A 115,343-nucleotide genomic window follows, 5' to 3' on the forward strand; every position below is an offset into this window, starting at 1 on the left:
CTGCTGCTTGAAGCTTTGCAGGAACTCCACGAGGTGCTGCACCGCCTGCGGATCGAGACCGGCGGTCGGCTCGTCAAGAAACAGCCACTTGGGAGCGGTCGCAAAGGTCGTCGCCAGCGCCACACGCCTTTTCTGCCCGCCGCTGAGCACGAGCGGGGACTGCGCGGTCATCTCCTCGGGGAGACCAACCTCCCGCAGCGCCTCCAGCGTCCTGGCCGTCGCTTCTGCCTTCGCAAGACGGAGCGGCTTCAGCGAATAGTCAAACTCCCCCTGCACCGTCCGCGCAAACAATTGATGCTCCGGAAACTGAAACACCACCCCAATCTCCTGCAACACCTTCGCATGCACCTGTTTCCCATCCCACAGCGGCACACCGTCATACAGCACCGACCCGGCATCAAAAGCGTTCAATCCGGTCAGCACATCGAGCAGGCTCGACTTCCCTGCCCCCGTCTGTCCAACGAGCAGGGTGATCGTCCCTTCCTCCAATTCGAACGTCACATCCCGCAAAATACTTCCCAGCGATACTCCATCCACTTTTACCGGCATACGTCACCCACCGCTTCACTCAACTCTTTTGGCGTCAAAGGCTGCCCTTCCAGCACAACGCCCTTGCCTTGCAAACTCTCCGCCACCTGCACCGCATACGGCGGTACAAATCCAAGCTCCGCACAGACCCCGTCATAAAAAAACGCCCGTGCCGTCCCGTCATACGCCACCCGGCCGGCAGCCAGCGCTACCACCCGGTCCGCATAGGCCAGCTCTTCCATCCACTGCGTGATCCAGATCAAGGTCTTGCCCTGCTGCTGCAGCTCCTGCGCCACGCCAAGCACCATCTCGCGCGAGGCCGGGTCGAGCATCGCCGTGCATTCGTCAAATACGATCACATCTGCCTCCACCGCCAAACACCCCGCGATGCCAAGCAACTGCTTCTGCCCGCCGGACAGCGTCGTCACCGATTGGCCGGTCAGATGCGCCAACCTCACTTTTTCCAACGCAGCCCGCGCCCGCTCCGGCATCTCCTCCGGATCAACCGCACGGTTCTCCATGCCAAAACACACATCTTCATAGACCGTTTCGCCGACGATCTGCGCTTCCGGATTCTGAAACACCATCTGCACCTGCAGATCATCACATTCGGCCAGACCTTTCGAAACGGGAGACAGCCCGCACAACACTTTGGCCAGCGTGCTTTTTCCGCTGCCGTTTTGCCCGATCAAGACGACCCATTCGCCCGCTGCGATCGTCAAATCAATCCCATCCAATACTGTATGCACACCGTCCGGCGTGGCAAAGGCGACGCTCACGCCGGAGAGGGTAAGATGCTTTTTCATGATTCCTCCAAATTTTGCTTTTCAGTTTGTTTCGAGCTGTGCTACAATGCGGATTGTTATCTTCTTTCTCTATTCAAGTTAACAAAGATTTGGAGGGTTATCAATGGGGGTACAATTTACCGTTCGCGGCGTGGTGTTCAGCGCCTTGTTTGCCGCCTTGCTCGTCGTGCTCAGTTACGTCAACATCAACCTTGGATTCTCGCCCGTTCCGATCACGCTCAGCAACATGACCATCCTGCTGGCCGGGGCGATGCTCGGCCCGTTCTATGGCTTTTTCTCGATGGCGCTCGTCGTCATTTTGACGCTGATCGGCCTGCCGATGTGGCACGGCACCGGCGGGATCGGCCTTGTTGCCGGTCCGACCGGCGGCTTTATCGTCATGTACCCGGTCGCAGCGTTCCTCGTCGGCTGGGCGGCGAACCGCATCAAAGGCCGCGGTGTGGCGGCACACATTCAGATGCTGCTCGTCACCTTCATCCTCGGCTCGCTGACCTTGTACGTGGGTGGCGTGCCGTGGCTGAAAATTGTCGCCGGGCTCTCCTGGAACGACGCGCTGGTCGGCGGCTTCTATCCGTTCTGGCCGGGCGACCTCGCCAAAGCGGTCGTCGCGACCGCCATCGTGCTGCAGGTGCGCAATGTTTACACCCCGCAGCGTCTGGTCGGCAAAGGCGGCTCGAAAGTCGTCACGCTCAACTAAACAGCAATTGCAGCAAAAAGAGGGCTCGCCGCGCGCGAAGTCCTCTTTTTGTTGTGTAAACTTCGCAAAACGGAACAGGATTTTTTCGATGAATGTCGAAATGTGGGGAAAAGAAAAGAAAAAGAAAATAGCAGTTTAGAATGATAGTGCGAATGGGTGATAAGGTGGTGAACGCATGTTGCTGACACTTGGGTTGATCGTGCTCGGCACGATCGCTGTGTTCTCCATCGCAATGATGATAGGCAATGTGCTGAACAAGGGGCAGTACGGCAAAACGTGGGCGATGTTCTCGTTTATGTCGGTCGCGCTTTGCGGCATCATGCTGCTGCTCCAGATGTTTATGCCGCCTGCAGAAGCGATGGATGACGAAGCAGGAGAAGAGACGCACCAGTCCAAAGAGCTGTCCGCCACGGCCGACGGGGCCACAGGCACGGCAGCAGAAGCTCCAGCCGCTTCCGGAGACGGTGCGGTGGAGAGCCAGGTCGATGACCTGTCCTTCCTGGTGATCGTGCTCGATTTGATCAAAAACAACAAGCCGATTCCGCCCGAATATCTGGCCTTGCTGCCGGACGGCGGGGCGAGTCTGGCGAAAGTATCACAAGACAATAACGCGCCGAAGCCGATTTTGCAGCCGGTTACGAATCAGACTTCGAACGCTCCCAATCCGTTCCAATCGTACCAGCCGTCGCAAGGTGGCACGACCGGTTCCGGCACCAAAACGGGGACACCGGCGAAATCGGGGGATGTTCAGGCCAAGCCGGGCGGAACGAGCGGCCAACAGCCGAACACCAACAATCCGCAGCCGGCCCCAACGCCGACACCGAAGCCAACACCAGCCCCGCAACCGACGCCGAAGCCCACTCCGGCCCCGACACCTGCGCCAACACCGCAGCCGAAGCCGGAACCAACTCCGGCGCCTGCTCCGGTGGAGACAGCTGCGCTGCTTGACGGCGGCGTGCTGCAATCGGTGCTTGGCGCATCGCGCGCCGACGTGCAGAACTTCTTCCAGTTCAACCAGTCGCTGGGCGGTTCCGGCAACAAGCTGGTCTACCTGCGCGGGCAGTCGATCGTTGAAGTCACCTTCACCGGCGACACGGCGACCGGCATCAACATGCGCTTTGAGCGGCTCACTCCGCAAGGGGAGAGCATGGGGTATTTCGAAGAGTTCATGCGCATCGTCGCCGGCATGTCGAAAGCGGACGCGTCGAGCAAGAGCGGACGTGACATCTACTGGAACAGTGTCTATCCGGGCGCTTCCAGCATCCACTTCCACATCGACACAGCTTCGAATTACGGGTATATTGAAGCGAGAAACTAGTCAACGTAACAGAAAAGACCTTGTTCCCAGGCGGAACAGGGTCTTTTGAAATGCAGGGGGTACTATGGACAAACTGATGATGCAATCCATTCGCCGCTATGTGGGACGTTCCCGCCTGCTGGATCGCACGATGATGCATATTGCTAAATACGGCCCGCTCTGGTTCTTTGCCGTCATGGGTATGATGGCCGTTCCGGGAGGTCGGACGGAGCGCCTTGCCGCGCTGCTCGCCATCCTCGCCGCCACCGTCACTCGCGGGGCGAACGGACTGGTCGGACAACTCTATTTTCGGGCGCGCCCGTTTATCAAAGAAGGATTCACGCCGCTGCTCAAGCACCGACCCAGCGCCTCGTTCCCCAGCAACCATGCCGCGTGCGGCTTTGCGCTGGCGGTGTCCGTCTGGCTGCTGGTGCCTGCTGTCGGGGCGTACATGCTGGTCATGGCGGCGATTCTTGCTGTCTCCCGCGTCTATGTCGGCCTGCATTACCCGTCCGACGTAACGATTGGGGCAGTGCTAGGCTCTGTAATCGCGCTGCTCATTGAAAAAGCCATCTTCCCGTAATGGGGAGATGGCTTTTTAGATTTGCAAAAAGTAATAGAGGAAAATCCCAAACACGTTCAAGATCCCAAACAGCAGTTGCAAGAGCATCGACAGCCCAAGTCCGAGGTTCAGCTCCACCGGGTCGTCCGTCTTGGCGACGAGCTGCACCGTCTTCCACGCCAGCGGCAAGGTGATCAGCACGAGCAGCGAGGAGAGCGGGGTGTAGCCGAGCAGCCAGATGACCACCATCACCGCATAGCTGAGCGCGAGCAGGACGTAAAGTTCCCATTTTGATTTGCGTTCCCCGAGGAACGTCGCTAAGGTGCGTTTGCCGATCGCATGGTCGTGACGCAGGTCGCGCAAATTTTTCGCGTGCAGCACGGCGGCGGAGAGCAGTCCGAACGGGATCGCGTTCAGGATGACATGCCCGTAGAGGATCTTCACCATCGCGTAGTAGGTGCCAAGGACGATCAGCGGCCCCATCACGATAAAGACGGTCAGTTCGCCCAGCCCGTGATAGGCGAGGGCGTAACGGGTGCCGGTGTAGAGGTAGCCGAGCAGGAGGCCGATCACGCCGAAGACGAGCACAAGCCAGTCGCCGACCGAGATGATGTAGCCGCCGACGATCGCGGCGGCGATGTAGCAGATCCAGCCTCCGAGATAGACGCGGGATGCGGTCAGCCAGCCTTGGCGCAGCGGATTGGGTGCGGCGAGCGATGATTCGTCATCCGCGCCTTTATGGTAGTCGAAGTAGTCGTTAAACAGATTGCTGCCCGCCTGGACGAGCATGACGGCAATGATGATAGCAAGAAACGTCCAGCCCTCAAAGCCGCGGTCGATCAAAGCCAATCCGCCGCCGAGCAGGACGGGGATCAGCGTGGAGATCAGAGACGGAGCGCGCACTGCGCGAAGCCAGATCTGCAGTTGAGAAGGCTTGTTCACTTTGGCATTCGCAGGCATCGCTTCGTTCCTTTCTGTACGATCATGTTGCGGCCGGGCTATTGTTGCGGGCGCACCTGAGCTTGGACTTTAGTATGGTAGACGGTGCGCAGGTAGTCGCGAATCGCGTGTTCCCGATAGACGTGGAAAACGCCGACCGCCTGGGCGACCTTGTGAGCTTCGTACGTTTGGAGCAGGGGCTTGATCTGTTCATACAGCACCGGAGGCTGTTGGCGCAGCGTGATGACGGCGCGGGAAATCTCAATGATGGTGTCGATGTCGTTCGTGTAGTTCATCCAGATCAGATCGTGCGGCATGACAACGACGTCGGTCGGCTCCGCATGTTCGCGGTCCCCGTACGCCAGCTTGGCCAAATGATACCCCAAAAACAGCAGCACCGGCATCATCAGCAAGAACAACAACATCACCTGTCCAAAATCCCCCGCCTGGTACATGTTTCTTCCCCCGCTCACCCATGAATCTCTATGAGTCTAACTATACTATGGAATCGGCAAGATTCCAATATGAGGATGATCGTGATTATTTTTCATCAACAGGAAACACTACCAAAACGGAACTTGTTAGCCAAAAGGTGGGACTGGAGATGAAAGAAACGCAAGTGGTGATAGGACTTGATATCGGCACCACCTCGACCAAAGCGGTGGTTTTTGGGCCGCGCGGGCAGATTCGCGGGGTGCACAGCGTGGACTATCCGCTGCTGACGCCGCACCCGGCGTGGGCGGAGCAGGAGCCGGAGGAGATTTTTTTGGCATGTCTGGACGGTCTGCGCGGGGCGCTGCGCAAGTCGGGCGCGGCCAAAGAGGACGTGCTGGCGATCGGCATGAGCACCGCGATGCACGCGGTGATCGCCCTCGACGCCGACCACCGGCCGCTGACCCGTTCGATCATCTGGGCGGACAACCGCAGCGTCCGGCAGGTCGAACGCATCAAAAAGGAACTGGACGGCGACAGCATCTACCGCCGCACCGGCACGCCGATTCACCCGATGTCCCCTTTGCCGAAGCTGCTCTGGATGCGCGAAGAAGCCCCCGACATCTTTGCCCAAGCCGCCATGTTCGTCTCGATCAAAGAATTTGTCCTGCACCGGCTGTTTGGCGAATATGTCGTCGACTACTCGATCGCTTCGGCGACCGGCCTGTTCAACCTCGAACAGCTCGATTGGGATCGAGGCGCGCTCGAAGTCGCCGGCGTGCGCCCGGAACAGCTCTCAAGGCCCGTTCCGACCACGCACATCCTGACCGGCATGAACTCCGACTACGCCACGCAGATCGGGATCAACCCCGATACCCCGTTTGTGATCGGGGCCAGCGACGGCGTGCTCGCCAACCTCGGTGTTGGCGCGATCGGCGACGGGGAAGTGGCGGTGACGATCGGCACATCCGGGGCGATCCGCACCGTGACCGACCTGCCGCGCACCGACCCGCAGAGCCGCACGTTCTGCTATGCGCTCACCGACAAGCACTGGGTGATCGGCGGGCCGACCAACAACGGCGGGATCATGCTGCGCTGGCTGCGCGACGAATTTGCCGCCCCGGAGCAGGAAGTGGCCAAACGCCTCGGCGTCGATCCTTACGACCTGATGATCAAATACGCCGAAGCAGTTCCCGCCGGCAGTGAAGGGCTCTTGTTCCTGCCGTTTCTCTCCGGTGAACGCGCGCCGTACTGGAACGCCAACGCCCGCGGCATGTTTTTCGGCATCTCGCTCAGCCACAAGCGCGAACACTTCATCCGCGCCGTGCTTGAAGGCGTGATCTTCTCCGTCTTTTCGGTTGGCGTGGCGCTGCGCGACCTGGCCGGCCCGGCCAAAGACATCCGCGCCTCGGGCGGATTTGCCCGCTCGCCGCTGTGGCGGCAGATCCTCTCCGATGTGATGGGACGCGAACTGCTCGTGCCGGAAAGCCATGAAGCTTCATCGCTTGGCGCTGCCGTCACCGCCTTGTTCGCCATCGGGGAGATCGACTCCCTGAACGACGTCAAAGAGTGGATCCAGATCCGCCACCGCCACGAACCGAATCTGAAGAACACCGAAACGTACCTGCAGCTCTTTTACATCTACGAACGCGTGTACCAAAAGCTCAAGGACGAGTTTGACATCATCGCAGAGTTCCAGCGCAGCGGCACGTTTTAATCACCTTGACCTGAGAACACACAGACAGGAGGCAGTCATATGCTTTTGTTCTACATCATCGTCGCGATCCTCGTTCTGCTCTTGCTGGTCACATGGGCGAAGCTCAACCCGTTTGTCGCGCTGCTGATCGTCTCGATCGGCATGGGCTGGGCGGCCGGCATGCCGTTCCCCGAGATCGTCCAGTCGATCAAAGACGGCTTGGGCGGCACGCTTGGCTTCCTGGCTATCGTCTTGGCCCTGGGCACCATGCTTGGCAAAATGATGGCCGAGTCGGGCGGGGCGGAGCGAATCGCCAAAACGCTGATCGGCTGGTTTGGCAAGAAAAATGTGCACTGGGCGATGATGTTCGTCGCGTTTATCGTCGGCATCCCGGTCTTTTTCCAAGTCGGCTTCGTCCTGCTGGTCCCGCTTGTCTTCACGATCGCCGTCGAGACGGGCGTTTCGCTGGTCACCGTCGGCATCCCGCTCGTGGCCGGCCTCTCGACCGTACACGGCCTGGTGCCGCCGCATCCGGCGGCGATGGCGGCGGTCGGGATCTTTAAGGCCAATGTCGGCCTGACCATCTTCTATGCCCTGATCGTAGGCTTGCCGACGGCGATCATCGCAGGTCCGCTCTACGGCAAATACATGGGCAAACGCATCCACAAAACGGTGCCCAAAGAGATCGGCGAGCAGTTCACCGAACACAAAGACGCCAAGAGCCTGCCTGGATTTGGCAACGTGATGTTCACGATCCTGCTGCCGGTGCTGCTGATGCTCTCCGCAGCTTGGGCGGACGTTACATATCCCAAAGAAAATCCAATCCGCCATTTCCTTGACTTTATCGGCGACCCGATCATTGCGCTGTTGATCGCGCTGGTCTACTCCTTTTTCTCGCTTGGGTTCTTTCGCGGGTTCAACCGCGAGACGGTGCTCAAGTTTACCAATGAATGCTTAGGCCCGACCGCATCGATCCTGCTCGTCATCGGCGCAGGCGGCGCGTTCAACAAAGTCCTGCTCAACTCCGGCGTCGGCGATTACATCGCTGAGCTGGGCGCCTCCTCGAACATCTCGCCGATCCTGCTCGGCTGGATGATCGCCGCGCTGATTCGCGTCGCCACCGGCTCGGCGACCGTGTCGATGATGACGGCCGCCGGCATCGTGCAGCCGATCTCGGCGGCGGTCGGCGGCGTGTCACCCGAACTGCTCGTGCTGGCGACCGGGGCGGGGTCGCTGATCCTGTCGCACGTCAATGACGCGGGCTTCTGGATGATCAAGGAGTTTTTCGGCATGACGGTCAAAGAGACGCTGCTCACCTGGACGGCGATGGAGACGATCATCGCAGTAGTGGCGCTGGTGCTGATCATGGCGCTCGATATCTTTGTCTAGTTGGAAGGAGATGCATCACTGATGAAGCTTGGCATGATCGGTCTTGGCAAGATGGGCTTTAACCTCACGCAAAACCTGCTCGACCACGGACACACTGTCGTCGCCAATGACGTGAATGAAGACGCGGTGAAGGAAATCGCCGGCCACGGCGCTGTCCCGGCCAACTCGATCCGCGAGCTGGTCGCGGGGCTGGAAGCGCCGCGCATCGTCTGGATCATGGTGCCCGCCGGGAAAATCGTCGACGGCGTGCTCGACGAACTGTCCGGCCTGCTCGAAGCGGGCGACATCGTCATCGAAGGCGGCAACTCGCACTACAAAGAGTCGGTGGAGCGCGCCGCGCGGATGGGCGAACGGGGCATCGCCTACTTCGATGTCGGCACGTCAGGCGGCACGGAAGGGGCGCGTCACGGCGCTTGCTTTATGGTCGGCGGCGACAAGGACAAGTTTGCCGTCATCGAACCGCTGTTTCGCGACCTGTCCGTCCCGAACGGCTACCTCTACGGCGGTGCGGGCGGCTCCGGCCACTTTTTGAAAATGGTGCACAACGGCATCGAATACGGCATGATGCAGGCGATCGCCGAAGGGTTTGAAGTGCTCGACAAAAGCCCGTTCGATTTCGACTATGAGCAGGTCGCGCGCGTCTGGGCCAACGGGTCGGTGATTCGCTCCTGGCTGATGGATCTCACCGAGCGCGCTTTTTCCAAAGACCCCAAGCTCGCCGGCATCAAAGGGGTCATGCAGTCATCCGGCGAAGGCAAATGGACGGTGGAGACAGCGCTGGAGTTGCAGGCATCCGCGCCGGTCATCGCGATGTCCCTGTTCATGCGCTACCGGTCGCTCGACGACGACACCTTCCATGGCAAAGTCGTCGCCGCCCTGCGCAACGAATTTGGCGGACATGCGGTCGTCAAAAACGACTGAGCAAACAATGGGCAGAGAGCCGCTTGTTTCCCATTTTGGGAGGAGGCGGCTTTTTGTGGTATAATAACCTTCGTCTTTTACGAGAACTGAGAGAGCGGAGTTGAACGTGATGAGCGATCAAATAAATGTGGAAGTAAAGTTTGAAAACGGACAGATCGTCTATACGAAGGAACTGATGGAAGCGATGTGGGCGCCGAGCCGCCTCGCGCCGCACAATGTGGATGGCGCGTACCAGTTCGACGTGGAAGGGAAAAACATCGGCATCGTCGACCTGCTCTGCTACCTCGACGAAGTGAGCCCAGGCCTGCGCGACCAAGGGCCGGAGAAGATCGTCGAAGCGATTCTCGGGCTGATCAACGCCGTCTACCTCGGCGATGAAGAATACATGCTGACCGGCGTCGTGCTCGACCTGTACGGCATCGAATATGAAGGGCGCGCCGGGATCGTCTTCCGCACCGCCGTGTTGTCCAACCAGATCGATGTCGAAGAGATCCAGAAGATCCGCGAGATCGGCAAGATCAAATTCCCGGTGCCGAAGCCGGAATGAAGCCCCGCTACCGCTTCGTCGGCACGCCGCTGCCCCTGACCGAAAACGAAGCGTATCACCTGCAGAAGTATTGGAAAAAGGGACGCAAGAGCGGCGCGATCAAGGCGTGGGAAACATACGACCTCGATCTGCCTGCGCTAAACACGCCCGTCCTGCTCGACTGCGGACATTGTCACAGCGCGCACCATGAGTCGTGCTGCGAAGGCGGCTTTCCGTTTCCGCCCGCCGCCGAGCAGTTGCCGCTCTTGGAGCAGCACCTGCCCGCCATCGCCGCGCGGCATCTGCACGCCGGGAAGCAGGAGCGCCTGTCGCAGCGCGGCCTCTATGAGCGCCACTACGAGACGGCCGGCCTGCCGACGATCGCTACGCATGAAGGCAACTGCCTGTTCTGCGCAGTCGAAGGAGGAGGTCCGGCCTGTGCCGCCCACCGCTATGCGCTGGAGGAGCAGCTCATGCCCCAGCAGATGAAACCGTTTTCCTGCTCGCTCTTCCCGTTGGAACTGATCGCCGACGAAGACGGCCGCGTGCTGGTCACGGCGCTGACCGAAGAGACTGCGAAGTTCTCCCGCTGGGGGAACGCCTACCGCGACGATTTTGTCTGCGCCAACCTGCCCTTGCGGCTGCAGGCGGAACAGACGCCGCGCGCTCCGGAGATCTCATCCAACGTGCGGAGGGCGCTGGCGGAGGATGCTTTTGCGCCGCAACGCTACCGCCCGGCTTGGCTGGAGATGAAGGAGATTCTCTGCAACACGTTTGGCGAATCGCTGTGGCAGCAGATCGAAGCCTCTTGCAAGGTAGATTGAGAGGAGAGTTGACATGGACCTGAATACCCATCGCGAAGTGCTGAAAGTGCGCGAGTTTCTCAAACAATTCGCAGTCATCGTCTACACCGGCAGCCAGATCGACGACATCGTCCTGATGGATCTGGAACTGGATGACCTCTATGAGGACAAGCACCTGGACACGGAGGAATATACCAAATTCAAACTGGCTTTGCGCCGCGCCTACACCGAATTGGACAAAGGTGGGTCGCGCTAATTACGAAATTCTGGAAAAAAGTCATGCGAGGAATATTCAGTTTACAGAATGGCAGGTATTCCGCTGTTCTTTTACAAAATTTGAGAATTAGCTTTGCTGCCAAGGCACCGTTTAGCAAGATAACGCATTAAACTCCGGAATCGAACGGAAAACCTCGTATAAATATTGAATTTTTATTCAATTCACCGTATATCTAGAACTATTTCGAATATTACCAAATTTTAAAGTCCTATTCCCAATTGCGAGTTTTCTGTGATACACTCCTGTCTGAAAAGGGGGAATTTAGTTATGAAAAAGTTCTCGAAACTTCTTCTGGCTGCAGCATTCGCAACGACTGTTGTAACTGGCGTAGGTTGCGGTAGCGAAGCTACCACCGACAAGCCGGCTGCTGAAGCTCCGAAAAAGGAAGACGCAGAAAAAACTTACAAGGCTGCATTTGCAGCTGCAGTAATTGCAGAAGAAAAAATGGAATCTCAATTCACCACCGTCAAAGGTCTGGAAGGCGACAAAGAAGTTACCTTCGCAAAACCGGCTAAGCCGAAAGCAGACGCTCTGACCTTCCTGGGCACCTACTGGGATTCCGCACTGGCTGACAAGGAATACTCCGCACTCCTCGGCGACAAAGCTCTGCTCGACCAAGCGAACAAAGCAATCGAAGCTCTTGCGAAGAAGAACGAAAAAGAATTCGCAGCTGAGACCGAAATTGCAAAAGCTGACGCGATCCGCGCTAACGCTCTGACTGCGACCGCTAAATACGAAGATGCTAAAGTCGAAGAAAAAGACGGCAACTACGTATTGACCTACAAAGGTCTCACCTACACCATCAAAAAAGATGGCAACTCTTACAAAGTAGTCGGCAAAGAAGGCACTTTGGCTGAGTAATTTAACTCATAACATCCGATACGTTACGGATTACAAGAGAGCGGATTTCGATCCGCTCTTTTTTGTGTTGTACTCACCGATTTTTTGCACTACAATAGAATATATAACCGAGCGAGCGCTCAGTCGGTTGGAGGGGAGGTGCGAGATGACAGACAACTCCAGACCGATTCCCTCCCGCGTCGCCGATCCGCAACTGGTCGAGCAACGGCGCCGGCAGATCGTCAAGGCGGCTGTCGACCTGTTTGTGGAGAAAGGCTTCCACAAGACGACGACGCGCGAGATCGCCAAAGCCAGCGGGCTTGGCATCGGCACGCTCTACGAATACGTGCAGTCCAAAGAAGACGTGCTCTATCTGGTCTGCGCTTATATTCACAGCGAGGTGAAGCAGCGCCTCGACGAAGTGCTGCATGGCACCGCGCCGGGCCGGGAATTGCTCGTCTCGTCGATCCGGCACTTTTTTGCCTGCGTGGACGAACTGCAAGACTATGTGCTGCTCATCTATCAGGAAACGAAATCGCTGCCTGCAGATCGATTGAAGCTGGTGCTGCGCCAGGAAGAGGAGATCACCGCGCTGTTTGCCGACATCCTCGAGCGCGGACGCGCTGACGGCACTCTGTGGCTGGCAGCCGACAGCGTCAAGCTATTTGCACATAACATTGTTGTGCTCGGTCAGATGTGGACATTCCGCCGCTGGGCACTGCATCGCATTTATACGCTCGAACAATATACGGAGAAGCAGACTTCGCTTTTGCTTCAGGAAATATGCCCGGACGCAACACGACCGGGCCACGGGAAAGGGGATAACTGATCCATGGAGACCACCATCTATCGTCCAAAACATAAGATTCGCTTTGTCACGTCCTCCGCGCTGTTTGACGGCCATGACGCATCGATCAACATCATGCGCCGCATCTTGCAGGCGTCCGGTGCAGAAGTCATCCACCTCGGACATAACCGCTCCGCTGAAGAGATCGTCAACGCAGCGGTGCAAGAGGATGCGCAAGGCATCGCCATCTCGTCCTACCAGGGCGGGCACGTGGAGTTTTTCAAATACATCTATGATCTGCTGCAAGAGCGCGGCGCGACGCACATCAAGATCTTCGGCGGCGGCGGCGGCGTGATCGTCCCGGAGGAGATCCGCGACCTCGAAAGCTATGGCGTCACCAAGATCTACTCGCCGGAAGACGGCCGCAAGATGGGCCTGCAAGGCATGATCAACCACATGCTGGAAAGCTCCGACTTCCCGACCATCAAGCAGGCGGAAGCAGAACTGGCCAAACTGAAAGAGAAAAACGCCCTGGCGATCGCCAAGCTGATCACCGTGGCGGAAGAAGCGGTCTACCAAAACGATGCCGAGCACCAAAAGCTGCTCGCCGAGATCCGTGAGCAGGTGCAAAACGTGCCGGTCATCGGCATCACCGGCACCGGTGGCGCGGGCAAATCGTCCTTGACCGACGAACTGGTGCGCCGTTTCCTGAACGATTTCACCGACAAGACGATCGCCATCCTTTCCGTCGACCCGTCGAAGCAAAAGACCGGCGGCGCGCTGCTGGGCGACCGCATTCGTATGAACGCGATCAACAACTCCCGCGTCTACATGCGCTCGCTGGCGACCCGCGAATCGCGCTCCGAGCTGTCGGCTGCGATCAAAGAAGCGATCGACGTGGTGAAAGTGGCCGGCTACGACCTGATCATCGTCGAAACCTCGGGGATCGGCCAAGGCGACGCGGAGATCACCAAAGTCACCGACCTCTCCCTGTACGTGATGACTTCCGAGTTTGGCGCACCGTCGCAACTCGAGAAGATCGACATGCTCGATTTTGCCGACCTCGTTGCGATCAACAAGTTTGAGCGCAAAGGCTCGCAAGACGCGCTGCGCGACGTCAAGAAACAATACCAGCGCAACCACAACCTGTGGGAGCAAAACGCCGACGAGATGCCGGTTTACGGCACGATCGCCAGCCAGTTCAACGACCCGGGCACCAACGTCCTGTACCGTGCCTTGATCAACAAGGTCAACGAGAAAAAAGGCCTGAACTGGGAATCCCAGCTCGATGTGAAAGAAAGCATCTCCAAAAAGAACTACATCATCCCGCCGGAGCGCACCCAGTACCTCGGCGAGATCGTAAGCTCGATCCGCGACTATAAGAAATTTATCAACGCGCAGTCGGCGATCGCCCGCAAGCTGTTCCAACTGAAAGGCGTGCGCGAACTGTTCAGCGGCCAAGCGGAAATGCTGGCGGCGCTCGATGCGCAGATCGTCAACTTCGAAGGGCAGCTGCATCCGGAAGCGAAGCGCCTGATCGAAAACTGGCCGCAGCTGAAAGAGCTGTACACCGCCGATGAATTTGTCACCAAGATCCGCGACAAAGAAATCCGCACCACCCTGTTCACCGAATCGCTCTCCGGCACCAAGATTCCGAAAGTCGCGCTGCCGAAGTACGAAGACTGGGGCGACCTCTTGAAGTGGCTGATGAATGAAAACGTGCCGGGCGAGTTCCCGTACACGGCAGGCGTGTTCCCGTTCAAGCGGGAAGGGGAAGACCCGAAGCGCCAGTTCGCAGGCGAAGGGACGCCGGAGCGCACCAACCGCCGCTTCCACTACCTGTCCAAAAACGACGATGCGAAGCGCCTGTCCACCGCGTTTGACTCGGTCACCCTCTACGGCGAAGACCCGGACTACCGCCCGGACATCTACGGCAAGATCGGGGAATCGGGCGTGTCGATCTGCACCTTGGAAGACATGAAGAAGCTGTACGCGGGCTTTGACCTCTGCGCGCCGTCGACCTCCGTCTCGATGACGATCAACGGCCCGGCGCCGATGATCCTCGCGATGTACATGAACACGGCGATCGACCAGCAGCTGGCGAAGTTCGCAGCGGACAACGGCCGCCAGCCGACCGCAGAAGAAGCGGCGCAGATCCGCGCGTACACCTTGTCGACCGTGCGCGGCACCGTGCAGGCGGACATCTTGAAAGAAGACCAGGGCCAGAACACCTGCATCTTCTCGACCGAATTCGCCTTGCGCATGATGGGCGACATTCAGCAGTATTTCATCGACCACAAAGTGCGTAACTACTACTCGGTGTCGATCTCCGGCTACCACATCGCCGAAGCGGGCGCCAACCCGATCTCGCAGCTGGCCTTCACGCTGGCGAACGCGTTCACCTATGTCGAGTACTACTTGAGCCGCGGCATGAACATCGACGATTTCGCTCCGAACCTGTCGTTCTTCTTCTCCAACGGCATGGACCCGGAATACACCGTCATCGGCCGCGTCGCGCGCCGCATCTGGGCGACGGCGATCAAGAACAAGTACGGCGGCAACGACCGCTCGCAGAAGCTGAAGTACCACGTGCAGACGTCCGGCCGTTCCCTGCATGCGCAGGAGATCGACTTCAACGACATCCGCACCACGCTCCAAGCGCTCCTGGCGCTGCAGGACAACTGCAACTCCCTGCACACCAACGCGTATGACGAAGCGATCACCACGCCGACCGAAGAATCGGTGCGCCGCGCGATGGCGATCCAGATGATCCTGACCAAAGAGTTTGGCCTCTTGAAAAACGAGAATCCGGTGCAAGGCGCGTTTGTCGTCGAAGAGCTGACCGACCTCGTCGAAGAAGCGGTGCTGGCCGAGTTCCAGCGCATCTCCGATCGCGGCGGCGTGCTTGGCGCGATGGAGACGCAGTACCAGCGCGGCAAGATCCAAGAGGAATCTATGTACTACGAGCACAAGAAGCATGACGGCTCCCTGCCGATCATCGGGGTGAACACCTACCTCAACCCGAAGACCCAGGGCGACGACTACGAAGCGCCGGAGATCGAACTGGCCCGCGCGACGAAAGAAGAAAAAGAGCTGCAGATCCTGAACCTGCGCACGTTCCAATCGGACCATGCAGATGCAGCGGCAGCAGCCCTCAAGGCGCTGCAAGAGACGGCGATGAACGGCGGCAACATCTTCGCTCAGCTGATGGAGACGGTCAAAACCTGCTCCCTCGGCCAGATCACGCAAGCCCTGTACAAAGTGGGCGGACAGTATCGCCGCAACATGTAAGACACAAAAAAGCGACCCTCCGATCAGGAGGGTCGCTTTTTGCTGTCTTACGGAGCCAGCGGGATGTTGAACAGGGTGATCACGAGAAAGGAGATCACAAACACGATCACCGTCAACACAAACGAGATCAACAGCTCGACGAGCAGCGGGCCCCAGAAGGCGACGGCGCCGGAGACGCCAAACACTTCTTTTAACAGCTGGACGCGCAGCAGGTACATGTAGATCAACCCGAGGAACACGAGGAAGATCAGGAAAAACGAGGTGCTTAGCGGTGCGGCCAGCACGCTCAGCACGGCGGTCGGATAGTAGGTGTACGGATAGTACTTTTTCAGCAGATTCCATTTGGCCTTGCGCTCGATCGGATCGACGGGCAGGCGGTCGGCCGCAAACATCAGCAGGCCCAGCCGCGAGGTCAGCACAAACAAAAAGCGCTGCAGGAAATATTGCACCGGCGGCAAAAGCAGCACGAAAATCCATTTGTAATTGCCAAATTGCGTTTCGAAAAAGGGGTCGATGGCGAAATAGAATGCCAGGTTGATCATCATCAGCACGATGACGACATTGACCAGACGGCTTGTCAGGTTCGCGTTTGGTTTTTGTAAAAGGTTCTGGATTGACTCCTGGGAGCGGAACATCAATCGCCCAAGCAATGACAACAAGAAAAGTTCCTCCTATCTGCATCTCTCTTCCGTTAGTATAACGTAAAAAAGAAAACCCGGCATCAAATGCCGGGCAGACATGCAGTGGTTATCGGCCTTCAACCAGGTCGAGTTCGCGGTTGAGCTGTTCGACGAACAGACCGGCATCGGTGACGATCCCGACCGTCTGCGTGGAGCCGCGGTCGGCCAGCTTGGAGACGACCGCCGGGTTGATGTCGACGCAGATCGTCTTGCAGGTCGCCGGAATCATGTTCGCGGTGCCGATCGCATGGAGCATCGTCGAGATGATGATCACCATATCGGTGCCCTGCACAAGCTCCGAGTAGCGCGCCTGCGCTTTGCAAAGGTCCATCTCGGTGTCCGGCAGCGGACCGTCGTCGCGGATGGAACCGGCCAGCGAGAACGGCACGTTGTGTTTGACCAGCGTGTACATGATGCCGGAGCGCAGTTCGCCTGCGTGCACAGCGTTGGCGATCGAGCCGTGGAAGCGCATGCGGTTGATCGCCGACAAGTGGTGGCGGTGGCCGCCGGAGACGACGTCGGCCGTCCGCGTGCTGATGCCAAGCGACGTGGAGTACAGCGCATTTTCGATGTCATGCGTCGCCAGCGCGTTGCCGGACAGCACCGCCTGCACGTAGCCTTTTTCGATCAGGCCGCAGAACGGGGTCATGCCGCCGGTGTGGACAACGCCCGGGCCCGCCACGAAGACGATGCGGCCGCCGCGGTCGCGGATCTCTTTCATATCGCGGGCGATCTTGCGGATGATCACCGGATTCTGGCGCTCCGAAGAAACCTCGCCTTGCATGAAGCCGAACTCTTCTTCGTTTTTCGTCGGCAGATCGAGGAAAGCGATGCGGATGCCGCCATGGCCGACGACAACCTCTTCGCCTGCCACGACGTCGCGCATCAGGTTGCAGAACGGAATGCCGTTTTCATCAAACGTGATCATGCCGTCCATGCGCAGACGGGTGACCGGAATCCAGTTGCCGTCGCGGAAGATAAAGGTCGGTTTATTGGAAGTGGCATGGAAATCATCCGGGACAACGCCGTCTTTGGGCGCCGGTTCGGTCTTGAGCTCGGTGGAGTGGATGCGTTTGCAGCCTTGTTCAATAAACAGCGCCGAGACATGCTCCAAACGCTCAGGGCCGATATAGATCGAGAAGCGCATCGGCTTGGTGCCGTGCAGTTCCAAATGGGCGTCTTCGCGAGCGGCGAGGTCTTCAAGATCGACCAGAGTCGGTGTATGTGCATGCAATTCAAAAACTTCCTGTATGTACATGTGGAATGAACCCTCCCTGGGAATTATGCTAGTTTAAGTATACAATTTTCCTACATCAATTGATAGCATTTACAAGTTGAATTTTTGCGAATCTTGACGAAAGCAGGTAAAACGCGAAACTTGTCGAATATCCTCCATTGTAATGAGGGGTGATCGCAGATGCATATGACTTCCACTGAAGCCTTACAACCGGGTGCGAAGCTTGCCAAGCCAATCTACAGCAGCAACGGCAGTGTGCTGCTGGCCGTCGGAAAAGAACTGAGCGAGAGCAATATTCAACGGCTGCTCGACCTGAATATCACACAGGTTTACATAGACGATCCCAGAACCAGCGATCTGGTCATCGAAGACGCGATCTCCGAAGCGACGCGCAGCCGCGCGGTGAAAGTGGTGTATGAGACTTTTTCGCAGATGATCGAATCGCGCAAATGGATGCGCTCGATCGCCAACCCGCGCCTGGGGCGGGAATTTCGCGGAGTCTTTGAAGATATTTTGTACGATCTGCAGTCAAAAAAGCAGGTCATGCTGCAACTGACCGGCATTTACACGACCGACAACTATCTGTACAGCCACTCGGTCAATGTCGGCATCTACTCGGCGGCGCTCGGCATGGCGCTGGGGCTGAAGCGCGATCAACTGATCGACCTCGGCATCGGCGCGATCTTGCACGACATCGGCAAAACGATGGTGCCGATGGAGATCCTGATGAAGCCGGGCAAGCTGACCGATGAAGAGTATGCCTTGATGAAGCAGCATGCTTTCTGGGGCTATGAGATTTTAAAAGAGCATGATGATATCCCGCTGATCTCTGCGCATTGCGCGCTGCAGCACCATGAGCGGCTCGACGGTTCCGGCTATCCGCGCTCGCTCAGCGGCGACCAGATTCATCTCTACGGACAGATCGTCGGCATCGCCGATGTTTATGATGCCCTGACTTCGAACCGCGTCTACCGCAAAGCGTATCTGCCGCACGAAGCGCTGGAGATTCTGTTTGCGTCGACCGGACAGTTCGACAGCGACCTGATCCGCAAGTTCCGCGACAACGTGGCCCTGTACCCGTTGGGGCTGACGGTGACGCTCAATTCGGGCGAGACGGCGGTGGTTGTCGATATCAACACCAAGTATCCGCACCGCCCGATCCTGCGCGTGCTGAAGGACGCTGCGGGCAACGACCTGCAGCACCCGCACGAAGTGGACCTGTCGTCCGATCTGACGCTGATGATTACCGATTGCGAGGAGATTTTGTGATCTTGATCACGAGCGGATCGTGGCCGGTCGGGCGGATCAGCGTCGCTTGCTCCTGCCCGTGCAGGAGCTTTTTTACTTCCTGCTGGGAACCTGCGCGCGCCATTTCGAACCAGGCGTACAGCGGACTCTCTGTGCCGTAGTAGATGCGTTGGCGCACGCGGCGAAACGGCCACAGCTCGCAGCCGTCGAGCAGCACGGAAGAGTCGGTCAGCACCTCATCGCTCTGGCGCCAAACGCCTCCGAGCAGCTTCAAGGTCGTCTCGCCAAGGTAGGCGCCGATCGACAGCACCAGCGTTTCATCGGGCGTTTGGCCCGGCTTGGTGATCAAGGAGATCAGGCGGTCGGCGTCTTTCAGGCTCTCTTCGCTGTAATCGAGCACAAACGGCTCGCCGACCTGCCCGCGTAAAATTTCGGCAAGATCATGAAACAAGTGTGAGATAATGATCAGTCCTTTCCAGCCAATACAGTCAGTCTACCATAGAATGGCACCATCTTTACAAACCCCCGGGTTATGGGTAAGTTAGAGAATAGAACTCGTTCAACAGAAAGGATGCTTCCTTTGTTTAAACTGCGTGACAACCCGTATGTGCGTTATCCGTCCCCGTGGGACGCCTATGCGACACTCCCTCTGTCGGTACCGATCTCCGAAGCGTTTTGCAAAACGAAGATCACGCCGAACCAGATCACTGTGATATCTTTTGTCATCGCACTGTTTGCGGTGTGGTGTTTTGGATTAGGCACTCCGTGGATGCTGGTGCTCGGCGGCCTGCTTTATCAGCTGTCCTACATTTTGGATTGCTGTGACGGCTATGTGGCCCGCAAGACGAAGCAATCTTCCAACTTTGGTTTTTGGCTCGATCATATTTTGGATGAACTGAAGCTGGCCCTGCTCGTGCTGGCACTGGTCTACGGCCAGCAGCGCATCGGCGAGCTTGAGGGCTGGATGCTCACCGCTTCGTGGGTGATGGCCGGTCTTTACATCTATACCCGCGCCTTCTCCAAAGGCGACCTGCTGATCAAAGAGACGATCGAGAACAGCGCCTCGGCCCAAGCGGACGCGTCCGCCAAGGACAGCGGAGATGCGCCGGAGGGGATCGTGATCAACGGGATGGCGATGACGCCGTTCCAGGCCCGTCTGTACCGCAAGTTCATGATCGTGACGCCGTTTTCGGTCATCGAGAGCCAGGCGATCATCTTCTGCCTGATGCCGATCGTGCAGCTGCCGATCTTCGGGCTGCTGCTGACCCTCGTGATCACCGTGATCTGGCACCTGCTGTTTGATGTCTACCGCTACTGGAAACGCGCCGGCTGGCGCTAGTGAATCCGACCCCCTTTGGGATGATCCCCAAAGGGGGTTTTTCTGTCATAAAGAGCGGGGCGCGGTACTACTGTTTAGGTAAGGGAGCTGGAGAACGCCGAAAAGGGGGAAACGTTTGTGGAACCTTTCAACCTGGATGATGATACGCTGCTTGCCGCACATGATCCGTCCGATATGCTGGGGGCCATCTACGGGCTGCCTGAGCAGATGGAGGAAGCGGTGCGCCTGATGGAGCACACGGGTGCTAAGTTTGATGCGTCTCTCGTGCAGACGATCGTCGTCACGGGACTCGGCGGCTCGGCGGTCGGCGGCGACATGCTGCGCACCTATGCCGGCGACAAATGTCCGGTGCCGATTCTCGTCAACCGGAGTTACACGCTGCCTTCGTATGTGGGAAAAGACACGCTGGTCATCGCGGTTTCTTATTCGGGCAACACAGAAGAGACGTTATCCGCCTACGCCGATGCCAAAGCGCGCGGGGCGCAGATCGTCGCCGTCACTTCGGGCGGCATTTTGAAAAAGCAGGCTTGGGAAGACGGCCATGCTGTGATCACCGTGCCGGGGGGCTTGCAGCCGCGTGCGGCGGCCGGGTATTTGTTTATCCCGCAGCTGATGCTCCTGCAGCAGGCCGGACTTTTGCCCGAGGGGCATGCGGAGATTGAGGAGACGGTGCGCCTGCTGCGCGAAATGCGCAAACTTTTAGCTCCGGCGTCGCCGACGGAGCAGAACCTCGCCAAGCAGACCGCGCTGCGGCTGTACGGCAAGATTCCGCTGATTCACGGTGCGGTCGGGCTGACCGAAGTGATCGCCTACCGCTGGAAGACGCAGATCAATGAAAATGCGCAGACGCCTGCGTTTGCCCACTGCTATCCGGAGCTCAATCATAATGAGATCGTCGGCTTTGACGTGCCGCAGGAGTTGATCGAAAAGCTGGAGATCATTACGCTTACCTGCAGCCGCAACCATCCGCGCGTGCAAAAGCGGATCGAGATCACCGCAGGCGAAGTGCTGGCCGCAGCGTCCTGCGGGCAGACCGAATTGGCTGCGCTGGGGGAAAGCGATCTCGCGCAGATGTTCTCGCTGCTCTACCTCGGGGATTATGCGTCCGCCTATCTGGCGGCACTGTACGGCCTCGATCCGACCCCGGTGGAAAAAATTGAATACCTCAAGAGAAGGTTAGCAGACTAACCTTGACGGATTGATAGATTTTAGTTTACGCTTTAAACTGGGGCTCCGTGTGTAACGGAGCTTTTTATTTCAACGGTTGGAAACGGAGGATGGAGATGCGCTCGATCGAAACTCTCCGCATCATCATAGCGGATCAACAAGGAATTTTGGAAGAATGGATGAACCTGCTGACCGAACAAGGCTCCGAGATGCAGGACCGGTTTGGCAGAGAATACCTCACACAGCAAAGTGAACGCTTTCTTGGCAGTTTGATCAAACTGCTCGAGGAGCAGTCGGACAACTACCGCGTCGATGAGCGCGAGGGATTTAACCGCCTGCTGCAGGAATTGTCGCTGCTCGGCACGCAGGCCGGGTCCAGCCCGAAGTCATTCATGCCGTATGCGTTGACGCTCAAAGAAGTGATTTTCCATCGGCTGCAAACGCTGGAGGCGACAGAGCTCAGCGTCGTCTACGCCGTGATCAGCCAGTTGGACCGCATGTTCAGCAAAATGTCGCATTATTACTATGAAGAATATATCAACCGCCGCGAACAGGTGATCAAAGCCCAGGCGCTGGCGATTCAAGAGCTCTCCGCGCCGGTGATCCAAGTGTGGGAAGGCATTCTGGCCTTGCCGCTGATCGGCACGATCGACACCCAGCGCGCCAAAGGCATCATGGAAAATCTGCTTGAAGAGATCGTGCGCACCAAGTGCCCGCATGTGATCATCGACATCACCGGCGTGCCGATCGTCGATACAGGTGTGGCGGAGCGGCTGATCAAAACGGTCGAAGCCGGCCGGCTGGTCGGCGCGGAGTGCATCCTGACCGGGATCCGTCCGGAAGTCGCCCAGACGCTGGTCATGCTTGGTGTGTCGCTCGGCGACATCGTCACCAAAGCAACGCTGCAGGCAGGTCTCGCTCACATTTTGAAAACGCGGGAACAAGGCAGACTTCAAGTGGAAGAGAGTGTTATCTGATGCAGGTACCGATTCTGAAGATGAACGATGTGCTCATCGTTACGCTTGGCAACGACATCACCGATGACGAAGCGATCGCCATCAAGCATAATATTTTGGTGAAGATCAAAGAAACAGAATGCCAGGGTCTGCTCATCGACATTTCGGTCGTCGATCTCATCGACAGTTTTATGGGCAGAATCCTCAACGAAATCGCCGAGATGGCAAAGCTGATGGGCTCCCGTACCGCCATTACGGGGATGAGTCCGCAAGTCGCCATCACGATGATCGAACTCGGCCTGAAGCTCCAAGGTGTATATACGGCACTAACGGTCGAAAAAGGATTCGAATGGCTCAGAAATCCGAACACGGGAGCGTAGCAGATGCAGGACACAATACAGATTCTCAGCGAAACGGATGCGATTGTCGCCCGCCAGAGAGGCCGTGAAATCGCGCGGCAGTTGGGGTTCTCAGTGGTGGATCAGACGCGAATCGCGATCAGCATATCGGAGCTCGCACGGAACATCATCCTGTATGCGGGCTCTGGCGTCGTGGAAGTGACAGCGATGCATGGCGAACATGGTGATGTGGGAATCGAAGTGTTGGCGGCCGACAACGGGCCTGGGATTGCAGATCTCAACCTCGCGCTGCTGGACGGATATTCCACGTCAAACGGACTGGGCATGGGGCTGCCTGGCACGAAACGCTTGATGGACGAGTTTCAAATTGACACCGTACCGGGTGCGGGCACGCGGATCACCATTCGTAAATGGTTGAACAGCCGCAACTATTAGAGGGGAGTGGGCGACGATCAGAATCGGAGTAGCGGTCTCCCCACTCGAGTCGAACAGCGGAGACGGGTATATCGTGCGCGACTATGGCGGCCAAACGCTGATCGTCGTCGCCGATGGACTTGGGCACGGGCTGCGTGCCTTTGAAGCTGTCGACACACTGCGCAAGCTGATCGAACTTGCGCCGGTGATGCCTTTGCCCGACCTGCTGTTGTGGTGTCACAAACAGATGCGCCAGACGCGCGGCGCTGCGGTGGCGGCGCTTTTGCTCGACCGGGCCGGACGGACGGTCACCTACAGCGGGATCGGCAACATCGCCTTTTGGCACATCATCACCCGGGTCGGGGTGATCACCTCCAAACGCATGGTCAGCGGGATTCTCGGCTATCGCGAAGTTGCGCCGACAGCGATCACGTTTTCCTATGTGGAAGGCGACCGGCTGCTCTTGCACACCGATGGTGTACAAGGCAACTTGCGCGCGCATTTGGAGATTTGGCACCACCCGCCGGAGCGGACAGCCCTGGATGTGATCGATCTATTCTCGACCGGGCAGGATGATGCGCTGGCGCTGGTCGTGCGCCTCGGGCGCGGCGACCCGCAGGTGCTGGAGCAGGTCTGTACGGCAAAACCAACTGAATGAGAAAGCGTGCGGCAACAAAACCTAACGGTGGATTCCAATTCGGAAACCGCCGTTTTTTTATTACTCTTGCAGCCATGAGGGAGATACAAGCCATGTCGTTGTTTCGTACAAAAAGCATCGAAGATCTGATCCGTACTTCTCAAGAGGGCAAAACGCTGAAAAAAACGCTGGGCACCTGGGACTTAACGATGCTCGGGATCGGGGCGATCATCGGGACCGGCATTTTCGTGCTGACCGGAGAAGGAGCGCTGACCGCCGGTCCCGGCCTGATCCTGTCGTTTATCATCTCCGGCATCGTCTGTGCGTTTGCGGCGCTGTGTTACGCCGAATTTGCTTCGCTGGTGCCGGTGTCCGGATCGGTGTACACCTACAGCTATGCGACGCTTGGCGAGTTTATCGCCTGGCTGATCGGCTGGGATCTGATCCTCGAGTACGCCTTGGCTACGTCGGCCGTCTCAGCGGGCTGGTCCGGCTATGCGCAGTCGCTGGCGGCGGGCTTAGGTCTGCACCTGCCGACGGCGCTGAGCGCAGCGCCGGGCGCGGTGAAAGGCGTGACGACTTATTTCAACCTGCCAGCCTTTTTAATCGTACTGCTGGTCACCACGTTGTTGTCGGTGGGCATCAAGGAATCGACGCGGGTGAACAACATCATGGTGCTGATCAAAGTGGCGGTGGTGATCTTGTTCATCGTCGTCGGGGTCGGCTATGTGCGGCCGGTGAACTGGACGCCGTTTCTGCCGTTTGGTTTCAAAGGGGTGCTCGAGGCATCGGCGCTGGTGTTTTTCGCGTACATCGGCTTTGACGCGGTGGCGTCGGCGGCAGAAGAGTCGCGCGATCCGCGGCGAGACCTGCCGCGCGGCATCATCTACTCCCTTGTGGTCTGCACGCTGTTTTATGTGGTCGTCTCGGCGGTGATGACCGGGATTGTCGAGTATCCGCGCTTTGAAGGGATCGCGCATCCGGTCTCGCTGGCGCTTCAAGTGGCCGGGCAGAACTGGGTGGCCGGGTTTATCGACTTGGGGGCGATCCTCGGCATGACCACGGTGCTGCTCGTCATGACGTACGGGCAGACGCGGATCTTTTTCGCGATGTCGCGCGACGGTCTGCTCCCGCGGATGTTTTCCACCGTCCATCCGAAGTACCAAACGCCGTTTGGCTCGACGTGGCTGGTCGGCATCATCTCCTCGCTGGTCGGCGGGTTTGTGCCGCTCGGGCGCTTGGCAGAACTGACGAACATCGGGACATTGGCCGCTTTCACGCTGGTGTCTGTGGCGATCCTCGTGCTGCGGCGGACACAGCCTGACCTGCCGCGCGTGTTTAAAGTACCAGGTGTGCCGGTGGTGCCGATCTTATCGATCCTGTTTTGCATTACTTTGATGACCCAATTGCAGGCGCTGACCTGGATTGCGTTTTTCGTCTGGCTGACGATCGGACTGTTCGTGTATTTTCTCTACTCTCGCAATCACTCGGTGTTGAACCACTAGAAATAGAAAGAGGTGTTACGATGCGTGCGAGCAAATGGGTGGCAATGACGCTGGCGATCGCGCTCGCGTCCACCGCAACGTCTGCCTGCGGAATTATGCGGACACCGTATGAGCGGCAAAAGATTCAGGAGAACGGCGGAACGGCCAAGAAGCCGAATGAAGAGCAGTCTGCCAACGCCGGCGGCGGTCAGGGAGAAGGCGGGGGCGAACAGGCTGCCGGGAAGAAAAAGAAAGAAGACCCGCAGATCGCCAAGGAGAAAAAAGAAGGCCAGAAGCAGAAATTCGAGTCGGAGAGCCCCGGCCAGCGCAAGGAACGGTTAAAAGGGCAAGGGCTGCTCTACGTGCTCCCTGGCGCCAAAGAGCGACTGGAGGGGCTCCGTCCCGGTGCGAAAAAGGACGCGGAGCAAGCGAAGGCGAAGGTCAAAGGCGAAACTGAAAAGGCCGAGCAGCCGAAACAAGAGGTGCAGCTGCGCCACAGCGGCCCGCTGTCGGCCGAAGTCTCCAAGCTGGAAGGCGTCGTGGAAGCGATCGTGTTGGTCGATGAAAAGGGCAACGCGTTTGTCGCGCTGAACGAGGACCAGCAAGTGAAAGCCAAAATGGTCAAAGCGCCGCGCGAAGCCAACGAGCGAATCGATGTCAAAACGGAAGGCGACATCCCGCAGCCGATTCAGGAGCGGATCGCCTCCAAGCTGCGGGCGATGAACGAAAACATCGGAACGGTGCATATCACGAACAGCCCCGAACATGTGAAGAAATTTCAGCGCTATGCCGGAAAAGTCGTCAAAGGCGACATCGACGAGACCGCGCATGCGGCAGCCGATCACATCACCGACATCTGGAAATAAAAAAAGGTCGTGTCTCTTGGGACACGACCTTTTCTCGCTTAAAATTCGGTGGCTGTGGTGTATGGCAGACCGGGATAGCCTTGCGCGGTCAGGTTGCGCATCGCGCGGTCGACCATCGTGACCGGCACATCGAGCTGATTGGCGACATCGACCACCGACTCGATGTTGTTCCCTGCCTGCAGTTGCTGCAGGACATAGGTCTCGATATTGCGCTGCATTTCGCGTTGATCCATCTGGGCGGGCCTCCCCTCAGGCGTAGACTTCCCTAGTAGGATGCCCGGCGCAGGGTTGTTTACTCAAGAGCAGCAGGAGCAGGGGTTCAATTTTACTGCGGAGCGTCTGCCGCCGGAGTGATGACGGTAAACGTATAGGTGCCGAGCAGGTTCACCAAAGCATGATCCGTGCTGGTGTAAGCGTACACCGAGTAGTAGTAGGTAGTGCCAGGCGTCAGGCCCTCTTCATGATAAGCGGATTCCGGGCCGGAATACTGGTCAGATCCCATTTTCTTGATCACGTAGTCGACCGCATTTGCGTTGGTCGGATGAGTTTCAAACGATACGGAGGTCGAAGTGCTTTCCAAGACAAGCGGCGACCATGCCAGATTTTGCGTATAACCGGTCGCTCTGGTGCTGATCATCAGTACGCCATTCGTATCGTAGAGTTCGTAATCATACCAGACTTGCTGGTGCGGCATCAGGTTGGATTCTGTAAACGTGCCGGTGCCTTCATAGTACAGCTCGCCCATGCGACGCAGCACCATCTTGCCGACTTCAAAGTTGGTGCCGGTGTAGGTGGTGGTCATGGTATGTGCGTCCGGACTCGTCATTTGCAGTGTGCCGGTGGCTGCTTTGGTGCGTGCGAAGTCATACGCTCTTTGGCCAAGCGGCACTCCGTTTGCATCATAGGAGGAGACGACATAGTAGTACGGCTTGTTCGGAAGCAGCCCGGTGTCGATAAACGTCGTGTTCTTACCTTCATAGAGCACCTGGTTGTCGCGGGTGACCACAAACTTGGCAACCGGGCCGCGGCCCGAGTAGCCCAGCTGAATCGAAGTAAATTCACTGCCGGTATGCCAGACGTTGACCGTGCCGTCTTTCGTGGTGGCCGACAGGGTGCTTTTGGCCAGCTCATTGCCGTTGGCGTCATACGCGTAGATCGTGTAGGTATAGGCGGTGACGTTGGTCAGGCCTTTGTGCTCAAACGTCGTCTTGGTGCCCATGTACAGCAGTTGATTGGCGCCTGTGTACACGCGGTACTCGGCAACCGGACCGTCATAGGAGTAGTTCAGTTGAATCGACATGTAGGACGGGATCGCTTCCGCAGTCAGAGCCGGCGTCAGCGATTTGATTTCCACCGGGTAGTTGCTGGAAGTGGTGGTGCCATTGCCGAATTGCCCTTTGGCATTGGAGCCCCATGCCCAGACGCTGCCGTTCGCTCGCAGCGCATAGGAAGTCGTGCTGCCGGCCGAGATGCTTTGCACGCCGGTCATATCTTGTACGGGGCGGGCGTCCAGACCGGTCATCGCGTAGCTGTGGCCGAGCTGGCCGTAGGTGCTGTTGCCGAACGACCAGACGGTAGCGTCGTTTTTCAGGATCAAAGTGTGGCCGTGACCGGCCGCAATCGCCGTCGCGCCAGTAAACGGTTCCAGGTAAAAGCCGCGCACCTGTGTCGGGGCTTGTGCGGTGACAGCGGTTGACAGGCCAACCGTGTCGGTGCCCCAGTACCAGACGGTGCCGTCCGCCTTGATCGCCACCGCATGTGTTTTGCCGGCATCGATCGCCGTTACGCCGGTGATCGGCACTTGTGACGGGCGGGTGGAGTTGTTGCTCGCCTTGCCATACTGATAAGAAGCGTTGTTGCCCCACGCCCAGACGGTGCCGTCCGTTTTCAGCGCCAGCGAGAAGCGTGCGCCTGCCGCGATGTCTTTGACGTCGCTGATCAGGGACTTGACCGGGGTGGACGAATTGGTGGCGGTGCCGTTGCCGAGCTGGCCGTTGTAGTTGCCGCCAAACCCGTACACGTCGCCGCTCGCGGTCAACGCCAGCGAGTGATGCTCGCCGCCTGCCACTTCCACGACATCGCTCAGCCCGGCAACTTGCAGGGGAGCGGTGATCGCCCCCGAAGGAGTAGCGCCGCCTTGTCCATAGTTGTTATCTCCGGCCGCCCAGACGCTGCCGTCGCTTTTGAGAAACAGCGTGTGGTTGTACCCGGCATCGATGCTTGTGCCGCCGTTGGCGAATCCGCTGACGGGCATCGGGGAGAGCGCGGTGGAGTTGACGGTGCCGCCATCGCCGATCTTGCCGTTAAAGTCATACCCATAACCCCAGACCGAGCCATCGGACCGGACGAGTTGTGCATAGTCGAGGCCGCCGTTTACTTTCGTGACGTAGGCTGCATTTGCCTGACCGCTGTCAGCAAGCAGCATGCCTGTCGCCAAAGCAACGGTTGCGGCGCTCATGAGAGCCAATTTGTTCATGAAGATTCCCCTTTTATATAAAATATGGGTAAAAAGTAATTTCATAGATTAGAGTACCATATCCTCCCACAAATAAAAACCCTCCAAAAGGAGGGTTAACTGGTTATATGAAAATTATTTATCGTCAAAAAACCACCGCCCGAAACGGACAGTGGTTTTACTTACTTGTCGTTCTCATGTTCACTTACAACATCCCGCATCCCGTCTTTAAACTCGCGAAGCCCTTTGCCGACCGCGCGGCCCACTTCGGGCAGTTTGTTCGGGCCAAATACGATTACCGCCAGCACGAGGATCAGGATCATGCCCGGCACGCCGATGTTGGCAAGCATCTCGCTCACCTCCAGCCATAGTTTCCTGCTTAGCGTGTGTTGCTAGGCTTTCGGATATGCATACTGCTGCACGAGGCAGACAAATTCGGACGCCGCCCGCGATTGAAACCGTCCGGCCCGCTCCAGCACGGAGAGGGGACGGGTGTAGTGAAAGCCATCCAGGGTCAGGCGCTGCAAACTGCCCGCGAGCATCTCGCGGCGGACACACCATTTGGAGAGGATGGCCAGGCCCATACCGGCCTCGACCGCTTCTTTGATGCCTTGCGTGCTGCCGATTGAGATGATTTTGCGGGGCGCGACCCCGATTTTTTGCAAATAATCTTCTGCCGTCGCCCGCGTGCCGGAACCTGCTTCGCGCAGGATAAACGTGTGCTCCTCCAACTGCTCAGCGCGAACTTTGGAAACATCGGCAAGCGGATGCCCCGGCGGAGCGAACAGCACCACTTCATCGTCCAAAAAAGAGGTCAAAGTCAGATGACGATGCTGCAGCCGCCCTTCGACCACCCCGGCGTCGATGCTGTAATCGAGCATCATCTCGCCGATCTCCTCCGTGTTGTGAATCAGCAGATTGAGCTCAACTTCCGGAAAGCGCTGGGTGTATTCGGCCAGCACCTGCGGCAGAATATATTCTCCGATCGTAAAGGTGGCGCCGATCGTCAGCTTGCCAGTCACGCGACCCATCAGATCATCGAGCGCCCCTTTGCTTTTCGCAGACAGATCGAGAATCTGCTTGGCATAAGGCAGCAGCGTCTCACCGGCGGAGGTCAGTTCGACCCGCTTGGAGGTGCGCTCGAACAATTTGGTGCCGTAATACTCTTCTAATGTATGAATCTGCTGCGAGATCGCCGGCTGGGTCAGCCGAAGCGCTTCAGCTGCCCGGGAGAAACTCTTCTTCTCCGCGACCATCGCAAACACATGCAAATGCGTGTTGATCACAAAAAGGCCCCCTTTTGGTCCTCTCACCCTATTGTACCAGAGTTTACGTGGCGCAATGACTCCTCCACTGCGCAAACTACCCTTGCAAGATAAGGAGAAGGAGGAGTAGAGACCGTGAAAAAATGGATCAAAACCACAGTGGCCGCTCTGATGTTGGCTTCGACGATCGTCCTGCCGTCCTCCACACAGACAGCGGAGGCGGAATCGGCCGTTTCCTACACCGTACAGCCGGGCGACAGCGTCTGGAAGATCGCGGTGAAATATCAGATCGGGGTGTCCGACATCGTTGGCGCCAACAATCTGAAGAACCCGAGCCTGATCTATCCGGGGCAGAAGCTGATCATCCCGCAGCTTGACGCCCGCGTTGTGCAGTTCCAGAACCGCGTCGTGCAATTGACCAACGCCGAGCGCGCCAAAGTCGGCCTGCGCCCCTTGAAAATGAACTGGGAGCTGCAGCGCTGCGCCCGCGTGAAGTCGGAGGACATGCGCAACCGCAACTACTTTGCGCACAACTCGCCGACGTACGGTTCGCCGTTTACGATGATGAAAAGCTTCGGCATCAACTACTCCACAGCGGGCGAAAACATCGCGGCCGGACAGCAGACGCCGGAATCGGTGGTCGCTTCGTGGATGAAGAGCCCGGGGCATCGCGCCAACATCCTCAAGGCGGAATACGCGGAGATCGGCTGCGGCGTGGCTTTTGGCGGTTCGTACAAAGTGTACTGGACACAGCAGTTCATCAAACGCTAGGCCAGAACGAAAGCCAGCCGGGTCACTGCCCGACTGGCTTTTCTATGCTACTATAGGAAGAAGAAGCAAGGCTTGACGAGAGGAGCCACAGCATGGCAATCGAAACGGAAGTCAAATTTCGCACCACAGCCGCGTCCTGGCAGGAGATCAAGGATGATTTTGAACGTACATACCAGCTCGACCACATCGAAGAGCAGACCAACCAATACTACAACACGAAAAACGGCGATCTCGACCGCCTCCGCATCGGCCTGCGCCTGCGTCTGGTAAAAGGCCGTTCTATCGTCAACATCAAGCGCGACACGAAAGAATCGCACAAGCGCGAAGAGATTGAAGAGGAGTACGCAGGCACGCTGGAGCGGCTGCCTCAAGACAGCCTGATCCTGCAAAATCTGCTCAACGAAGTCGGCTGCGCGTACGAAGACATCGTGCCGCACGTTCGGATGACCACCAAGCGGTACGTCTATCTGATCGAAGAGCCGACCGTGAAAATTGAAGTCTGTTTCGACGATGTCCTGATCTCCGGCAACGGGCAGGACCATCCGCTGTACGAGATCGAGTTTGAACTGGTGTCGGGCGACGAAGCGCGCCTGCTGGAACTGACCGCCGCGTTTCGCGCCAAGCACGGCAGCCGGGTGGAGCAAAGCGCCGTTTCCAAGCTTGCCTACGCTTTGCAACTCGTGCAAAAATAAGTTCGTAACATCCTTGCAGACTAGAGCAGCCCACATTGACGGGCAGAGGAGAGGATTTTATGAACAGTTTTTCTGAGCAGCTCCGCGCGGCAGGGGATGAGATCTGGCAGCAGATCCACGAGCATCCGTTTGTCGTCGGAATGGGGGACGGGACGCTGGAAGCGGAGCGTTTCGCCTACTACATGGTGCAGGACTACCTGTACCTGATCGAGTATTGCCGCCTGTTTGCGCTGGCGGCGACGAAAAGCGCAGACCTGCAGACGATGGGCAAGTTCGCCGAGCTGCTGCACGCCACGCTGCATGTGGAGATGGACCTGCACCGCCAGTACGCGGCCGAGTTCGGCCTGACGCCGCGCGACTTGGAAACGGCAAGCATCGCGCCCACCGCCCATGCCTACTCGCGCCATCTGCTGCACACCGTGCAAAACGGCACGATCGCCGAGATGATCACGGCGATTTTGCCATGCCAATGGGGCTATCACGAGATCGCCGTGCGGCTCAAGGAACGGGGCGGGCTGGACAACGGCTCGCGCTACACCGCATGGGTGGCGATGTACGCATCTGACGAATTCAAGTCCCTGTCCGACTGGCTGCGCGGCTGGCTCGATGACATCGCAGAGGACTTCACCGCCGCAGAGCGCCGCCGCCTGACCGAACTGTATCTCACCGGCAGCCGCTATGAGTGGATGTTCTGGGACATGTCCTACAAGATGGAAACCTGGCCGGTCTAACTCCTGAAACGATCAAAAAGCGTCCCCGCCAAGGCAGGGACGCTTTATATTTCCAGTGTGAGCGTTGTCAAAAACGGGAACAATTTTGGTACAATCCGTTGCAGATCAAAGCGGTGTCGACAAACATCGACAAACCCTGATCCGGCAATTCAAACCCGCTATATGATACCACATCACCGGAATGTTTTGCAATTGTCTGACAATGAAATTCATAAAAAAGTAACAAATCTCATTGACGAATGTCACAAATTTGCTAGAATTAGAATCAAGTATGTGAAATTCGACACAATTAGGGTGGGGAATCATGGCGAAAAAAGTCGTAATCTTAGGAGCCGGCTACGCTGGTCTCGTCTGTGCACTTGAACTCAACAAGTTGACGACGGCACAAGAAGTAGAGATTATCCTTGTCAATAAACATGAATACCATCAGTTGGTGACGCAGTTGCACGAGCCGGCTGTTGGCGCCAAAGAAGAGAAGGACGTCACGCTTTCGATCAACTCGATCCTCGGTGCGAAGAAGGTCAAGTTCGTCAAGGACGTTGTCGTCTCCATCGACAATGAAGCGAAAGAAGTCAAGCTGGAGAACAGCAAGCTGTCCTACGATTACCTTGTTGTTGCGCTGGGTTCCGAAACGGAATACTTCGGCATCCCGGGCCTGAAAGAGTACAGCTTCACCTTGAAGTCTGTCAACCAGGCGAACCGCATTCGCGAACACATCGAGAACTGCTTGAAAACATACAGTCAGGACAAGAAAGACAGCAAGCTGACCTTTGTCGTCGGCGGCGCAGGCTTCACCGGCATCGAGCTGGTCGGCGAACTGGCAGACATGCTGCCGGTGCTGGCACAGAAGCACAACGTCCCGAAAGACAAGATCAAGCTGATCAACGTCGAAGCAGCGCCGATGATTCTGCCGGGCTTTGACGAAGAGCTGGTCTCCGTCGCCAAGAAATCGCTGGAAGCGCGCGGCGTTCAGTTCATCATCGGCACGCCGGTCGTCCAAGTCGAGCCGGGCATCGTGCACCTCAAGTCGGGCGACACCATCCCGACCGAGACGATGATCTGGACCGGCGGCGTCCGCGGCGTTCCGGTTGTGGCGGAAGCGGGCTTCGAGACCGAACCGCGCGGCCGCGCCAAAGTGGACGAGTACATGCGTGCTGTCGGCCATGAAGACGTCTGGATCATCGGCGATTCCTGCTTCGTGCTGGCGCCCAACGGCCGCCCGTACCCGCCGACTGCGCAGATCTCCACGCAGATGGGCGAAAATGCAGCGGTGAACATCTACTCGACGATGAAGCACATGAAGAAAGAGAAGTTCGATCCGGTGCTGCTCGGCGCGGTTGCATCGCTTGGCCGCAAAGAAGCGATCGGTTCGATCGGCAACAAGATGAAAGCAAAAGGCTGGCTGGCGTACCGCGTGAAAGACGCGTCCAAGTACCGTTACCTGGCCAAGATCGGCGCACTGCTCAAGTCCTAGTTTACGGAGGCGGTCTTGCATGAATCAACAAGGCGGCAAGAAGATGAACGTCTATAAAGACGACAACTGGAACCAAATGAACATCCACCAGCACGGACGCCGTTATGTGGTATCCGAAATCTCCTCGATCGAAGGCGAACTCACCTACGATTTCGCCTCCCGTCAAGAGATGCAGCGCTGGGCGGAACAGCGTTTCTCCCCGGCGAACTTCAGCGGCTCCGAAGAAGAGCGCACTGAAATCCTCGCCAAGTTCAAACGCGTATAATGCAAAGCCCCTCCTCGTGAGGGGCTTTTTTGATAAATCCGCAGAAGCCCATCTCCCCGCTAAGGCCCGTATCATACTCTGTAAGTACAAGGATGATACAACCTTACGAAGGGGTGAATCCAATGTCTTTCGCACTGACCGGTTGGATGATGTACACCATGTGGGCCGTGCTGGGGTTGATGTCTCTCGATCTGCTGATGGGCATCTACAAAAGCATGAAGAGCAATTCTTTCTCCCTTGATCAACTGTCCGATTTCCTCGGCGGCGTCCTGACCCATGTCTTCCCGCTCTTGATCCTCGCCAACTTGAACAAGACGGACATCGATCCTACAGGCGGCTGGATCCTGCTCGTGCTGTTCTACTTGACAGGGATCGGCGTGATCTGGAAGCTCTTGATGGGCCTCAAGGGCAAAATGTAAATTACCTTAAGCACTTTGCTCGATTGGGCAAGGTGCTTTTTACATAGGAAAAACTGTAAAATAAGTCTTTAGTCCCATGAGAAAGATGGTCAAGCGGTGTAGACTGGAAAGTATAAATAAAATAGAAAATCTTTTCTGACAACTGACTGACTGCTTGTCCGGTCATCGTGTGACCGAACCCTGACTACGAGTGTCTGCTTGCGGCCTGCCCGGAGCGTACTCGAACTAGGAGGTTGTGTCTATGTTTCAGTGTCCTGCGTGTGGAGAATTAATGGAGATCTTAACCAATAACCATTGTGTAAGAGCTCACGGCATGACAAAGAAGGAACTGATTGACAACTTCGGGGCTCCGAAATACGTGACCCCCACGATGAGTCGGGAAGTACAAAACTGGATCAAAGAGTCCACCATCATCTCAAAAGTAGATTTCGATGTAGCACAGGCGGCGGCACGCAACATGGTCCGGCGCTCCTAGAGCGCATCCGCTTACATAAGATCCCCTTGCACCCCTTTGAGACAGTGTCGCGTGCAGGGGATTTTTGCATTCTAGAACTTTTGCGTTGGAATACTTTTCCGAGTACTATTAGAACATACTAGGAAGTATAGTATGCCAAAAGGCTCGGAATACGAAAGGATGAACAGCCCGATGAACCAGTTTCAAACCCGTGAGGAACGCGGCATCTACGTTCACGTACTGCCCACCGACAAGTTCCGCATGAACACGATCGTCGCCACTTTTGCGCAGGAGCTGCGCGAAGACACCGCGACGCCATTGGCTTTGCTTCCCTATCTTTTAAACCGAGGGTCTGAGCAGTACCCGACCCCGGAGAAACTGCAACTCGCGCTCGACGAACTGTACGGCGCCTCGATGTCGGCCACGATCGACAAAAAAGGGGAGCGCCAGGTCGTCGACTTCTCGATGAACGTCCCGAACGAGAAATTCCTCAAACAAGGCGAAGGCCTGTTCCAAAAGGCGCTCGGCATTCTCTCCGACGTGATGCTCCGCCCGCAGCTGCAGGACGGCGCTTTTCTGCCCGAGTATGTGCAGGCAGAAAAAGAACAGCACAAAAAGCGCATCGCAGCGGTGATCGACGACAAGATGAACTATGCGGTCGAGCGCTGCAACGAAGAGATGACCAAAGGCGAACCGTATGCCATCCCGCGTCTCGGCTTCGAAAACAAGATCGACGAGATTACTCCTCAGTCGCTGTTTGACGTGTACCAGCGCCTGCTGAAGACCGCGCCGATCAACATCTATGTGGTCGGCGACGTGGACACCGATGCGGTGGCAGCGGAGATCTTCCGCGTCTTTGACATGGAGCGCGACCCGCAAGCCGCGTTTGCCCCGGTGCAGATTCAGCATGAGACCCGCGCCGTCAAAGATGTGGTCGACCGCCTCGACATCAATCAAGGGAAGCTGAACGTCGGCGTGTGGACCAATGTGGCCTGGGCGTCTGACGACTATGCGGCGATGCAGGTCTGTAACGGCGTGCTTGGCGCGTTCCCGCATTCCAAACTGTTCGTCAACGTCCGCGAGAAGCACTCGCTGGCTTACTACTGCATGTCCCGCCTCGACGGGCACAAAGGCATCATCAGCGTCTTTTCCGGTGTGGAATTTGACAAGATCGATCAGGCGCTGGAGATCATCCGCGAGCAGTTTGACGTGCTCAAAAAAGGCGAGATCACCGCAGAGGAGATGGAGTTCACGATCGCAGGTCTGGTCAACGCCTACAAGACGGCGATGGACAATCCGACGTCGATCGCCGATTTCCACCTGAACGGCCTGCTCGCCGGGCGCGTCCGCACGCGCGAAGAAATGATCGACGCCTTCCAAAAGGTCACCGTCGAAGATGTCGTGCGCGTGGCGCAAGGCCTGCAGTTTGATACGATCTACACGCTTCGCAATGAGGAGGGGAACCACGGTGCGTGAAATTCGCAATGAGCAGCTGAAATTATCCGCTTTTCACGATCAACTCGACAACGGACTCGACGTATACGTGATTCCGCGGGAAGGATTCAAGCAGACGTACGCGCTGTTCTCCACCAAGTACGGCTCGATCGACCGCGAGTTTGTCGTGCCCGGCGAGTCGGAACCGACCATCGTGCCGGACGGCATCGCGCACTTTTTGGAGCACAAGATGTTTGAGCAGGAGAACGGGGAGGACGTGTTCAAGACGTTTGCCCGCTATGGCGCGATGTCGAACGCTTTTACGTCGTTTGACACGACGGCCTACCTGTTCTCGTCGACCGACAATCTGGACGAGAACCTGACCACGCTGCTGAATTATGTGCAGGAGCCGTATTTTACGGACGAAAACGTGGAAAAAGAAAAAGGGATCATCGAGCAGGAGATCCGCATGTACGATGACGACCCGAACTGGCGCGTCTATTTCAACCTGATCGAAGGCATGTACCAAGTGCATCCGATCGCGATCGACATCGCCGGCACGGTGGAGACGATCCAGCAGATCGACAAAGAGACGTTGTACAAGTGCTACAATACGTTCTACCACCCGAGCAACATGTCGGTCGTCGTGGTTGGCGACTGCGACCCGGCGCGCGTGCATGCGCTGATCCGTGAAAACCAGGCCGGCAAAAGCTTCGAACGCCAGCCGGAGATCGAGCGTATCTTCCCGAACGAGCCGACCGAGGTGCGCCGTGCCCGTCATGAAGAGCGCATGCAGATCTCGATGCCGAAGCTGCAGTTCGGCTACAAGGACATGAGCCGTCCGAACGGCAAGGACATGATCATCAACGAGTACGCGACTTCGGTCGGCCTCGAAGCGTTGATCGGGAAAAGTTCTGCCCTGTTCAACAAAATGTACGAGGCAGGCATCGTCGACAAGCGTTTTGGCTGGTCGTATGACGCGACTCCGCGTTTTGCCCACTCGCTGTTTGGCGGCAACTCCAAAGATCCGGACCGCGTGCTGCAGGTGGTCGAGGAAGCGTTTGCCGAAGCGGCGCAAAACGGCATCCCGGAGGCAGACTTCAACCGGGCGCGCAACAAGATGATCGGCCAGATGGTCTCGACGCTCGATTCGGCGCGCGCCATCGCCCGCTATTTCGCGACCTACACGTTCCGCGATGCCGATTTCTTTGACATCATCGGCGTGATGGAAAGCCTGACCCTGGAGCAAGTCAACCAGCGTTTGCGCGAACATTTGGCGCCGGAGATGCGCACCGTGTCGATCGTGCTGCCGAAATAAATTTTCAACAACAACTGCCAGCAAGCAGGGTTTCGACCCTGTTTGCTGGTATTTTTATTTTAAGAGACCAATAACAACTAAAAGGAGACCCTTACGTGAACGAGCCATCCTTGTTTCGCAATCGCAATTTCACGCTGCTCTATGTCGGGCAACTCGTCTCGCTGTTTGGAGACTGGTTCCGCGGCGTTGTGATGATCGTCATCCTCTATGATCTGCATCCGGCCGCTTCGACCGTTGGCGGGATGTTTATCGCTACGATTCTGCCGACCTTGTTTGGCAGCATCTTTGTGGGTCCGTTTGTCGACCGCTGGAACAAAAAGAACATCATGATCTGGACCAACCTGCTGCGCTTCGTGCTGACGCTGGCCATGGTGTACGGGGTCTATCTGCAGAACATCTGGGTGCTTTACGGGCTGATCGTTGTCTCCAGTCTCGTCTCTGCGGCCTTCCAACCGGCGCGTACCGCTGTAATTCCGGAGATCGTCGAAGAGAAGCAGATCGTAAAAGCAACCTCGTCCTTCGCGATTTTGAACTCGGTGACGATGGTCGTGGCCAGCGCCTTGGGCGGGTTTGTCGCCGACTGGGCAGGTCCGTATCCGATCATGCTGTTTGATGCTTTCTCCTATCTGTTCTCCGCGATCTGCATCGTGCTGATGAAGTATCAGCCGCAGCAAAAGGAGGTCAAGGAGCGTCCGCCGTACTGGAAGCAGGTGCGGGAGGGCTACGATTATGTTCTCGCCACGCCGCAGCTGGTCGCCGTCTTTTGGATCACCGCCGCCCGCGACTTCGTGCTTGGCTATGTCTACATCCTGTTTGCGGTCTTCATCCTCGAAGTGGTGCAGACGGGCAATACGGGGATGGGCATCGGCTATTCAACGACAGCAGTTGCGTATCTGATCGGAGCCTGGCTGATCAAGTGGTATTTCAAACAGAAGCCGTTTGATGAAAGCGCCTTTTTCAAAATTTTCCTGCCCTGCCACATCATCTACGGGGTGGGCCTGGGCGTGATGTTCTCGATGACAGGCTGGTATTGGTTCCTCGTCGCGCTTGTCGTGACCTACATCTTCTCGCAAGGCGTAAACATCATCGCCGAAACCTCGCTGATGACCTACTCGCGCGTGGACAACCGCGGCCGGGTCGTCGCTTCCTGGCTGACCGCTTCACGCCTCGCCTACGCGATCTCCTTGCCGCTGTTCTCGGTGATCGGCGGGTACATTCCGATCCATGTCGGCGGTTACATTCTGACGGCCGTCTGCGTGATCTCTGCGCTCTGCGTGTATCCGTGGCTGAAAACCGCGCTGGGCACTCAAGTGAAAGAAAAATCGACATTGCAAGCGTAAAGAACCCTTGGCTACTAAGGGTTCTTCTTTTTTATTGTGTGTCGAAGTTTGTAGATTAATATTAAATTACTTATTACCTATTGAAAAGGGAAATTACTAGAAATATAATAACTATATGCAAGGCATAGTTTACTAAATAGTGGAGGTGTTAAACATGGAAAAGAACTCCTGGATCATCAATGTGGAGAAAAACTCTTGGATCATCAACGAGCGCAACTGGATCGTTGTTCAAGAGCGCAACTGGATCATTGTTGCAGTTTAATTGCTGAGAACTGATCTTTTGCTGACGGAGCGGGAACTGTGGTTCTCTCTCCGTCTTTCCTTAACGGCGTTAGAACTCATTGAGTTATCATATACAAAAAATGGGAATCATAGGAGGCGTTTCTGAAATGTCCAATCACGGAACCAAAGAATTGCCGTTTTCCAGCCTGCCGAAGATGTGGGTCTATCTGTACCCGTATCTCTCGCGCGGCGAACTGACGGTTGAACATGTGCACCAGTTTTTGCAGCAGGCAGCACCCAACCGTGGCAAGAAGACGTTGTACATGCACGTGCCGTTCTGTGACACGATCTGCACGTTCTGCCCGTTTGTCCGCTCGACCAACTACGCGGATAAGCTGCAGCCGTACGTGGACGCGCTGGTCAAAGAACTCAAGACGATCGCAGCCACTCCGCGCATGCAAGGCGTTGCGCTCGACGCGATCTTTGTTGGCGGCGGCACGCCGTCGGTGCTTTCGCCGCAGCAGATTCACCTGATCGGCGAGACGATCCACAGCAACTTCAAGCTGAAAGAAGACTATGAGTGGACGTTTGAAGTCGAAGCGAAAAGCGCGACGGAAGACAAGCTGAAAGCGATGCATGAGGTCGGCGTGAACCGGATGTCGTTTGGCGTTCAGACGTTCAACCCGAAATTCCGCAAGATGTTCAACCTGACCGCATCGCACGATGAGATCAAGCGCACCCGCGAACTGGCCGGGAAGTACTTCAAAGGTTTCAACATGGACCTCCTGTACCAGTTGCCGGGCCAGACGATGGAAGAGATCGTGCAGGATCTGCAACACGCGGTCGAACTGAACACGACCTCGATCGACGCCTATCCGCTCGATTACACGATCACTTCGAAAGGCTTCCTGCAGTCGATCAAAAACGAGCGCCTGCCGAAACCGCCGAATGCGTACGAAAAAGTGGCGCAGCAGGAACTGGTCACCAACTTCCTCGTCGAGCATGGCTACAGCCAAGAGTTTATCTACACCTTCATCCGCCAAGATGCGGAGCACAGACGTTTCGTCTTTGGCGAAACCTTGTACGGCCACTATGAAGACGAGTGCATCGGCGCAGGGCTCTCCGCGTTCTCGTACCAGGCCGGCATGGTCTACCGCAACTTCGATACGGTGGAAGAATACATCCGCGCCGTCGATGCAAATGGGCTGGCTGCCGACATCGTCAACGAGTACCACGCGAAAGAGAAAGGCCTGATCTACTTCCCGAAACGGATGTCGATCGACACCGACGACATCGATCGTCAGGAGCTCGATGTGCGTTTCTACCAGCTGCTCGATGAGTTTGAAGCAAAAGGGCTGATCGTGCGTGAAGGCAACAAGCTCAAGCTGACCCGTGAAGGCCAGCCGTGGTACATGAACATGATGATCGAAATGCTGCCGGAGCGCACGCGCAACCTGCACGAGACGATCTCCTCCCGACTGAACGAACGGGCGGACTTCACGTTTGACGATGAACTGATCGTCTTCAACTAAAAACTTTCAACCAACCGGACTGAATACAGTCCGGTTTTTTTAATGTCCGATTACAACAAGCATTTCAAAGGACAAAACAAAATGATTTTCAGTTAATCATTGAAATCACGTGTAATAATTTGTTTTACCCTTAAATATCTATATACCGTAAGCAAGACGAGGAGGTGTGCGGCGTGAAACAATGGATCATCATCGCGGCTGAGTAGTCCGGTCTTATGTATCGTTTGGAAGGAAAACGCTTGCGAGAGGGGGTGCCAATGATGCAAAAATGGCTGCCGGTTGTGGAGTGGATTTCCGTTGTAGTTGTTGAGTAGTTACTGGTGTGGATTGCTCCGACAAGGTTTTTGCTGCGCCACAGGTACTCGGAGAGGGGGCGGAACCATGCGCGAGTGGATCGTAGTAGCTGCTTAACATAACCTGGCACATTTGTTCACATACCGGCTGACAGGGGGCGACCTCTGTCAGCCCCTGACCACGAAAAGGGGGTACTTACAAAGATGTCGCAGCACAACGCATTGCCCTACAAAAAGCTGCCTAACATGTGGAACTATCTCTACCCGTTCATTCAAGATGGGCCAGAACCGGTGGAGACCGTTCGTCAATTTTTGAACTCGACGCGCACGCCGCTGCCCGGAACGAAATCGCTGTATGTGCACATTCCGTTCTGTGACACGATCTGCACGTTCTGTCCGTTCATCCGCTCGACGAACTACCAAGACAAACTGCAGCCCTACGTGGATGCGCTGCTGAAAGAGTTGAAAGCCATCGCCAGCACGCCGTATGTCAAGCAGATGAAGCTTGATGCAGTCTATGTCGGCGGCGGCACGCCTTCCGTTTTGTCTCCGAAGATGATCGAAGACCTCTGCACGACGATCCGCGAGAATTTCAATCTCAAGGATGGAGTCGAGTGGAGCTTCGAAGTCGAAGCGAAGAGCGCTTCCGAAGACAAGCTGAAAGCGATGGCGGCGAACGGTGTCAACCGGATCTCCTTCGGTGTGCAGACGTTTAACCCGTACTACCGCAAGCTGTTTAACCTGACCGCATCGCTCGACGAGATCAAGCAGACCCGCGACCTCGCCGACAAGTACTTCAAAGCGTACAACATGGACCTCCTGTACCAACTGCCTGGCCAGACGATCGAGCAGTTGCATGAGGACCTGGAGAACGTGCGTCAACTGTCCACCACCACCGTTGACGTCTATCCGCTGGAGTACCTCGTCACCTCCAAAGGCTTCCTGAACATGATCAAAGACGGCAAAGTACCGGAGCCGCCGAAAGCGGACGACAAAGTGCTGCAGCACCAATTCGTCAACTCCTACCTGCTCAACCACGGGTACGAGCAGACGCACATCTACACCTTCGCCAAAGGCGATGCCAAGTACAAAGACTTCAAATTCGGCGCGACCATCTACGGCCGTTACGAAGACGAGTACATCGGCTGCGGCCAGGCGGCTGCTTCCTACCTGAGTGGCATGTCGCACATGAACGTCGTGAAGACCGACGAGTACATCCGCGCGGTCGAAAACGGCACTTTGCCGGTCATGCGCGCGCAAGAGTACGAGGCGAAAGAAAAAGGCCTGATCTACTTCGCGAAACACATGAAAGTCAGCCTCGAGTACCTGCGTCAGCACAACCTGCCGTCCGAGTACTGGGAGAAGATCGAGAAGCACGAAAAAATGGGTCTGGTCGTGCAGGAAGACGGCTTGCTCAAGCTGACCGAGCTCGGCAAGATCTGGTACATGCACGTCATGATCGACCTGCTGCCGGAACAGCAGAAGAAGACGTACGACACCTACGTCGAAGTGCTGCAGAAAGACAAAGATTTCATTGAAGACACCGAGCTTACTGTCATTCAATAAGCGTTTGCCAGCATGAAGAAGCCAGATGCTTCATGCTGGTCTTTGCTTGTTGCTTGTCCTGATGCGCTTTGGAAATAAGGGGGGCTGGACATGTCCACAGCAACAACGGAGAAATTGCCGTCTCCGTTTAAAAACCGCAATTTTACATTGCTTTATTACGGTCAGATGATCTCGCTGTTTGGCGATTGGTTTAAAACGATCGCCCTGATCTCCGTCATTTATGCGATTGTGCCCAATGCGGCATCGATCGGCGGCCTGTTTATCGCCAGCGTCCTGCCGGTGCTGTTCGGCGGCATCGTCATGGGTCCGTTCGTCGACCGCTGGAACAAAAAGCACCTGATGATCTGGGTGGACATCCTGCGCGTGTTCTCGACGCTTGGGATCATCGCAGGCGTGATGCTTGCGAACATCTGGGTGATCTATGTCTGCATCGCGTTTGGCGCGTTTGCTTCGGCTGCGTTTGCGCCGGCGAGAACGTCGATGATCCCGGAGATTTTGAAAGAGAAAAACCTGATCGCGGCGACCTCGTCGTTTGCGCTGCTCACTTCGACCACGATGGTGCTGGCGAGCGCCTTGGGCGGCTTTTTGGCCCAGTGGATCGGGGCGGTGAACATTCTGTATTTCGATGCGTTCTCCTATGTGGTGTCGGCAGTGTTTATCGGGCTGATGAAGTATCAGCCGTTGGAGAAGCCGGTGAACAAGCGTCCGCCTTATCTGCAGCAGGTGAAAGAGGGCATCGATTTCGTGAAAAAATGCCCGCAGCTGGTCGGCGTGTTCTGGCTGCAATTCTTCCGCGACTTCTGCCTCGGCTTCATCTACATCCTGTTCCCGCTGTATGTGCTCAATGAGCTGAAGGCAGGAGATGCCGGCGTCGGCATCGGGTATTCGGTGACGGCGGTGGCGTATATCATCGGCGCGTTTTTGCTGAAGCAGTACTTTAAGAAGCGCAAGTTTGATGACAGCTCGTACTTCAAGATCTACTTCCCGGCCAATATGTTGTACGGGATCGGGCTTGGCTGCATGTTTATCATCCACAACTGGTATTTGTTCTTTGCGGTGATGCTGCTCGCGAACATCTTCCAGTCCAAGGTCAACGTGATCACGGAGACCTCGCTGATGACCTACTCCAAGCCGGAACTGCGCGGCCGCGTCGTGGCGACCTGGCTGTCGATGTCCCGTCTGGCCTACGGAATCTCGCTCCCGCTGTTCTCGGCGATCGGCGGATTCATCCCCAGCGCCATCGGCGGCTGGATGCTGGCCGCGATCTGCGTAGTGTCGGCAGCCGTGCTGATGCTGTGGCTGAAAGGGAAGCTGCAGAGCGGTCAGGTGGCGGAAGAGCAGGCGGTGTAAGGGGAGAGAATATGTTGAGGAAACGGATTCGGGCGGGGGCCCGGGTCCGTTTTTTTATTTGCCCTTGACCTTCCCCTAAGGGCAACCTTTATGCTGAGGGTACGAAATGAGAGCCAAAGGGGTCGAGGCATATGTTTACCGTCGGACAATTTGCCCGGATCAACCATATATCGGCGAAGACGCTGCGCCATTATGACAGCATCGGGCTGTTGGCGCCGGTGCTGGTCGATGAGGAAAATCAGTACCGCTATTACAGCCGCGAACAGGTGCCGCTCCTGCGCCGGATTCTCTTTTTCCGTGAACTGGGGATGGGGCTGGAAGTCATCCGCGAGCTGGTGCAGAGCGGGGCGATGCATGATCCGGCGCGGGTGGAGGCGATCCTGCGGGAACATGCCTTGGTCATCCAAGATGAGATCGCGAAACGCAACGAATTGCTTGCCCGCATCGACGAAGCGGTCACAGCCGCCCACGAAGACGGCGGTGAGGTGGCAGGGCTGGAGAAAAAGATTTTGATCAAGGAACTGCCCGCCATGGAAGTTGTCAGCGCCCACAGCATCATCCGTACCGACGAGGAGAAGCAGGAACTGATCGAGGAAGCGGATGCCAAACTGCGCGGACGCCCGGCTGCGACGCGGATCAACGTGTACCACAACACCGATGCGATCCCGGAGTTTTTCGACCTTGAGATCATGTTCCCGGTCGCCAGCGGCGGGGAGAAAACGATCCTCGCGATGCAGGTCGCCTCGCTTTTATATGAAGAAGAGATGGCGATCGGCGACTGCTACCGCGCCTTGTACATGTGGATCTATGAAAACGGGTTCGTGCCGTCGCAAAAACCGTTTGATGTGTTCACCACCAAGCCGGACCACCCGCGCGGGTATGAGCGGGAGATTCAGGTGCCGTTTACGAAACCTTTGATTGGGGGAGATCGAGATGATGCGTAAAACCGTAACCATGATGACTGCCGCCCTGCTCTTGGGCTCGCTGCTCATCGGATGCAGCAGCGAAGAAGCTGCTGTTGACAAGCCGGAGAAAAAAATCGGCCTGAACAACATGCCGATCCAATACGAACTGCCCGGCATGGACAAGGTGAAAGTGAAAAAGGACATCACCTACCAGCAAGTCGCCGGACAGGACTGGAAGATGGATGTCTACTACCCGGACAAAATGAAAAAAGACGAACTGCGCCCCGCCGTCATCTTCGTGCACGGCCAAGCCGAACCGGCCGCGCTGAAAGATGCGAAAGACTTCGCGCAATACGTCTCCTGGGGTCAGGCCACCGCCAAATCCGGCATGGTCGCCGTCACCTTCAACCACCGTTCCAACGAGAACCTGACCAAAATCATGGACACCCAGCACGACATTGAGACGGCGATCCAATACGTCCGCGATCATGCCGCAGAGCTGAACATCGACCGAGACAACCTCGTCCTCTGGGGCGGCTCCGGCGGCCCGCAGACGATCGTGCGCATGGCGCTGACCAACCCGCAGCCGTATGTGAAAGGCATCATCGCCTACTACGGCCAGCTCGACCTCCCCGAGCAGTATCAGGAGTACTCGCCCTTGAAGCTGCTCAAAGAAAAAGACCCCAACACCAAACTCCCGCCCCTGTTCCTCGTCAAAGCCGGCCGCGACGGCGAAATCCTCAACCGCGACCACGACAACTTCGTGCAGGAAGCCCTGCGCCAAAACCTCGACCTCGAGCTCCACGTCCACCCGACCGGCCCGCATGTGTTTGATATTTTGGCCGATGATGAGAAAACGCATGAGATCATCGAGCGCACCTTTGAGTTTGCGAAAGAGCGGCTTGGGGTGAAATAAAATAACTTCTGTTTTGAAAACCTCGCTCTCAGCATGCGAGGTTTTTTGTTGTGATTTGTGCAAATGATTCATTGTAACCCAAAAATGGATACCGTATACTGAAACTGGGAAAACTAGATGCAACAGGATATCCTTTCGAGGATGCCCGCCATTTTCGTGCAAAAAGACAACCCTCGAAAAAATTGCAGTCTGAGGAACCATCTCGATTCATGAAAAACCGCATGATGACTGAGGTTAAAGCCGACCTTCAAGGTCGGTCACATTGAAAGACCCGAGTAGAAGGGGACTGAAAGGTGGAAGCCGCTCACCGCCATGAAGCTGAACGTTTGGCGTCACATTGAAAGACCCGAGTAGAAGGGGACTGAAAGTGCATGAGAAATTAATTCCGCTACAATCTAGCCATAGTCACATTGAAAGACCCGAGTAGAAGGGGACTGAAAGTGATTACGATGAGGTGGTGGGCAGACAGAGCAATTGCGTCACATTGAAAGACCCGAGTAGAAGGGGACTGAAAGCTCGACCACCTCGAAGATCTTGTCGTCTACGCCGCTCGGTCACATTGAAAGACCCGAGTAGAAGGGGACTGAAAGATACAGTTCTGAGACCATCACAAGCAATGCTTGATAAGTCACATTGAAAGACCCGAGTAGAAGGGGACTGAAAGTTCCATTTGCAAAAATCTTGCGCTGGGTCAGCATTTACGTCACATTGAAAGACCCGAGTAGAAGGGGACTGAAAGTTTATTTATTCCAGAATGGCTTTTTCTTGTAACGTATCGTCACATTGAAAGACCCGAGTAGAAGGGGACTGAAAGCTGACGATCAACGGCTTGGCCGTCGCTACGGATGTACGTCACATTGAAAGACCCGAGTAGAAGGGGACTGAAAGGGATAGTCTTCGTGCCGTACGTACCGGACGCGGAGTCGTCACATTGAAAGACCCGAGTAGAAGGGGACTGAAAGTGCTCGGGCCCTTCTCGATTGATTCCGGAATCGGAAGTCACATTGAAAGACCCGAGTAGAAGGGGACTGAAAGTTGAGCTGTTCATAAGCACCGGCGAGATTGTTGTTCAGTCACATTGAAAGACCCGAGTAGAAGGGGACTGAAAGTTGGGCGTAGACTTCCGCCACTCGCACGCGTTGCCTCGTCACATTGAAAGACCCGAGTAGAAGGGGACTGAAAGCAAGGATGCCGAAGTAGTACATGCCTTTCACCTCATTGGTCACATTGAAAGACCCGAGTAGAAGGGGACTGAAAGTGCTATATCAAGGTTTTCTAGGTGGTGCATAATCGTTGTCACATTGAAAGACCCGAGTAGAAGGGGACTGAAAGGGCATTCAGGACTTCTGCGAAGTTGGACAGATAATGGTCACATTGAAAGACCCGAGTAGAAGGGGACTGAAAGTTTGGGAGCCGCACAAGTGGCACGTACTCCCTCCTTGAGTCACATTGAAAGACCCGAGTAGAAGGGGACTGAAAGATAAGGCAAAGGTTTTCGGTGAAATCGCTTTGGAAGAAGTCACATTGAAAGACCCGAGTAGAAGGGGACTGAAAGCGCACAAGACGGAATTTATCGAGGACAATCCGGGACGTCACATTGAAAGACCCGAGTAGAAGGGGACTGAAAGTTGATCGGTATCGTTGCTTGTTCTTGCAAGAGCTGAAGTCACATTGAAAGACCCGAGTAGAAGGGGACTGAAAGGAAAAAGCCCAACGCTCCGGGATGCGATCGGAAATCGTCACATTGAAAGACCCGAGTAGAAGGGGACTGAAAGTCGGGGTGGTAGTGATCTACAACATATGCTTTGTGCGGGTCACATTGAAAGACCCGAGTAGAAGGGGACTGAAAGTCGGGGTGGTAGTGATCTACAACATATGCTTTGTGCGGGTCACATTGAAAGACCCGAGTAGAAGGGGACTGAAAGTTTCGTCCACGTAGGGCGGAACTTCACCGTTACGAGGTCACATTGAAAGACCCGAGTAGAAGGGGACTGAAAGACATCGGGCCCATCGCAGCAAGCGGGCCAAGAAAGTCGTCACATTGAGAGACCCGAGTAGAAGGGGACTGAAAGAGTTCGATGCCATTTCCGTTAAGGAATCGGTTACGAGTCACATTGAGAGACCCGAGTAGAAGGGGACTGAAAGATTTGAAAAGCATAAGAAGCAGAATCAAGAGAAGAAGGTCACATTGAGAGACCCGAGTAGAAGGGGACTGAAAGTTGAGATCACCTGCAGGGATCTCCTTACGATGACCCAAGTCACATTGAGAGACCCGAGTAGAAGGGGACTGAAAGTTCTTGAGCGGCTCTCCACCATTGAGTCGCAGGAACAGTCACATTGAGAGACCCGAGTAGAAGGGGACTGAAAGTCGGAACCGTCCGTGTTGCGGAACAGCAGCACATAAGTCACATTGAGAGACCCGAGTAGAAGGGGACTGAAATAGTTCTGATCAAGGAGCGCTTTGGTTTCCTCTGATTCGTCACATTGAGAGACCCGAGTAGAAGGGGACTGAAAGAGATCGCGGAGCGTGTCCGTAGTTTGGCGTGTAGCCTGCGTCACATTGAGAGACCCGAGTAGAAGGGGACTGAAAGTCCGCGGCGACCGCAGTTGAGTACCAAGTTTCTGACGTCACATTGAGAGACCCGAGTAGAAGGGGACTGAAAGCGTTATAGCTGTCGGCCGCCATTAACATTCCGGCGAAGTCACATTGAGAGACCCGAGTAGAAGGGGACTGAAAGCCAGATGCAGGCACTGCACCTTCTCCGCCTCTTTGACGTCACATTGAGAGACCCGCGTAGAAGGGGACTGAAAGATCATGACCAATTTGCATCGGTACTTGCGCAATTCGAGTCACATTGAGAGACCCGAGTAGAAGGGGACTGAAAGAGGTACTGGTCGAGCTCTTTCCAGACAAACGGCAGCGGTCACATTGAGAGACCCGAGTAGAAGGGGACTGAAAGGGTTGAAGATCTCCGCGATCCGGGCGACCGGTTCGTAGTCACATTGAGAGACCCGAGTAGAAGGGGACTGAAAGGAAACTTCAGCCCAATCAGCCTAACATCTCTACACATGTCACATTGAGAGACCCGAGTAGAAGGGGACTGAAAGAGCAAAATAAAAAGGCGATAGAATCATACTTCGATTGTCACATTGAGAGACTCGAGTAGAAGGGGACTGAAAGGAAGAATGCTATCGGGACGGACGATCAACCGATTACGTCACATTGAGAGACCCGAGTAGAAGGGGACTGAAAGCGCTCTGCTGCGCCGCCCGCATCAGCGTCTCATCGTCGTCCATTGAGAGACCCAAGTAGAAGGGAACTGAAAAGGTGCCACCGACTGGGGTGATGTAGATCGAGAGTGTGATGTCACATTGAGAGACCCGAGTAATAGGGGGACTGAAAGTTCAAAAAGGACAATGATGTTGCTCTCGAACTTCACAATGATGTTTCTGATGTGATGAACAATGCTTGAATCGAGTGACTTCAGCATGGTAGAATCATCTTACAGATCTTGCATAAAATAAAAAAGACCATAGGTGCTACCAACACCTACGGTCATTTGCACAATTGATTACCCCAAAAGGGTATCGGCTCGAAAAAGTGGCAAGAAGTAGACCTCCTTGGCCGGGAAGCTCAAGGGAGGTCTACTTCTTTTTTAGTAGGTTAAGTATGGCGATGACCACAGACAGCACACCGAATATGACCGCAGCAATTAGTGAGCCAAATCCAATCATCACAGTGAGCCATTGGTAATCCGTCATACTGATTCTCACCCCCTTTCACCAGGGGATGAGCCGACCACCCTTGAGGAGCCTATGCAATTGTGTTGATTGTATTCTATCACAGGAGAATGAAAATCGGAACGAGCACTCCGTTACTCCTGAATAATAATTTTATTAAGTGTGAATTGATGAGCAGGAGTTGAGTGGGGAAAATCGAATTAACGATTGGTAATTAAAACCAGTTCCGTGAGGAGTTGTTCCCCATCGTTACTTCCATCTATCTCGTGCGGCATGCACATTCGAACTTTGATCTTTCGATTGAAGAAACGCGAGGCCTCTCCGAACAAGGCTGGAAGGATGCAAAGCGTGTCACGGATGTCCTCCTCGAGGAGGGAATTGAAGTTGTCGCGTCCAGTTCCTACGTCCGCGCGATCCAGACGGTGCAAGAGACGGCCGACAACCTTGGCGTCGAGGTGATCGTCGACCCGCGCCTGCGTGAGCGCGCGACCTTACCACTCGCTCACGCAGTATTCCACGTGAAGACTTCCCGAGCATGATGAAAAAAGTGTTCGCCGAGCCCGATTTTGCGTTCCCAGAAGGGGAGTCGAACAACCACGTGCTGGCCGCCTTGCACGATTTGCTGCACAACCATCCGGGTCGCAAAATCGCCGTCGGGTTCCACGGTAATATCATGACGATCCTCATGGGCAACTTTGATGTCCGCTATGATCTGGCATTTGGCCATACTCTGGAAAAGCCTGATATTTACAAGCTCGCCTTCGAGGGAGATCAGTATCTGGGCACCGAGCGTATTTGGAAGCAAAGAGTTCTGTAAAGGACTCTTTTTCTGTTGCCCTTGACATTCCTCCTAAGGGCACCTTTACGCTGAGAAATGCTCAACCGCGACCACGACAACTTCGTGCAAGAAGCCATGCGTCGACCCGCAGATGCATGATATTGTGGCGGACGATTAGAAGAAGTATGAGATCATCGAACTTACGCTTGAGTTTGCGAAAGAGCGACTTGAGTTGAATAAAATAACTTTTGTTTGTTTTGAAAACCTCGCTCTCAGCATGCGAGGTCTTTTGTTGTAATTTGTGCAAATGATTCATTGTAACCCAAAAATGGATACCGTATACTGAAACTGGGAAAGCTAGATACAACAGGATATCCTTTCGAGGATGCCCGCCATTTTCGTGCAAAAAGACAATCCTCGAAAAAATTGTAGTCAGGGGAACCATCTCGATTCATGAAAACCCGCATGAAGACTGAGTTTAAAGCCGACCCTCAAGGTCGGTCACATTGAGAGACCCGAGCAGAAGGGGACTGAAAGTAGTGATAATGACCAGTTATAACTGCAAATCACCAAGTCACATTGAGAGACCCGAGCAGAAGGGGACTGAAAGTGGCGATCCAACGGCGTGTTGAACATCACCGAGATGTTGTCACATTGAGAGACCCGAGCAGAAGGGGACTGAAAGTCGTTTCACAGGTGGATTTCGGCACGAATTTTGAATCGTCACATTGAGAGACCCGAGCAGAAGGGGACTGAAAGTCTCGGAAGTCATATTTGTTTCTAGTAATAAACGGTTTAGTCACATTGAGAGACCCGAGCAGAAGGGGACTGAAAGGTTGGCCAAAAATAGAGACCTGCCGGATCGTCTTAGCGTCACATTGAGAGACCCGAGCAGAAGGGGACTGAAAGGGTTGTAGGCTTCATCCCAAAGCCCTCCTGTCAAAAGTCACATTGAGAGACCCGAGCAGAAGGGGACTGAAAGTGTTACACCGTCGGCCAACTCCTGAAAGCTGTGGGGCGTCACATTGAGAGACCCGAGCAGAAGGGGACTGAAAGAGTTATTCAGTAAATCAGGAGACGATAAATTATTATCGTCACATTGAGAGACCCGAGCAGAAGGGGACTGAAAGAGTTATTCAGTAAATCAGGAGACGATAAATTATTATCGTCACATTGAGAGACCCGAGCAGAAGGGGACTGAAAGAGGTATCCAATAAGGATACCCACGGCTACAATGATAAAGTCACATTGAGAGACCCGAGCAGAAGGGGACTGAAAGGATCTTTTTGGGACATCCCGGTGGCTAACTGCATGAGTCACATTGAGAGACCCGAGCAGAAGGGGACTGAAAGCGAATGCCGTCCGCGCCGCTCATAGGCACCACGCCAGTGTCACATTGAGAGACCCGAGCAGAAGGGGACTGAAAGTGTGAGTCGAGCAGAATGTCCGGGTTTTCAATCGCAAGTCACATTGAGAGACTCGAGCAGAAGGGGACTGAAAGACCAGTAGGCGGAAACACTGAGGTTTCACCAGACGGTCGTCACATTGAGAGACCCGAACAGAAGGGGACTGAAAGCTTGGAAATCTTGGTCAACAGGTAACGTTACACCGTCTGTCACATTGAGAGACCCGAGCAGAAGGGGACTGAAAGAATGGAGCTCTATGTCGCGAATTTCAACAGCTCCGGGTCACATTGAGAGACCCGAGCAGAAGGGGACTGAAAGTTTGGTACTGCGCTACCAACTCCCGCTCCAAATCGCGTCACATTGAGAGACCCGAGCAGAAGGGGACTGAAAGCATCATCGAAACCTTGCAAATCCTCTGGAAAAAACAGTCACATTGAGAGACCCGAGCAGAAGGGGACTGAAAGTCCGTCAGCACCATAGCCTTGCTGTCTCTCAACGGCAGTCACATTGAGAGACCCGAGCAGAAGGGGACTGAAAGCAGCAAATCGGCCAAGGCCAATTTAGTCTCTTCGGTTGTCACATTGAGAGACCCGAGCAGAAGGGGACTGAAAGAGAACTACTGCCGCAAACAGAAAACAGCCAATTGTTTTGTCACATTGAGAGACCCGAGCAGAAGGGGACTGAAAGTGAACTTTTTCAGGCCATCCGCTTGAGAAACCGCCCGTCACATTGAGAGACCCGAGCAGAAGGGGACTGAAAGCGGATCGATTGGATTCTGTAAGGGTGGTCGGATCGAGTCACATTGAGAGACCCGAGCAGAAGGGGACTGAAAGAACTCAGAGATGAACAGCACATCTCCATCCGCTTCGTCGTCACATTGAGAGACCCGAGCAGAAGGGGACTGAAAGAAAGGGTGACGGATGGACATACATTATCGTAATTTTTTGTCACATTGAGAGACCCGAGCAGAAGGGGACTGAAAGGTGAAAGTTGCTACCTCAAACCATGCCGGTTCGTTGAGTCACATTGAGAGACCCGAGCAGAAGGGGACTGAAAGTCTTCCTCGACCTGCGCCTGATCCACTGGCGGCGGCAGTCACATTGAGAGACCCGAGTAGAAGGGGACTGAAAGTTCTGTATCTAATTTATTTTTGTTTTTTTGAAAAAAAAGAGTCATATTGAGAGACCAGAGTACAGGGGACATATTCTATGTCAAATTGGAGGATATGAAAAAATGTTGGATAACTTACAAATATCAAAATACCGCTTTACCCTTGCAGCAGGAGAGAAAGGGCTCGAACTACCACCTTTCAAGTCTTCTGCTTTCCGGGGCGGATTCGGTCACGTTTTTAAGGACTTAACGTGCGCTTTTCCGGGGAAAAATTGTGCTGAGTGCTCGATACAGGATTCGTGCCCTTATATCTATGTGTTTGAAACCCAGCCACCTACGAATTCAAAAGTGTCTCCGAAGTTCGAAAGTGTTCCTCGGCCGTATGTCATTTGCACAGAGTTTGATGGGAAGCGATTTTATAAACCAAATGAGACGGTTGACTTTGAGTTGCTAATCTTCGGCGATGCCTTTTCGTACGTCCCATTTTTTATTCATTCCTTCGAGGTGCTGGGTAAAAAAGGAATTGGGAAAGAACGCAAACCTTACTCCTTGCATCGGGTGGAAGTAATCGATCTGTCTAACGGAACTTCCTACCTCGTATATGAAGGCACACAGAAACAGATCCGTCACCGTGAAGTCATCTTCACAGGCAAAGAATTACTGTCTCGTGCAGAAAAGATCAAGGAGACCGCAGTCACAGTAACGTTCGATACACCTTTAAGAATGAAATATCAAGGGAACTACACCGCAGATCCTCAGTTTCATCTCCTGATTCGAAATGCTCTGCGAAGAGTGACCAGCCTCTTGTATTTCCATCATGGTGGCCAAGAAATATCGCTCGATGTTCCTGAGTTGATCAGGAAGGCGGAACAGGTTCAACTGGTCAAATCAACAGCTCGTTGGGTGGATTGGGAACGGTATTCTGCACGACAGGATACAAAAATGAGCTTTGGCGGGATAATGGGAGAGGCAACGTACGAAGGGGAACTCTCCGAATTTGTTCCTTGGTTGCTGGCAGCTGAAGCGTTGGGAATCGGCAAACAAACAGTCTTTGGCTTAGGCAGAATGCGACTCATTTGGGGCAAATAACAAAAATGATCACGAACCACCGAAAACAAAAAAAGTTTTTGGTGGTTTTTTCGTCTGTAAAAGGTTTCCTCTATTTAAACAACAAAATAGATATGATAGCATTAGTTAGAACATAGTTTTGTTTGGGCTTTATGATTCGTCAGTGTAATTCAACAACGTAGGTTTATATATGATAAGGAGCGATCTCATTGAGTGTAATTGACTGGCGCAGTTGGTTACGTGACCCGTTTCAAAAAATAGAAAAGCGGCAGTGCCGTGAGAAAGATTACCTTTGGCGGGACCCGGTTACCGGGGTACAGTTTGCGATGGAGAATAAAGACTACGATCAACTGCTTGACCGTGCTGAGAAGCAATTACAAGGCATGACACCTGAAGATGCCTATCGAGCGTGGACGACAACGGTGTTTCCATTCGGGCAGGTCAGTGATGATCTTCTCGCATTTCATGTTCCGTATCCAGCTCCACAATCCTATCGGGAAAGTTCAAACGGACAAAACATAGAAACGCGAAACAGACTTGCGGATTTCGTCCTCCTCAGAACCGGGCTGTACTACGCCCTGTTTCACCCTGACGAGGACGAATGGAGCAATCTACGAGGTCAGCTGTTGCAAGTCAAGCCTGCGATGGGCGAGTTGCAGAATCGGGTGGACGCAATCGATCGGTTTCTCTTAACCGGGCAGGTCTCGGCAGAGTGGCAAGATCGCAAGTTCGCAATTGTCAAAGCAGGCGCAGTCAAGATCAAGCAATATCTTCTGGAATCGAATAAAATCCAAGAGATTCGAGGAGCCAGTCGTTTGCTTGAGGAGATCAGCCGTGAATATGTGCCGCAGTTTTTACGGGAAGCGGTGACTCCTGAGTCGGTCGTCTATAGCGGCGGCGGGAATATCTTGCTCCTTGTGCCTGAAGAGCAAGGCAAACGAGTGGCCGAGCGTATTGAAAACATGTACCGCGAGATGACAGGAAGCGCTCAAGCGGTTGCTTTTCCAGCGACCGTCACTTGGGGGGACATTGACACTTCCAACTTTGCTTCCACGCTTTCTTGGATCGAGCAGAAGAAGACCGAGCGACAGATGGCGATGGGAACGAACTTTGCTGCTGCGGTCAATGTTCAAGACAAGGAGCGCCCGTACGAGCCAACCGATCTGCATACGTATCTCGAATCCGTACAGAAGGCGGAGCAAGACACCGCGTTCCTTTTGCTTCAGAACAAAGCAATTTGTATCTCTTGCCGTTTACGTGAAGCGGATACATATATCAAACGAAACGGCGTTCAAGCACTCTGCACCGCTTGTTTTCAAAAGGTGCAGATGGGCAACTCGCAGGAGGAAGAGCGCTTTTTGCGTGAGATGATTGACGTGTCTCAGCAATATCGCCCAACGCTTAAAGCGCCGAATCTACAAGTCCCTAAAGACTTGGACGACATTGCCGGGGCAAAGGGGCAAATTGCGGTTGTATACGGGGATGGAAACAACATGGGCAAGGTCGTGGAGCGACTGGACAGCCTGACCCAATTTCGTTATTTCTCCGTGCTCTTTGACCAAGTGACGAGGTTGGCAACGTATACAACGGTCGTCGAATGCAACACAAAATGTGAAGTCATTGCGGTCGGCGGCGATGATGTCTTGTTGATTCTGCCAGCTACCTATGCGCTTCGAGCGGCGCGGATCATCGGGGAGAAATTTGACCAAGCATTGGACACCTATGAGGAGCAGGAAGGGATGACCATCTCCTTTGGGATCTCTATCGGGGCGGCTGCGACTCCTTTTGCCATTCTATTCCGCACTGCGTCTGATCTGCTGACTTCTGCGAAACAGGTGAAAAAGCAAAACAAAAGCACATGGCGCGGAGGTAGTCTGGATTTTCAAGTTGTGCGTAACGCATCACTTGGAGAAGGGATTCAAGAGGAGAGAAAATTGCTGTTTCAGAAACGTTCGCAAGACCGTTATCAAAACCCCATACTGGTGCACCAATTGATGCGTCCGTACTCCTTCACGCAATCGCGAATGATGGAAGCGTGGATCAAAGAACTGCAAAAAACAAACGGGTCGCGCAGCATTCTCTATCACATGCGGGATGTCGTGCAGAATCTGTCAGTGGAAGAGTCAAAGCTGCACTACTATTACTACATGCTGACAAACCGCGAATCCAATGAACAACGACAAAAGGTGCATCAGTGGATCGAAACGCACCCCATTGAGGGATTCCAAAATGACCTGCTTTATTACAAGAAGCAGGATGATCATGTTGAGGCGGTGCAGCTCTACAGCCCTTGGCACGATCTGGTGGAGCTATGGTCTGTCGTAGAAGGAGGGGATGAGCGTGAAGCCTAAAATTCCGATCATTTGCCATTATCGCATCAACTTCGAGTCGGCTTGGCTGGTGCGCGGAACTTCGAATCAGCAGGGGGGCGTGGATGCAGGCTACCTGACCGACTTTTTGGGCCGGCCCTATCTGCCTGGCTCCACAATGAAAGGGAAAATCCGCGACTCCTTCAACCGTCTGCTCTCGATCCGGCCGGAATGGGCAATGTATCGACAGTTCCTGTTTGGCAGTGCGGGTCAAAACACGGGACAAGTCTATTTTCATGACGGACTGCTCGATATGGAACAGATCGATACTGCAGAACTGTCGGAAATCTACACGCGCGTCTCGATGGATCGGTACCGCAAAACGGTTAAGGACACGGCTGTCATCACGGAGAAAACAGTAAAACCATTTCTTCCGTTGGCGGGTACGATCGAGACGTATGTTCAGGAGGAGGAGTTGGAGGGGATCGGCCTGATCTTGCTCCTATGTCTTTTGGACATCAAGTCGATCGGCTCTGGCGCCTCGATTGGCAGAGGCAGAGTTACGATGCGCTATGGTGCCCCATCCGATCAAGCCAACGCCGCAGAAGAAACGAGTTATTGCTGGCTGGAGACGAAGCAAAACGATGAGCCGATAACCTGGAGTTTGCACCAGGTGGAATCGCTCATTCAGAAAGAGACGGAAAGGCAGGTACGCGAGAGATGATTCGCTACAAAATCACCTTAACTCCGCTCTCTCCCTTTTTGATCGGCGGTCATCAAGTGCTGGATAACCATTATGAAACGCTGGACTACATACCTGCTCCTAACCTACAAGCGGCGATTGCCAGACGCATCTTGGAATCGCATGGCGGTTATGACGTGCAGCAACAAGCGAGAGACGGTCAAAAGCGGTACTTCATCGACCCCGATCTGATCGGAGTCGAGGGGTGTGAAGAAAAGTGGATTCCTTGGTTTCAACATTTCTCCCAACTGCGTTTCACAGATGCAACGCCGTTTGGGGCAGAACACTTCACTGCTTCTACATTTGGGTGCAAGTTGGATCGGGAGCATGAGGAGACCGATTTTTTAGTCGCCTTTTATGTGACCCGACATCACAGAAAAGGCAGGCTTAACATGGCCTGTTCATGCGGGGAGCGCTTGGAGCGAAGAAGCGGTTGGAAATGGCCGCAGGGGACACGGATGTTTAAACGAACGGTCACTCGTGTCGCGCTGGATGATCGTCGACATGTCAGTGCGGATGGACAGTTGTTCAGTTTGCAGATCGGGGAGCCTTATGCGGATGCAGAGCGAACCCCTTTGCTGTTCGTCGGGTACCTTTTGGTACCGGAGTCGGTGGAGAAAGAGATGAACTTCTCGATTCATGATGAGGTGGTGCGGATCGGGAAGCACATTACAGTAGGTCTTGGGAAGATGAATTTAGAGGTGGAGCGAGTGGAAACGGACGCCTTTCCCGAGGCGAGAATTGCGAGATGGCAGACGCTGTCGGGCGATACATCCGTTCCTTTGCTGATCAATGGCACACTTCCCTTGGCGGTTGCTCCCATTGAGGGGAGGAATATGACGATATCGACTCGTACTGCGAGGCATACGCAGAGTGGCTGAAGAAGTCGGCGAATGCACCGGCTGATCTTCGCGTTACTTTTGCCTATACCCAGCAAACGATGCGCAGAAACTTTCAAAATGGCGCGATGATACGGCAGGAGCAATTGACGCGATATCTGCTGCCCGGCTCTCTAGTGGTCGTGGATGCGCAGAATCGCAATACGTTGCAGCAGTGGTTGGAGCAGATCCACGCCCAAGGTATTCATGTTGCGCCGCATACCAGCACGATTACTCTTGCACCTGATTTTTGTCTTGGAGGAGGTTCTGTATGATCGGACAGAATTCGATTGAAATGGAGAAGGCTGTGAAAAGTTCTTCTGATTTTTTGCTGCTGCAATTGGAGGGGCTGAAGGAGCATTTGGACATCCTGATTCGGGATCGGGCCATTGGCAAAAGCCAAGTGCAGAACCTATTGCGAGCCGCCCAGACGGCGTCTGGAATTCCGGAGCTTAAGCTGTTCGTTCAATACCAGATGGGACGGGATGAGAAACGCACCGGATGGGCGAAGGAGTATAAACATAAAAAGTTCGGCGAGCGCATGATTTCTGTTTTGAGCAGCATCGAAGAGCGAGCAAAGACGTTGGCTCATGAAGAAGTGGGAATCGACTCGCAAACAGCAGTTGGGCTGAAACTCGCAGAACGATTTTTTGTGTATTTGCAGTGGCATTTCACCTATGTGGAATCTACCCAAAAGAAACAACAGAGACCTGAAAATGATGCAGGCAAACGCCCGCCCTATTCCAAGAGTCAGAATCGGGGTGAGCGGAGATGAGTCAGTTCCATCTTTTCCATAACGAACTAACGGTCCGCGGTGAACTGCGTCTTGAGACGCCTTTGCACATCGGGGCAGGCAATAACGGGTTGTTTGGGATCGGGAACGAAGTCGTGAAACGTGCGAACGGCGCGCCTTATATTCCGGGTTCATCGCTTAAAGGGACGCTGCGCTCGCTGTTGGAGCGATTGGCAGGTGTTGGGCAATTGCCGAAAGCTGAGAACGGCAAGTCGGTTTGTATCTCGACAGACTGGAAGCACTTTTGTCTGGCTGATTCCAAGCCGGATGCAATTAAGGACAGCGATGCTCGCAGGGGGCGATCTGCAGAAGTTGCTCAAATTGTCAGTGACAACTCCTGCGTGTTGTGCCACATCTTCGGCAATACGATGATGGCGGGGAAGGTGCAGTTTTTTGACTGTGAAGTGCGTGCCGACTCTTGGACCGGTCGCTATGATCACCGTGACGGCGTAGGCATCGACCGAGATACTGGAACCGCTAAGAATGGCGTGAAATATGATTTTGAGGCTGTACCGGCGGGAACTGCTTTTGAGTTATCGATTCGGGCTTTGAACTTGTCTGAGGTGGAAAAGGTCTGGTTGCTGGTCGGGCTGGAACTCCTGCGTCGTGGCGAAGTTACGCTTGGCGGCAAGGCTGCACGGGGGTTAGGAAAAGTCCAAGGGGTGAACTGGACGATCCTTGAACGCAATCAGGATAATTTCTTTGCCGCATTGCTGAAGAAAGAGGAGAGCGAAGTTTCTTTTGAGACGTATACCGAACAACTCTTTGCTCCTCTGATGGAGGTGTAGCATGTTTAAAGAACTTCGAAACGAAGCGGTGTTTCAATTCCACTTGAAAACGGATGCTCCCTTTGTCATCAAAAGCGGGTCGGAAGATATCTTGGACCCGACATTGCCGGACAGCCAGTTATTGCGTTCCTATCGCAACGGAAAGATGGAAGCAGTGATCCCAGGGTCGAGCTTGAAAGGCGTATTTCGCTCGCGAGCGGAGCAGCTTTTGAAGACGCTTGGTCATCATACAGATACATTTCGTTTTGTAAGACGGAATGGCGGTACTGCCAGAGAACTCTATGACAATTCCGATCTTGCTCAGCAACTGTTTGGCTCTACCGTCATTAAGTCAAGAATTTTGTTTCAAGATGCGTTCCCCGTTGAAGGTACTGAGGTTGTTACTGGTTTGCGTCATGGGGTGGGCATTCACCGCGTCACAGGCGGCGCAGCGGGCGGAGTTAAGTTTGACACAGAAGTGGTCGAGGAAGCTGTTTTTCAAGCCGAGATACGGCTCGTGAATTACGAACTGTGGCAATTGGCTTTGGTTGCGTGGCTCATTCAAGACTTGCACGAAGGATTCATTAAGATCGGTTCGATGACGACGCGAGGATTTGGGCGATTCGAGGTCGATAGTCTAAACTTGAACGTCCGTGACTATCGCTCGCAAGTCGAGCGCCTGACCGGGTTTCAGGAGTCTGATACGATCGGCAGTCCTTTGCATTGGAAGCGCATGTTGTTACGCAAGGAGATTCAATTCACTTCGCTGCAAGAGCTGATCGGGGAGAATGGCCTCTTGCTGAATGTGCCATTTCCTAAACCGAAGGAGATTCAGCGATGAAGAAACCGAAACCGTATGGTTTTGTACCGTTTAATGATCGGGTGGAGCGTGAGCAGATCGTAGGGCGAGAAGAGTTGAGAGCTGATCGCTGCCACGGAAAACTTTCGATTGTGATTACAGCGCTCACGCCGCTCTTAGTTGCTACAGGCAGGCTAGAGCGTGTGGGTGACAAACTCGTCAAAGGGTTGACGATGCGTAACGGGGTACCAGTGATTGCCGGCAGTACCTTAAAGGGGATGAGCCGGGCCCATGCGGAAGCCATGAGTTACTCTTGTAACTTGTACGGACGGGTTAATTATGGGAAGTTGGCCGAAGTCAACAAATACCCCTGTAATGATCAGGTGAAGATCCCCAGCAATGTGCGCGCCTGTGTTGCTTGCAGAGTCTATGGTTATACGATGAAGCAAAAGCAGAACGTGGCGAAAGGCTTGGTCGATTTTACTGACTTTGCACTTGAAGGGGAAGTCGGGCAATTTGTAACTGTCTCGAAGATTCCTTCGCTTTACGCACCCTTACGAGATGCCAAGGCACTTCATTATTATCAGAACGATGAAGACTACCTGCAGAAGAAAATGTACCGACATGGGAAGCCGCAGACGCATACAGGCGCTGAGTATCAAGTGGTCGAGGCGGGAGCTGTCTTTTCGGGCGATCTCACCTTTCAAAATCTGACGCGGGACGAACTTGCCTTGCTGGTACTTTCCCTGGGGGCTGCGCAAGGGGAGAGAAAATTTCAATGTAAGCTTGGCTACGCGAAGCCGGCTTTTTTCGGAAGTGTTCAGATTGAGGTGAAGGAAGTCGTTCCCTATGCACGGCCCTTTTTGTCAAATGTTCGCTCTTTCTCGAAAGAAGATCTGTTCAGTTGGGCAGAGAGCTACGGCCAGGACGAATTTTTACGAGAGCAAATCCGCAGAGTTGTCGACCATTACCAGTACGACCGTGATAAGCATAATGAATGGAATCGCGACCGGACTGGGATGAAGTCTTACTAGGGGGGAGTCCATGTCTACATCGCAGGTTTCCAAACAGCGCAAAGCGGAGTTGGTCGACTATGTTGAGCAGATGTTGAACCGGTCGAATACCCTCCAATCAGCATCCAATCCAAGCAACAAGATCACCCGTTCGGTTTGGGATCATATCACCCAACTTTTGCGAATTGTCGAAACGAGTTTTTCAGAAGAGACGGATCGGAAGAAGCAGTTCAACCAGTGGATTCATGACCTGCCGAGCCGTGCAAAAGACATTAAAGTGAATGCAGCCGATCTAAAGAAAGTCCAAACGTTTTTGTTACATCCGAAATTCCAGTCTTTCGGCACAGACGAGATGAGGTATGTTCTCGGTTGGTTGCAAAGGCTTTCGTAAGAGGGAGGGAAGTTGGTATGTCGGAGGTAATTCTGATTGCAACTGTCGGGAGGTCTCGCCAACCGATTGTAATAGCACACCAGAAACACAAGCCGAAGTTCACCTTATTTGTGGCATCCAAGGAGAACAACAATCAGCCAGGCAGTCGCTTTAGTTTGGAACAAAAAGGTGCACCAAGAGGGAAAGGTGATCCGCCGAAAGACACTCTTGCAATCGTTGGACAGTATTTGCTTCGCAAACGATCCAAGGAAACTGGGGAAAATCCGCACGATAGTGAGTTAGTCGCAGTCAGTAAGTACTTGTCTGAAGTGACGGGAAAGGATGAACCTTCGATCCTCGACCAATTGCAGATTAACGAGGGTCAATATGAGATCATCGAGTTGGAGCACCCGGACAGCATCTCGGAAGCATATAAGAAGATCAGTGAACAAGTGACCCTCTTGCAAACTGCGCATCCTCATGCCACAATCATCATCGATATTACAGGTGGTACAAAATCAATGAGTGCTGCAGGAGCAATGGTTGCCAGTGATCTGAACCTTGAAGTTTCGGTTGTGACGGGGGTGCGCACCAATCTGGAGAAGGTAGATGCCCTAAGTGAAGCGCGTCTTCAAAATTATGGCGTTATCGAACTGAGCAGAGACATTAAACGTATCCAAGAGCGTTTCGCTTGTCGAGATTATCCGGCTGCTGTTGAACTTTGTAGCGAAGTGTTACGAGATGCAGACCGTAAGAGCTCACGTGAGGTTGAAGAGATGCAGTTGATTCCCAATTTGGAGAAACTGCAGAAGTTCGCCAACGCGTTCAAGGAATGGGACGAATTCGAGCATGACAAAGCGGTCGATTTGTTACAAATCATCGGTCGGGATGCGGTTGAATGGAAGATTTTTGGTGAAAAGGTTGCGACGGCGAAGCGCTTGATGCAGGGGTATTATCAGGACAGGACGCGAGCTGTTGAGAAGAAGGTTGGTTTCGAAGTTGTTTATGACCTGTTCTTCAATGCTGTTCGAAGAGGCGAGCAGCAGAAGTTTGATGACGCTGTAGCCAGACTATATCGAACATTAGAAGTGTTGGAACAGGTGTTACTGATCAACCGGCATGGCATCAGGACAAAGTACGTCTTCGTGTCAGAACTTGAAGGGAAGGTTTCATCAGACCTTAAGGGAGTATTGGGCAAGAAGTGCGATGAAAACGGTGTGTTTGAATCTGCATTGCAAGACTCGTTCACGATCTTGCAAGAGTTGGATGTGGAACTGAGGTCTTTTATTGAAGCGAGAATGAAAACAATGTGCAACTTGCTGGGGGATCGAAACAACTCGATTCTCGCTCACGGGTTTACTCGTGTGGAAGGGCAGGCGTTTCAAAAGTTTCAGAAGTTCGTCTACGAGTACCTCACAGGCATCGATGAACTGGTGGGGAACAAACGTGGATTAAAATATTATGAGAATGCTCAATTCCCAAGGGAAATTACATTGTGAGCATCGGGCAAGTGTGAGAAAAGGTCATGACAGATACGTCATGGCCTTTCAATGTTGGACGAAATGTTTACCAAAATAATTCTTCATATGAATAAATCATTCGGGAAGTTTGCTATCTAATGAAATAGTAATATGCTATCATAACAATTAACAACAAGGAGGCGAAGTGGTTGAGTGATGTTAGAACAGAGACGTTAGGGGAGAAAATTAGACGGCTCCGACTGGAAAAAGGCATGAGTCAAGGTGACCTGGCAGATGGCTTTGTAACCGTATCGATGATCAGTCAACTTGAACGCGGCAAGAATACAGCCTCTGTAGAGTTGATGCATCATATAGCACGAAAACTTCAGGTGCAGCTACACGAATTGGTCCGTAATGAAGTGGATCAGATGGAGTTGTACAATCGCCACAAACTAGCGAAAATATATCTGGATCTTCGTCAGCCTGACCAAGCGGAACCGTTGTTGACGTACTTAAGAGAGCGGTCTGAGATTTCGCATGCGGACCTGCTTGAAGTGATGATCGATCTCGCAGAATGCATGACCCAGCAAGGGCGATACGAGGAATCCATTCAATTGGTGGCGCCGGTTGTATCTGATTTGGAAAATAAACTTTATGACGATGTACACGTCTTGGCTAAATTTCGGAAGCAGATGGGCAATGCGTTCTTTTTGAAGAACGACTTTACACAGGCGTATTACAACTACCAGAAGGCTTATGATCTGGTGGAGCGGTTTACCGAGTATGATCAGCTAGCCGCGTATATCTCATTTAACTTGGGTCATACATTACGAAAGTTGGGGCAGCATCAACTGGCAGGGTTCGTTCTGGAGCGGGCTCAGAGGTATTTTCAAAATAATCAAGATGTTCGCCGAGTCGCCGACACGCTGTTTGCCAACGGTCAGGTATACTATGAGGCGAAGGATCAGAAGCGGGCTGCTGAGATGTTTCAACAGGCGCATGTGTTGTATACAGGACTGAATATGATTTCATGGGCGGTCAAGGTTCAGCACAATGTAGCAGCAATGCTTGCGTTAAAAGAGGATAAAGATGCTGCAATCGAAGAATTGAGGAAATGCGCGGATTTTTATCAGAGGGAAAATGATTACGCAAACTATCTGCTCGTTTTAGCAAAGATGGCCGACATGTATCTTGCTTCAAACCTTGAGCAAGCGGAGCAATGCCTGAGACTTGCGGACGAAGTAGTCCGTATTCATTCGTTGGAACATACGGAAGAATGCGCGGCATTTTTCCGGGTGTACGCAAGGCATCATCTTGCTTGCCAACGGTTTGCGGAAAGTGTTCGCTATGCAGTCGATTCAGCAACTCGCTATGCTAAAATGGGAATTGTTGTTGAACAAGTTGATTCATTAGAAATTGCAGTAGATGCTTATCGTGGATTGGGTGCATTCGAGACGGCATTAGCAGTCGAGAGGGAGCGGAATGTATTGCTCGGGAAATTGTATCGGAGGGAGGTGGCGAGATGAAACGATTGGTTTTGTTTGCACTGGTGTTGGGATGTTTCATTACCGGCTCGGTCGTGACTGCGGACGTGAAGAACAGCGCGGAAACTCTGCCGGGACCGGGGCCAATGGTCTCTGTTCATGAAACGTTGTAGTGCAAAAACCGCCTGTCTCGTCTAACGAGTAGGCGGTTTTAGTTAATAGCGTTTAGTCGATGAAACATGATCGAGTGCTTTTCGTTGCATTGATGAGGAAAGGCACAAAGGGTTCATTGTAACCCAAATAGGGATATCGTATACTGAACTTGGAAAAACTAGAGGTATTATAGGGTTGTTTCGAGGATGGAGCCCATTTCGGTGCAAAAAGTCGATCCTCGAAAAAATTGCGATCTGCGATGTGTTCTATAGTTGACAGAAACCGCATGAATACTACGTTTTAGGCCGATCTCCAAGGTCGGTCACATTGAGAGACCCGAGTAGAAGGGGACTGAAAGAAAAGTACATCATCAGCATCTCTATTAGTGATGACTAGTCACATTGAGAGACCCGAGTAGAAGGGGACTGAAAGTCCTTAGAATAGGTCGGAAGCATCGAAATACTCAGTGTCACATTGAGAGACCCGAGTAGAAGGGGACTGAAAGTCGCTGATACCTACTTTGTCGGTCATTATGACTTACAAGTCACATTGAGAGACCCGAGTAGAAGGGGACTGAAAGTCTCTACGGCTCTACGCACATCGTCTGAGGACAGAGGGTCACATTGAGAGACCCGAGTAGAAGGGGACTGAAAGCTGCTTTTCATGATCGTATCAGAACTGCTTCACTCTCGTCACATTGAGAGACCCGAGTAGAAGGGGACTGAAAGAACGATCCGCAACCATCGGCGGAGCCTTCACCATGAAGTCACATTGAGAGACCCGAGTAGAAGGGGACTGAAAGTGTAAATCGTCGCGGATGAAGACGATCGCAGGTGTTTCGGTCACATTGAGAGACCCGAGTAGAAGGGGACTGAAAGAGTCATTGCCCTGGCGGATGTTGTCAAAGCTCCGAATGTCAGATTGAGAGACCCGAGTAGAAGGGGACTGAAAGATCCTGAGCCGGGCGGACGGTGACAAGCTGATCATTGTCACATTGAGAGACCCGAGTAGAAGGGGACTGAAAGAACGAAATGTTGGGTTCATCCGATGAACACGCGGCTGTCACATTGAGAGACCCGAGTAGAAGGGGACTGAAAGAGCTTTTCAAAAAATGGCATCTTTACTGGTACACTTGTCACATTGAGAGACCCGAGTAGAAGGGGACTGAAAGGTGGTCATGCCGTCACTTCCTCTCCGTATTCGAACAGCGTCACATTGAGAGACCCGAGTAGAAGGGGACTGAAAGGTACTCGTCTTGATAGACAACAACGGAGACTATGAAGTCACATTGAGAGACCCGAGTAGAAGGGGACTGAAAGAACGGGCTTGATCGGCTTGACGGTTGTGTCGCCGATCTTGTCACATTGAGAGACCCGAGTAGAAGGGGACTGAAAGTGGGTTGCCTCGAAATGGCTATGCAAATCGCTGAGGAGTCACATTGAGAGACCCGAGTAGAAGGGGACTGAAAGCGACGGCAGCCTTTACAGATTCGTGTGCAAGATTCAGTCACATTGAGAGACCCGAGTAGAAGGGGACTGAAAGCGCGGAAGCTGCTACTTCTTGCATGCCGGACTGCACTTGTCACATTGAGAGACCCGAGTAGAAGGGGACTGAAAGTGGAGGACTTTAATCCCGCTGGTCGCGTTGCTTGCAAGTCACATTGAGAGACCCGAGTAGAAGGGGACTGAAAGGGGCGCGGAGCCCTTCCGGTGCGGTGACTTCGGGTCCGTCACATTGAGAGACCCGAGTAGAAGGGGACTGAAAGTGTTTCTCGATCCACATTTTATTGAGTTCTGCCGCGAAGTCACATTGAGAGACCCGAGTAGAAGGGGACTGAAAGAGGAGTCGTTGAGCATATGCACCGGCATATTGAATAGTCACATTGAGAGACCCGAGTAGAAGGGGACTGAAAGACGATGTATGAGTGGAAGTCATATGCCTTAGACCTCGTCACATTGAGAGACCCGAGTAGAAGGGGACTGAAAGGATCAGTCATGGTCAACACCGCCGATCAGCCCAAGTTTGTCACATTGAGAGACCCGAGTAGAAGGGGACTGAAAGAGCCAATGAAAAGCCTGGTCTGGGTATTGCGTGAACAGTCACATTGAGAGACCCAAGTAGAAGGGAACTGAAAGGGCGCACGCGGGTTACCGGCAAGGCCAAATACTCCTGCAATCACATTGAGAGACCCGAGTACAAGGGGGCTGCAAGATCAGTTTCCGCCACAATTTGTTTATATCAACATAAAAAACACCCCACACCCTATCCCGCCTTGCGGAATAGGGCTTTTTTGCCTGCTTTGGTTTTAATTCATATCTTAATCTTTCTGTTTACATAATGTATAGTTCATCAAGTATGATCTCATATCTTGTGAGGAGGATCTGCTTGAATCCATTTACTTCCAAGCGGTATTTGCCGCTGCGTAAGCTATTGTCTTTCGTACTCATCTTTGCTTTAATCTTCACTCTGATCCCAAGCAGCTCCACCGAGGCGGCCAAAGCGGCCAAGCCGAAGAAACAGGAGCTGACCGATCAGCGCACTGAGACGACCAAGCTGTTTGACAACGGCGACGGCACGTTCTCGAAACAGATCTACCCGACCCCGGTGCACCACAAAAAAGGGGACCAGTGGGTCGACATCTCCGCAAAGTTGATCGGCGCGTCCGATGCCAATTTTGTAACCACCGAAAACACGGACATCGGAGTCCGCTTCCTGACTCAAATGAAAAAAGGCGAGTATGCTGCCTTCGAAAACGGCCCGCACTCGCTGACTTACTCCTTCCTAGGCGCAGCAGGCGTCACGGCAAAAGACGTCCCGGCTGTCTATGAAGACAACCGCATCTTTTACAAGGACGTGCTGCCGGGGATCGACCTGCGCAACATCGCCTTGGACTCCTCTGTCAAAGAAGACCTGATCCTCAACCGCTACAGCGGTGTTTCGACTTTTCTTTTCCACATCAACACCCAACTCGACGCGAAACTCGCGGACAACGGCGAAGTGATTTTTGCCGACAAGAACGGCACGGCTGTTTTCACCTTGCCGAAACCGTTTATGACCGACTCGAACATCGATGAGAAATCGGGCGACGCACAGCGCTCCGACAACGTCTCGTTCCAATTGGAAAAGCAGGGTAACGGCTGGCTGCTCAAGCTCGTCGCCGACCCGAACTGGCTCCAAGACTCGGCGCGCGTCTATCCGGTCTACATCGACCCGACGACCGCCAAAGCCACGCAAGGCAATGACGCGTACGTCTCTTCGCAGTGGCCGACGACCAACTACAACGGCGACTGGGACAGCACGTACGGTTTTTACGGGCTGAAGACCGGCTACTATCCGGGCGCGGGCGAGAACTTCTCCTATGTCAAAATGCTCGTCCCGACTTCGCCCGACCTGCGCAACTATACGATCGAATCGGCCACGCTGAATCTCTACACCGGCCATTCGTACTCCACGACCGCAACCGGCGTCTGGGCGGATACTGTATCGGCCAACTGGGCCCCGGAAACGATCACCTGGAACAACAAGCCGGCGTCGACGGCACTGACTTCGACGACCACCGTCAAAGGGCAGTGGGCTTCGTTTAACGTGACCACGGTAATCCGCAACATGGTCAGCAACAACTTGACCAACAACTACGGCTTCAAACTGCATACCAACGGCAACAACGAAACCTATTGGAAAAAATTCTATGCGATCGAAAACCAATCGAACAAACCGTATCTGAACATCACTTATACCACCAAAACGCCAAGCGCTCCGACCGCCACCGCGTATGCGAACTGGACGGGCAGCGAATCGAGCTTCCTCGATCTGAAATGGGAGCCGGTGCCGGGCGCGACCGGCTATAAAGTCTGGATCTTTAACGGCAAAGACTACGAAGCGTTTGACGTGAAAAACGTCACAGCCTGGTCGACACACAACCAGGACATCTGGCCGACCGAAGCGGAAATCGCCGGCGGCCGCTACCTCCTGCACCATGATGCAAACGGTGCGGAATTGGCAAAAGACCCGCGCCAAGTCTACACAAACTCCGGCGGCAGCACCACATGGGGCTACTACGGCGATTCCACCCGCTACTATGTCCGCGTCTCCGCGTACAGCTCGTACGGCGAGTCGCCGATGTCGGCCGGTACCTCCTTGACCATGCCGGAGCGCGCCGAGGATCTCGGCCACGAAGAATTTTGGCCGTATGCAGCGGTGCCGGGCGGGGACATCAACACGGCAACCGGCAACCTGATCCTGAGCGGCGAAGGCTTCAGCCTGCCAGGCCTCGGTCCGGATGTGGACATGAACCGCACCTACAACTCCCGCTCGCCGGAGGACGGCGCGTTTGGCTTCGGCTGGACGTTCCCGTACGAGATGCGCCTCTCGACCGACGCGAGCGGCGATGTCATCTTCAAGGACGCGGACGGCACCACCCACCTCTTTAAGAAAAACACGGACGGCTCTTTCCAGCGTCCGCTGGGCGTCTATCTCGATCTCGTCAAAGACGCCGGATATTCGCTGACCAACCGCGATCAGGTCAAATTCACGTTTGACGCCGGCGGCAAGTTGACGAAGATTCAAGATGACAACAACAACGCGCTGACGCTGGCCTACAACGCGGCCAGCCAATTGGTGTCGCTGACCGACGCCACCGTGCGCGTTACGCAGATCACCTACGATGCGGCTAGCGGCAACATTGCGTCCGTAACCGATCCGGCGAACCGCGTGTGGCGTTATGCGTACGACGGCGCCAACCTGAAAACGGTCACCAACCCGAAAGGCTATGTGACCGAGTTCACCTACACGGACAACAAATTGACCGCAACCAAGGCCTATGATCCGGCGAACTCGGCCGATCTGCCGACCTTGTACGCGTTTACGTATGACGCAGACGGCCGTCTGACCGCAGTCCAAGACCCGGGCAGCCAGATGACCACCATCGCGTATGACCCGGCGAACCAAAAGACGACCGTCACGAACAACAAAGGCGTCTCCGCCGTCTACACCTACAACGTGTCGGGCAACCCGGAGTCGGAAGTGACCGACTCGGCCGGACTGAAGCTGACTTCGACCTACAAGTACGACCACAACAACCTGACCGAAGTCAAAGACCCGAACACCAACCAGTTGCAAACATCCACGGGCACCGCGCAGCAGCCGAACAAGTCGTTTACGTTTGACGCGAACGGCAACATGCTGACGGCAACCGATGTAATCAAAGGGAAGGAGACGTACACCTACAACAAAAACAACGACGTCGTCTCCTTTACCGACCGCAAAGGCAACAAGTACACCAACACTTTTGACGGCAAAAATCTCACCTCGACGACCAACCCGGCCAAAGTGTCGGAAGGCAAGCTGTACGATGCTTCCGGGAACGGGAACATCGTCGCTTCGACCGAAAAGATGGGCATGGCGGAGAACCTGTTTGCCAACTCCGGCCTGGAAGAGACCGTCCCGGACCTGAGCCAAAACTACGTCAAACTGACCGGCAACAACAACGGCACCATCGGTTTTGAGACAAAACCGGCCCTGACCGGCAGCGCAATCAAAGTTGTCTCCACGCCGGTCGACTCCGGCTGGGGCTACATCGCCGCCACCAAAGAGATTGCGGTGCAGCCGAACACGACGTATCTGCTGAAAGGCAAGATCAAGACGTCGAACGTCACCAACGGCGGCGCGTTCTTGAACGTCTATCAGATGGATGCCAACGGCGCAGGCACCGCAGGCTACACCGACAGCCGCGCGACCCGCGTTTCGGGCTCGACCGACTGGGTCGACCAGCAGGTGCAAGTGACGACCAGCGCGACGACAACCAAGCTGCGCGTCTATCTGGAGCTGGAGCACTCCGGCATTCTGACCAGCGGCACGGCGTGGTTTGACACGATGCACCTGATCAATGTGACCAGCGGCACCGCGCCTGCGAACTGGACGAAAACCACGCTGAACGACAACGGCATCGTGTCCTCGACCGGGGACGCAGCACGCCAAGGCTATCAGGCGGTCAAACTGATGCCGAAGTCTGCCAGCTCGAATTTTGGTTATGTAGCGGCGACCCAAGATGTCGCGGTCAAACCGAACACGACCTATACGCTCAGCGGTCTGATCAAAACGGACAATCTGACCGGGGCCAACGCCTTCCTCAACACGATGCAATTGAAGGCGGACGGGATGGCCACGGCCAATCCGTATGCGGACAACCGCTACAGCCAACTGAACGGCACGCAGGACTGGACGGAGCGCCAACTGTCGTTTACGACGTCTGCCGATGCGGTGAAAGTGCGGGTCTTCCTCGAAGTTGACCACTCGACGACTGCAACGTCCGGCGCGGCGTATTTTGACAATCTGCAGCTCGAACCAAGCGCCGTATCGACCCGCTTCAATCCGCTGCAAAACACTTCGTTTGAAGGCGGCATCACCGACTGGGCGAACTACTCCGCAGGCCAGATCGACAGCGCCGAGTCGTTTGACGGCACGAAATCGTTGAAATTTGTGCGCAGTTCGACGACGGCCGCGTACGGAATGGTCATGCAGCGCATCCCGCTCAACCAGACCACGGCGGCGCCGGTCACCATCTCCGGCATGAGCAAAGCGGAAAACGTGAACAACGCCGTGGAAAAAGGCCAGAGCAAAGACTACTCGATCTGGATCGACGCCGGGCACGGCGATGACACGTACACGGTTGGCCAGGCGATGTTCTCGCTGGGCACGCACGACTGGCAGCGTTCAGCCGTCACGCTGAATCCGAACCGTCCGATCAAATATCTGAACGTCTACCTGCTGTTCCGCAACAACAATGCGGGCACGGTGTGGTTTGACAACATTCGCGTGCAGGAAGGCAGCGCGATCACCACGTATGGCTACGATGCGAAAGGCAACTACGTCACGAAGCTGACCAATCCGAGCGGCCAAGTGACGCAGTCGTCGTATGACCTCGCAGGCAACTTGGCGCAGCAGACCGATTCGGGCGGGCTGACCCGCACGTTTGGCTACGATGAACTCAATCGTCCGCTGACCACCACGATTGACGACGCGAACATTCGACTGGCGAACACGTACGACAAGCAAGGCAACGTGATCGAGAAAAAGCTGACCAGCGCGGATGGCAGCACGGTGTACAACAAGATCTCCTACTCGTTTAACGCAGCGGGGCAGACCACCTCGGCGACCGACCCGCTGGGGAACACCGTCGCGTACGAGTATGACACGACCGGCAACCTGACCAAGATCCTCAATCCGACCGGAAACACGCATGAACAGCTGTACGATGCGGCCGGCCGGGTGACCGAGGTCAAATTTAACGGCGTGCCGTATTTCCGCCATACGTATGATGCGAACTCGAACAACACCAAGACGGAGAACCTGCTCCTGGGCGAAACGAAGACGCGCACGTATGACAAAGCGAACCGCCTGACCGCGCTGAACGGCCCGGAAGGCACGCTGTCCTATCGCTATGACGCCAACGACAACACCACGTCGCGCACGATTGTAAATGGCGGCAAGTCGTATGCGCTGAACTACACCTACAACAACCTGGACCAGAACACGCTGGTGCAGGATGCGATGACCAGCCGCACCTACCGTTTTGACTATGACGAGATGGGCAAGCCCCGCTCGCTGATCAACGGCAACGGTGTGGGCACGATGATCGCGTATGACGACAATCAGCAGATTGAGTCGCTTTTGATCGGCAAATCGGGCGGAGTCTCGATCGGGCAGTTCCGCTATGAGTATGATGAGAACGGCAACCGCACGAAAATCATCGACGGCAGCGGCAAGCAAGTCACCGCGTACACGTATGACAAGCTGAACCAGCTGACGTCGGAAATTGACCGCGTCACCGGCAACAAGATCGAATACACGTACGATGCGGTCGGCAACCGTCAGCGCAAAGTCGTGACCAACACCGCAGGAACGGTGCTTTCCACGACGAACTACAGCCATAACGCGATGAACCAGCTGACCGCTGTGAACGGCCAGCCCCTGAATTATGACAAAATTGGTTCTCTGCTTGAAGACGGGGAAAAACTGTATACGTGGGATGCATCCGGCCGCTTGAGCAAACTGGTGAACAAGACGGACGGTAGCGCGGCGCAGTATTTCTATGACGAAGAAGGCCGCCGCATTCGCACGGTGAAGGCCGGCGTTGAAACCAACTACGTTTACAAAGGCCAGCAGGTGCAGTACGAAACGAATGCGGCCGGCGCGATCACCCGCTACTACACGTACAGCGCCAACGGGCAGCTGCTCAGCACGACCAAGGTGGAAGGCGCTGTCTACACGACCTACTATTACCACTTGAACGAACGCGGCGACGTCATCGCAGTCACGGATGACAGCAACAACTATGTCGCACAGTACACGTACGATGCGTGGGGCAACATCGTGGCGCAAAGCGGCTCTTTTGCGGACGAGAACCCGTATCGCTACGGCAGTTACCGCTATGATGTCGAGAGCGGACTGTATTACCTGACCGCTCGCTATTACAACCCGCAATACGGCACGTTCCTGTCGCTCGACCCGCAGGCGGGCGAGATGACCGATCCGCTGACGCACAACGGGTATCTCTATGGCGCGAACAACCCGGTGTCGTTTATCGACCCGGACGGGGAGTTCTTCTTCCTCGCCGTCTTTGCCATCCCGGCCATTGTTGAAGCGGTGGCGGCGATGATCTATTTCACTGCGCTGACCGCTGCGGTGATCTGGACGGCGACCAACCCGGTCAAAGTCCCGACCCTGCACAGCTCGTCGACCGATGCGACCGCATCCGGGTCACAGACGGGAGGCTCCGCGAAAGCCAAGGAGCGCGTCCAGAACAAGCCGGCCCACGGGCCGAAACCGCTGCCCGGCACGAAGAATCTGCCGCGCGTAGAGGTTCCGACCAAAGGCTGGCAGGATGTTGGCGATATGGACACGCATCTGGAGCAGGAAGGCCTGACCCAATCGGGCGAAGTGGAAGAGACCGGCGATATGTTTAAAGAGAAAGTGCTCAACCCGGACGGCACCGTCTGGGGCGAGATTCACTACAACCAGCCTCATTATGATCCAGAAACGGGCGAACCGACCGGCAAATACTACCCGGATCACATGCAGCGCTACAAGCCAAGCAAACCGGGCAGTTTCGGGAAAGGGCATCGCTATTGGAATGACTAATTGGTAGAGAACGTAATTCGGGAACTCCTTGAAGCATTGCTTCAAGGGTTCCCCCTACATAGAGCGGACGGAGGGCGAAACGATGCATGTGCATGAAAGTGCTTCGCGCTTGATGATCGAGCATTTTGATGAGACGACAGAAGGGCAGGCGCTTGATGTTTATGAGCTGTTCCTGCGCGGGAACAGGATCGTGCTGTTCGGATATTTGGCGCAGAATCGCAGGCAGCCGGATGCGCAAACGCTGTTCACCAGCGAGGCGTGGCCGGAAGGATTCGAGTTCCTGCGCGGCGGCCCGGTCAGTTGGTTGGCAGCACGGACGCGGGAGGAGATTCGCAGGCTGCTTCATTTTTGCGGCTATCTGTCCTTTTGCGCAGTCGTGCCTGCAGATGGCAAAAGTCTTGCGGATGCCGTCTATTTTTTGCATGGGTTTGAAACGGTAGACGGGAGCAACCTGCGGATCGAAGAGCGAGGGGCAGGGAAGTTGCAAACGGAGATCGTGCCTGCTTTGGAGCGGATGGAAGGTGTCGGGTTTCCTTCCAGGTGGCGAGAACGCTGGCGTCCGCAGACGATGACGGTGCACACGCGGAAAGTGGCAGACCTTGGCGCAGTGTTGCAGGGGCAGCGGTTGCTTGGCGTGTCGGCAGGGTTGCGAGGGGAGTTATACGCTGCGGCAGAAGACGGTGCCGGGACTCGGTTGTATCGGATCGAGGGCGGGCAAGTGACCTCTGCTGTTTCCGTGGAGACGGAGGATACTCCGGCACACGTGCAGCCTTTTGGCGAAGCGGGCTGGTTGACGGCAACCGGCGGCGCAGAAGCGGAAGACGAGCAAAATGCCCAAGTGTGGGCGGCAGACGGCACGGAGCGAAGCGCCTTTCATACGGGCGGCGACATCGTGCACCTGCAGTCGGTGGGCGATGAGGTGTGGATCTCCTACAGCGAGGAGGGCGAAATCGACGACGATCCGCTTCGTGCGGGCGGCGTCGTGTGTTTTGACGGCGACGGACAGGTGCAGTTCCGCTTCAACGAGATCGCGGCGGAGCAGGGATTTCTGCCTAGCATCGAGTGCCTCGTCCTGAACGTGTCCGCGCCGGGAGAAGCATGGATCTATTCCCGACCCGGTTTTGCGCTGGTGCATGTGCAGGGGAATCGGACGGCTCAGGTTTATCAACATGCACCTTGTTCGAGTCCCGATTTTCCGGCAGCCTATGCGACCGCGTTTGCCGTGCAAGAGGATCAAGTGCTTTTTGTGGGAGAGGGTGATGTGTATCTGATCTCGCTGACCACAAACGAAGTGTGGCAAGGCAGTGTCGGGATTCCGTTTGTCGAAGCGTTTGCGAGAGGAACGTACCTTTTTTTGCGAACGGCTGCGCATGAGATTTATCAACTAACACAAGAAACCCCCATCAATTCCTGATGGGGGTTTCCTGTTTTGGACTTCCTATTTCGCATCCCAATCCACATCAACCGCATACGGAATCGGGTCTTTCACGCCCGCTTCCTTAAACCCGCGGATACGCAGCGTGCACGACTCGCACTCGCCGCAAGATGGGTCGGTGCCGAAGTAACAGGAGTGGCTCAAATGCAGCGGAGCGCCTAACTCAGTACCGAGTTTAACAATCCCCGCCTTGGACAGCATTTGCAGCGGGGTCTCGATCTTGATCGGGTGCCCCGTCACGCCTGCCGCTGTGCCTTTGTTGATCACTTCCTGGAAGGCCGCAATAAAGTCGGCACGGCAGTCCGGGTAGCCGGAGTAGTCGAGTGCATTTACGCCGATATACATCGCTTCTGCACCGATCGCTTCCGAGTAGGACAAGGCGATCGAGAGGAAGATGATGTTTCTCGCCGGGACATATGTCACCGGAATATCCGTCTCTTCGCCTGTTCGATGCTTCGGAATCTCTTTATCCGCATCGGTCAAGGCCGAACCGCGAATCAGCCCTTTGAGGTCGGCGATAAAGTGGCGATCTGACACGCCGTAGAACTCGGCAACCTTCTTCGCCGACTCCAGCTCAATCGCCGCTTTCTGCCCGTAGTGGAACGACAACGGGTACAGCTCATACCCGGCCGCCTTCGCCGCCGCCATGCAGGTGGTGGAGTCGAGGCCGCCGGAGAGGATGATGACCGCTTTTTTGCTCATCGCATTACACTCCTCGCTTGTCTGGGTCCCAGACGATCTTGTGCAGCTGCACTTGGAAGCGCGCATCGAGCTCGTCTTCCAGGATCCAGTTGACGAGATCCTCCAGCTCGATTTCGCGGAATACCGGGGAGAAGATCAGCTGGTAGCCGTCTTTCGGATGAATCCCCTGCTCGCGGATCAGCGCGGTGCACCACTCATAGTCTGCACGGCTGCCCACGACAAATTTCACCTCGTCGCGCTCGGCCACGATGTGCTGCAGATTCGGCAGGTGCATCTTTTCACTCATCCCGGAGGACGGGACTTTCATATCGACGATAAAACGCTGCTTGGCATGCAGTTGGAACTTGGAGACGTCAATTGAGCCGTCCGTCTCAATCGACACTTCATAGCTTTCTTCAGCCAGCAGGTCCAGCAGGCGCTGCATCTCGGCGCGGGGCTGGATCAGCGGTTCGCCGCCGGTCAGACAGACGCGCTTGCATTTCAAGGCGCGGATCTTGTCCATCACTTCGTCCGGGGTGATGATGTCGCCTTCGAAGTAGGAATATTTCGTGTCGCAGTACGTGCAGCGCAGGTTGCAGCCGGTAAAGCGCACAAAGATCGTCGGCAGGCCTGCCGACGATGTTTCACCTTGAATGGAAAGGAACAGTTCATTCAGCCGCATCGTAATCCTCCCGGGTCAGTTCCGCATATGCGGTCGGCGTTTCCCACAAGCGCAGGCGCATCAGGCGGCACGGGGTGTCGTCGACAATCTTGCCCAAAAACGTGTCGATGATTTCGAAAAAGTGGAAGACCATGTTTTCGGCCGTCGTGTTGAACTCCATCAGGTCGTTCAGGAAACGGTGATCGTAAACGCCGATGATCTGCTCGTTGACGATCTTCTTGATGTCGCCAAAGTCGACGACGATGCCGCGATGGTCGGTGCGGCCTTTGATGGTGACTTCCAATTTATAAGTATGGCCGTGCAGGTTCGCGCACTTGCCAATATAATCATCCAAACGATGTGCCGAGTCGAACGTAAAGATCTTAGTCACAGACACTTCTCGGTTGTGATAAGGTTGTTTCGTCATCGGGATATTCGTCTCCTCAGTCTAAATTAGATTCAACAACCACTATAACAAATAGCAGGCGGGTTCGTCACTGGAAAATCAGCTGTATCTGTAGTCTGCCTGAAACTTGTGGTTCTGAGCCGCGATTTTGATTCTTATACTAAACAGTACGGCAGAAGGATTGCATTCTCTGGCGATTTTGGTTCACAATAACGTAGGTAAGATTGAAAGTGGAGGGGAACCGATGGCAGGTACTGCTGAACACGAAGCACAGATCCAGGCGTTCGGAAACTACCTGGAAGAGAAGAAAAAGTCGCCAGGAACGGTGCAAGGGGTAATGCTCGATCTGGGACAGTTTGCCGATTTCATGGCCAAACGCGACAAGGCATTTGGGGAGCTCACCGAAGAGGATGTCAACGACTTCGGCAGCGAACTGCGGGACGGCGGCAAATCGGAGAAACTGATTCACCGCAAGTTCAAGGCGATCAAATCTTTTTACAAGTTCCTCGAAAACCAAGGACAGTCAGGCGATATGGATGTGACGATTTCGGAAAGCAAGTCGTACATCCTGTCTTTGCCGCGTCCGCTGACGATCGATGAGATGAAGCGGTTTATCATCGCCTGCGGCGACATCAAGCGCCGGGCGATCTTCACCACGATGTACGAAACCGGGCTGCGTCCGGACGAACTCGCCCGCCTGCAGCAGGACGACATCAACTGGGATGACCTGTTTTTGGTCGTCAAAAACAAAGAAGGGGAGCGCGACCGGCTGGTCTTTTTCTCCCGCAAGCTGAAAGATATGCTGAAAAAATACATCCGGGCCAGCAAGAGCAAGCTGCCCAACGTCTTTGTTGACGAAAAAGGCCCGATCCGCCAGGCGAAACTGCAGGTTTTGTTTGTCGAGACGGCCAAAGACGCCAAGATCGAAGGGCACATCGCCCTGCAGTCGCTGCGCCGCTCCTTGGCGGCACACATGATCGAGCAGGGGATCGACATCGGCCATGTGGCGCAGATCCTCGGCCTGAAAAACACGAATTCGCTCGACGTGCTGGTGCCGGCCGGCGGAGTGCGGGCCAACGACTATCAGAAGTTCATCAGCGCGTTAGATCTGTAACCCATAGATGTCATCAAAATGTAATGCAAAGTCCGTCATCCTGACGGGCTTATTTTTTTGGTGCTTTTCGAATATTTATAGTAATTTAGTCACAATTTCCAATGTAACTTTTTTGGACGCGTCGCGTCTAATATTCATAGAGAGAGAAGGATGCTAGACTAGAAGAGTAGAGAAAGGTGTGGTTAGAGTGTCTTTGGAAGTTTTTCAGTGGGTGACCTGCAGCGCATACATCTTTTTTGCACTCATGATCCTCGTTCGTTTCACCTTTTACAAAAAAAGCTTCGACGCACGCGGCGCCGTCTATTTCTGGGGCAGCCTGTTGTTTCTGTCGCTGGTCGTGTCCGACCTGACGTCCAACCTGTTTTACCAGACTGAACTGCACGTCTGGCAGAACCTGCTCTTCGCCGCACTGACCGTGTGGACGATGTTTAAGGCTGTGAAGAACCGCCGCTTGGTTGGCGGGATGGCTGTCGAGTCATAAGAAACGAGTCATAATAAAAAGGGAGTGGCCCCAGGCCGCTCCCTTTCTGTTTTACATCTTGTATTCGATGCCCACCATATCGCGCACGACGACCGAAGCCAGAATCAGGCCGGCCACCGACGGGACGAAGGAGATCGACGCGGGCGGATTTTTCGCTTTGCGCGGCGCTTCGCCTTCTTTGACATGTTCGGGGACGATCGCTTCGGTAACATCGATGCGGGGCTTGGCCGGCTGTTCGAGCGAGCAGACGACTTTGACGCCTTTGTAGATGCCGTGGTCTTTCAGCTTGCGGCGGATGATCTTGGCGATCGGGTCGACTTTGGTCTTGGAGATGTCCATGACGCGGAACATCGTCGGGTCGACTTTGTTCGCTGCGCCCATCGACGCGACGATCGGAATGCCGCGCTTGTGGCACTCGACGATCAGCAGGATTTTCGCCGAGATCGTGTCGATCGCGTCAACGACGAAGTCGGGGTTGTATTTGAAGATCTCGTCTTTCGTTTCTTCCAAATAGAACATGCGCAGCGGAATCACTTCGATGTCCGGCGCGATCTCATGCACGCGCTTCATCATCACGTCGACTTTTTCCTGACCGATGGTCGAAGTCAGCGCCGGAATCTGGCGGTTGATGTTGGTGACGTCCACTTCGTCTTTGTCGACCAGCACGAGGCGTCCGACGCCTGCGCGGGCCAATGCTTCAACGGTGAACGATCCGACGCCGCCCATCCCGAGTACAACGACGGTGCTGCCTTGCAGTTTTTCAACGCCCTCAGGGCCGATGACAAGTTCAGTTCGAGAATGCCGAGTAAGCATAATCACAGAAACTCCTTTAGGTTGTATTATCCAAGTTAGAATCCCCCGAAATAATAACATAATTCCATCGGAAATGGTACAAATGGTACAAATGCGCATCTGACAATCGAATTGCATTTCTGACAAATGATATTTATTTTTCCTGTTTATATTTATTTTATTTAGCAGAAGGAAATCTGCACCATGAGTGGAATATTTTTCAGTGTAAAAGTAGATATTTCGGAGGGATAAGGGTGAATAAATTTACGAAACTGATGTGTGCAACGGCGACCGTTCTGTTTTTGGCCGGCTGCAGCGTTCCGACCGCGACAACAACTCCGGCAACTGATCAGAACGATGCTCCGGCCACCGCTGCTGCCGATCAGGAAAAACCGGCTGCGGTAGAGTGGAACAAAAAAGAGATTGATGTGGTGGACAACGGGAATATCCCGGTTGCTGTCGATGTGTTAAAAGGAGCGGGCGACATCAAGGCGCAAGCAACCACACCTGCGGCAGGAGAGGTATTTAAAGCGCCGTGGAACCATTATGGCAAAGTCGTAAAACTTACCGGGGCGGTTGCGATCGTTCAGGAATATCCGCCGGAAAGCGATATTGCAGCCGCGTTGGAAAGCGACAGCGTGAGCGAAATGGTCCTCATTGCCGAAGACGGCACCCTTATTGATTTCATCGCATCCACTTCGAGCGGCGACGTACAGGTTGGAAGCACCGTTGCTGTATACGGCTATCCGGTTGGACATGTGACAGTTGATAATAAATTAGGCGGTCAGACGGAACAGTTGGCGATCGTCGGAAACGCGTTTGATATCCAATAAGAGATCGAAGAAAAGACCCCGCAAGCGGGGTCTTTGTCGTATACTGGACTCAAATCACTTTAGGAAATGAGGGAAAGTCTTGTTCTCTGCCAGCAGCTACTCCGGTACTCGTGAAGAAAATTATGAAGTGGTGATTCGTCAGTTCGAAGCGTTGATCGACGGCGAAAGCGATCTGATCGCCAACCTTGCCAATGCTTCCGCTTTGCTGAATCAGTTTTTGGACACGATCAACTGGGTTGGTTTTTACCTGATGAAGGAAGGGGAACTTGTCCTCGGGCCGTTCCAGGGCCTGCCCGCCTGCGTGCGCATACCGGTCGGCAAAGGCGTCTGCGGCACCGCTGCCGAGCACCGCGAAACGATGCTCGTCGCCAACGTGCATGAATTCCCCGGCCATATCGCCTGCGATGCGGCATCGCAATCGGAGATCGTGGTGCCAATCGTTGCAGACGGCAACCTGCTTGGGGTCCTCGACATCGACAGCCCGGTGTTGAACCGCTTCGATGAACTGGATCAAAAGTATCTGGAACAGTTTGTGGCGGCGCTTGTTCGCCACCTCTAGATCAAGCTCTGAAAACCTGTCAAAACAGGAGGATCTGCTGGGCGGAACCTCCTGTTTTGTTTTTTTATGACTGCTTATTGTGTTAGGGTCTGGTTTGGGTGTATTCTTGTAGACGGGTATCTATGATCTATTATTTTTTGATATATATTTTGTAACGATATGATGGAGGAATCAGAGATGAATCTTACGGAACGTTACCGGCAGATCGAGTCGGTCACGAAGTATAGCAACTACTATCTCGGCCGCTGCTATACGTGGTTGTCGACACCGATTACCGAACTTGCGGCGCGCATGGGGATGCACCCGAATGCCATGACTTTGATTTCGCTGGTGCTGGGCCTTGCCGCTTGCGGCCTGTTTCTGGTCGGCGACCGCACGTTCCTGGTGATCGGTGCCGTGGTTTTGTACCTGTCCTACGTGCTGGACTGGTGTGACGGCCAGCTCGCGCGCTTCACGGGCAAGATGAGCCCGTTTGGCGGCTGGCTGGACCAGATGTGCGACCGGATCAAAGAGTTTGCCTTCGTCTCAACGCTGGCGGTTGGCGCGTTCAAGCTGTACGGCGATGTGACGGTGTTTTACTGGGCGATGGGCTCCCTGTTTGTGCTGTTCCTGCTCGAGTACTACGGGCAGATGAACCGGGCGATCCCGGAATCCCAAGCTGCGCAGGAAACGGCTGCTGCGGTGGCTCCGGCCTCGCCGCAGATGGGCCGCCCGACCGATGGCCGCAAAAAGATCGTCATCGACTTCTCGATCGACGAGCAATACGCGGTCGTCTGCCTGCTGATCGTGCTGGCAGGCGCCAAAGGAACCTTGATCGGCGTCACGCTGATCGGGCTGTTGTTTGCTGTCTACAAACCGCTGCTAGCTTGGCTTCGCTATTTTAGAACGAATTGAGGGATTCTGGCATGAAAGCCGTCATCTTAGCTGCCGGAGCCGGTGAACGTCTGGCTCCGATTACACAAACGTTGCCGAAAGCGCTGTTGCCCATCGGTTCGGAAAGCATCCTTTCCCGTCAGATTCGCCAATTGGCGGAACACGGCGTGCAAGATGTCTATGTTGTCATCGGTTATGAAGGCGAAGCGATCCGCCAGCATCTGGCGGCGTCCAACCCGCCCTGCGCGGTGTACCTGATCGAGAACCCGGTTTACAAAACCACCTCGACCGCGTATTCCACACTGCTCGCCGAAGAATTTGTCAGCGGCGAGCCGTTCTATCTGCTCGACGGCGATGTCGTGGCCGACGGCTATGTATACGAAAAAATGGCCGCGCTCGACGGCAACGTTCTGCTCTATCAGGAAAAATCGATCTCTTCGCCGGAAGAGATGAAAGTGTCGCAGCAAGGCGATGTGGTCTACCTGAGCAAGACGATCGAAGACGAAGCGGCGCTCGGCGAGTTTGTTGGCCTGGCCCGCGTGTCCGGTGAGGCGAGCACGGCGTTTTTTGCTGCTCTGAAAAAGGCTGCGCAAGACGTGTACTACGAAGTGGCGTTGAATGAGATCGCTTCCGAGTTCCCGTTTGCGCTGGAAACGCTGGCGGAAGGCTCGTGGATCGAGATCGACTTTGTCACCGACTACCTGCAGGCGGTGCGCATCTTTACCGAGCAGCGCGACGTGGTCACCCCGCTGATCTCCGAGCAGGTGCTGCTCTGCCCGGGTCCGGTCATGGTCTCGAAAAAAGTAAAATCGGCGCTTCTGCACGCGGACATCGGACACCGCGAAACGGAATTTATCGAGATCCTCACCCGTTGCCGCGCCAAGCTGAACCAGGCGTACGGCGTGACCGGCAAGGACTACACCAACGTGATCATCACCGGCTCCGGCACCTCGGCGAACGAAGCGCTGCTCTCTTCCTACGGTCCGGGCAAAAAGCTGCTCATCCTCTCCAACGGCGAGTTCGGCAACCGCCTGATCGACCTGGCGCGCTGCCATGAGCTCGACTACACGGCGCTGGAGTTTGGCTGGGCGAACAAGATCGACCTCGGCCAAGTCGAAGAGATGGTCGCGACCGGCGCATACGACGCGCTGATGGTCGTGCATCACGAAACGTCTTGCGGCATGCTCAACCCGATCAACGAGATCGGCGCGATCATGAAAAAGCACAACGTCGACTTCCTTGTCGATGCGGTCTCTTCGATCGGCGCGGAAGCTCTGTCGGTGGAAGCGGCGAACATCACCTTCTGCACCGCATCGGCGAACAAAGCTTTGGCCTCGCTGCCTGGCCTCGCGTTCGTCTGCGGCAAAAAGACGGCGTTCCAGGCGCTGAAAGGGCAGAAGGCGCGCACGCGCTACCTCGACCTGTACAAGCACTACGAGTACGAAGCGGTGTCCTTCCAGACCCCGAACACGCCGGCTGTATCCTTGTTCTACGCGCTGGAAGTGGCGCTCGATGAACTGCTGCAGGATACGGTGGCGGCACGGATGAAACACTACGGCTATCTGGCGAGCCTCGTGCGCAACCGCCTGAAGAAGCTCGGCCTGTCGTTTGTGATCGACGAAGCGGAGATGTCCCGCGTTTTGACCACCGTGTATTACCCGGAAGGCATCGACGTGGAAGCGTTCCACGACTGGGTGAAGCAACACAACTATGTCATCTACCGCGGCAAAGGCCCGTTCCTCGGCAAGGCGTTCCAGATTGCCAACATCGGCCATGTCCGCGAAGAGCATGTGCTGGCGTTCCTCGACATGATGGAGCGCGGCTTTAAAATGACAGCAACCACAGCCTCTGTAACCCAGTAAGGAGTGTAGAAGATGAGATTGGTAATTCTTGTAGCAGGTGTCGGGTCGCGTTTGCGCCCGCTGACCGATGATCGTCCGAAATGCCTCGTGGAGATCGGCGGACAGACGATCCTCGACCGTTTTCTTCAACAGGCGGTGGAAACAAACGCCTTCCAAGAGGTGGTGCTCATCACCGGCTATCGTCAGCCGCAGATTGAAGCTGCCGTAAACGAGTGGCAAAAGACGCATGATCTGCCGGTGCGTCTCGCGCACAACGAGCGCTACGATGAGACGAACAACGGCTACAGCTTGCTGTGCGCCAAAGACTACCTGTTGGACGGCTTTGTGCTGACCGACGGCGACCTGCTGCTCGAAGACGGCATCCTGCGCCGCGTGGCCGGCTCGGCCGAATCGCACCTCGCAGTCGACATGCAGATGAAGCTGGACGAAGAGGCGATGAAGTTTGTGCTCGACGAGAACGGCTACGTCACCGAATTGTCCAAGGAGATCTCGGTGGAGCGCGGACTTGGCGAGTCGATCGGCCTGTGCAAGATCAACGCGGAAGACGCGCCGGGTGTGATCGGCCATCTCGCCAAGCTGGTTGAACAGGGCGAGGAAAACGAATACTATGAACGTGCTTTCCAAGAGCTGATCCGCGAAAGCTGGAAATTGAAAGTCGTCGATGTCGGCGACTTGCGCTGGGTCGAAGTGGACGACAACAACGACATGGCGCGCGCGGAGCAGATTTTCGGATAAAATCTCCGCAAAGTGAGGGGCTCGTGCATGGGACGGTATTTTCTCGGACTGGAAGTGCCTAAGGAAACGTGCGGCGCGATGCTGCTGAAGGTGGAGGAGCGGTTAGAGCCGAGCCTCGACGTGAAAAAGTGGTATCGCCCGGAGCAGTTTCACATCACGACTCATTTTCTCGGCGATCTGGACGCAGGGCAGGTGCAGCGGGTGATCGAGCTGGTCACACCGCACACGGCCGTGCAGCAGCCGTTTCGCCTGCGCATCGACCATGCGGGCTGGTTCCCGCGCGCGAAGGTCGTCTGGTGCGGCGTCACCGGCGACATAGGGCCGCTGCAAGACTTGTATGCGGTGCTGGCAGAGCCTTTGAACACGCTGGGCGCCGGGCGGTTTGCCCACGACCAGTTTCGCCCGCACATCACGCTGGGCCGCCTGCGCTCCGCCGATCCGAAATGGCAGCCGCCTCAGGTGGCCGACCTGCTGGAAGGTGCGGAGTGGGAAGTTAGCGCGCTGCACCTGTACGAATCGGTGTCGGCCGGTGCCCAAGGCCCGGATTATCCGGCGCGGCATACGTTTCAGTTTCAAGTATAAAAAAGGCTGGGAGCTTAGCTCCCAGCCTTTTTGTTATGTTCTTTTTCCAACACGTACAACATGCCTTTGGCATTCAGATCAATATCGAACTCAATGCCGCCCAGCTCCTGCACGATGTGGCCTTCCTTCGCCAGATCGGCGCGGATGTAGTCGCGGATCGCTTCGGCGAGTACCTGGTAGTCCATTCCGGGCTGGAACAGATCACGGGACAGGCGGTCGAAGTCGGCCACCGTCTTGCGCGTGCGCTCAAACGCCACAGAGGCCGGCGCAGTCGGTCCGAAATGGGTGTGGAAAATGCGGTCGACATCGGGCAACGGCTCCAGCTTGGCGACCGAGTTCATCACCGCATCGCGGTCAAAATCGGTCGGGGACGTCGACGGATAGATGCACTCGAAGTCCCATCCGGTCAGCCGCGTCACATACCGCACGCCAACCGTGTCGCCGGAGAAGATCGCCCGGGCGGCCGGATCGTGGATCGAAAAGTGATGCTTGGCATGACCTGGCGTGTCATAAAAGGTGAGCAGGTGCCCGTTACCGAGATCGAGTTGCTCGCCTTCATCGCGGATCAGCACCCGCTCCGCCGGAACGGGCAGGATCTCCCCGTACAGGCGGGCGAGTTCATCTGCGCCATAGACCGCCTTGGCGCCTTCGATCAGCCGGGACGGGTCGATCAGATGCCGTCCCGCGCGCGGATGTGCGACCACCGTCGCGTTGGGAAACTGGGGCAGGATGTAGCCGACGCCTCCGGAATGGTCGAGGTGGATGTGCGTGACGATCACGTAGTCCACCTGCTCCGGCGTTACGCCAAGCTCTTGGAGTCCGGCCAGAATGTACGGGGCCGACAGAGACGACCCCGTCTCGATAATTGCGAGCTTCTCCCCGCGCACCACATAGCACGCCGAGCGCCCGGGCTCGCCTTGTTCCATCAGGTCGATCAGCGAAACGTCGTGACCGAGATCCTGTACAAATACTTGCATGTCGTACACCTTCCTTTACGCATCAAAACGCGTCGAGCGAAATGGAGCAACATTCGAGTCGGCACGCGTTTTTGGCGCATCATCTTTGACGGGAACCTGCGCAGTATACCGCGAGATGTTCAGCAGTATGCCCATCGAGAACATTTTGACCAGAAGCGAGGTCCCGCCATACGAGATAAACGGCAGTGGAACACCGATGACCGGGAGCAGCCCGGAGACCGACCCGATGTTCAGAAACACCGCAAAGCCGATCAAAGTCGTCAGTCCAATCGCCACCAAGGACGCAAAGCGGTTCGGCACGTGCATCGCAATGTAGATCCCGCGCCAGATCAGCACGGCGTACAAGACGAGCAGCACCAGGCCGCCGATGAAGCCCCATTCCTCCGACAAAATCGCGAAGATAAAGTCGGTGTGCGGCTGCGGCAGGTAGGAAAACTTTTCGATCGAGTGCCCGAGGCCGCGTCCCGTCCAGCCGCCCGTCGCGATCGCGAACAGGGACTGCACGATCTGCAGGTTGTCGTCGGTGACGCCGCCTGCAAACGGGTTGAGATAGGTCGCGACGCGGTCGCCGCGGTAACTCATCAAGGCCAGCGGCACGAGCGCCACCAGACCGGCAAGGATCGTGTTGCGCACATACTTCCACGGGATGCCCGCCGCAAACATGATCACAAACGGACAGAGCGCAAAGGTGACGGCGGTGTCCATATCCGGCTCCAGAATGATCAGCACGAAACCGATGCCGATCAGGATCATCGGCGGCCAGTACGAAGCCTTGGGATCTTGGATTCGATCCTGTTTCTTCGACAAGAGCGCGGCGATGTGGATGATGATCGCCAGCATCGCCAAGTCGGACGGCTGGAACTGCACCCCGAGGTCGACCCAGCGGTTCGCGCCTTCAACGTGAACGCCGACGACCGGCGCAAAGACCAGCGCCAGCAGAATGTACGACCCGAACAGCATCAGCTTCGACAGTTTAAACCACCGCAAAAACGGCACGTTCATCGTAAACAGCATCATCAGGAGCCCAAGCAGGACCCATTGCAGCTGTTTGAAAAAATACTTGTCGGTGCTTTGCATGCCCGTCTCTTCGAGCGCCACCATCTGCGACGCGCTGTAAATGCAGATCAAACCAAACAATGCCAACAAAATGACCACAACGAACAGCACAAAATCAGGTCGATGCCTTTCTAACTTCATGCGCTTCCTCCATAATTTGTACATCTCCTTACAACTTCGACATGAAATCTCGCAAACCTCTCTTTGAATCTGTTATAATACTTTCTTGCAAGGAAATGAACAAGAAAGATTTCGAAGAGAGGGAGTCTTTCATGAGAAGAGCATACAACCAATCGAATCGCTATGCCGAAGCGTGGGAACGTTCCAAAGCTTACGGCGTAGACCCAACCATGCTTCCGGAACAGACCCCGCTTGGGGCGCACGAACTGACGGCACGGATCTATAACAACCGGCAGCTGCTGGAAGCCGCGCTCCCGTTCGTCGATCAGCTGTACAGCACAGTCGAGAGCGAATGCATCGTCGCGATCTGCGACATCGACGGCTATCTGCTGGCCACGCGCGGCGAACGCCTGCCCGACAAACTGCTGCAGCATCACACCACCCCTGGTATGTGCTGGCATGAAAGCGTATACGGCGCCAATGCGATGGGCACGGCGCTGGCTGAAGACCGCCCGGTACACATGGTCGGGGAACAGCATTTTAATCACGAACTGCACGGCATGTCCTGCGCCGCCGCACCGCTGCATGATCCGCACGGCAACCTTGTCGGCAGCCTCGCCATCGCCGCTTATAAAACGGAGCACAGCCCGTATATGCTCGGCACCGTCCTCTCGATCGGCCACGCGATCGACAAGGCGATGATTTTAAAATCGGAGCACTACCGCACGCTGCTCCTGCAAGAGAAGATCGCCGAGACCTCAAACAACCTGATCATCGTCACCGGCGACGACGGCCAGATCGTCCACCTGAACGAAGCGGCCAAGAGTTTGCTTGTGCCAACGGGCGACGGCCCGGAGAGCCTGCAGGAGATGTTCTGCGAGAAAAGCGCTGCCCTCGTCGCGCTCAACGGCCGCAAAGCTTTGACCGATTTCGTGGAAGAAGTTAAAAAGCCGGGCACCAGCGAGATCCATCACATCTTCTGGGACGCGCATTGGATCGAAGACGAAACGAACGCCGCTTCCACCTTGCTGCTTGTCGGCCGCGACATGACGAAATTCGTCCGCCTCGAACGCAGCAGCAAACAAGGGGAACGCCTGTCTACGATGGGCAAGTTTGCCGCCCAGATCGCCCACGAAATCCGCAATCCGGTTGCGGTGATCAAATTGGCGATGCAATTAATGCTAAAGCAGGAAGAGTTTTCCGAAAAGTCGGAGAAAAAAGGAAAAATGATCCTGTCCGAGTTGCGCAGAATTGAAGATCTGGTCAACCACTTCTTAAATATCTCCAAGCCGCAAACCCCGACGTTTGAGCTGTGCAACATCGTGGAGACGCTGCGCGACACCTGCAACCTGATGCAGAACTCCTTTTTGCAAGGAAATCTGCAGTTGGTCGAACACTATGAGGAGATCGGGATGATCACCGCCGACTGCGACCAGCTGCAGCAGGTGTTTCTCAACCTGCTGAACAACGCGATCGACGCCACGCCAAGCGGCGGAACGATCAACGTGACGGTGCGCCGCGACGAAGCGGAGCCGCAGTTTGTGCAGATCGTCATCTCCGACACGGGGCAGGGGATTCCCGAAGACCGCCTTGCCGATGTCTTTGAGCCGTTTTACACGACGAAAAGCCGCGGCACCGGGCTTGGGCTGTCCAATGCCAAGTCGATCATCGAAGCGCACGGCGGCGACATGGAAGTGGAAAGCGCCGTCGACCACGGCACGGTCGTTTCGATTTGGCTCCCTTTTGAGCCAACAGTCTCTTAAAAAATTGCAAGATTTTCGGTATACTGGTTCTACTACGCTCTGTTGGAGGCTATGTTCATGACTGTTGAAATGTTCGATTTTAAATCTGCGCTCAAGCGCACCAAGCTCAACCCGGTTCAAAAGATGACCTTGTCCAATCGTTTCAAAGGCCGCGAGTTCCCGATGCCGACCGAGCAGGACAACGTTTACGAAGTCGCTTTCGGCGAAACGGTGATCAACATCCGCGCTGCTGAAAACGGCCTGGTTCCGGACGAGATGGATCTGATCGCTGACGTGCTGTCCCGCGCTCGCAAAAACGAGCAAAAGGCGATGATCGATATGCTGACCGTGATCCAAGTGTATCCGCTGGCGCAAGAGACTGCCGAGACCCTGATCAAAGAGTGGGGCGAAAACGGCGTCGAGTCCAAGCTGATCGCAGGCCCGGCTCTGGAGAGTGTGGCAAAGTAAAAAGTGGGAACGCTAAAAAAGCATGCAGAAACTCTGCATGCTTTTTCTCTTGCGCTTTTGCTTGTTTACTTGAAAGGAGGAGCCGGAATGCGCCAGTTTACATGGGTCATCGTTCTCTCCGTCGTGTCTGTCCTCGTGATCTACTTGGCCGGCGTCTGGTTCGACACGCTGATTCCCGAGTGAGCGCGGACTTTCGATGTGCGCCCTGCCGCCTGGCGAATCCCCAGCGAGCAGACGACGCCGATCAAGGTCAAAGTGAGCCAGGGCAGCCAAGGCAAGCCGGTTTTGGCGGCAAGATCGAGCAGGAAGCCGCCAAACGTGTTGCCAAATGAACCGCCGATCGCCAGCGACAGGCCGGAGAATCCGAAGTAGGACGCGACAAGCGCTTTCTCGGCGATCTCCGTCGTGAACACTTGAAACGTCGGGTTGACGATCAACTGGCCCAGCGCGATCCCGGTGGTGACGATCACCAGCGTCCAGAGGTTGACGTCAAACATCAGCGGGGCAAATCCCAGCCCGTTGATCAACACGCCAAAGGCGATGATCTGCAGTTGAGACCAGTTGCGCTTGCCAAGCCAGCGCGAAATCGGCAGCTGCAGGAAGATGACTTGCAGTGAGACGAGGGTGAACAGCCAGAAGACGAGGCTGCTTTGCCCGTTGGCTTTGGCGATATAAGGGATGGTCATATAGAGCTGCTGAAACAGCATGTTCAGGCCCATCATCCAGAACAGGAGCCAGAGGAAGGTGCGGTTCTGCACGATGGTGCGCACGTTTTTCAACAGGCTCTGCCGGGCCTGCGTTTCCGGCTTCAGCTTCGGTACGAGAAAATACGAGATCAGTCCTAAGATCAAAAACATCAAGGCGGATACATAGCTTACCACTTCAAATCGGAAGCCGATCAACAGCACCCCTGCGACCGGGCCGAGGGTCATCCCGGCATTGCCGATGATGTTGCGCCAGTCGAACAGCTCTTTGCGCTTTTCCGGCGCGGAGAGGGCGACAAACGCCGCCTGATTGGCCGGGAAGATCAGCGCGCCGCCGGCGCCTGCGAACAGCGAGGCGAGCAGGATGCCAGGCACCGTATCGAGCAGCCCGAACAAAGCAAAGCCGAGCGCCCGAAGCAGCGATCCGAGCAGCATCATCTCCCGGTAGCCAAAGCGGTCGGCGAGATATCCGCCAAACAGCATCGAGCTTTGCTGCGCCAGAATCCGCGAACCAAGCATCGTGCCGGCGACCGTGGCCGTCAAACCCAAATTATCCGTGAAATGTGTGCCCAGCAGTGGTACGATCATAAAGAAGCCTAAATTTGAGAAAAAAATGGTGAGTTGCAACGCCCAGATCGGCGTTGACCAGTGAGGGAGACTCTCCGATAGTTTCATAAGAACGTCCCAACTCCTTCGAGCCACGAAAGTTTAGGTACACTATAACACAGAATCGCCTGTTGGTAAGCAGTTCTTTTGGGGATGGGGTGAAGATGATCGATCATGGGATGCTTCACGTGCTTGAGCACTACGGATATTTCGGGTTGTTTGGGCTGCTGGTGCTGGGCATCGTCGGCCTGCCGCTGCCGGATGAGACGCTTTTGACCTTCACGGGCTATCTGATTTCGCAAGGGCACATGCAGTTCGCCGGGGCGCTCACCGCCGCCTTTTTGGGCAGCGGTGTGGGGATCACCTTGTCCTATCTGCTCGGGCGGGTGCTTGGCAAAAAAGTGGTGGCGCGATTTGGCCGCTTTTTGCATTTGACGGAAGAGAGACTGCTTCGTGTGGAACACTATATGGAACGTTACGGGGGCCTTGCCCTGTTTTTTGGATACTTTGTGCCGGGGCTGCGACATCTGACCGCCTTGTCTGCCGGGTTTGGCCAGATGAAGTTTCGCATTTTCGCGCCGTTCGCCTATTTGGGGGCATTGTTTTGGACGGTGACGTTTTTGCTGCTCGGGCAGTTGTTCAGCGACCAGTTGCACCGGTTGGAAGAGGTGCTGTATCCGTATCGTTTCTGGATACTGGCCGTGGTTGTCGTCTCGTTTGTGACGCCACTGGTCTGGCGGATGGTCGGCCGCCGCCGGGGACATGCAGAAGGGAACAACACTAGGGAACTGGAGGAGTGATGGTGGATGGGTATCGGATTTCGCACGTTTTCCATGGAACTGCACAGCCCGCATTTGCCGATTAAAGAGGTGGCTTTAAAGGAATGGGCGGTCTGCATCGACGCGATCGCCAAGGGGGAGCAGCTCGTGTTGATCCGCAAAGGCGGGATCACGGAAGAAACGCGGGAGTTCCGTTTGGAGGAGACTTCGTTTTACCTCTACCCGACCTATGAGCACCAAAAGTCGCAGCTGATCAAGCCGCAGTATCAGGAGCGGGTGGAAGCGACGATGCAAGGCATCACCGTGCCGCCAAAGGAAGTGGTGATCACTCATGCCGCGCATGTCGTTGACGACTTCACGCTGAATTCGGAGGGAGATCTGAAAAAGCTTGACCCGTTCCATATCATGACACATAATTATGCCGCTGAACGCTTGCAATGGAGAAACGACAAGCCGCTGCATATCCTGACCATACGGGCCTATCAACTGACAGAGCCCAAGACGATCCAGGTGCAAGAGGAGTACACGGGGTGCAAATCGTGGATCACGCTGCAAGCTCCGGTCACCGATACCGATCTCGTGCCGGTGATTGCGGATGAAGCGTTTGCGGCCCGGCGCCAGTTGATTTTTGACGCGCTGGAGATCAGCGAACACAAGAAGTAGGAGAGAGTTGGGGGAGAGGTATGGGGGTCAAACCTTATTTGGACCTGCCGCGGCCGATGGTGCTTGCGCATCAGGGAGCGTCCGCCTATGCGCCGTCGAACACGATGGAGGCGTTTGCTCTCGCCGTGGAGATGGGCGCCGACGCGTTTGAGACGGACGTGCATATGACGCGGGACGGCCATGTGGTGGTCAGCCATGATGACACGGTCGACCGGCTGACAGACGGCAGCGGATTGATCAAATACAAGACGCTGGCCGAGCTGAAAGAGATCGATTTCGGGTACAAATTCACGCCGGACGGGGGCAAGACGTTTCCGTACCGGGGAAAAGGCGTGACGATCCCGACGCTTGAGGAAGTGTTGACGGCGTTTCCGACGATGCGCATCAACATGGACATCAAGCAGACCACACCGCCGATGGAGATGGCGCTGGTCGAAATCATCAAAAAATGCCGGGCGGAAGACCGCGTGCTGATCGCGTCGTTTCACAGCAGTACGATGAAACGGTTTCGCAAGTTGGCCTCCTCGCGCATCGCGACGGGGGCGAATACGCGGGACATGGTGGAGTTTGTCTGCTACTGGCGCACCGGGCTGCACAAGTTTTACAAGCCGCCGGTCGATGCGTTTCAAGTGCCGGAGCAAGGCTACGGCCTGCGCGTGGTGACGCCAAAGATGCTGAAGATCGCGCACGAACACGGGGTGAAGGTGCACGTTTGGACGATCAACGAAGAGGCGGACATCCGCCGCCTGCTCGAATGGGGCGTCGACGGCATCTGCAGCGACTACCCCGACCGCGTGGTCAAAGTGATGCAGGAGATGGGGCTGCGGTAAAACTGCGCAGTCCTGTCTGCTGTAGGTATCCATTTCTTGCAGGTTCTGGCTGCGGTAAACCAGCGCAGTCCGTCTGCTGTAGTCTGTATCTCGCAGGTATTATCAGGGCTGTTAGGCGTTAGATGTCAGCCTGTCTTAGCCATTCTGTTTCAAACCGCTCATTTTTTGCAATCTTGTACATAGTCTGTTTTGAGGTGATAACCTTTGATGATCGTATCGGTTTTGATCGCTCTCTTATTTGGTTATTTAGCAGGATCGACGCCGTTTGCTTATCTGTTCGGGCGGCGCAAAGGCGCGAACGTATTTGAACAGGGCAGCGGCAACCCGGGCGCGACCAATACGCTGACCTTGTTCGGCAAGCGTGCGGCGGCTGTTGTGCTCCTGCTTGATGTGCTAAAAGGCTTCGTGCCGACGATGCTGACCTATCTGGTGACGGGCGATGAGACGCTCGCTTTCTGGACTGCCACCGGGGCGGTGCTTGGGCATGTGTTTTCCTTGTACACCAAGTTTCGCGGCGGCAAAGCGCTGGCCACAGCCGGCGGCGCGCTGTTGTTCCTGCAACCGGTTCCGATATTGATCGTAGTCGCGAGCTATGTGATTTTTCTCTTGCTCATCCGTTATATCGTCATCGCGACCACCATCGTCATCGCCGGAGCACTCTTGGTCTTCCTGTTCACGCCGCAGGTGCTGTCGGAGCAGATCGCCCTCTTTTTGATGGTGTCGGGCGTGCTGTACCGCCACCTGCCGAACTGGGAGCGCGTCTACCTGAAAAATGAGCCCAAGATCGGCCAGCCCGTCCACGAAGTGACCCTCCAGCGCCTGACGCCGGAGAAGCAGGAATGGGTGAAGCTGTCCTACTGGATCACGATGATCATGATCCTGCTGGCGTTTGTCGTGTGGAAGCAGATGTAGAAAAAGACCACCTGTTGCGAGTCGCAGGTGGTCTTTTTGCGTCAGTTCAGTACAAAGTTGGAGATCATCCCGTCCGTGTGCAGCGTGGTGAGGGGTGTCCCGTCGAAATTGAAGACTTCGACCGTGTCTTTGGACATCACATACCAGCGGTTGCTGTCTTTGTCGTAGGAGAGGTTCATTGCGAGCTGCTGCGTCGGGAAACTGTTCACGAGGTCTCCGGTCACCGTGTCGAAGATCATGACGTATGTGTGATCCGCGCCTTTTGGCACTCCGATGAGTCCGAGTTTCTGCTGGTCGGGCACCGTTGCTTTGGGCCCGTAGGGGCTGATCATGAAAGGCTTGCCGATCGAATTCAGATCAAAGGTGCCGACCTTCTGCAGCGAGGGGATTTCGAATTCTGCCACTTTGGATTCGGCACCGCCATTCAACAACATCAGAAGATTTTGTCCTGTGCTGAGCACATAGGTCATTCCCTCCTGCTGTTCATTGAGACCTCGGTATACGGGCTCACCTTCGAGCGGAACGATCAGCGTTTTGAGATTCGAATTCAGCATCCCTTGTTCGATAAATTGAAACTGTGCTTGATGAAACATCGTGTCGAAGACGGGGCCGTCTCGTTTGACCGACTTGAATAGTTTGGGTTCGCCGCCGTTTTCAACTTTGTAGATCAAGATTTTGTTTGGTTTGCTTACGGAAGTGATGTACACAGTGCTCCCTTGGAAAAAGACCGCGTCCGGCGCTTGATCCAAAGTCAGCGCCTGTTTGGCACCGCTTTTCGGATCGACAACGAGGACCCTTTTTTCAATCGAGGTCCCAAAGCCGTTTAACGGGATCCAGAGCCTACCGTCTGGTGCTTCATAAATTTTCAGGGTCGGAGTGTCGCCGAGCTCAATCGTTTTCTTCGTTTCCATCGTCTCCGGGTCGGCGAGATGGAGCACATTTTTTTGATCCTGTATGACAGTATACGCGACCAGCCCGGTGTGGGCATCTTGTACCAGATCTCCGCGCACGTCTGCAGGGGGGCTGAAGGTTGCTGTGAGTGCCAGCGTGATCAGCGCAGCAGCTGCGATCCCGCCGATCAGCCGATAACGCGGCCGCTTTCGCGCCCGTGCCGCTTGTTGCAAACGCTGCTCCAACTGGCGGGCGAACTCGGCGCGGGGCTTGGCATGAGCGAGGCTTTGCAGGTCTTTCACGAGGTCTTCGTCATTCCGGTACACAGTGCAGCCCTCCCTCTGGCGTCACGCTGAGCGTTTGCTGCAGGAGCTTCAGCGCGCGGTGGTAGTCGACTTTCACTTTCGATTCCTTGCAGTCGAGGATCTCGGCCGTCTCTTTGATGCTCAGCTCTTTGATCGCCCGCAAAATGATCACCGAGCGGTACGCCGGCTTTAACATGGTGATCGCCTGCATCAGCTCCTGGCGCTCCTCTTTGCCGGAGAGCAGCTCTTCAGGCAGTCCGTCTTGGGCCTGCAGGCGATTCAGCAGGCGATCCGGAAACCACGAGATGAGCCGCTTTTTGCGGTAGTGATCGAGGGCGATGTGCTTGGCGACCGACAAGATCCACGTTTTTAGCGTCGAGCGGTGGTCAAACGTCCGCAGCGACTTGATCAGCCGCAAAAAAACTTCCTGCGTCAAATCCTCCGCATCGTTCTGATTGCCTGTGAAGTAGAGCAGAAAGTGGTAGACATCTTCAAAATGCAGCCGGTAGATCTCTTGAATCTCTTCTTCCAACCGAGCCCCTCCTTCTCTTGCGTTTCTGCCAAGTAGTCGAAATTGCCAGAGCAAAAGTTACAAGTCCGCACAAAAAAAGCCAACTCATGACGAGCTGGCCCGTTTCGGTAAGTAAGTTCCCGCCTTCCAGAAGAAGAACGACGCGAGCAGCATCGGGATCGGGAGCAGCGAGAAGGCGAACAGGAGCGACGTGTGGTCGGAGATCAGGCCGACCAGGTACGGGCTTGGGATGTCGCCGAGGAAGTGCATTACGAACATCGCTGCGGCCGCCGCCGTGTTCCAGATCGCTTTGTCGGTGACGTCAAACACCAGCGCCGTCGCCACGCCGACATGCCAGAGCATGAAGAACGCGGAGAGGAAGAAGGCGAGGAAGCTTTGCAGAAACAACCCCGCCCACAAGAAGATCGCCGAGAGTGCCATCGACACGACCAGCGTGTAGGCGCGCCCGCGACCTGTGCGCTTCAGCCACAGGTCGGCGATCCAGCCGCCCAAGGGAGCTCCGAGCAGGCCCGCGCCAACTTGCAGGCCGCCGGCGAGCAGGGTCGCTTTTTCCAATGAATAGCCAAACGAACGCTCGAAGAAGGTCGGCACAAACAGCACAATCGCGCCAAAGGCAAAGGAGATGCCCGCATAGCCGAGGGCGGTGTACAGAAACGGCCGGTTCTTCGTGAACAGCCGGATCAGTTCGTCCCAGCCAAATGTGGCCCGGTTCTCCGTCGTCACTTGTTTCCGCAGCGGCAGTTTCCAGGCCAGATACGCGAGGATCAATCCCGGCACCCCAACGATGAAAAACGCCCACTGCCAGCCGAAATTCACGCCAAGCCAGCCGCCGAGCACCACGCCAAGCGCGCCGCCGATCGGCATCCCGAGGTTGAACAGCCCGAGGACTGCCGAGCGCTTGCGCTCCGGATAGGCGTTGGACAAGATCGTGCCCGCCGTTGAGACGTACGCCGCTTCGCCGATGCCGACCAGCGCGCGGAAGACGAACAGAGAAGCAAACGACCACGCCAGCGCCGACGAGACGGTCGCCACGCTCCAGACCGCGACGCCGATCGCTGCGACCTTGTGTGGCAGCCAGCGGTCGGCCCACTTGCCAAACGGGATCGAGGTCAGCGAATAGGTGATCATAAAGGCCGAGCCGAGCAAACCTAATGCTGCGTCAGACAGCAGAAAATGCTCTTTTAATAACGGAAATACCCCGGACAGAATCTGCCGGTCTACATAGTTGATGATATTGATCGATAAGAACAAAATAAGCAAACGTGTCGGATTCATAAGCCACTCCTTTCTTATCAATCAGCATATCATGTTTGAAAAAATTGGCACAGTCTCGTTTTAGGACGACTGTGCCTTGTGGCTGCTAAGTTTTCTGCTTGGGGCGAAAGGGGCTGGGGTTGTTTTCCGTCCGTTCTTCCATCACCGGCGCCAAAGGCTTGGCCAGCGGCTGCCACAAGCGCAGCAGGTAATACGCCCCGCCAAGCAAGAGCCCCAGCGCCCCATAGAGCAGCCACGGCAGCGGCAGATAGTCGATCGCCACCGCCCGCTCCATCAGCTGGCCGCCTGCGATGTTCCCTATTGCCTCGCCTGCGCCAAAGACAAACGCCGCCACGCCAAAATAGCTCCCGATCTGCTCCGGCTTGGCCAGGTCGGCGACGATGGCGTCAGACGTCGGCATCACAAACATCTGCCCTAACGTGATCACGACCGCGCTTGCCACCAGATGCCAAAACGATGTCGACAACGCCACCGAGCCAAGCCCCGTGCCGATCAAAACGATACCTGCCGCCATCGTGCCCAGCGGGTGCAGGTACTTGGTGAAAAAGCGCGTCACCGTACCCTGTAACAAGATGACGAGCACGGCGGAGGCGGTGAAGATCAGGCCGATGTTGCGCGCGCTCTCGATCTGCGCGGCGCGCAGGGGCAGGGACAAGGCGAACTGCGTGAACAACGCCCAGACAAAGATCGTCACAAAGGAAAAGTACAAAAACGGCCGGTCGGTAAAAATCTGCCTGATGCCTTGCCGATCCACTTTTGGGCAGTCCTCCCCGATGCAGTCGCGCTCCAAGAGCAGCAGGTGCGAGACGGCCAACACAAAATAAACGACCGCCGCGCCGCCAAACAGCAGCGTGGAACTGCGCGTGTGCAAATACGTCCCGATCAGCGGCCCCATCGTCACGCCGATGTTCGCCGCCACCCCGCGATAGGAAAACGCGGTTGTCTTTGTGCCTTGCGACGCCAGCGCCGCAATTCCCGCTTTGGCGCCCGGCGCGTAGATGCCGCCGCCGACGCCGGCGACGAGATTGGTCAGGAACAGCGCGGGGAACGTTGCGCCCCAGATGAAGCCAAGCAGTCCGGCGCCGCGGATCAACAGGCCGCTGACCATCGTCAAGCGCCGCCCGAAGCGGTCCGACAAAAAGCCGCCGAGCAGACTGCCGGTCAAAAAGGCGATCGAGCCTGCGCCGAGCACCAGGCCGGTTGACCCCAGCGACAGCCCTTTTTCGGTGGAGAGGATGATGGCGAAAAACGGCAGGAGCATGTACGATCCGAGATGCGTAAACAAAATGCCGCCCAACAGCACATAGATGGCGCGTCCGAGCTTTGGCAGGATTGCCATGGTGGGATCACCTCCCCCTTACCTTGCCACAAGAGGAAACGGGGCATGCGGGTTCGACACAAGAGTGTCGATTTTGTAAGGACGCTGACGTGCGTTTGCAGGTACAGGTGTTGTATGATAGAAGATGAACAAAAAGGAGGCGACGCGAGTGTTAGATGCGGCCAATCCGACGTTTATCGTGGCCTTTTTCGCGGGGCTGTTGTCGTTTGTGTCCCCGTGCTGTCTGCCGCTGTATCCGTCTTACTTAACTTACATCACAGGCGTTTCGTATCAGGAGATGTACGAGCACCGCGATCAAGGTGCTGTGCGCCGCCGGGCGCTGACCTATTCGTTATTTTTCGTCTTGGGCTTTTCGCTGATCTTCGTGGTGCTTGGCATGTCGGCGAGCACGATCGGCGCATTGTTTTCGAACTATGGAGATTTGATCCGCCAGATCGGCGGGATTTTGATCATCGTGATGGGGCTGTTCTTGGCTGGCTTTATCAAAATCGGCGCCTTGCTGTCGACCAAGCAGATGCAACTGAAATGGCGTCCTGCCGGCTACCTCGGCGCGGTGATCGTCGGCATTTCCTTTGCGGCGGGTTGGACCCCCTGCATCGGGCCGATCCTGGCGTCGGTGTTGCTGATCGCCGCGTCCAACCCGGTGAGCGGGATGAGCCTGATGCTGTTTTACTCGATCGGGTTTGCGATTCCGTTCCTGATCATGGCTTATACGCTGGGCTCGGTGCGCTGGCTGATGAAGTACGCAGACACGATCTCGAAGGTCGGCGGCATCGGCATGATCCTGATGGGCGTGCTGCTGCTCACCGATTCGCTGACCAAGATCACCACCTGGCTGATTCCGCTGTTTGGCGGATTCACCGGCTTCTAAAGAAGAAGTCCAAGGAGGAAGAGACCATTGAATCGCACAACGAAACTGCTGCTCGGCGTTGCTGTCATCGGCGTGCTCGCCGGAGCGGCCTATCTGAGCAACATGGGCGGCACGCCAGTCAACGAAGCCAAGCCGGGCAGCAAGGCCGGGCAAAAAGATGTCGCCGAAATGCCGGTCGTCGGCTACCGCGCGCCGTCGTTCGAACTGCAGACGTTTGACGGCAAGACGGTCAAGCTCTCCGATCTGCAGGGCAAGCCGATCGTGCTGAACTTCTGGGCGTCGTGGTGCGGCCCGTGCCGCAATGAGATGCCCGATCTGGAACAGATGCACGTGAAGTATGGCGACCAAGTGCACTTTTTCGGCGTCAACCTGACATCGCAGGACGATCTGGAGAATGCGAAAAAGTTCATGGGCGAGATGGGCGTGTCGTTCCCGAGCCTGATGGACACTGAGGAGAAGACCGCGCAGGACTACCGCACGATCTCGATCCCGATGACCTATGCGGTTGACCAAAACGGCATCATCAGCGAAGTGCACAAAGGCCAGATCAGCAAAGTCGTGATGGACGGCATGCTGCAGCGTCTCGTCGCAGGCGCCAAGCAGTAGAGGCGGCCATTATGTCGATTTTGCCGTTTGGCTGGCACATCGGGCCGATCGCGCTCGATGATTCCGGACCGCTGGGCTTGCTGCTGGCGTTTGCTGTGTTTGTCTTTGTGATAAAACGGGAGTTCAACAAGCGGGGCGGCGACGGTGAAAAGCTGGTCGACGCGCTGTTCTGGATGGCGGCGGTGTGGGTGTTCACGCCGCGCCTGCTGTCTTTTGTCTACGCGCCGGCCGAGTCGTTCGCCCATCCGATCCTGACGCTGGTCAACGGGGAAGTGCCGTACGGCGGCGGGCTGGGCCTGGCGTTTGCAGTTTTGACAGGCGTTTGGTGGCAGCGCAAATACAAGTTTCGCCTGTGGGAAGCGGGCGACGCGGTCGCGAAGTCTTTCATATGGGGATTTGCGGTGTATGCCTTGTGCTACGCGGAAGCAGGCGTGCAGTCCGCCCTGCCATGGGCGGTCGAGCACGGGGAGAACACATATCACCCGTTAAATCTGTACCAGGCCGCGCTGGCGTTACTCATTTTGGCGTTGCGGCGGAGCGGGTATCTGTCGCTGGGCTTGCTCGGCGGCGGGCTTTTGCTGTTGTCGCTGCTGCAGGTGCATCCGTACACGCAGTTTGGCTTGGCGGCTGTGCAATGGTTGTGGCTGCTGCTCGTGGCGGCCGGATTCTTGAATATGCGGGAAAAGGCTGCCTGAGGCAGCTTTTTTGTTAGGAGGAGACGGTGTGGCGGAGCGGATTTTGATCGCTGATGATGAGGCGGATATGCGGACGCTGCTGAAGATCGCGCTGAAGAGCCAGGGCTATGAGGTGCTGGAAGCGGAAAACGGCGCGGCGGCGATCGACGCATTGCGGCGGGAAGCGGTCGATGTGCTGATTTTGGATCTGATGATGCCGGAGGTGGACGGCTGGGACGTACTGCAGGAGCTGCGCGGTGAGACGCCAACTTTGATTTTGTCAGCGCGGGGCGCGGTGGAAGACCGCGTGAAAGGGCTGAACCTCGGGGCGAGCGACTACCTGCTCAAGCCGTTCGACATGCGCGAGTTGATCGCACGCGTGCAGGCGCTGTTGCGCCGTCCCGTTGAAAATAACAAAAACCTGCTCCGCCGCGGCAGCCTCGTGCTCGACCGCACGTCAAAAGAGGTGCGGGTGGAAGACAATCTGCTGGACTTAACGCCGAAAGAATATGAGCTGCTGGAGTTTCTGGCGATGCACCCCGGCCAGGTGTTTTCCCGCGAGCAGTTGGTCGACCGGCTCTGGGGCTATGATTACATGGGCGACCTGCGGGCGGTCGACACGCACATCAAAAAAGTGCGGCTCAAACTGCGCGAGGCGGGCGGCGACGGCAACTGGGTCGCGACAGTCTGGGGCTTTGGCTATAAGTTCGAAGGAGCGACGTCATGAACATTCGGCGCAAAGTGGTCTTGATGCAGTTCGCCATCTTTCTGGCCGTGCTGATCCCGCTGACCTTGCTGGTTGATCAGCAGGTGCGGGAGCTGTACATGGATCATCTGGTCGACGAACTGAACGAGGAGAGCCAAAAGCTGAGCCATCTGCCCGACGATGACCGCCAGCACCATCTGCAGAGCATCATCGAGTCGCTCAGCGAAGTGTCGATCCGCGACTATCTGCTGCTCGATGAATCGGGGCAGGTGGTGATCTCCACGCTGTCAGCAGCGACCACGCAAGATCTGCTGCAGTGGGAGATGGTGCAGAGCGTCCTGCTCGGCGCGACAGGGAACAGCACGCAGGCTCCGTCGGGACAGGAGGAACTGTTCTACTTCACCGCCCGGCCCATTCACGGGACAGAAGGGGAAATTCACGGCGCCCTGCTGATGTTTGCGTCGATGGAGCCGGTTAATGCTGCATTGGCGAAGTTTCGCGTGATGATCGCCACACTGGCCACAGGTGCACTGGTGCTGGCCGGCTGGCTGCTCTACACGATGGCCGGGCAGATGGTCGCGCCTATGATCAAAATGAAAGACGTCACGCGACTGCTCGCCAATCGCAACTATCAGGCGCGGGTGGCGGAAAGCGGACAGGATGAGGTCGGGCAACTGGCGCAGTCGATCAATGAGCTGGCCAGCCGCCTGCAGCACCATGAGGAGCAGCAGCAGGAATTTTTGGCTGACGTCACACATGAGCTGCGCACGCCGCTGTCGTACATCCAAGGCTACAGCCAGGTCCTAGAAGAAAACTGGGTGCAAGATGAAGCGGAGCGCAAAAAGTACCTCGCTCTGATCGTCCGCGAATCGCAGCGTCTGCAGCGGCTGGTCAGCGAATTGACCGATCTGACCGGCGCGCAAGGGGAAGGCATGAAGGTGGTGCTCGTCCGTACCGATTTTCAAAAAGTGGTCCGGGAGACGACCGCCAAGATGCTGCCGGCCGCACAGGAAAAAGGTATCGAGCTGCGCATCGAGCGGGGGCAGCAAGGGCAGCTTTTTGTGATCGGCGATCCGGATCGTTTGGAGCAGGTGCTGCTCAATCTGCTGACCAACGCCATCCAGTACACGCCGCAAGGAGGCCGGGTGCTGGTGAAGTATGAGGCGAATGAGGATGATCTGCAGGTGCGTGTGCAGGATACGGGCATCGGCATCCCGGCGCGGAATTTGCCGCATGTGTTCGACCGCTTTTACCGGGTCGATAAGTCGCGCAACCGGGCGAAAGGCGGTATGGGCTTGGGCTTGTCGATCGTGAAAGGGATTGTCGACCGGCATGGCGGCCAGATCTGGGTGGGGAGCGAAGAGGGCAAGGGCACGACGTTTTTCTTCACCGTGCCCCTTGCTTCGACTCTTTCGCGTGTCGAATGAAGAAGATTTCCGGGGAAATAATGCCGAATCCGCGCAGGTGGATTCGGCATTTTTGTGTATCTGTCGTTATAAAAGGATATTCAGCGCAATGATGGCGACGGCGAAGTTGAACAGGATCTCCAGCCAGTTTTTCTTGGAATGATTGATCAGTTGAAACCCGACATACCCGCAGCGGGCGATGACAAGAATCAGGCAGAGTTGGATGATGATTTTGGGAATGACAAGCATTTTGTTACCCCCTTCACCCTGAGAAATGTGCTTTATGTATACGGTGTGGTGTAGAGGTGTATGACCGAATGTACACGATTTCAACACAATTGCCGGATATGCTAGGGGCAGAAGATCAGGGAAGTGGAGGAGTCACGATGAACAAAATGAGCAAAACGATCATGCTGTCCCTCTTCAGCGGGCTTGCGGTCATCGCCGCCGCCTACGGGGGCTATGATGTGTTGACGAAGCAGGCGAGCACCGAAGTGTTGCAGGGCGTGGAGAAACAGGATGCGCAAGGCGCGTATCAGGAATATGTGGTGGAAGCGCGTGAAGCGAAGTGGGAACTGAAAGCGGGGGAGAAGATCTCCGCCTGGACGTTCAACGGATCGGTGCCGGGATCGGAGCTGCGCGTGCAGGAAGGCGAGCGGGTGAAAGTGGTGTTGAAAAACACGCTGGAGCAGCCGGTCAGCATTCATTGGCACGGCTATCCGGTGCCAAACGCGATGGACGGGATTCCCGGCGTGACGCAAAATGCGGTGCAGCCGGGGGCGTCGTTTACGTATGAGTTTACGGCAACGGTGCCGGGGACGTACTGGTATCACTCGCATCAGGACAGCGCCACTCAGGTGGATCGCGGGCTGTACGGCGCTCTGGTCGTCGAGTCGAAGGAGCAGAAGGTGAAGTACGACCGCGAGTTCACGCTGCTGCTCGATGAGTGGTCGACGGAGATGCTTGGGGCTGAGCAGGAAGCGACAGGTCACAGCGGACATGGAGGCGGGACCACTTCCGGGATGGATCACAGCGGGCACTCCGACACGTCCGCTCCGGCGCTGAGCCATGATGAAATGATGCAGCAGATGTACAACATTTTTACCGTCAACGGCAAAGCAGGCGGCGAGATCGAGCCGCTGCAGGTGAAGAAAGGCGAGAAGATCAAGCTCCGCCTGATCAACGCCGGGTTCCAAACGCACCAGCTGAACCTGACCAACCAGACGTTCAAGATCACCCACCTCGATGGCCAGCCCTTGCAAAGCAGCCCGGACGTTAGCGGTGCCTTGCTGGCGATTGCGCCGGGCGAGCGCTATGACGTGGAGCTGACGGCCGGAGCGAATTTTGGCATCCTCTGCGCCAATGATTCGCCAGCCAAAGCGGACATGGCGGTACATGTGGAGGTGGATGGCAACGACAGCCATGAGTATGCAGCACCTGCTGTCGAACTGTCGCCGCTCGATATCACCGCATACGGCAAAGCAGCGTCGGTCAACGCGAACGTGAAATATGATCTGGAGACAACCTTGCTCCTGAACAACAAAGTGGTGCACAAAGACGGCAAATCGCAGGAAGTCTACACGATCAACGGCAACATTCATCCGGACATACCTCCGCTGCGTGTGAAAAAAGGGCAGGTCGTGAAAGTCGCGATGACCAACGAAGGCACCAGCGATCATCCGATGCATTTGCACGGCCACTTTTTCCAAGTGCTCAGCAAAAACGGTCAGCCGCTGCAAGGGACGCCGCTTTTGAAGGATACGCTAAACGTGAAGCCGGGAGAGACGTATGAAGTGGCGTTTACCGCCGACAATGACGGCAACTGGATGTTCCACTGCCATGACTTGCACCATGCGGCGGCAGGCATGATGACCACGGTGGAATATGACGGGTATCAGCCGGGCTTTGTGCCTGATCCGAAGGCGGGGAACCGTTCGGAATAGCGTGCAGCAGGACAGCAAAAGACCAACGCCCGATGGAGAGCGTTGGTCTTTTGCTTGTGCAGAACCGGGATTACCAGTAGTAGCCGTAGCCGCCGTACCACGGAGAGAGGGCAAACATTGTGGCAAACGGAAGGAACAGCAGCGGCCAGAACACTTCTTGCGCGTCGACTTGCCCGGCGCGGTCAGCAGTTTCCACGCGCAGCATGTTGCTTTCCGCCGAGACCTGTCCGCCCATGCGTTCAAGCCAGATGCCGTCACGGGTGACGTTGCGGACAACGCCGATGTGGCGGCCGTCGTGGCAGTGAGCGACAACCGTTTTGCCAAGGTAGCCGCGTGCGTGCTGATAAGACATTGCCATGGAGCAGGAACCTCCTTTTTTGCGTTTACGACATCCTACGAAAATGGCGGCGTACAAGCGTTCCGCATCTGCTGATTTTTAATCTAGGTTTGTAAAAATAGGCAAAGAATTGACAGAAAAGGACGGGTACGATATCTTAAGGGCAAATATATGAACACTTGCTCACATATCATCATATACTGGGTGGACAAAGGAGGGATTCTCGCGTGGAAGCCAAGATGGATACGACTTGCTGTAATGTGATCCACGGGGATACCGTGGACAAGGTAAAGTCGGCCGAGCTGCCGGAGGAACAGGTGGCGGAGCTGGCGACGATTTTTCAGGCGTTAGGGGATGCGACCCGCGTGCGGATCATCCATGCGCTGGTGCAGTCGGAGATGTGCGTCTGTGACCTGGCTGCCGTGCTTGGCATGACCCAGTCGGCGATCTCCCACCAACTGCGCACCTTGCGCAACCTGCGCATCATCAAGCGCAGAAAAGAAGGCCGCGTGGCCTACTACAGCATCGATGACCACCACATCCTGACGCTCTTCAAGACCGGTCTCGAACACGTCTCACATAGATAGCCACGCTGAGAGGAGGAGACACATATGCCGGACAAACACGGGGAAGATGTTAAGAAAGGGCATTCGAGCGAACACGAACATGCAAGCGAGAAGGATCATGCAAATGAACACGGTCATGCACACGAACATGGTCATGCACACGAACATGGTCATGCACACGAACATGGTCATGCACACGAACACGGTCATGCACACGAACATGATCATGCACACGAACATGGTCACTCGCACGACCACGACCAACTCGGTGCTGACGAACTGATTTTGCTCTCGGACAGCGCTTCAAGCTGCTGCTCCTCTGAGAGTTCTGCCTGCTGCGCCGCCGACTCCGGATTCGAAGAGTTGACAATGCTCTCCGACACACCGCAAGACGAACCGGCCCAGAGCGGCTTGGAACCGGGCGAAGCGCGCTCCGTCTTTCGGGTGGACGGCATGGACTGCGGGGAATGCGCGCGCACGGTGCAGCGCGTAATGAACAAGCTGGACGGCGTCCGCGAAGTGGCGGTCAGCTTCAACACGACCAAGATGACCGTCGTCCACACCGCCCCGCTCGACAGCATCCAAAAGACGGTCAGCGATGTCGGCTACCGCGCCACCGTTCTCGACACCACCCTGCAAGACCCTGATCTCCCAGTCCACGACGGCGACGTAACACAGCCTTCTTACTGGGAACGCAACAAACGCGCCATCCTCACCGCCGTCTCCGGCCTGTTCCTCGGCGCAGGCCTCGTCACAGAATACGCCGGCTGGTCAGAATCGGCCGCGATCCTTTTGTATACCATCGCCATCCTCAGCGGCGGGTTCTACGCAGCCCGGGCCGGATATTATGCCTTGAAATCTTTTACGCTCGACATGAACTTCCTGATGACCGTCGCCGCGATCGGAGCGGCTGCGATCGGCGAATGGTCGGAAGGCGCCACCGTCGTCTTTCTCTTCTCCGTCGGCAACTGGCTGCAGGCCAGTACCATGGAGCGCACACGCCGCTCGATCCGCTCGCTGATCGGCTTCGCACCGAAAGAAGCGCTGGTCAGACGAAACGGCGCTGAACTCACCGTCCCCGTCGACTCTCTGCAGATCGGCGACCTGATCCTCGTCCGCCCCGGCGAACGCATCCCGATGGACGGACAAGTGGAAGCGGGCACGTCCACCGTCAACCAGGCGCCCGTCACCGGCGAGTCCATTCCTGTGCTGAAACAGCAGGGAGACGAAGTATTCGCAGGCACGCTCAACGAAACGGGCGGTTTGGAAGTGATTGTGACCAAAAAAGTCGAAGATTCCACCCTCAACCGCATGATATACTTGGTGGAAGAAGCACAAGAACAGAAAGCGCCGTCGCAGCAATTTGTCGACCGCTTTGCGACCTACTACACACCCATCGTCGTGCTGCTCGCCATCCTGATCGCAGTGTTGCCTCCGCTGTTTACCGGCGACCCCTTCAGCGAATGGATCTACCGTGCACTCGCCTTGCTCGTCATCGCCTGCCCGTGCGCCCTCGTCATCTCCACGCCTGTCGCCATCGTCGCCGCCATCGGCAATGCGGCCAAACAAGGCGTGCTGATCAAAGGCGGCGCGTTCCTCGAACTGATGGGGCGGATTCGCGCCATCGCGTTCGATAAGACAGGCACGCTGACCCAAGGCAAGCCGGTCGTCGTCTTCGTCGAACCGTTCGACGGCATCTACAAAGAGCGCCTGCTCACCCTCGCCGCTTCCATCGAAGCGCGCTCCGAGCATCCTTTGGCCCGCGCCATCACCCGGCTCAGCGAGGAGAAAGGCATCCGCCACCTCCCCGTGCAAGAGTTCCAGGCGGTCGCCGGCAAAGGTGCGCAAGGCCGTCTCGAAGGCAGCCTGTACCGCATTGGCAAGCCGTCTTGGATGCAGGAGCTCGGCTACGAAGGTACGGAGAAGCTCAAGACCGTCCTGTCTGTGCAACACGAACAGGGCCGCACCGTGATGCTGATCGCCGATGAGCGCCGCGTGATCGGCCTGATCGCCGTCGCCGATACGGTGCGCGAAGACAGTGAAAACACGATCGCCAGACTAAAACAAGCGGGCATTGCATATACAGTGATGTTGACCGGAGACCACGCCCGCATCGCCAAGTCGATCGCCAACCAAGTTGGCATCGGCGAGTACCACGGCGACTTGCTCCCCGAGCAAAAGCTCGCACGCATCACCGAACTCAAACAGCATCACCGCCTGGTTGCCATGGTTGGTGATGGCATCAACGACTCGCCAGCCCTTGCGGCGTCCGACATCGGAATCGCCATGGGCGGTGCAGGAACCGATATCGCACTGGAGACAGCAGACATCGTGCTCATGTCGGATGACATCGGCAAACTGCCGTTTACCGTCCGGCTCAGCCGTAAAGCACTGGGCATCATCAAGCAAAACATCTGGTTCTCACTGCTCGTCAAGCTTGCGTTCCTGCTGCTGACCATCGCCGGCCTGTCCAACCTCTGGATGGCGGTGTTCGCAGACACAGGAGCAGCGCTGCTCGTCATCTTAAACGGCATGAGACTCATCAAACAACGATAACCGAGATCAGAAAGGGAGGCAGCAACGAACATGAACAAGATGACCAAGATTGTATTTGCCGGCATGATGGTAATGACCATCGCGACTGGCTGCGGCACTTCTGACCAAGCCGCGACGACCGATGAACACGCGGGACACTCCGACCACGGCACGCAGGGCGGACCGGTCAAAGGCCAGCACCCGGCAGGTGCTCAAGCTGAAGCGTACAAGTCCCTGAAAGTCGGCGAATCGGTCAAATTGACCGCGATCGGCGACATCCAGGAAGTGACGGCAGGCGCTAAGTCCTACCCGCAGTTCCTGATCCAGAAAAACACCAAGATCAAACAGGCGTACGTGGCAGCTGTCGAAAACGTCGACGTGCTGAAAAACATGCCGTGCTACTGCGGCTGCGGCGACCATGCCGGCCACAAGAGCAACGCCGAGTGCTTCGTCAAAGACGTTCGCGCCAACGGCGAAGTGGTCTGGGACGATCACGGCACCCGCTGCGATACCTGCATGAACATCGCGCTGGAGTCTGCTGAGCTGAAAAAAGAAGGCAAGACGGTCAAAGAAATCCGTGACATCATCGACGCGAAGTACAAAGAAGGCTACGCAAAACCGACGCCGACGCCGATGCCGTCCTAATTCAAACAAATACCAAGAGGCTGTTGAGATCTTCTCAACGGCCTCTTTTTCATGTTAGACTATAAATAATTTCAAAATAAATAAAAAGGTGGGTCACAAAATGAAGAAAACTACAGGTCTCGCCGCATCTGCACTCCTGCTCGCAACGATCTGGACGGGCACTGCATCCGCTTATTCGCCGGGCAATGTGTATGTCTATCAACCGTTCCCGACGGCCGGAACTGCTGTCACCGCCGAGTATCACACCTACACGGAAGGGGCGTCCGGGCTCTATCCGACCGACATCAACAAAGGAGGCAACGAAGGCGGCACAGCTTTGGCGGTCGATCTCGTCGGACTGCCGGGCGGCTCCCAAGTGCATTTTAACGGGTACAACAACAACATCACCGCCTGCTCACAAAACGCGCTCAGCGGCAACCGCTATGTCGTCGACATCTGGGTCACCCCGCCCGGCAAAGCGAAAAAGTATCTCGGCTATCTCGTCATGCTGCACACGCAAAACAACAAGATCGGCTCGTGGACGGCGGTCGACAGCGACTGGAACGGGCGCGTGACCGAATGGACCTCCCAAGTCTGGAACGGACCGGACGGCACATACCTCTACAACGCTTCGGGCGGACTGTGCTGGACGGGCGACCATGTCCACATGTTTGCTTCCCGCGACTACAGCTTCGAGTCCTCTTATGGCACGTTTACCACCGCCGTTGATGAAGCGAAAAATCCGTTTGCCGGTTATGCCTACAACGTGACGTACGATCAAGCTTTATATTATTTTGCGACCGACTGGGATAAATAGGAAAGCAAAAGACACTCGGCAGAGTGTCTTTTTTGACTTGTCTTTCGATTTCAATTGGCTGTATAGTATTTACTTAGTGATTGCTATCGTTATTTTTTCTGAAATTTTTCTGAAAGGGGTCTTTACCCATGAACATAAAATCGGCTGACCGTCTGCAAGGGCTGCCCACGCAGTTTTTCTCCACGATGGTGGCGAAAGTCAATTCCTACATCGCAGCAGGTCACGATGTGATCAACCTCGGACAAGGCAATCCGGATTTGCCGACGCCGCCGCATATCGTCGAATCGCTGCGCCATGAAGTGCTCGACCCGGTGACGCACAAATACCCGCCGTTCTCCGGCCTGTTCGAGCTGAAGCAGGCGATTGCCTCCTGGTACAAAAATGAGTTTGACGTCGACGTCGACCCGGCGACCGAAGTCGCGATCCTCTTCGGCGGCAAAACCGGCCTTGTCGAGATTTCGCAATGCCTGCTCAACCCGGGCGATGTCTGCCTTGTCCCGGACCCGGGCTACCCGGACTACTGGTCGGGCGTGGCGCTGTCCGGGGCGGAGATGACGATGATGCCGCTGCTGCGCGACAACGCATTCCTGCCCGACTACAGCCAGATTCCGGCGGACAAGCTGGCCAAAGCCAAGCTGATGTTCCTCAACTACCCGAACAACCCGACCTCGGCGACCGCTCCGAGCAGCTTCTACGAGGACACCGTCCGTTTTGCCGAACAGCACAACATCGTGGTGGCGTCCGACTTCGCGTACGGTGCGATTGGCTTTGACGGGGAAAAACCGGTCTCGTTCCTGCAGACGCCCGGCGCGAAAGAAGTTGGCCTCGAATTCTACACCTTGTCCAAAACGTACAACATGGCAGGCTGGCGCGTCGGCTTTGCGCTTGGCAACAAAGACGTGGTTGGGCTGATCAACCTGATTCAAGACCACTACTACGTCTCCTTGCCTGCGTTCATCCAGCGCGCATCGGTCAAGGCGCTGACCTCGCCGCAAGACTGCGTGCATGATCTGGCTGCCACCTACGAGCGCCGCCGCGACGTGTTTGTCGGCGGTCTGCGCAAAGCCGGCTGGGACGTGTTGAACCCGAAAGGCTCCTTCTTTACGTGGGTGCCGGTACCGAAAGGCTTCACCTCGGTTGAATTCTCCAACACGCTGCTCGAGCAGGCGCACGTGATGGTAGCTCCTGGCGTTGGTTTTGGCCCCAGCGGGGAAGGGTATGTGCGCGTCGGCCTCCTGACCAGCGAAGAGCGTCTGCAGGAAGCGGTCGACCGGATGTGTAAGATTTCCATTTAAAAACTTCTTGCAAAATCATTGACACACACCCCTGCAGGTTGTAATATCATCTTCAGAACTTTTCACACATATGAGACAACTCTTATCCAGAGCAGGCGGAGGGACTGGCCCTACGATGCCCGGCAACCGGTTTTCATGAATCTATGATCACACGGTGCTAATTCCTACAGGAAAACATCCTGAGAGATAAGAGGCTGACCGAGACATTCTGTCGCCTCTTTCTTTAAAAAGAAAGAGGCTTTTTATATTTTAAAACATTTAGCAAAGGAGTTTCTGCCCCGTGACTACACAAGAATTCGTTCATGTTACTTACCTGGCGCACGGCAAGCCGGGCACCGATTGGCAGAAGAAAGCACAAGGCATCGCAGTAGGTCTCACCGTCGGCTCCTGGACCGACCTTCCGGAAGCGCGCAAAGACGCGATGCAAAAACACCTCGGCCACGTGGTGTCCGCCGAAGAGATCGGGCAGGACGCACACGGCCTGAGCCAAACTTTGCTCACCGTCGCCTACCCGACGATCAACTTCACCCCGGACATCCCGGCCCTGCTCACCTCGGTGTTTGGCAAACTGTCGATGGACGGCAAAATCCGCCTCGTCGACATCGAATTGCCCCCGGCGTTCCAAAGCAAGTTCCCGGGCCCGAAATACGGCATCGACGGCATCCGCAAGCAGCTTGGCATCGAGAACCGCCCGCTGTTGATGAGCATTTTCAAATCGGTGATCGGCTACGACATCGACGCGCTGGCCGAAGCGTTTTACCAGCAAGCGCTTGGCGGCGTTGACTTGGTCAAAGATGACGAAATCTTCTTTGATGAAACGTATGCGCCGTTCGAAAAGCGCATCGAAGCGTGCCGTCTGGCGGCGGAGCGCGCGAAAGAGCAGACCGGCAAATTCACGCTCTACGCGGCCAACCTGACCGGTCCGGTCACCGAAATTTTTGACAAAGCGCGCCGTGCGGTCGATGCAGGCGCCAACGCCCTGCTCCTGAACGTGTTGACCTACGGCTATGACGTGCTGCACCGTCTGGCAGCCGATCCGAAGATCACCGTGCCGATCATGGCTCATCCGGCGATGGCCGGCGCGATGTACCCGTCCGAACAGTACGGCATCGCAGCGCCGGTGCTACTCGGCAAGCTGATGCGCATCGCGGGTGCCGACTTCGTGCTCTACCCGTCGGCGTACGGTTCGGTGGCGATGGAGCGCGGCGAGACCTTGAAGATCGCCCAAGCGCTGCGTGCGGAACACAGCGGACTCAACCGCTCGTTCCCGGTGCCGTCGGCCGGCATCCATCCGGGTCTGGTCACCAAGCTGTACGATGACCTCGGCAACGACCAGATCATCAACGCAGGCGGCGGCGTGCACGGCCATCCGGGCGGTTCGGCAGCGGGCGGACGAGCGTTCGTCGCTGCGATCGACGCGGTGGTGGCAGGCAAGACGTTGACCGAAGCGGCAGAGCATGCACCGGAATTGAAAACAGCATTGGAGCTGTGGAATAAATAACTTTTTCGAAAAAGGAGTCAGGCAGCCATGAGCAAACGCATCACGATCTTCTGTGACTTTGACGGCACGATTACAGAGCGCGATATGATCATCACGATCATGGAACAGTTCGGCGCTCCGGGGTGGGAGCAGATCAAGGATCAGATTCTTGGACAAGAGATCCCGATCCAGACCGGCGTCGGCCAGCTGTTCGCCGGCATCTCTTCTGCTAAGCGGGACGACATCGTGGCCTTCGCACAGGAGGTCGCGGTGATCCGCGCAGGGTTTGCCGAGTTCCTTGAGTTTTGCCAAGAGCAAAACATCGACTTTTGGGTCACCAGCGGCGGGATCGACTTCTTCGTCCTCCCGCTGCTCGCCCCGTTTGGGATCGAAAACCCGATCTACTGCAACGCCAGTTATTTTGCAGGTGAGCAGATCGAGATCCTCTGGCCGAATGCGTGTGACGAGCACTGCACCAACGGCTGCGGGATGTGCAAGCCGTCGGTGATGCGCAAGTTCCCTGATGAGGAGATCATTAAGGTGGTCATCGGCGACTCGATCACCGACTTGCAGGCGGCGAAGCAGGCAGATTTCGTTTTGGCGAGATCGTTTTTGCTGAAGCAGTGCCAGGAGCTGGGGCTTCAACACGCTGAATTTGCGACGTTTTACGACTGCATCGCGGCACTGAAAACACTCATTAACGAACAAAAGGGGGAGGTTTTGTCATGAGCCAAACATTCTTGCAGGAAGAGCGCTACCGCATCGCGGAGCAATTGGTCAACGTATCCCAAAACTTTGCGAACAAAGGCTGGTTCCCGGCGACAAGCGGCAACTTGTCGGTCAAGCTGAGCCACGAGCCGCTGACGTTTGGCGTCACCGCAAGCGGCAAAGACAAAGAGTACCTCACCATCCACGACATTTTGTTCGTTGACGGGGATTCGAAAGCGCTGGAAGCGACGCAGCTGAAGCCGTCCGCCGAGACCTTGGTGCATGCGGAAGTGTACAAGCGCATTGGCGCGGAGGCAGGTTCGGTGCTGCATGTGCACACCATTTATAACAACCTGATCTCGGAGATTTTCGCCGAGCAGGGTTCGGTGGTCATCTCCGATATGGAGCTGATCAAAGGCCTGAACATCTGGGAAGAAGGCGCCACGATCGAAATCCCGATTGTGGAGAACTTCGCCGACATCCCGAAGCTGGCCGACGAGATCGGCAAGCGCCTCGACCCGCGCGTGCCGGGCGTGCTGATCCGCAAACACGGCATCTACGCCTGGGGCGACAGCGTCGCGTCTGCGAAACGCCATGTGCAGGCGTTCGAGTTCATGTTTGAGTACCTGTTCAAGTACCTGCAGTTCCAGCGTTCCGCAGGAGAAGTGCCTGCAGCGGTTGGCAACTTGCGTTAAACTAGAAGCAGAGAACTTTTAGAGCACTTTTATCGAGGAGGAATCATCATGCCGTCCATCCGTTTTGTTGAAACCAATGAGCGCATCGAAGGTCTGGAAGAAGTGTCCGCGTACCTCAACTCCCAAGGTATCGTCTATGAGCACTGGGATATCTCCAAGCTCCCGCAGAATCTGAAGGAAGACTACCAAGTGACTCCGGAGCTGCAAGCAGCGATCTTGGACACCTTCCGCCCGGAGATCGATGCACTGTCTGAGAAGCGCGGTTACAAGTCTTCTGACATCGTCGTGCTGTCCGACCAGACCCCGAACCTGGAAGACCTGCTGACCAAGTTTAAAGATGAGCACCACCATACCGAAGACGAAGTCCGTTTCATCGTCGACGGTGAAGCGATCTTCACCCTGAAAGGCCCGAATGACGACACTTATTACGACGTGTTCCTGTACCCGGGCGACCTCATCTCGGTGCCGACCAATACGCGCCACTGGTTTACTTTGACCGACCTGCGCAAGGTGAAGGCGATTCGTATTTTTGAATCGAAGGATGGTTGGGTAGCGGTTTATGATGAGAGTGAGTTGCAAAAGTAAGATTAATAGTAAACAAAAAGCAGACAGTTTTCCTGTCTGCTTTTCTTTGAACAGCTTGAAAAAAATATTTGGCAGAAATGAGGTTGGAAAATTGAACAAACCTGTTTTTTTAAGCTACCCTGTTCCTTTTACTCAAAAGCAAAAAAAATTCATCGAAAGAGTATGTGAGGAGTTGGAGGGTAAAGGGCTTCAACCGAGAACATTGGGAGTAACTGATTATGATATGGATGCTCCATTGACAGCAATTCGAAGGTTAATGGTGGAATCAAATGGACTTTTAACTATTGCATTTAGACGGGCATACATTCACGATGGGACAGGGAAGCCAAATTCCGATCTAGAAAACGTCCAATCCTATGACATTTCTGAGAAATGGTTGACAAGTCCTTATTGCCAAATTGAACCTGCAATGGCCTTTCAAATCGGATTGCCTATTTTAATTTTTAGAGAGAAAGGTGTAATGGCTGATGGCATATTGGAGAAGGGGGTAATTGGTACATACCTTCCAGAGTTTGATCTCGATGATGATCTCGACATTTATTTTAAACAACAAGAGTGGAAACAACTTATGAGAAAGTGGGTGAAATTAGTCGATACTGTATATGAAAATAAGGGATGTCCACCAAAACTTTACTAGCTGATTTATAACAAACTAAACGGGGAATGTTCAGTCCAATTTGACGAAAAAGTTAGTTCGTTGTGGGGACGTAATCTCCCAAAAAACGAGTAACTTTCATAAAGGTACAACCGGCTATTGCAATCGCGTTCAGTAAAAGTCATTGAAATTCATAATGTGGTGAGAGAGAATCGAGACTGTAAAGAACGATAAAAAGGCACAGTTATCATCCCGTAGAAAATCGTTTTTTCCCAATAAGAGACAGTTGAGTAGCGGTGTATGATGGGGTTTTAGTACATAACAAGGGGAAATTGGGGAACTCCTCACGAATTGTGAGGAGTTTTTATCTATCAGCTTCGACTTCGAGCGTTAGCAAGTTGAAGTAAAACCACTCTGTGATGTCGCAGTCATTCCCTGGGTGATGGTCAGGTAACTTTCGGCCTAGTTTTTGCTTGTCGGTATTACATTGGTATTGTATCCAGCTAGGTGGCGTGGTGTTGTTCGTGCTCACGTTAGAGGTCAATGGTTTGCTGGTGGTCGGCCTGCCAGAGAGAGAACGCCTTGAGGACGAGTTCATGCCAATGGAAGGACTGGCATGGCGGGTCATCATTATATTTTGTCAGTATTGACAGATGAAAAGTATATTTTATTATCTAATCATGAAAAAAATTTATATTTTGTTCCAGTTGAGGGAGAGGGATGACATTTATGTTGATCTCCGTTACCTGTTTGCACGTAAGGGGACTGTGGGCTTTGCCGTTCTTCACGATGCATGCAGTACGCTCTGCCACCCAATCCAGACAGGCAAAGGGAGTGCTGTATTTTTCGACAGACCGGGAAGGGCTTTTTACTTATTGGACACTCTCCGCTTAGGGAAGCGAAAGCGATATGGGGGAATTTAGGGAAAAGATAATCATTTGAAATCAATGCAGATGAGCTTCAATACCATCGATATGAGGAGAGACTGTTCCTAGTTGGGAAGCAGCGATGAGAGCTCTTTACGAGAAATAAGAATCGGTAATGGTAATAGATTGAGCATGGAAAGTTGTGCAGATGGTAGTGAATGAGATACGATCT

At 55.3% G+C, this 115,343-nt stretch carries 108 protein-coding genes, 3 CRISPR repeat arrays and 1 riboswitch (1 of these 112 only partly in view); of the genes, 83 read left to right on the forward strand and 25 right to left on the reverse strand.

The window, feature by feature from the left end:
* On the reverse strand, positions 1-549 hold the 5' end (the start) of the coding sequence (locus CBW65_RS12355) for an ATP-binding cassette domain-containing protein (RefSeq protein ID WP_087457092.1). 1,323 nt of this gene lie to the left of the window's left edge; the window shows 549 of its 1,872 coding nt (coding positions 1-549); its start codon is at positions 547-549; its stop codon lies off the left edge, out of view.
* Positions 540-1,334, reverse strand: a complete 795-nt coding sequence (locus CBW65_RS12360; RefSeq protein ID WP_087457093.1) for an ATP-binding cassette domain-containing protein — start codon at positions 1,332-1,334, stop codon at positions 540-542. The genes CBW65_RS12355 and CBW65_RS12360 overlap by 10 nt, the downstream gene beginning before the upstream one ends.
* A gap of 103 nt (positions 1,335-1,437) precedes the next feature.
* Between CBW65_RS12360 and CBW65_RS12365 the strand changes: the two genes are divergently transcribed.
* From CBW65_RS12365 to CBW65_RS12375, 3 genes are all read left to right on the forward strand, one after another.
* On the forward strand, positions 1,438-2,031 hold the full coding sequence (locus CBW65_RS12365; RefSeq protein WP_087457094.1) for a biotin transporter BioY: 594 nt from the start codon (positions 1,438-1,440) through the stop codon (positions 2,029-2,031).
* A 175-nt stretch (positions 2,032-2,206) separates the two neighbouring features.
* Positions 2,207-3,349, forward strand: a complete 1,143-nt coding sequence (locus CBW65_RS12370; protein ID WP_087457095.1) for a hypothetical protein — start codon at positions 2,207-2,209, stop codon at positions 3,347-3,349.
* 64 nt (positions 3,350-3,413) lie between these two features.
* Complete coding sequence (locus CBW65_RS12375) at positions 3,414-3,911, forward strand: phosphatase PAP2 family protein (protein WP_087457096.1); 498 nt, start codon at positions 3,414-3,416, stop codon at positions 3,909-3,911.
* Positions 3,912-3,926: 15 nt separating this feature from the next.
* On the opposite strand, the gene menA is transcribed toward CBW65_RS12375, so the two are convergent.
* Together menA and CBW65_RS12385 are read right to left on the reverse strand one after the other, a co-directional pair.
* Positions 3,927-4,850 carry a 1,4-dihydroxy-2-naphthoate octaprenyltransferase gene (menA, locus tag CBW65_RS12380; protein WP_087457097.1) on the reverse strand — a complete coding sequence of 308 codons (924 nt, stop codon included), beginning with the start codon at positions 4,848-4,850 and terminating at the stop codon, positions 3,927-3,929.
* 38 nt (positions 4,851-4,888) lie between these two features.
* On the reverse strand, positions 4,889-5,284 hold the full coding sequence (locus CBW65_RS12385; protein ID WP_087457098.1) for a hypothetical protein: 396 nt from the start codon (positions 5,282-5,284) through the stop codon (positions 4,889-4,891).
* Positions 5,285-5,433: 149 nt separating this feature from the next.
* On the opposite strand from CBW65_RS12385, the gene gntK reads away from it, so the two are divergent.
* From gntK to icmF, 9 genes are all read left to right on the forward strand, one after another.
* Complete coding sequence (gene gntK / locus CBW65_RS12390) at positions 5,434-6,978, forward strand: gluconokinase (protein ID WP_087457099.1); 1,545 nt, start codon at positions 5,434-5,436, stop codon at positions 6,976-6,978.
* A gap of 39 nt (positions 6,979-7,017) precedes the next feature.
* Complete coding sequence (locus CBW65_RS12395) at positions 7,018-8,346, forward strand: GntP family permease (protein WP_087457100.1); 1,329 nt, start codon at positions 7,018-7,020, stop codon at positions 8,344-8,346.
* A gap of 21 nt (positions 8,347-8,367) precedes the next feature.
* Entirely contained in the window at positions 8,368-9,267 is a 900-nt protein-coding gene (gene gnd, locus CBW65_RS12400; protein WP_087457101.1) for a phosphogluconate dehydrogenase (NAD(+)-dependent, decarboxylating), read from the forward strand.
* Positions 9,268-9,376: 109 nt separating this feature from the next.
* A complete protein-coding gene (locus CBW65_RS12405) occupies positions 9,377-9,814 on the forward strand; it encodes a hypothetical protein (RefSeq protein ID WP_087457102.1) in 438 nt (145 codons plus the stop codon).
* Positions 9,811-10,617 (forward strand): DUF3109 family protein, encoded by an 807-nt coding sequence (locus tag CBW65_RS12410; protein WP_087457103.1) that lies wholly within the window; start codon positions 9,811-9,813, stop codon positions 10,615-10,617. The genes CBW65_RS12405 and CBW65_RS12410 overlap by 4 nt, the downstream gene beginning before the upstream one ends.
* Positions 10,618-10,630: 13 nt before the next feature.
* Complete coding sequence (locus tag CBW65_RS12415) at positions 10,631-10,852, forward strand: YqgQ family protein (RefSeq protein ID WP_087457104.1); 222 nt, start codon at positions 10,631-10,633, stop codon at positions 10,850-10,852.
* A 288-nt stretch (positions 10,853-11,140) separates the two neighbouring features.
* Positions 11,141-11,734, forward strand: a complete 594-nt coding sequence (locus tag CBW65_RS12420) for a hypothetical protein (protein WP_087457105.1) — start codon at positions 11,141-11,143, stop codon at positions 11,732-11,734.
* A 145-nt stretch (positions 11,735-11,879) separates the two neighbouring features.
* Positions 11,880-12,542: a TetR/AcrR family transcriptional regulator gene (locus tag CBW65_RS12425; protein ID WP_087457106.1), complete on the forward strand. Its 663-nt coding sequence runs from the start codon at positions 11,880-11,882 to the stop codon at positions 12,540-12,542.
* A gap of 3 nt (positions 12,543-12,545) precedes the next feature.
* The gene (icmF, locus tag CBW65_RS12430) at positions 12,546-15,791 is read left to right on the forward strand and encodes a fused isobutyryl-CoA mutase/GTPase IcmF (protein WP_087457107.1); all 3,246 of its coding nucleotides are present in this window, start codon (positions 12,546-12,548) and stop codon (positions 15,789-15,791) included.
* Positions 15,792-15,838: 47 nt separating this feature from the next.
* Here icmF and CBW65_RS12435 read toward each other — a convergent pair whose 3' ends face one another.
* Positions 15,839-16,450: a hypothetical protein gene (locus CBW65_RS12435; protein WP_157721917.1), complete on the reverse strand. Its 612-nt coding sequence runs from the start codon at positions 16,448-16,450 to the stop codon at positions 15,839-15,841.
* Between the two features lie 88 nt (positions 16,451-16,538).
* Positions 16,539-17,729 carry an ornithine cyclodeaminase, nickel-pincer nucleotide-dependent gene (locus CBW65_RS12440; RefSeq protein WP_087457109.1) on the reverse strand — a complete coding sequence of 397 codons (1,191 nt, stop codon included), beginning with the start codon at positions 17,727-17,729 and terminating at the stop codon, positions 16,539-16,541.
* A gap of 159 nt (positions 17,730-17,888) precedes the next feature.
* Here CBW65_RS12440 and CBW65_RS12445 point away from each other — a divergent pair, with 159 nt between their 5' ends.
* On the forward strand, positions 17,889-18,977 hold the full coding sequence (locus CBW65_RS12445; RefSeq protein ID WP_087457110.1) for an HD-GYP domain-containing protein: 1,089 nt from the start codon (positions 17,889-17,891) through the stop codon (positions 18,975-18,977).
* Here the strand turns inward: CBW65_RS12445 and CBW65_RS12450 are convergent.
* Complete coding sequence (locus CBW65_RS12450; protein WP_087457111.1) at positions 18,952-19,407, reverse strand: hypothetical protein; 456 nt, start codon at positions 19,405-19,407, stop codon at positions 18,952-18,954. The two genes, CBW65_RS12445 and CBW65_RS12450, sit on opposite strands and share 26 nt — an antisense overlap.
* A 129-nt stretch (positions 19,408-19,536) precedes the next feature.
* On the opposite strand from CBW65_RS12450, the gene CBW65_RS12455 reads away from it, so the two are divergent.
* From CBW65_RS12455 to CBW65_RS12490, 8 genes are all read left to right on the forward strand, one after another.
* Entirely contained in the window at positions 19,537-20,295 is a 759-nt protein-coding gene (locus CBW65_RS12455) for a CDP-alcohol phosphatidyltransferase family protein (protein WP_157721918.1), read from the forward strand.
* Between the two features lie 117 nt (positions 20,296-20,412).
* Entirely contained in the window at positions 20,413-21,483 is a 1,071-nt protein-coding gene (locus CBW65_RS12460) for a bifunctional phosphoglucose/phosphomannose isomerase (protein WP_198299824.1), read from the forward strand.
* 95 nt (positions 21,484-21,578) lie between these two features.
* Positions 21,579-22,439 (forward strand): STAS domain-containing protein, encoded by an 861-nt coding sequence (locus CBW65_RS12465; protein WP_232463494.1) that lies wholly within the window; start codon positions 21,579-21,581, stop codon positions 22,437-22,439.
* Positions 22,439-22,798: an STAS domain-containing protein gene (locus CBW65_RS12470; RefSeq protein ID WP_198299825.1), complete on the forward strand. Its 360-nt coding sequence runs from the start codon at positions 22,439-22,441 to the stop codon at positions 22,796-22,798. Before CBW65_RS12465 ends, CBW65_RS12470 begins: the two co-directional genes overlap by 1 nt.
* 3 nt (positions 22,799-22,801) lie before the next feature.
* Entirely contained in the window at positions 22,802-23,212 is a 411-nt protein-coding gene (locus CBW65_RS12475; RefSeq protein ID WP_087457114.1) for an anti-sigma regulatory factor, read from the forward strand.
* Between the two features lie 73 nt (positions 23,213-23,285).
* The gene (locus CBW65_RS12480; RefSeq protein WP_157721919.1) at positions 23,286-23,849 is read left to right on the forward strand and encodes a SpoIIE family protein phosphatase; all 564 of its coding nucleotides are present in this window, start codon (positions 23,286-23,288) and stop codon (positions 23,847-23,849) included.
* A gap of 92 nt (positions 23,850-23,941) precedes the next feature.
* Positions 23,942-25,333 carry a branched-chain amino acid transporter BcaP gene (locus CBW65_RS12485; RefSeq protein ID WP_087457116.1) on the forward strand — a complete coding sequence of 464 codons (1,392 nt, stop codon included), beginning with the start codon at positions 23,942-23,944 and terminating at the stop codon, positions 25,331-25,333.
* A 20-nt stretch (positions 25,334-25,353) separates the two neighbouring features.
* Positions 25,354-26,178 carry a hypothetical protein gene (locus tag CBW65_RS12490; protein ID WP_087457117.1) on the forward strand — a complete coding sequence of 275 codons (825 nt, stop codon included), beginning with the start codon at positions 25,354-25,356 and terminating at the stop codon, positions 26,176-26,178.
* A 38-nt stretch (positions 26,179-26,216) separates the two neighbouring features.
* Here the strand turns inward: CBW65_RS12490 and CBW65_RS12495 are convergent, their stop codons facing one another.
* The 4 genes from CBW65_RS12495 to CBW65_RS12510 all read right to left on the reverse strand — a co-directional run bounded on the left by CBW65_RS12495 (position 26,217) and on the right by CBW65_RS12510 (position 29,919).
* Positions 26,217-26,411: a hypothetical protein gene (locus CBW65_RS12495; RefSeq protein WP_087457118.1), complete on the reverse strand. Its 195-nt coding sequence runs from the start codon at positions 26,409-26,411 to the stop codon at positions 26,217-26,219.
* A gap of 92 nt (positions 26,412-26,503) precedes the next feature.
* A complete protein-coding gene (locus CBW65_RS12500; protein ID WP_198299826.1) occupies positions 26,504-28,654 on the reverse strand; it encodes an RCC1 domain-containing protein in 2,151 nt (716 codons plus the stop codon).
* 161 nt (positions 28,655-28,815) lie between these two features.
* Positions 28,816-28,983 (reverse strand): twin-arginine translocase TatA/TatE family subunit, encoded by a 168-nt coding sequence (locus CBW65_RS12505; RefSeq protein WP_087457120.1) that lies wholly within the window; start codon positions 28,981-28,983, stop codon positions 28,816-28,818.
* A gap of 42 nt (positions 28,984-29,025) precedes the next feature.
* Positions 29,026-29,919: a LysR family transcriptional regulator gene (locus CBW65_RS12510; RefSeq protein ID WP_232463495.1), complete on the reverse strand. Its 894-nt coding sequence runs from the start codon at positions 29,917-29,919 to the stop codon at positions 29,026-29,028.
* A gap of 114 nt (positions 29,920-30,033) precedes the next feature.
* On the opposite strand from CBW65_RS12510, the gene CBW65_RS12515 reads away from it, so the two are divergent.
* From CBW65_RS12515 to CBW65_RS12585, 15 genes are all read left to right on the forward strand, one after another.
* On the forward strand, positions 30,034-30,669 hold the full coding sequence (locus CBW65_RS12515; protein ID WP_232463496.1) for a CAP domain-containing protein: 636 nt from the start codon (positions 30,034-30,036) through the stop codon (positions 30,667-30,669).
* Between the two features lie 92 nt (positions 30,670-30,761).
* A complete protein-coding gene (locus tag CBW65_RS12520) occupies positions 30,762-31,361 on the forward strand; it encodes a CYTH domain-containing protein (RefSeq protein ID WP_087457121.1) in 600 nt (199 codons plus the stop codon).
* Between the two features lie 59 nt (positions 31,362-31,420).
* Positions 31,421-32,092, forward strand: a complete 672-nt coding sequence (gene tenA / locus CBW65_RS12525; protein WP_087457122.1) for a thiaminase II — start codon at positions 31,421-31,423, stop codon at positions 32,090-32,092.
* A gap of 304 nt (positions 32,093-32,396) precedes the next feature.
* A complete protein-coding gene (locus CBW65_RS12530; RefSeq protein WP_087457123.1) occupies positions 32,397-33,566 on the forward strand; it encodes an NAD(P)/FAD-dependent oxidoreductase in 1,170 nt (389 codons plus the stop codon).
* Positions 33,567-33,585: 19 nt separating this feature from the next.
* The gene (locus CBW65_RS12535; RefSeq protein WP_087457124.1) at positions 33,586-33,831 is read left to right on the forward strand and encodes a hypothetical protein; all 246 of its coding nucleotides are present in this window, start codon (positions 33,586-33,588) and stop codon (positions 33,829-33,831) included.
* A gap of 122 nt (positions 33,832-33,953) precedes the next feature.
* The gene (locus CBW65_RS12540; protein ID WP_087457125.1) at positions 33,954-34,250 is read left to right on the forward strand and encodes a hypothetical protein; all 297 of its coding nucleotides are present in this window, start codon (positions 33,954-33,956) and stop codon (positions 34,248-34,250) included.
* A gap of 313 nt (positions 34,251-34,563) precedes the next feature.
* A complete protein-coding gene (locus tag CBW65_RS12545; RefSeq protein ID WP_157721920.1) occupies positions 34,564-34,725 on the forward strand; it encodes a hypothetical protein in 162 nt (53 codons plus the stop codon).
* Between the two features lie 171 nt (positions 34,726-34,896).
* The gene (yfmF, locus tag CBW65_RS12550; protein WP_157721921.1) at positions 34,897-36,180 is read left to right on the forward strand and encodes an EF-P 5-aminopentanol modification-associated protein YfmF; all 1,284 of its coding nucleotides are present in this window, start codon (positions 34,897-34,899) and stop codon (positions 36,178-36,180) included.
* Positions 36,173-37,456, forward strand: coding sequence for an EF-P 5-aminopentanol modification-associated protein YfmH (gene yfmH, locus CBW65_RS12555; protein ID WP_232463311.1), 1,284 nt, complete (start codon positions 36,173-36,175; stop codon positions 37,454-37,456). The genes yfmF and yfmH overlap by 8 nt, the downstream gene beginning before the upstream one ends.
* Positions 37,457-37,551: 95 nt before the next feature.
* Entirely contained in the window at positions 37,552-38,796 is a 1,245-nt protein-coding gene (locus tag CBW65_RS12560) for an MFS transporter (RefSeq protein ID WP_087457129.1), read from the forward strand.
* Between the two features lie 389 nt (positions 38,797-39,185).
* The gene (locus CBW65_RS12565) at positions 39,186-40,550 is read left to right on the forward strand and encodes a coproporphyrinogen-III oxidase family protein (RefSeq protein WP_157721922.1); all 1,365 of its coding nucleotides are present in this window, start codon (positions 39,186-39,188) and stop codon (positions 40,548-40,550) included.
* A 497-nt stretch (positions 40,551-41,047) separates the two neighbouring features.
* Positions 41,048-42,409: a coproporphyrinogen-III oxidase family protein gene (locus CBW65_RS12570; RefSeq protein ID WP_087457131.1), complete on the forward strand. Its 1,362-nt coding sequence runs from the start codon at positions 41,048-41,050 to the stop codon at positions 42,407-42,409.
* Between the two features lie 90 nt (positions 42,410-42,499).
* Positions 42,500-43,759: an MFS transporter gene (locus CBW65_RS12575; protein WP_087457132.1), complete on the forward strand. Its 1,260-nt coding sequence runs from the start codon at positions 42,500-42,502 to the stop codon at positions 43,757-43,759.
* A gap of 131 nt (positions 43,760-43,890) precedes the next feature.
* Entirely contained in the window at positions 43,891-44,703 is an 813-nt protein-coding gene (locus CBW65_RS12580; protein ID WP_087457133.1) for a MerR family transcriptional regulator, read from the forward strand.
* The gene (locus tag CBW65_RS12585; protein ID WP_087457134.1) at positions 44,693-45,580 is read left to right on the forward strand and encodes an alpha/beta hydrolase; all 888 of its coding nucleotides are present in this window, start codon (positions 44,693-44,695) and stop codon (positions 45,578-45,580) included. Before CBW65_RS12580 ends, CBW65_RS12585 begins: the two co-directional genes overlap by 11 nt.
* A 256-nt stretch (positions 45,581-45,836) precedes the next feature.
* Positions 45,837-48,907: a CRISPR direct-repeat array (repeat unit 37 nt; unit sequence GTCACATTGAGAGACCCGAGTAGAAGGGGACTGAAAG).
* 318 nt (positions 48,908-49,225) lie between these two features.
* Here the strand turns inward: CBW65_RS12585 and CBW65_RS25370 are convergent.
* On the reverse strand, positions 49,226-49,342 hold the full coding sequence (locus CBW65_RS25370) for a putative holin-like toxin (protein ID WP_408646487.1): 117 nt from the start codon (positions 49,340-49,342) through the stop codon (positions 49,226-49,228).
* Between the two features lie 245 nt (positions 49,343-49,587).
* Between CBW65_RS25370 and CBW65_RS25375 the strand changes: the two genes are divergently transcribed.
* The 16 genes from CBW65_RS25375 to CBW65_RS12660 all read left to right on the forward strand — a co-directional run bounded on the left by CBW65_RS25375 (position 49,588) and on the right by CBW65_RS12660 (position 75,003).
* On the forward strand, positions 49,588-49,860 hold the full coding sequence (locus CBW65_RS25375) for a histidine phosphatase family protein (protein ID WP_408646554.1): 273 nt from the start codon (positions 49,588-49,590) through the stop codon (positions 49,858-49,860).
* Positions 49,857-50,138, forward strand: coding sequence for a histidine phosphatase family protein (locus CBW65_RS12595; protein WP_087457136.1), 282 nt, complete (start codon positions 49,857-49,859; stop codon positions 50,136-50,138). The genes CBW65_RS25375 and CBW65_RS12595 overlap by 4 nt, the downstream gene beginning before the upstream one ends.
* Positions 50,139-50,599: 461 nt before the next feature.
* Positions 50,600-52,636: direct repeats of the CRISPR family, unit length 37 nt; unit sequence GTCACATTGAGAGACCCGAGCAGAAGGGGACTGAAAG.
* A 102-nt stretch (positions 52,637-52,738) separates the two neighbouring features.
* Entirely contained in the window at positions 52,739-53,704 is a 966-nt protein-coding gene (gene cas6, locus CBW65_RS12600; protein ID WP_087457137.1) for a CRISPR system precrRNA processing endoribonuclease RAMP protein Cas6, read from the forward strand.
* A 188-nt stretch (positions 53,705-53,892) separates the two neighbouring features.
* The gene (locus CBW65_RS12605) at positions 53,893-56,034 is read left to right on the forward strand and encodes a Cas10/Cmr2 second palm domain-containing protein (RefSeq protein ID WP_087457138.1); all 2,142 of its coding nucleotides are present in this window, start codon (positions 53,893-53,895) and stop codon (positions 56,032-56,034) included.
* Complete coding sequence (locus CBW65_RS12610; RefSeq protein ID WP_087457139.1) at positions 56,024-56,716, forward strand: RAMP superfamily CRISPR-associated protein; 693 nt, start codon at positions 56,024-56,026, stop codon at positions 56,714-56,716. The genes CBW65_RS12605 and CBW65_RS12610 overlap by 11 nt, the downstream gene beginning before the upstream one ends.
* A complete protein-coding gene (locus CBW65_RS12615; RefSeq protein WP_087457140.1) occupies positions 56,713-57,615 on the forward strand; it encodes a hypothetical protein in 903 nt (300 codons plus the stop codon). Before CBW65_RS12610 ends, CBW65_RS12615 begins: the two co-directional genes overlap by 4 nt.
* Before the next feature lie 268 nt (positions 57,616-57,883).
* Positions 57,884-58,387 (forward strand): hypothetical protein, encoded by a 504-nt coding sequence (locus tag CBW65_RS12620; protein ID WP_087457141.1) that lies wholly within the window; start codon positions 57,884-57,886, stop codon positions 58,385-58,387.
* Positions 58,384-59,193 carry a type III CRISPR-associated RAMP protein Csx7 gene (gene csx7 / locus CBW65_RS12625; RefSeq protein WP_087457142.1) on the forward strand — a complete coding sequence of 270 codons (810 nt, stop codon included), beginning with the start codon at positions 58,384-58,386 and terminating at the stop codon, positions 59,191-59,193. The genes CBW65_RS12620 and csx7 overlap by 4 nt, the downstream gene beginning before the upstream one ends.
* A 1-nt stretch (position 59,194) precedes the next feature.
* A complete protein-coding gene (locus CBW65_RS12630; protein WP_087457143.1) occupies positions 59,195-60,013 on the forward strand; it encodes an RAMP superfamily CRISPR-associated protein in 819 nt (272 codons plus the stop codon).
* Entirely contained in the window at positions 60,010-61,005 is a 996-nt protein-coding gene (locus tag CBW65_RS12635; protein WP_087457144.1) for an RAMP superfamily CRISPR-associated protein, read from the forward strand. The genes CBW65_RS12630 and CBW65_RS12635 overlap by 4 nt, the downstream gene beginning before the upstream one ends.
* A gap of 10 nt (positions 61,006-61,015) precedes the next feature.
* On the forward strand, positions 61,016-61,375 hold the full coding sequence (locus CBW65_RS12640; RefSeq protein WP_087457145.1) for a hypothetical protein: 360 nt from the start codon (positions 61,016-61,018) through the stop codon (positions 61,373-61,375).
* A gap of 17 nt (positions 61,376-61,392) precedes the next feature.
* A complete protein-coding gene (locus CBW65_RS12645; protein ID WP_087457146.1) occupies positions 61,393-62,853 on the forward strand; it encodes a TIGR02710 family CRISPR-associated CARF protein in 1,461 nt (486 codons plus the stop codon).
* 170 nt (positions 62,854-63,023) lie between these two features.
* Entirely contained in the window at positions 63,024-64,340 is a 1,317-nt protein-coding gene (locus CBW65_RS12650) for a helix-turn-helix domain-containing protein (RefSeq protein WP_087457147.1), read from the forward strand.
* Positions 64,337-64,471 carry a hypothetical protein gene (locus tag CBW65_RS25095; RefSeq protein WP_269767930.1) on the forward strand — a complete coding sequence of 45 codons (135 nt, stop codon included), beginning with the start codon at positions 64,337-64,339 and terminating at the stop codon, positions 64,469-64,471. Before CBW65_RS12650 ends, CBW65_RS25095 begins: the two co-directional genes overlap by 4 nt.
* Positions 64,472-64,772: 301 nt before the next feature.
* Positions 64,773-66,662: a CRISPR direct-repeat array (repeat unit 37 nt; unit sequence GTCACATTGAGAGACCCGAGTAGAAGGGGACTGAAAG).
* Positions 66,663-66,836: 174 nt separating this feature from the next.
* On the forward strand, positions 66,837-73,589 hold the full coding sequence (locus CBW65_RS12655; RefSeq protein WP_198299610.1) for a DNRLRE domain-containing protein: 6,753 nt from the start codon (positions 66,837-66,839) through the stop codon (positions 73,587-73,589).
* Between the two features lie 82 nt (positions 73,590-73,671).
* Positions 73,672-75,003, forward strand: a complete 1,332-nt coding sequence (locus CBW65_RS12660) for a hypothetical protein (RefSeq protein WP_087457149.1) — start codon at positions 73,672-73,674, stop codon at positions 75,001-75,003.
* Between the two features lie 24 nt (positions 75,004-75,027).
* Here the strand turns inward: CBW65_RS12660 and queC are convergent, their stop codons facing one another.
* Genes queC through queD form a run of 3 tightly spaced genes read right to left on the reverse strand, consistent with a single transcriptional unit; the run spans position 75,028 to position 76,793 of the window.
* Complete coding sequence (gene queC, locus CBW65_RS12665) at positions 75,028-75,726, reverse strand: 7-cyano-7-deazaguanine synthase QueC (RefSeq protein ID WP_087457150.1); 699 nt, start codon at positions 75,724-75,726, stop codon at positions 75,028-75,030.
* Between the two features lie 4 nt (positions 75,727-75,730).
* Entirely contained in the window at positions 75,731-76,387 is a 657-nt protein-coding gene (locus tag CBW65_RS12670) for a radical SAM protein (protein ID WP_087457151.1), read from the reverse strand.
* On the reverse strand, positions 76,374-76,793 hold the full coding sequence (gene queD, locus CBW65_RS12675) for a 6-carboxytetrahydropterin synthase QueD (RefSeq protein WP_198299611.1): 420 nt from the start codon (positions 76,791-76,793) through the stop codon (positions 76,374-76,376). The genes CBW65_RS12670 and queD overlap by 14 nt, the downstream gene beginning before the upstream one ends.
* A gap of 223 nt (positions 76,794-77,016) precedes the next feature.
* Here queD and CBW65_RS12680 point away from each other — a divergent pair, with 223 nt between their 5' ends.
* Positions 77,017-77,886 (forward strand): tyrosine-type recombinase/integrase, encoded by an 870-nt coding sequence (locus CBW65_RS12680; protein ID WP_087457152.1) that lies wholly within the window; start codon positions 77,017-77,019, stop codon positions 77,884-77,886.
* A gap of 187 nt (positions 77,887-78,073) precedes the next feature.
* Positions 78,074-78,367: a hypothetical protein gene (locus CBW65_RS12685; protein ID WP_087457153.1), complete on the forward strand. Its 294-nt coding sequence runs from the start codon at positions 78,074-78,076 to the stop codon at positions 78,365-78,367.
* A gap of 51 nt (positions 78,368-78,418) precedes the next feature.
* On the opposite strand, the gene CBW65_RS12690 is transcribed toward CBW65_RS12685, so the two are convergent.
* The gene (locus CBW65_RS12690; protein ID WP_087457154.1) at positions 78,419-79,180 is read right to left on the reverse strand and encodes a tRNA threonylcarbamoyladenosine dehydratase; all 762 of its coding nucleotides are present in this window, start codon (positions 79,178-79,180) and stop codon (positions 78,419-78,421) included.
* Between the two features lie 233 nt (positions 79,181-79,413).
* Here CBW65_RS12690 and CBW65_RS12695 point away from each other — a divergent pair, with 233 nt between their 5' ends.
* From CBW65_RS12695 to thpR, 6 genes are all read left to right on the forward strand, one after another.
* Complete coding sequence (locus CBW65_RS12695; RefSeq protein WP_087457155.1) at positions 79,414-79,992, forward strand: hypothetical protein; 579 nt, start codon at positions 79,414-79,416, stop codon at positions 79,990-79,992.
* A 79-nt stretch (positions 79,993-80,071) separates the two neighbouring features.
* Positions 80,072-80,551: a GAF domain-containing protein gene (locus CBW65_RS12700; RefSeq protein ID WP_087457156.1), complete on the forward strand. Its 480-nt coding sequence runs from the start codon at positions 80,072-80,074 to the stop codon at positions 80,549-80,551.
* 177 nt (positions 80,552-80,728) lie between these two features.
* Positions 80,729-81,445 (forward strand): CDP-alcohol phosphatidyltransferase family protein, encoded by a 717-nt coding sequence (locus tag CBW65_RS12705; RefSeq protein WP_157721923.1) that lies wholly within the window; start codon positions 80,729-80,731, stop codon positions 81,443-81,445.
* Positions 81,446-81,456: 11 nt separating this feature from the next.
* Positions 81,457-83,286 carry an aminotransferase class V-fold PLP-dependent enzyme gene (locus CBW65_RS12710; RefSeq protein ID WP_087457158.1) on the forward strand — a complete coding sequence of 610 codons (1,830 nt, stop codon included), beginning with the start codon at positions 81,457-81,459 and terminating at the stop codon, positions 83,284-83,286.
* A gap of 12 nt (positions 83,287-83,298) precedes the next feature.
* Positions 83,299-84,021, forward strand: a complete 723-nt coding sequence (locus CBW65_RS12715) for a phosphocholine cytidylyltransferase family protein (protein WP_087457159.1) — start codon at positions 83,299-83,301, stop codon at positions 84,019-84,021.
* A 27-nt stretch (positions 84,022-84,048) separates the two neighbouring features.
* Positions 84,049-84,603 (forward strand): RNA 2',3'-cyclic phosphodiesterase, encoded by a 555-nt coding sequence (thpR, locus tag CBW65_RS12720; RefSeq protein ID WP_087457160.1) that lies wholly within the window; start codon positions 84,049-84,051, stop codon positions 84,601-84,603.
* Between the two features lie 14 nt (positions 84,604-84,617).
* Here the strand turns inward: thpR and CBW65_RS12725 are convergent, their stop codons facing one another.
* Complete coding sequence (locus CBW65_RS12725) at positions 84,618-85,580, reverse strand: MBL fold metallo-hydrolase (RefSeq protein ID WP_232463312.1); 963 nt, start codon at positions 85,578-85,580, stop codon at positions 84,618-84,620.
* Positions 85,581-85,595: 15 nt separating this feature from the next.
* Complete coding sequence (gene ftsW, locus CBW65_RS12730) at positions 85,596-86,777, reverse strand: putative lipid II flippase FtsW (protein WP_087457162.1); 1,182 nt, start codon at positions 86,775-86,777, stop codon at positions 85,596-85,598.
* A 131-nt stretch (positions 86,778-86,908) separates the two neighbouring features.
* Here ftsW and CBW65_RS12735 point away from each other — a divergent pair, with 131 nt between their 5' ends.
* Both CBW65_RS12735 and CBW65_RS12740 read left to right on the forward strand, forming a co-directional pair.
* Entirely contained in the window at positions 86,909-88,519 is a 1,611-nt protein-coding gene (locus tag CBW65_RS12735; RefSeq protein ID WP_198299612.1) for an ATP-binding protein, read from the forward strand.
* 57 nt (positions 88,520-88,576) lie between these two features.
* The gene (locus CBW65_RS12740; RefSeq protein ID WP_087457164.1) at positions 88,577-88,966 is read left to right on the forward strand and encodes a hypothetical protein; all 390 of its coding nucleotides are present in this window, start codon (positions 88,577-88,579) and stop codon (positions 88,964-88,966) included.
* A gap of 140 nt (positions 88,967-89,106) precedes the next feature.
* Here the strand turns inward: CBW65_RS12740 and CBW65_RS12745 are convergent, their stop codons facing one another.
* A complete protein-coding gene (locus CBW65_RS12745) occupies positions 89,107-90,345 on the reverse strand; it encodes an MDR family MFS transporter (protein WP_087457165.1) in 1,239 nt (412 codons plus the stop codon).
* Positions 90,346-90,440: 95 nt separating this feature from the next.
* On the opposite strand from CBW65_RS12745, the gene CBW65_RS12750 reads away from it, so the two are divergent.
* The 4 genes from CBW65_RS12750 (at position 90,441) to plsY (ending at position 93,460) form a co-directional block, all read left to right on the forward strand.
* Positions 90,441-91,076, forward strand: coding sequence for a DedA family protein (locus tag CBW65_RS12750; RefSeq protein WP_087457166.1), 636 nt, complete (start codon positions 90,441-90,443; stop codon positions 91,074-91,076).
* 6 nt (positions 91,077-91,082) lie between these two features.
* The gene (locus CBW65_RS12755; protein ID WP_087457167.1) at positions 91,083-91,718 is read left to right on the forward strand and encodes a DUF1802 family protein; all 636 of its coding nucleotides are present in this window, start codon (positions 91,083-91,085) and stop codon (positions 91,716-91,718) included.
* A gap of 20 nt (positions 91,719-91,738) precedes the next feature.
* On the forward strand, positions 91,739-92,548 hold the full coding sequence (locus CBW65_RS12760) for a glycerophosphodiester phosphodiesterase family protein (protein ID WP_087457168.1): 810 nt from the start codon (positions 91,739-91,741) through the stop codon (positions 92,546-92,548).
* A gap of 207 nt (positions 92,549-92,755) precedes the next feature.
* Positions 92,756-93,460: a glycerol-3-phosphate 1-O-acyltransferase PlsY gene (plsY, locus tag CBW65_RS12765; protein WP_087457169.1), complete on the forward strand. Its 705-nt coding sequence runs from the start codon at positions 92,756-92,758 to the stop codon at positions 93,458-93,460.
* Positions 93,461-93,501: 41 nt separating this feature from the next.
* On the opposite strand, the gene CBW65_RS12770 is transcribed toward plsY, so the two are convergent.
* The 4 genes from CBW65_RS12770 to CBW65_RS12785 all read right to left on the reverse strand — a co-directional run bounded on the left by CBW65_RS12770 (position 93,502) and on the right by CBW65_RS12785 (position 97,802).
* The gene (locus CBW65_RS12770) at positions 93,502-94,677 is read right to left on the reverse strand and encodes a hypothetical protein (RefSeq protein WP_087457170.1); all 1,176 of its coding nucleotides are present in this window, start codon (positions 94,675-94,677) and stop codon (positions 93,502-93,504) included.
* Complete coding sequence (locus CBW65_RS12775; RefSeq protein WP_087457171.1) at positions 94,664-95,188, reverse strand: RNA polymerase sigma factor; 525 nt, start codon at positions 95,186-95,188, stop codon at positions 94,664-94,666. Before CBW65_RS12775 ends, CBW65_RS12770 begins: the two co-directional genes overlap by 14 nt.
* 84 nt (positions 95,189-95,272) lie before the next feature.
* The gene (locus CBW65_RS12780) at positions 95,273-96,463 is read right to left on the reverse strand and encodes a spinster family MFS transporter (RefSeq protein ID WP_087457172.1); all 1,191 of its coding nucleotides are present in this window, start codon (positions 96,461-96,463) and stop codon (positions 95,273-95,275) included.
* An 85-nt stretch (positions 96,464-96,548) separates the two neighbouring features.
* Entirely contained in the window at positions 96,549-97,802 is a 1,254-nt protein-coding gene (locus tag CBW65_RS12785) for an MDR family MFS transporter (RefSeq protein ID WP_087457173.1), read from the reverse strand.
* A 148-nt stretch (positions 97,803-97,950) separates the two neighbouring features.
* Between CBW65_RS12785 and CBW65_RS12790 the strand changes: the two genes are divergently transcribed.
* The 5 genes from CBW65_RS12790 to CBW65_RS12810 are packed head-to-tail and all read left to right on the forward strand — an operon-like array spanning position 97,951 to position 102,086.
* Entirely contained in the window at positions 97,951-98,673 is a 723-nt protein-coding gene (locus tag CBW65_RS12790; RefSeq protein ID WP_232463313.1) for a cytochrome c biogenesis CcdA family protein, read from the forward strand.
* A 27-nt stretch (positions 98,674-98,700) separates the two neighbouring features.
* Complete coding sequence (locus CBW65_RS12795) at positions 98,701-99,279, forward strand: TlpA family protein disulfide reductase (RefSeq protein WP_087457175.1); 579 nt, start codon at positions 98,701-98,703, stop codon at positions 99,277-99,279.
* 11 nt (positions 99,280-99,290) lie between these two features.
* Positions 99,291-99,974: a prolipoprotein diacylglyceryl transferase family protein gene (locus CBW65_RS12800; RefSeq protein WP_087457176.1), complete on the forward strand. Its 684-nt coding sequence runs from the start codon at positions 99,291-99,293 to the stop codon at positions 99,972-99,974.
* Between the two features lie 28 nt (positions 99,975-100,002).
* Complete coding sequence (locus CBW65_RS12805) at positions 100,003-100,680, forward strand: response regulator transcription factor (RefSeq protein WP_087457177.1); 678 nt, start codon at positions 100,003-100,005, stop codon at positions 100,678-100,680.
* The gene (locus CBW65_RS12810) at positions 100,677-102,086 is read left to right on the forward strand and encodes a sensor histidine kinase (protein WP_087457178.1); all 1,410 of its coding nucleotides are present in this window, start codon (positions 100,677-100,679) and stop codon (positions 102,084-102,086) included. The genes CBW65_RS12805 and CBW65_RS12810 overlap by 4 nt, the downstream gene beginning before the upstream one ends.
* Positions 102,087-102,152: 66 nt before the next feature.
* Here CBW65_RS12810 and CBW65_RS24245 read toward each other — a convergent pair whose 3' ends face one another.
* The gene (locus tag CBW65_RS24245; protein WP_157721925.1) at positions 102,153-102,314 is read right to left on the reverse strand and encodes a hypothetical protein; all 162 of its coding nucleotides are present in this window, start codon (positions 102,312-102,314) and stop codon (positions 102,153-102,155) included.
* Positions 102,315-102,460: 146 nt separating this feature from the next.
* On the opposite strand from CBW65_RS24245, the gene CBW65_RS12815 reads away from it, so the two are divergent.
* Complete coding sequence (locus CBW65_RS12815; RefSeq protein ID WP_087459221.1) at positions 102,461-104,008, forward strand: multicopper oxidase family protein; 1,548 nt, start codon at positions 102,461-102,463, stop codon at positions 104,006-104,008.
* 70 nt (positions 104,009-104,078) lie between these two features.
* On the opposite strand, the gene CBW65_RS12820 is transcribed toward CBW65_RS12815, so the two are convergent.
* Positions 104,079-104,366 carry a hypothetical protein gene (locus CBW65_RS12820; protein ID WP_087457179.1) on the reverse strand — a complete coding sequence of 96 codons (288 nt, stop codon included), beginning with the start codon at positions 104,364-104,366 and terminating at the stop codon, positions 104,079-104,081.
* Positions 104,367-104,572: 206 nt separating this feature from the next.
* On the opposite strand from CBW65_RS12820, the gene CBW65_RS12825 reads away from it, so the two are divergent.
* The 11 genes from CBW65_RS12825 to CBW65_RS12870 all read left to right on the forward strand — a co-directional run bounded on the left by CBW65_RS12825 (position 104,573) and on the right by CBW65_RS12870 (position 114,287).
* A complete protein-coding gene (locus CBW65_RS12825; RefSeq protein WP_408646488.1) occupies positions 104,573-104,932 on the forward strand; it encodes an ArsR/SmtB family transcription factor in 360 nt (119 codons plus the stop codon).
* Positions 104,933-105,035: 103 nt separating this feature from the next.
* Positions 105,036-105,194: a hypothetical protein gene (locus CBW65_RS24250; RefSeq protein WP_157721926.1), complete on the forward strand. Its 159-nt coding sequence runs from the start codon at positions 105,036-105,038 to the stop codon at positions 105,192-105,194.
* Positions 105,195-105,280: 86 nt separating this feature from the next.
* Positions 105,281-107,467, forward strand: a complete 2,187-nt coding sequence (locus CBW65_RS12830; protein WP_087457180.1) for a heavy metal translocating P-type ATPase — start codon at positions 105,281-105,283, stop codon at positions 107,465-107,467.
* A 30-nt stretch (positions 107,468-107,497) separates the two neighbouring features.
* Positions 107,498-108,091 carry a PCYCGC domain-containing protein gene (locus CBW65_RS12835; RefSeq protein ID WP_232463315.1) on the forward strand — a complete coding sequence of 198 codons (594 nt, stop codon included), beginning with the start codon at positions 107,498-107,500 and terminating at the stop codon, positions 108,089-108,091.
* A 100-nt stretch (positions 108,092-108,191) separates the two neighbouring features.
* Positions 108,192-108,887 (forward strand): hypothetical protein, encoded by a 696-nt coding sequence (locus CBW65_RS12840; RefSeq protein ID WP_087457181.1) that lies wholly within the window; start codon positions 108,192-108,194, stop codon positions 108,885-108,887.
* Positions 108,888-109,015: 128 nt separating this feature from the next.
* Positions 109,016-110,182: a pyridoxal phosphate-dependent aminotransferase gene (locus CBW65_RS12845; RefSeq protein ID WP_087457182.1), complete on the forward strand. Its 1,167-nt coding sequence runs from the start codon at positions 109,016-109,018 to the stop codon at positions 110,180-110,182.
* 79 nt (positions 110,183-110,261) lie between these two features.
* Positions 110,262-110,375: riboswitch (SAM riboswitch) on the forward strand.
* 87 nt (positions 110,376-110,462) lie between these two features.
* Complete coding sequence (locus CBW65_RS12850; RefSeq protein WP_087457183.1) at positions 110,463-111,683, forward strand: 2,3-diketo-5-methylthiopentyl-1-phosphate enolase; 1,221 nt, start codon at positions 110,463-110,465, stop codon at positions 111,681-111,683.
* 27 nt (positions 111,684-111,710) lie between these two features.
* Entirely contained in the window at positions 111,711-112,391 is a 681-nt protein-coding gene (locus CBW65_RS12855) for a 2-hydroxy-3-keto-5-methylthiopentenyl-1-phosphate phosphatase (protein ID WP_087457184.1), read from the forward strand.
* The gene (gene mtnB / locus CBW65_RS12860; protein WP_087457185.1) at positions 112,388-113,065 is read left to right on the forward strand and encodes a methylthioribulose 1-phosphate dehydratase; all 678 of its coding nucleotides are present in this window, start codon (positions 112,388-112,390) and stop codon (positions 113,063-113,065) included. Before CBW65_RS12855 ends, mtnB begins: the two co-directional genes overlap by 4 nt.
* Before the next feature lie 48 nt (positions 113,066-113,113).
* On the forward strand, positions 113,114-113,650 hold the full coding sequence (locus CBW65_RS12865; protein ID WP_087457186.1) for a 1,2-dihydroxy-3-keto-5-methylthiopentene dioxygenase: 537 nt from the start codon (positions 113,114-113,116) through the stop codon (positions 113,648-113,650).
* Complete coding sequence (locus tag CBW65_RS12870) at positions 113,625-114,287, forward strand: hypothetical protein (protein WP_198299613.1); 663 nt, start codon at positions 113,625-113,627, stop codon at positions 114,285-114,287. Before CBW65_RS12865 ends, CBW65_RS12870 begins: the two co-directional genes overlap by 26 nt.
* The last annotated feature ends 1,056 nt before the right edge of the window (positions 114,288-115,343 follow it).

The sequence above is a fragment of the Tumebacillus avium genome, assembly GCF_002162355.1.
Classification (GTDB): domain Bacteria; phylum Bacillota; class Bacilli; order Tumebacillales; family Tumebacillaceae; genus Tumebacillus_A; species Tumebacillus_A avium.

What these genes read in the sequence shown, in the direction of transcription:
- CBW65_RS12715 (WP_087457159.1), top strand. Translation starts at nt 83,299, where the DNA reads ATGAGATTGGTAATTCTTGTAGCAGGTGTCGGGTCGCGTTTGCGCCCG.
- CBW65_RS24245 (WP_157721925.1), bottom strand. Translation starts at nt 102,314, where the DNA reads ATGCTTGTCATTCCCAAAATCATCATCCAACTCTGCCTGATTCTTGTC.
- CBW65_RS12745 (WP_087457165.1), bottom strand. Translation starts at nt 90,345, where the DNA reads ATGAAACTATCGGAGAGTCTCCCTCACTGGTCAACGCCGATCTGGGCG.
- thpR (WP_087457160.1), top strand. Translation starts at nt 84,049, where the DNA reads ATGGGACGGTATTTTCTCGGACTGGAAGTGCCTAAGGAAACGTGCGGC.
- CBW65_RS12575 (WP_087457132.1), top strand. Translation starts at nt 42,500, where the DNA reads ATGTCCACAGCAACAACGGAGAAATTGCCGTCTCCGTTTAAAAACCGC.
- icmF (WP_087457107.1), top strand. Translation starts at nt 12,546, where the DNA reads ATGGAGACCACCATCTATCGTCCAAAACATAAGATTCGCTTTGTCACG.
- CBW65_RS12470 (WP_198299825.1), top strand. Translation starts at nt 22,439, where the DNA reads ATGCAGGTACCGATTCTGAAGATGAACGATGTGCTCATCGTTACGCTT.
- CBW65_RS12465 (WP_232463494.1), top strand. Translation starts at nt 21,579, where the DNA reads ATGCGCTCGATCGAAACTCTCCGCATCATCATAGCGGATCAACAAGGA.
- CBW65_RS12710 (WP_087457158.1), top strand. Translation starts at nt 81,457, where the DNA reads ATGAAAGCCGTCATCTTAGCTGCCGGAGCCGGTGAACGTCTGGCTCCG.
- CBW65_RS12440 (WP_087457109.1), bottom strand. Translation starts at nt 17,729, where the DNA reads ATGTACATACAGGAAGTTTTTGAATTGCATGCACATACACCGACTCTG.
- tenA (WP_087457122.1), top strand. Translation starts at nt 31,421, where the DNA reads ATGAACAGTTTTTCTGAGCAGCTCCGCGCGGCAGGGGATGAGATCTGG.
- CBW65_RS12755 (WP_087457167.1), top strand. Translation starts at nt 91,083, where the DNA reads ATGGGTATCGGATTTCGCACGTTTTCCATGGAACTGCACAGCCCGCAT.
- CBW65_RS12365 (WP_087457094.1), top strand. Translation starts at nt 1,438, where the DNA reads ATGGGGGTACAATTTACCGTTCGCGGCGTGGTGTTCAGCGCCTTGTTT.
- CBW65_RS12750 (WP_087457166.1), top strand. Translation starts at nt 90,441, where the DNA reads ATGATCGATCATGGGATGCTTCACGTGCTTGAGCACTACGGATATTTC.
- CBW65_RS12670 (WP_087457151.1), bottom strand. Translation starts at nt 76,387, where the DNA reads ATGCGGCTGAATGAACTGTTCCTTTCCATTCAAGGTGAAACATCGTCG.
- CBW65_RS12780 (WP_087457172.1), bottom strand. Translation starts at nt 96,463, where the DNA reads ATGAATCCGACACGTTTGCTTATTTTGTTCTTATCGATCAATATCATC.
- CBW65_RS12785 (WP_087457173.1), bottom strand. Translation starts at nt 97,802, where the DNA reads ATGGCAATCCTGCCAAAGCTCGGACGCGCCATCTATGTGCTGTTGGGC.
- CBW65_RS12635 (WP_087457144.1), top strand. Translation starts at nt 60,010, where the DNA reads ATGAAGAAACCGAAACCGTATGGTTTTGTACCGTTTAATGATCGGGTG.
- CBW65_RS12810 (WP_087457178.1), top strand. Translation starts at nt 100,677, where the DNA reads ATGAACATTCGGCGCAAAGTGGTCTTGATGCAGTTCGCCATCTTTCTG.
- CBW65_RS12735 (WP_198299612.1), top strand. Translation starts at nt 86,909, where the DNA reads ATGAGAAGAGCATACAACCAATCGAATCGCTATGCCGAAGCGTGGGAA.
- CBW65_RS12395 (WP_087457100.1), top strand. Translation starts at nt 7,018, where the DNA reads ATGCTTTTGTTCTACATCATCGTCGCGATCCTCGTTCTGCTCTTGCTG.
- CBW65_RS12815 (WP_087459221.1), top strand. Translation starts at nt 102,461, where the DNA reads ATGAGCAAAACGATCATGCTGTCCCTCTTCAGCGGGCTTGCGGTCATC.
- gntK (WP_087457099.1), top strand. Translation starts at nt 5,434, where the DNA reads ATGAAAGAAACGCAAGTGGTGATAGGACTTGATATCGGCACCACCTCG.
- CBW65_RS12420 (WP_087457105.1), top strand. Translation starts at nt 11,141, where the DNA reads ATGAAAAAGTTCTCGAAACTTCTTCTGGCTGCAGCATTCGCAACGACT.
- CBW65_RS25370 (WP_408646487.1), bottom strand. Translation starts at nt 49,342, where the DNA reads ATGACGGATTACCAATGGCTCACTGTGATGATTGGATTTGGCTCACTA.
- CBW65_RS12405 (WP_087457102.1), top strand. Translation starts at nt 9,377, where the DNA reads ATGAGCGATCAAATAAATGTGGAAGTAAAGTTTGAAAACGGACAGATC.
- CBW65_RS12690 (WP_087457154.1), bottom strand. Translation starts at nt 79,180, where the DNA reads ATGCTTACTCGGCATTCTCGAACTGAACTTGTCATCGGCCCTGAGGGC.
- CBW65_RS12375 (WP_087457096.1), top strand. Translation starts at nt 3,414, where the DNA reads ATGGACAAACTGATGATGCAATCCATTCGCCGCTATGTGGGACGTTCC.
- CBW65_RS12565 (WP_157721922.1), top strand. Translation starts at nt 39,186, where the DNA reads ATGTCCAATCACGGAACCAAAGAATTGCCGTTTTCCAGCCTGCCGAAG.
- CBW65_RS12615 (WP_087457140.1), top strand. Translation starts at nt 56,713, where the DNA reads ATGATTCGCTACAAAATCACCTTAACTCCGCTCTCTCCCTTTTTGATC.
- CBW65_RS12505 (WP_087457120.1), bottom strand. Translation starts at nt 28,983, where the DNA reads ATGCTTGCCAACATCGGCGTGCCGGGCATGATCCTGATCCTCGTGCTG.
- CBW65_RS12385 (WP_087457098.1), bottom strand. Translation starts at nt 5,284, where the DNA reads ATGTACCAGGCGGGGGATTTTGGACAGGTGATGTTGTTGTTCTTGCTG.
- CBW65_RS12485 (WP_087457116.1), top strand. Translation starts at nt 23,942, where the DNA reads ATGTCGTTGTTTCGTACAAAAAGCATCGAAGATCTGATCCGTACTTCT.
- CBW65_RS12660 (WP_087457149.1), top strand. Translation starts at nt 73,672, where the DNA reads ATGCATGTGCATGAAAGTGCTTCGCGCTTGATGATCGAGCATTTTGAT.
- CBW65_RS12760 (WP_087457168.1), top strand. Translation starts at nt 91,739, where the DNA reads ATGGGGGTCAAACCTTATTTGGACCTGCCGCGGCCGATGGTGCTTGCG.
- CBW65_RS12495 (WP_087457118.1), bottom strand. Translation starts at nt 26,411, where the DNA reads ATGGATCAACGCGAAATGCAGCGCAATATCGAGACCTATGTCCTGCAG.
- CBW65_RS12865 (WP_087457186.1), top strand. Translation starts at nt 113,114, where the DNA reads ATGCCGTCCATCCGTTTTGTTGAAACCAATGAGCGCATCGAAGGTCTG.
- CBW65_RS12680 (WP_087457152.1), top strand. Translation starts at nt 77,017, where the DNA reads ATGGCAGGTACTGCTGAACACGAAGCACAGATCCAGGCGTTCGGAAAC.
- cas6 (WP_087457137.1), top strand. Translation starts at nt 52,739, where the DNA reads ATGTTGGATAACTTACAAATATCAAAATACCGCTTTACCCTTGCAGCA.
- CBW65_RS12640 (WP_087457145.1), top strand. Translation starts at nt 61,016, where the DNA reads ATGTCTACATCGCAGGTTTCCAAACAGCGCAAAGCGGAGTTGGTCGAC.
- CBW65_RS12445 (WP_087457110.1), top strand. Translation starts at nt 17,889, where the DNA reads ATGCATATGACTTCCACTGAAGCCTTACAACCGGGTGCGAAGCTTGCC.
- CBW65_RS12545 (WP_157721920.1), top strand. Translation starts at nt 34,564, where the DNA reads ATGACAAAGAAGGAACTGATTGACAACTTCGGGGCTCCGAAATACGTG.
- CBW65_RS12410 (WP_087457103.1), top strand. Translation starts at nt 9,811, where the DNA reads ATGAAGCCCCGCTACCGCTTCGTCGGCACGCCGCTGCCCCTGACCGAA.
- CBW65_RS12870 (WP_198299613.1), top strand. Translation starts at nt 113,625, where the DNA reads ATGATGAGAGTGAGTTGCAAAAGTAAGATTAATAGTAAACAAAAAGCA.
- queC (WP_087457150.1), bottom strand. Translation starts at nt 75,726, where the DNA reads ATGAGCAAAAAAGCGGTCATCATCCTCTCCGGCGGCCTCGACTCCACC.
- CBW65_RS12705 (WP_157721923.1), top strand. Translation starts at nt 80,729, where the DNA reads ATGAATCTTACGGAACGTTACCGGCAGATCGAGTCGGTCACGAAGTAT.
- CBW65_RS12645 (WP_087457146.1), top strand. Translation starts at nt 61,393, where the DNA reads ATGTCGGAGGTAATTCTGATTGCAACTGTCGGGAGGTCTCGCCAACCG.
- menA (WP_087457097.1), bottom strand. Translation starts at nt 4,850, where the DNA reads ATGCCTGCGAATGCCAAAGTGAACAAGCCTTCTCAACTGCAGATCTGG.
- CBW65_RS12855 (WP_087457184.1), top strand. Translation starts at nt 111,711, where the DNA reads ATGAGCAAACGCATCACGATCTTCTGTGACTTTGACGGCACGATTACA.
- mtnB (WP_087457185.1), top strand. Translation starts at nt 112,388, where the DNA reads ATGAGCCAAACATTCTTGCAGGAAGAGCGCTACCGCATCGCGGAGCAA.
- plsY (WP_087457169.1), top strand. Translation starts at nt 92,756, where the DNA reads ATGATCGTATCGGTTTTGATCGCTCTCTTATTTGGTTATTTAGCAGGA.
- CBW65_RS12585 (WP_087457134.1), top strand. Translation starts at nt 44,693, where the DNA reads ATGATGCGTAAAACCGTAACCATGATGACTGCCGCCCTGCTCTTGGGC.
- CBW65_RS12820 (WP_087457179.1), bottom strand. Translation starts at nt 104,366, where the DNA reads ATGGCAATGTCTTATCAGCACGCACGCGGCTACCTTGGCAAAACGGTT.
- CBW65_RS12840 (WP_087457181.1), top strand. Translation starts at nt 108,192, where the DNA reads ATGAAGAAAACTACAGGTCTCGCCGCATCTGCACTCCTGCTCGCAACG.
- CBW65_RS12500 (WP_198299826.1), bottom strand. Translation starts at nt 28,654, where the DNA reads ATGAACAAATTGGCTCTCATGAGCGCCGCAACCGTTGCTTTGGCGACA.
- CBW65_RS12595 (WP_087457136.1), top strand. Translation starts at nt 49,857, where the DNA reads ATGATGAAAAAAGTGTTCGCCGAGCCCGATTTTGCGTTCCCAGAAGGG.
- CBW65_RS12490 (WP_087457117.1), top strand. Translation starts at nt 25,354, where the DNA reads ATGCGTGCGAGCAAATGGGTGGCAATGACGCTGGCGATCGCGCTCGCG.
- CBW65_RS12725 (WP_232463312.1), bottom strand. Translation starts at nt 85,580, where the DNA reads ATGCAAGTATTTGTACAGGATCTCGGTCACGACGTTTCGCTGATCGAC.
- yfmF (WP_157721921.1), top strand. Translation starts at nt 34,897, where the DNA reads ATGAACCAGTTTCAAACCCGTGAGGAACGCGGCATCTACGTTCACGTA.
- CBW65_RS12520 (WP_087457121.1), top strand. Translation starts at nt 30,762, where the DNA reads ATGGCAATCGAAACGGAAGTCAAATTTCGCACCACAGCCGCGTCCTGG.
- CBW65_RS12845 (WP_087457182.1), top strand. Translation starts at nt 109,016, where the DNA reads ATGAACATAAAATCGGCTGACCGTCTGCAAGGGCTGCCCACGCAGTTT.
- CBW65_RS25095 (WP_269767930.1), top strand. Translation starts at nt 64,337, where the DNA reads ATGAAACGATTGGTTTTGTTTGCACTGGTGTTGGGATGTTTCATTACC.
- CBW65_RS12800 (WP_087457176.1), top strand. Translation starts at nt 99,291, where the DNA reads ATGTCGATTTTGCCGTTTGGCTGGCACATCGGGCCGATCGCGCTCGAT.
- CBW65_RS12415 (WP_087457104.1), top strand. Translation starts at nt 10,631, where the DNA reads ATGGACCTGAATACCCATCGCGAAGTGCTGAAAGTGCGCGAGTTTCTC.
- CBW65_RS12740 (WP_087457164.1), top strand. Translation starts at nt 88,577, where the DNA reads ATGACTGTTGAAATGTTCGATTTTAAATCTGCGCTCAAGCGCACCAAG.
- CBW65_RS12620 (WP_087457141.1), top strand. Translation starts at nt 57,884, where the DNA reads ATGATCGGACAGAATTCGATTGAAATGGAGAAGGCTGTGAAAAGTTCT.
- ftsW (WP_087457162.1), bottom strand. Translation starts at nt 86,777, where the DNA reads ATGAAGTTAGAAAGGCATCGACCTGATTTTGTGCTGTTCGTTGTGGTC.
- CBW65_RS12360 (WP_087457093.1), bottom strand. Translation starts at nt 1,334, where the DNA reads ATGAAAAAGCATCTTACCCTCTCCGGCGTGAGCGTCGCCTTTGCCACG.
- queD (WP_198299611.1), bottom strand. Translation starts at nt 76,793, where the DNA reads ATGACGAAACAACCTTATCACAACCGAGAAGTGTCTGTGACTAAGATC.
- CBW65_RS12530 (WP_087457123.1), top strand. Translation starts at nt 32,397, where the DNA reads ATGGCGAAAAAAGTCGTAATCTTAGGAGCCGGCTACGCTGGTCTCGTC.
- CBW65_RS12580 (WP_087457133.1), top strand. Translation starts at nt 43,891, where the DNA reads ATGTTTACCGTCGGACAATTTGCCCGGATCAACCATATATCGGCGAAG.
- CBW65_RS12835 (WP_232463315.1), top strand. Translation starts at nt 107,498, where the DNA reads ATGAACAAGATGACCAAGATTGTATTTGCCGGCATGATGGTAATGACC.
- CBW65_RS12425 (WP_087457106.1), top strand. Translation starts at nt 11,880, where the DNA reads ATGACAGACAACTCCAGACCGATTCCCTCCCGCGTCGCCGATCCGCAA.
- CBW65_RS12370 (WP_087457095.1), top strand. Translation starts at nt 2,207, where the DNA reads ATGTTGCTGACACTTGGGTTGATCGTGCTCGGCACGATCGCTGTGTTC.
- CBW65_RS12570 (WP_087457131.1), top strand. Translation starts at nt 41,048, where the DNA reads ATGTCGCAGCACAACGCATTGCCCTACAAAAAGCTGCCTAACATGTGG.
- CBW65_RS24250 (WP_157721926.1), top strand. Translation starts at nt 105,036, where the DNA reads ATGAACACGGTCATGCACACGAACATGGTCATGCACACGAACATGGTC.
- gnd (WP_087457101.1), top strand. Translation starts at nt 8,368, where the DNA reads ATGAAGCTTGGCATGATCGGTCTTGGCAAGATGGGCTTTAACCTCACG.
- CBW65_RS12540 (WP_087457125.1), top strand. Translation starts at nt 33,954, where the DNA reads ATGTCTTTCGCACTGACCGGTTGGATGATGTACACCATGTGGGCCGTG.
- CBW65_RS12535 (WP_087457124.1), top strand. Translation starts at nt 33,586, where the DNA reads ATGAATCAACAAGGCGGCAAGAAGATGAACGTCTATAAAGACGACAAC.
- csx7 (WP_087457142.1), top strand. Translation starts at nt 58,384, where the DNA reads ATGAGTCAGTTCCATCTTTTCCATAACGAACTAACGGTCCGCGGTGAA.
- CBW65_RS12830 (WP_087457180.1), top strand. Translation starts at nt 105,281, where the DNA reads ATGCTCTCCGACACACCGCAAGACGAACCGGCCCAGAGCGGCTTGGAA.
- CBW65_RS12475 (WP_087457114.1), top strand. Translation starts at nt 22,802, where the DNA reads ATGCAGGACACAATACAGATTCTCAGCGAAACGGATGCGATTGTCGCC.
- CBW65_RS12630 (WP_087457143.1), top strand. Translation starts at nt 59,195, where the DNA reads ATGTTTAAAGAACTTCGAAACGAAGCGGTGTTTCAATTCCACTTGAAA.